The 115,343-nt window shown below is 46.4% G+C and carries 95 protein-coding genes, 1 tRNA gene, 3 rRNA genes, 4 pseudogenes and 1 riboswitch (2 of these 104 cut by a window edge); of the genes and pseudogenes, 20 read left to right on the top strand and 83 right to left on the bottom strand.

Going from position 1 to position 115,343, the window contains the following annotated elements; all coding sequences use genetic code 11:
• From spoVT to ACBP55_RS00950, 17 genes and pseudogenes are all read right to left on the bottom strand, one after another.
• A protein-coding gene (gene spoVT / locus ACBP55_RS01030; RefSeq protein WP_029197993.1) for a stage V sporulation protein T crosses the window boundary here: on the bottom strand, positions 1-224 show its start. Its footprint begins 319 nt before the window's first position; only the first 224 of its 543 coding nucleotides appear in the window; its start codon is at positions 222-224; its stop codon lies off the left edge, out of view.
• A 243-nt stretch (positions 225-467) separates the two neighbouring features.
• Positions 468-1,526 (bottom strand): peptidylprolyl isomerase, encoded by a 1,059-nt coding sequence (locus ACBP55_RS01025; RefSeq protein WP_464649114.1) that lies wholly within the window; start codon positions 1,524-1,526, stop codon positions 468-470.
• 43 nt (positions 1,527-1,569) lie between these two features.
• Entirely contained in the window at positions 1,570-5,091 is a 3,522-nt protein-coding gene (gene mfd, locus ACBP55_RS01020; RefSeq protein WP_464649112.1) for a transcription-repair coupling factor, read from the bottom strand.
• Positions 5,092-5,164: 73 nt separating this feature from the next.
• Positions 5,165-5,392, bottom strand: a complete 228-nt coding sequence (locus tag ACBP55_RS01015) for an anti-sigma-F factor Fin family protein (protein WP_029197996.1) — start codon at positions 5,390-5,392, stop codon at positions 5,165-5,167.
• 131 nt (positions 5,393-5,523) lie between these two features.
• Positions 5,524-6,084, bottom strand: coding sequence for an aminoacyl-tRNA hydrolase (gene pth, locus ACBP55_RS01010; protein WP_029197997.1), 561 nt, complete (start codon positions 6,082-6,084; stop codon positions 5,524-5,526).
• 484 nt (positions 6,085-6,568) lie between these two features.
• Positions 6,569-7,216, bottom strand: coding sequence for a 50S ribosomal protein L25 (locus ACBP55_RS01005; RefSeq protein WP_464649110.1), 648 nt, complete (start codon positions 7,214-7,216; stop codon positions 6,569-6,571).
• Positions 7,217-7,369: 153 nt separating this feature from the next.
• The gene (glmU, locus tag ACBP55_RS01000; protein ID WP_464649109.1) at positions 7,370-8,773 is read right to left on the bottom strand and encodes a bifunctional UDP-N-acetylglucosamine diphosphorylase/glucosamine-1-phosphate N-acetyltransferase GlmU; all 1,404 of its coding nucleotides are present in this window, start codon (positions 8,771-8,773) and stop codon (positions 7,370-7,372) included.
• A gap of 130 nt (positions 8,774-8,903) precedes the next feature.
• Positions 8,904-9,188, bottom strand: a complete 285-nt coding sequence (gene spoVG / locus ACBP55_RS00995; protein ID WP_028557369.1) for a septation regulator SpoVG — start codon at positions 9,186-9,188, stop codon at positions 8,904-8,906.
• A 118-nt stretch (positions 9,189-9,306) separates the two neighbouring features.
• Complete coding sequence (locus ACBP55_RS00990; protein ID WP_464649107.1) at positions 9,307-9,690, bottom strand: RidA family protein; 384 nt, start codon at positions 9,688-9,690, stop codon at positions 9,307-9,309.
• Between the two features lie 3 nt (positions 9,691-9,693).
• Entirely contained in the window at positions 9,694-10,530 is an 837-nt protein-coding gene (gene purR / locus ACBP55_RS00985) for a pur operon repressor (protein WP_029198001.1), read from the bottom strand.
• Between the two features lie 199 nt (positions 10,531-10,729).
• Positions 10,730-11,584: a 4-(cytidine 5'-diphospho)-2-C-methyl-D-erythritol kinase gene (ispE, locus tag ACBP55_RS00980; protein WP_029198002.1), complete on the bottom strand. Its 855-nt coding sequence runs from the start codon at positions 11,582-11,584 to the stop codon at positions 10,730-10,732.
• 462 nt (positions 11,585-12,046) lie between these two features.
• Positions 12,047-12,217: pseudogene (locus ACBP55_RS00975) on the bottom strand (small, acid-soluble spore protein, alpha/beta type); the annotation flags it as partial.
• 105 nt (positions 12,218-12,322) lie between these two features.
• Entirely contained in the window at positions 12,323-12,598 is a 276-nt protein-coding gene (gene veg, locus ACBP55_RS00970) for a biofilm formation stimulator Veg (protein ID WP_028557365.1), read from the bottom strand.
• A 294-nt stretch (positions 12,599-12,892) separates the two neighbouring features.
• Positions 12,893-13,765, bottom strand: coding sequence for a sporulation peptidase YabG (gene yabG, locus ACBP55_RS00965; RefSeq protein ID WP_464649103.1), 873 nt, complete (start codon positions 13,763-13,765; stop codon positions 12,893-12,895).
• 55 nt (positions 13,766-13,820) lie between these two features.
• Positions 13,821-14,729, bottom strand: a complete 909-nt coding sequence (gene rsmA / locus ACBP55_RS00960; protein WP_464649102.1) for a 16S rRNA (adenine(1518)-N(6)/adenine(1519)-N(6))-dimethyltransferase RsmA — start codon at positions 14,727-14,729, stop codon at positions 13,821-13,823.
• Positions 14,730-15,512: 783 nt separating this feature from the next.
• Positions 15,513-16,055, bottom strand: coding sequence for a ribonuclease M5 (gene rnmV, locus ACBP55_RS00955; RefSeq protein ID WP_029198502.1), 543 nt, complete (start codon positions 16,053-16,055; stop codon positions 15,513-15,515).
• 213 nt (positions 16,056-16,268) lie between these two features.
• A complete protein-coding gene (locus tag ACBP55_RS00950; protein ID WP_464649100.1) occupies positions 16,269-17,408 on the bottom strand; it encodes a ubiquitin-like domain-containing protein in 1,140 nt (379 codons plus the stop codon).
• A gap of 293 nt (positions 17,409-17,701) precedes the next feature.
• Positions 17,702-17,887, bottom strand: a riboswitch (cyclic di-AMP (ydaO/yuaA leader).
• A gap of 282 nt (positions 17,888-18,169) precedes the next feature.
• On the opposite strand from ACBP55_RS00950, the gene ACBP55_RS00945 reads away from it, so the two are divergent.
• A complete protein-coding gene (locus tag ACBP55_RS00945) occupies positions 18,170-18,910 on the top strand; it encodes an ABC transporter ATP-binding protein (RefSeq protein WP_464649098.1) in 741 nt (246 codons plus the stop codon).
• The gene (locus tag ACBP55_RS00940) at positions 18,907-20,142 is read left to right on the top strand and encodes an ABC transporter permease (protein ID WP_464649096.1); all 1,236 of its coding nucleotides are present in this window, start codon (positions 18,907-18,909) and stop codon (positions 20,140-20,142) included. Before ACBP55_RS00945 ends, ACBP55_RS00940 begins: the two co-directional genes overlap by 4 nt.
• On the opposite strand, the gene ACBP55_RS00935 is transcribed toward ACBP55_RS00940, so the two are convergent.
• On the bottom strand, positions 20,128-20,895 hold the full coding sequence (locus ACBP55_RS00935) for a TatD family hydrolase (protein ID WP_464649094.1): 768 nt from the start codon (positions 20,893-20,895) through the stop codon (positions 20,128-20,130). The two genes, ACBP55_RS00940 and ACBP55_RS00935, sit on opposite strands and share 15 nt — an antisense overlap.
• A 48-nt stretch (positions 20,896-20,943) precedes the next feature.
• A complete protein-coding gene (locus ACBP55_RS00930; RefSeq protein ID WP_464649093.1) occupies positions 20,944-22,221 on the bottom strand; it encodes an HD domain-containing protein in 1,278 nt (425 codons plus the stop codon).
• 370 nt (positions 22,222-22,591) lie between these two features.
• Between ACBP55_RS00930 and ACBP55_RS00925 the strand changes: the two genes are divergently transcribed.
• Positions 22,592-22,846, top strand: a complete 255-nt coding sequence (locus ACBP55_RS00925; RefSeq protein WP_028557356.1) for an AbrB/MazE/SpoVT family DNA-binding domain-containing protein — start codon at positions 22,592-22,594, stop codon at positions 22,844-22,846.
• Positions 22,847-23,016: 170 nt separating this feature from the next.
• Here ACBP55_RS00925 and rsmI read toward each other — a convergent pair whose 3' ends face one another.
• The 10 genes from rsmI to ACBP55_RS00875 form a co-directional block, all read right to left on the bottom strand.
• Entirely contained in the window at positions 23,017-23,904 is an 888-nt protein-coding gene (rsmI, locus tag ACBP55_RS00920) for a 16S rRNA (cytidine(1402)-2'-O)-methyltransferase (RefSeq protein WP_029198496.1), read from the bottom strand.
• Positions 23,905-23,950: 46 nt separating this feature from the next.
• Positions 23,951-24,712, bottom strand: coding sequence for a tRNA1(Val) (adenine(37)-N6)-methyltransferase (locus ACBP55_RS00915; RefSeq protein ID WP_029198495.1), 762 nt, complete (start codon positions 24,710-24,712; stop codon positions 23,951-23,953).
• A gap of 81 nt (positions 24,713-24,793) precedes the next feature.
• Positions 24,794-25,135: a DNA replication initiation control protein YabA gene (yabA, locus tag ACBP55_RS00910; RefSeq protein ID WP_029198494.1), complete on the bottom strand. Its 342-nt coding sequence runs from the start codon at positions 25,133-25,135 to the stop codon at positions 24,794-24,796.
• Between the two features lie 59 nt (positions 25,136-25,194).
• A complete protein-coding gene (locus tag ACBP55_RS00905; protein WP_029198493.1) occupies positions 25,195-25,998 on the bottom strand; it encodes a PSP1 domain-containing protein in 804 nt (267 codons plus the stop codon).
• 1 nt (position 25,999) lies between these two features.
• A complete protein-coding gene (gene holB / locus ACBP55_RS00900) occupies positions 26,000-26,977 on the bottom strand; it encodes a DNA polymerase III subunit delta' (RefSeq protein WP_464649089.1) in 978 nt (325 codons plus the stop codon).
• A gap of 63 nt (positions 26,978-27,040) precedes the next feature.
• Positions 27,041-27,487, bottom strand: a complete 447-nt coding sequence (locus ACBP55_RS00895; protein ID WP_464649087.1) for a YaaR family protein — start codon at positions 27,485-27,487, stop codon at positions 27,041-27,043.
• Between the two features lie 85 nt (positions 27,488-27,572).
• Positions 27,573-27,902 (bottom strand): cyclic-di-AMP receptor, encoded by a 330-nt coding sequence (locus ACBP55_RS00890; protein ID WP_029198490.1) that lies wholly within the window; start codon positions 27,900-27,902, stop codon positions 27,573-27,575.
• A gap of 46 nt (positions 27,903-27,948) precedes the next feature.
• Positions 27,949-28,608 carry a dTMP kinase gene (tmk, locus tag ACBP55_RS00885; protein ID WP_464649084.1) on the bottom strand — a complete coding sequence of 220 codons (660 nt, stop codon included), beginning with the start codon at positions 28,606-28,608 and terminating at the stop codon, positions 27,949-27,951.
• Between the two features lie 40 nt (positions 28,609-28,648).
• Positions 28,649-30,151: an aminotransferase class I/II-fold pyridoxal phosphate-dependent enzyme gene (locus ACBP55_RS00880; RefSeq protein ID WP_464649082.1), complete on the bottom strand. Its 1,503-nt coding sequence runs from the start codon at positions 30,149-30,151 to the stop codon at positions 28,649-28,651.
• A 103-nt stretch (positions 30,152-30,254) separates the two neighbouring features.
• Positions 30,255-30,455, bottom strand: coding sequence for a sigma factor G inhibitor Gin (locus tag ACBP55_RS00875; RefSeq protein WP_029198487.1), 201 nt, complete (start codon positions 30,453-30,455; stop codon positions 30,255-30,257).
• A gap of 135 nt (positions 30,456-30,590) precedes the next feature.
• Here ACBP55_RS00875 and ACBP55_RS00870 point away from each other — a divergent pair, with 135 nt between their 5' ends.
• Complete coding sequence (locus ACBP55_RS00870; protein ID WP_464649080.1) at positions 30,591-31,118, top strand: hypothetical protein; 528 nt, start codon at positions 30,591-30,593, stop codon at positions 31,116-31,118.
• Between the two features lie 301 nt (positions 31,119-31,419).
• Here the strand turns inward: ACBP55_RS00870 and rrf are convergent.
• From rrf to ACBP55_RS00780, 18 genes and pseudogenes are all read right to left on the bottom strand, one after another.
• Positions 31,420-31,536 (bottom strand): 5S ribosomal RNA (gene rrf / locus ACBP55_RS00865).
• Positions 31,537-31,667: 131 nt separating this feature from the next.
• Positions 31,668-34,582 (bottom strand): 23S ribosomal RNA (locus tag ACBP55_RS00860).
• Positions 34,583-34,905: 323 nt separating this feature from the next.
• Positions 34,906-34,981 (bottom strand) — tRNA-Ala (locus ACBP55_RS00855).
• 126 nt (positions 34,982-35,107) lie between these two features.
• A 16S ribosomal RNA gene (locus tag ACBP55_RS00850) occupies positions 35,108-36,649 on the bottom strand.
• The 16S, 23S and 5S rRNA genes sit together here with 1 tRNA gene alongside, the layout of an rRNA operon.
• A gap of 235 nt (positions 36,650-36,884) precedes the next feature.
• The gene (locus tag ACBP55_RS00845) at positions 36,885-37,895 is read right to left on the bottom strand and encodes a DUF1835 domain-containing protein (protein ID WP_464649078.1); all 1,011 of its coding nucleotides are present in this window, start codon (positions 37,893-37,895) and stop codon (positions 36,885-36,887) included.
• A 23-nt stretch (positions 37,896-37,918) separates the two neighbouring features.
• Positions 37,919-39,940 (bottom strand): NAD-dependent DNA ligase LigA, encoded by a 2,022-nt coding sequence (ligA, locus tag ACBP55_RS00840; protein WP_464649076.1) that lies wholly within the window; start codon positions 39,938-39,940, stop codon positions 37,919-37,921.
• A 64-nt stretch (positions 39,941-40,004) separates the two neighbouring features.
• Positions 40,005-42,365, bottom strand: coding sequence for a DNA helicase PcrA (pcrA, locus tag ACBP55_RS00835; protein ID WP_464649075.1), 2,361 nt, complete (start codon positions 42,363-42,365; stop codon positions 40,005-40,007).
• 3 nt (positions 42,366-42,368) lie between these two features.
• Positions 42,369-43,064 carry a heptaprenylglyceryl phosphate synthase gene (gene pcrB / locus ACBP55_RS00830; protein ID WP_464649073.1) on the bottom strand — a complete coding sequence of 232 codons (696 nt, stop codon included), beginning with the start codon at positions 43,062-43,064 and terminating at the stop codon, positions 42,369-42,371.
• A gap of 180 nt (positions 43,065-43,244) precedes the next feature.
• Entirely contained in the window at positions 43,245-43,718 is a 474-nt protein-coding gene (locus ACBP55_RS00825; RefSeq protein ID WP_464649071.1) for a DUF6130 family protein, read from the bottom strand.
• A gap of 193 nt (positions 43,719-43,911) precedes the next feature.
• Positions 43,912-44,733 carry a spore coat protein gene (locus ACBP55_RS00820; protein WP_464649069.1) on the bottom strand — a complete coding sequence of 274 codons (822 nt, stop codon included), beginning with the start codon at positions 44,731-44,733 and terminating at the stop codon, positions 43,912-43,914.
• Between the two features lie 29 nt (positions 44,734-44,762).
• A complete protein-coding gene (locus ACBP55_RS00815; RefSeq protein ID WP_261303529.1) occupies positions 44,763-44,987 on the bottom strand; it encodes a hypothetical protein in 225 nt (74 codons plus the stop codon).
• Positions 44,988-45,542: 555 nt separating this feature from the next.
• Positions 45,543-46,475, bottom strand: coding sequence for a DUF4340 domain-containing protein (locus ACBP55_RS00810; RefSeq protein WP_464649067.1), 933 nt, complete (start codon positions 46,473-46,475; stop codon positions 45,543-45,545).
• Positions 46,472-47,860 (bottom strand): GldG family protein, encoded by a 1,389-nt coding sequence (locus ACBP55_RS00805; protein ID WP_464649065.1) that lies wholly within the window; start codon positions 47,858-47,860, stop codon positions 46,472-46,474. Before ACBP55_RS00805 ends, ACBP55_RS00810 begins: the two co-directional genes overlap by 4 nt.
• Before the next feature lie 5 nt (positions 47,861-47,865).
• On the bottom strand, positions 47,866-48,582 hold the full coding sequence (locus ACBP55_RS00800) for an ABC transporter permease subunit (protein ID WP_171640019.1): 717 nt from the start codon (positions 48,580-48,582) through the stop codon (positions 47,866-47,868).
• Positions 48,575-49,651, bottom strand: coding sequence for an ABC transporter ATP-binding protein (locus ACBP55_RS00795; protein ID WP_464653198.1), 1,077 nt, complete (start codon positions 49,649-49,651; stop codon positions 48,575-48,577). Before ACBP55_RS00795 ends, ACBP55_RS00800 begins: the two co-directional genes overlap by 8 nt.
• 264 nt (positions 49,652-49,915) lie before the next feature.
• Positions 49,916-50,623, bottom strand: a complete 708-nt coding sequence (locus tag ACBP55_RS00790; protein ID WP_464649063.1) for a hypothetical protein — start codon at positions 50,621-50,623, stop codon at positions 49,916-49,918.
• A 73-nt stretch (positions 50,624-50,696) separates the two neighbouring features.
• Positions 50,697-52,073, bottom strand: a complete 1,377-nt coding sequence (locus ACBP55_RS00785) for a MerR family transcriptional regulator (protein WP_464649061.1) — start codon at positions 52,071-52,073, stop codon at positions 50,697-50,699.
• A gap of 281 nt (positions 52,074-52,354) precedes the next feature.
• Positions 52,355-54,899: pseudogene (locus ACBP55_RS00780) on the bottom strand (U32 family peptidase).
• A 249-nt stretch (positions 54,900-55,148) separates the two neighbouring features.
• Here ACBP55_RS00780 and ACBP55_RS00775 point away from each other — a divergent pair.
• The 7 genes and pseudogenes from ACBP55_RS00775 to ACBP55_RS00745 all read left to right on the top strand — a co-directional run bounded on the left by ACBP55_RS00775 (position 55,149) and on the right by ACBP55_RS00745 (position 63,743).
• Entirely contained in the window at positions 55,149-56,873 is a 1,725-nt protein-coding gene (locus ACBP55_RS00775) for an FG-GAP repeat domain-containing protein (protein ID WP_464649060.1), read from the top strand.
• A gap of 17 nt (positions 56,874-56,890) precedes the next feature.
• Positions 56,891-58,381 carry an FG-GAP repeat domain-containing protein gene (locus ACBP55_RS00770; protein ID WP_464649058.1) on the top strand — a complete coding sequence of 497 codons (1,491 nt, stop codon included), beginning with the start codon at positions 56,891-56,893 and terminating at the stop codon, positions 58,379-58,381.
• 55 nt (positions 58,382-58,436) lie between these two features.
• Positions 58,437-58,694: an acyl carrier protein gene (locus tag ACBP55_RS00765; protein ID WP_029194863.1), complete on the top strand. Its 258-nt coding sequence runs from the start codon at positions 58,437-58,439 to the stop codon at positions 58,692-58,694.
• A gap of 7 nt (positions 58,695-58,701) precedes the next feature.
• Positions 58,702-59,901, top strand: coding sequence for a class-II aminoacyl-tRNA synthetase family protein (locus ACBP55_RS00760; protein WP_464649055.1), 1,200 nt, complete (start codon positions 58,702-58,704; stop codon positions 59,899-59,901).
• A 624-nt stretch (positions 59,902-60,525) separates the two neighbouring features.
• The gene (locus ACBP55_RS00755) at positions 60,526-61,428 is read left to right on the top strand and encodes a hypothetical protein (RefSeq protein ID WP_464649053.1); all 903 of its coding nucleotides are present in this window, start codon (positions 60,526-60,528) and stop codon (positions 61,426-61,428) included.
• Positions 61,429-61,570: 142 nt separating this feature from the next.
• Complete coding sequence (locus ACBP55_RS00750) at positions 61,571-62,725, top strand: MBOAT family O-acyltransferase (protein ID WP_464649051.1); 1,155 nt, start codon at positions 61,571-61,573, stop codon at positions 62,723-62,725.
• A 48-nt stretch (positions 62,726-62,773) separates the two neighbouring features.
• Positions 62,774-63,743: pseudogene (locus ACBP55_RS00745) on the top strand (sugar phosphate isomerase/epimerase family protein).
• A gap of 183 nt (positions 63,744-63,926) precedes the next feature.
• Here ACBP55_RS00745 and ACBP55_RS00740 read toward each other — a convergent pair.
• From ACBP55_RS00740 to uvrB, 4 genes are all read right to left on the bottom strand, one after another.
• Entirely contained in the window at positions 63,927-64,127 is a 201-nt protein-coding gene (locus ACBP55_RS00740; protein ID WP_464649049.1) for a DUF2759 family protein, read from the bottom strand.
• A gap of 382 nt (positions 64,128-64,509) precedes the next feature.
• Entirely contained in the window at positions 64,510-64,668 is a 159-nt protein-coding gene (locus ACBP55_RS00735; protein WP_261303518.1) for a hypothetical protein, read from the bottom strand.
• Positions 64,669-65,090: 422 nt separating this feature from the next.
• On the bottom strand, positions 65,091-67,973 hold the full coding sequence (gene uvrA, locus ACBP55_RS00730; protein WP_464649047.1) for an excinuclease ABC subunit UvrA: 2,883 nt from the start codon (positions 67,971-67,973) through the stop codon (positions 65,091-65,093).
• A 38-nt stretch (positions 67,974-68,011) separates the two neighbouring features.
• Complete coding sequence (uvrB, locus tag ACBP55_RS00725; protein WP_464649045.1) at positions 68,012-70,009, bottom strand: excinuclease ABC subunit UvrB; 1,998 nt, start codon at positions 70,007-70,009, stop codon at positions 68,012-68,014.
• A gap of 298 nt (positions 70,010-70,307) precedes the next feature.
• Here uvrB and ACBP55_RS00720 point away from each other — a divergent pair, with 298 nt between their 5' ends.
• Both ACBP55_RS00720 and ACBP55_RS00715 read left to right on the top strand, forming a co-directional pair.
• Positions 70,308-71,102 carry a flagellar motor protein gene (locus ACBP55_RS00720; RefSeq protein ID WP_464649043.1) on the top strand — a complete coding sequence of 265 codons (795 nt, stop codon included), beginning with the start codon at positions 70,308-70,310 and terminating at the stop codon, positions 71,100-71,102.
• On the top strand, positions 71,086-71,901 hold the full coding sequence (locus ACBP55_RS00715; protein WP_464649041.1) for a flagellar motor protein MotB: 816 nt from the start codon (positions 71,086-71,088) through the stop codon (positions 71,899-71,901). Before ACBP55_RS00720 ends, ACBP55_RS00715 begins: the two co-directional genes overlap by 17 nt.
• Before the next feature lie 164 nt (positions 71,902-72,065).
• On the opposite strand, the gene ACBP55_RS00710 is transcribed toward ACBP55_RS00715, so the two are convergent.
• The 6 genes from ACBP55_RS00710 to ACBP55_RS00685 form a co-directional block, all read right to left on the bottom strand.
• Complete coding sequence (locus ACBP55_RS00710; RefSeq protein ID WP_464649039.1) at positions 72,066-73,460, bottom strand: PDZ domain-containing protein; 1,395 nt, start codon at positions 73,458-73,460, stop codon at positions 72,066-72,068.
• A 13-nt stretch (positions 73,461-73,473) separates the two neighbouring features.
• On the bottom strand, positions 73,474-74,937 hold the full coding sequence (locus tag ACBP55_RS00705) for a S41 family peptidase (protein ID WP_464653197.1): 1,464 nt from the start codon (positions 74,935-74,937) through the stop codon (positions 73,474-73,476).
• A gap of 91 nt (positions 74,938-75,028) precedes the next feature.
• Positions 75,029-76,219, bottom strand: a complete 1,191-nt coding sequence (locus tag ACBP55_RS00700) for a murein hydrolase activator EnvC family protein (protein ID WP_464649038.1) — start codon at positions 76,217-76,219, stop codon at positions 75,029-75,031.
• Between the two features lie 264 nt (positions 76,220-76,483).
• Complete coding sequence (gene ftsX, locus ACBP55_RS00695) at positions 76,484-77,401, bottom strand: permease-like cell division protein FtsX (protein WP_464649036.1); 918 nt, start codon at positions 77,399-77,401, stop codon at positions 76,484-76,486.
• Entirely contained in the window at positions 77,391-78,077 is a 687-nt protein-coding gene (gene ftsE, locus ACBP55_RS00690; protein ID WP_029194877.1) for a cell division ATP-binding protein FtsE, read from the bottom strand. The genes ftsX and ftsE overlap by 11 nt, the downstream gene beginning before the upstream one ends.
• 275 nt (positions 78,078-78,352) lie before the next feature.
• Entirely contained in the window at positions 78,353-79,372 is a 1,020-nt protein-coding gene (locus ACBP55_RS00685) for a LacI family DNA-binding transcriptional regulator (protein WP_464649033.1), read from the bottom strand.
• 364 nt (positions 79,373-79,736) lie between these two features.
• Between ACBP55_RS00685 and ACBP55_RS00680 the strand changes: the two are divergent.
• The 7 genes and pseudogenes from ACBP55_RS00680 (at position 79,737) to ACBP55_RS00650 (ending at position 88,350) form a co-directional block, all read left to right on the top strand.
• Positions 79,737-81,838: pseudogene (locus tag ACBP55_RS00680) on the top strand (amylo-alpha-1,6-glucosidase).
• A gap of 32 nt (positions 81,839-81,870) precedes the next feature.
• Positions 81,871-83,187: an ABC transporter substrate-binding protein gene (locus ACBP55_RS00675; RefSeq protein ID WP_464649031.1), complete on the top strand. Its 1,317-nt coding sequence runs from the start codon at positions 81,871-81,873 to the stop codon at positions 83,185-83,187.
• A 77-nt stretch (positions 83,188-83,264) separates the two neighbouring features.
• On the top strand, positions 83,265-84,164 hold the full coding sequence (locus ACBP55_RS00670; protein ID WP_029194881.1) for a carbohydrate ABC transporter permease: 900 nt from the start codon (positions 83,265-83,267) through the stop codon (positions 84,162-84,164).
• A 17-nt stretch (positions 84,165-84,181) separates the two neighbouring features.
• Positions 84,182-85,015: a carbohydrate ABC transporter permease gene (locus ACBP55_RS00665; protein ID WP_464649029.1), complete on the top strand. Its 834-nt coding sequence runs from the start codon at positions 84,182-84,184 to the stop codon at positions 85,013-85,015.
• Positions 85,016-85,191: 176 nt separating this feature from the next.
• A complete protein-coding gene (locus tag ACBP55_RS00660; RefSeq protein WP_464649028.1) occupies positions 85,192-86,634 on the top strand; it encodes a VanW family protein in 1,443 nt (480 codons plus the stop codon).
• A gap of 120 nt (positions 86,635-86,754) precedes the next feature.
• Positions 86,755-87,459 (top strand): DUF1700 domain-containing protein, encoded by a 705-nt coding sequence (locus tag ACBP55_RS00655; protein ID WP_464649026.1) that lies wholly within the window; start codon positions 86,755-86,757, stop codon positions 87,457-87,459.
• 3 nt (positions 87,460-87,462) lie between these two features.
• The gene (locus ACBP55_RS00650) at positions 87,463-88,350 is read left to right on the top strand and encodes a DUF4097 family beta strand repeat-containing protein (protein ID WP_464649024.1); all 888 of its coding nucleotides are present in this window, start codon (positions 87,463-87,465) and stop codon (positions 88,348-88,350) included.
• Between the two features lie 88 nt (positions 88,351-88,438).
• On the opposite strand, the gene argH is transcribed toward ACBP55_RS00650, so the two are convergent.
• The 26 genes from argH to ACBP55_RS00520 form a co-directional block, all read right to left on the bottom strand.
• Positions 88,439-89,854 (bottom strand): argininosuccinate lyase, encoded by a 1,416-nt coding sequence (gene argH, locus ACBP55_RS00645; RefSeq protein ID WP_464649022.1) that lies wholly within the window; start codon positions 89,852-89,854, stop codon positions 88,439-88,441.
• Positions 89,855-90,259: 405 nt separating this feature from the next.
• Positions 90,260-91,498 carry an argininosuccinate synthase gene (locus tag ACBP55_RS00640; protein WP_464649020.1) on the bottom strand — a complete coding sequence of 413 codons (1,239 nt, stop codon included), beginning with the start codon at positions 91,496-91,498 and terminating at the stop codon, positions 90,260-90,262.
• Positions 91,499-91,544: 46 nt separating this feature from the next.
• On the bottom strand, positions 91,545-92,504 hold the full coding sequence (gene argF / locus ACBP55_RS00635) for an ornithine carbamoyltransferase (RefSeq protein ID WP_464649018.1): 960 nt from the start codon (positions 92,502-92,504) through the stop codon (positions 91,545-91,547).
• Positions 92,505-92,534: 30 nt separating this feature from the next.
• Positions 92,535-93,731 carry an acetylornithine transaminase gene (locus ACBP55_RS00630; protein ID WP_464649017.1) on the bottom strand — a complete coding sequence of 399 codons (1,197 nt, stop codon included), beginning with the start codon at positions 93,729-93,731 and terminating at the stop codon, positions 92,535-92,537.
• Between the two features lie 429 nt (positions 93,732-94,160).
• A complete protein-coding gene (argB, locus tag ACBP55_RS00625) occupies positions 94,161-94,931 on the bottom strand; it encodes an acetylglutamate kinase (protein ID WP_171640122.1) in 771 nt (256 codons plus the stop codon).
• A gap of 67 nt (positions 94,932-94,998) precedes the next feature.
• The gene (gene argJ, locus ACBP55_RS00620) at positions 94,999-96,225 is read right to left on the bottom strand and encodes a bifunctional glutamate N-acetyltransferase/amino-acid acetyltransferase ArgJ (RefSeq protein WP_464649015.1); all 1,227 of its coding nucleotides are present in this window, start codon (positions 96,223-96,225) and stop codon (positions 94,999-95,001) included.
• Positions 96,226-96,255: 30 nt separating this feature from the next.
• Positions 96,256-97,305: an N-acetyl-gamma-glutamyl-phosphate reductase gene (gene argC, locus ACBP55_RS00615; protein WP_464649013.1), complete on the bottom strand. Its 1,050-nt coding sequence runs from the start codon at positions 97,303-97,305 to the stop codon at positions 96,256-96,258.
• A 454-nt stretch (positions 97,306-97,759) separates the two neighbouring features.
• Positions 97,760-98,629: a YitT family protein gene (locus tag ACBP55_RS00610; RefSeq protein WP_464649011.1), complete on the bottom strand. Its 870-nt coding sequence runs from the start codon at positions 98,627-98,629 to the stop codon at positions 97,760-97,762.
• A gap of 32 nt (positions 98,630-98,661) precedes the next feature.
• Positions 98,662-99,480: an adenosylmethionine decarboxylase gene (speD, locus tag ACBP55_RS00605; protein WP_173189828.1), complete on the bottom strand. Its 819-nt coding sequence runs from the start codon at positions 99,478-99,480 to the stop codon at positions 98,662-98,664.
• A 185-nt stretch (positions 99,481-99,665) separates the two neighbouring features.
• Positions 99,666-100,779, bottom strand: a protein-coding gene (gene prfB, locus ACBP55_RS00600; protein WP_127527829.1) for a peptide chain release factor 2 whose coding sequence is annotated in 2 segments (ribosomal slippage) — positions 99,666-100,706 and positions 100,708-100,779 — 1,113 coding nt in all. Because the reading frame shifts where the segments join, the coding sequence is not laid out codon by codon here.
• 69 nt (positions 100,780-100,848) lie between these two features.
• The gene (secA, locus tag ACBP55_RS00595; protein WP_464649008.1) at positions 100,849-103,368 is read right to left on the bottom strand and encodes a preprotein translocase subunit SecA; all 2,520 of its coding nucleotides are present in this window, start codon (positions 103,366-103,368) and stop codon (positions 100,849-100,851) included.
• A 248-nt stretch (positions 103,369-103,616) separates the two neighbouring features.
• A complete protein-coding gene (gene hpf, locus ACBP55_RS00590; protein ID WP_464649006.1) occupies positions 103,617-104,165 on the bottom strand; it encodes a ribosome hibernation-promoting factor, HPF/YfiA family in 549 nt (182 codons plus the stop codon).
• A 167-nt stretch (positions 104,166-104,332) separates the two neighbouring features.
• Entirely contained in the window at positions 104,333-104,530 is a 198-nt protein-coding gene (locus ACBP55_RS00585; RefSeq protein ID WP_047682118.1) for a cold shock domain-containing protein, read from the bottom strand.
• A gap of 395 nt (positions 104,531-104,925) precedes the next feature.
• Entirely contained in the window at positions 104,926-105,267 is a 342-nt protein-coding gene (fliT, locus tag ACBP55_RS00580; protein WP_464649004.1) for a flagellar protein FliT, read from the bottom strand.
• Complete coding sequence (gene fliS, locus ACBP55_RS00575) at positions 105,260-105,676, bottom strand: flagellar export chaperone FliS (protein WP_464649002.1); 417 nt, start codon at positions 105,674-105,676, stop codon at positions 105,260-105,262. Before fliS ends, fliT begins: the two co-directional genes overlap by 8 nt.
• A gap of 34 nt (positions 105,677-105,710) precedes the next feature.
• Positions 105,711-107,879 (bottom strand): flagellar filament capping protein FliD, encoded by a 2,169-nt coding sequence (gene fliD, locus ACBP55_RS00570; protein WP_464649000.1) that lies wholly within the window; start codon positions 107,877-107,879, stop codon positions 105,711-105,713.
• Positions 107,880-107,902: 23 nt separating this feature from the next.
• On the bottom strand, positions 107,903-108,313 hold the full coding sequence (locus ACBP55_RS00565; RefSeq protein ID WP_464648998.1) for a flagellar protein FlaG: 411 nt from the start codon (positions 108,311-108,313) through the stop codon (positions 107,903-107,905).
• Positions 108,314-108,612: 299 nt separating this feature from the next.
• Positions 108,613-110,205: a flagellin N-terminal helical domain-containing protein gene (locus tag ACBP55_RS00560; RefSeq protein ID WP_464648996.1), complete on the bottom strand. Its 1,593-nt coding sequence runs from the start codon at positions 110,203-110,205 to the stop codon at positions 108,613-108,615.
• A 173-nt stretch (positions 110,206-110,378) separates the two neighbouring features.
• Positions 110,379-110,609 (bottom strand): carbon storage regulator CsrA, encoded by a 231-nt coding sequence (gene csrA / locus ACBP55_RS00555; RefSeq protein ID WP_464648994.1) that lies wholly within the window; start codon positions 110,607-110,609, stop codon positions 110,379-110,381.
• Positions 110,610-110,614: 5 nt separating this feature from the next.
• Positions 110,615-111,070, bottom strand: coding sequence for a flagellar assembly protein FliW (gene fliW, locus ACBP55_RS00550; protein WP_464648993.1), 456 nt, complete (start codon positions 111,068-111,070; stop codon positions 110,615-110,617).
• 79 nt (positions 111,071-111,149) lie between these two features.
• Positions 111,150-111,719, bottom strand: a complete 570-nt coding sequence (locus tag ACBP55_RS00545) for a DUF6470 family protein (protein ID WP_464648992.1) — start codon at positions 111,717-111,719, stop codon at positions 111,150-111,152.
• A gap of 24 nt (positions 111,720-111,743) precedes the next feature.
• Positions 111,744-112,643, bottom strand: coding sequence for a flagellar hook-associated protein FlgL (gene flgL / locus ACBP55_RS00540; protein ID WP_464648990.1), 900 nt, complete (start codon positions 112,641-112,643; stop codon positions 111,744-111,746).
• A 35-nt stretch (positions 112,644-112,678) separates the two neighbouring features.
• Complete coding sequence (flgK, locus tag ACBP55_RS00535) at positions 112,679-114,124, bottom strand: flagellar hook-associated protein FlgK (protein ID WP_464648989.1); 1,446 nt, start codon at positions 114,122-114,124, stop codon at positions 112,679-112,681.
• A 45-nt stretch (positions 114,125-114,169) separates the two neighbouring features.
• A complete protein-coding gene (locus ACBP55_RS00530; protein WP_464648987.1) occupies positions 114,170-114,667 on the bottom strand; it encodes a flagellar protein FlgN in 498 nt (165 codons plus the stop codon).
• A gap of 39 nt (positions 114,668-114,706) precedes the next feature.
• Entirely contained in the window at positions 114,707-114,979 is a 273-nt protein-coding gene (gene flgM, locus ACBP55_RS00525) for a flagellar biosynthesis anti-sigma factor FlgM (protein ID WP_464648985.1), read from the bottom strand.
• A 113-nt stretch (positions 114,980-115,092) separates the two neighbouring features.
• Positions 115,093-115,343, bottom strand: partial view of a TIGR03826 family flagellar region protein gene (locus ACBP55_RS00520; RefSeq protein ID WP_464648983.1) — the 3' portion only. It continues 172 nt past the right edge of the window; only the last 251 of its 423 coding nucleotides appear in the window; its start codon lies beyond the right edge, outside the window — the gene reads right to left on this strand; the stop codon is at positions 115,093-115,095.

The raw sequence follows: 115,343 nt of genomic DNA, 5'->3' as shown, positions 1-115,343 counted from the left end.
AGGGCCACATGATTCGTGCTTTCAAATAACGATTCCGCATATTCCTTGGCAAAATCACCAAGTTCACCGATAGGTGAATATTTCTTAAGAATCACTTCACCATCTCGATCCACGAAAATTTCCAAAGGGTCACCTTCGCGAATGCGTAGTGTGCGTCGTATTTCCTTGGGAATCACAACTCTCCCTAAATCATCTATCCGACGGACAATTCCAGTTGCTTTCATACCTCTAGATGCCTCACTTTCCGCTCAGTAATTAGATACGACAGGAGCATGAAATCTTGTATGCTAGATCGGGATTTGGTGGGAACTCGAATTCTATCCATAGTATTCTTCACTTCCCATTCTTCTATGCAGACGCTTTTCTACGGAATTTACTTTATTTAGCTTTGCATCCTGCTGCGATTATCATGTCCAAAAATAACAAATAAAAACAGGATGCCCGTTATCGGACATCCTGGTAAGTTCTTACTTTGCAGCTGGACTAGCCGCCGGGCTTGCTGCTGGGCTTGCAGCAGGACTTGCTGCTGGAGCTGGGCTCGCTTCCGGTTTCGGCAGATTGTTGGTTTGAATCAAGTTCGGATATTCTTTCTCTGCAAATTCAGACAGGGATTTCTCCGCAAGCTGAGATTTGATTTGTGTTTTGAGCGTATCATCCAGTGGTTTCGTGCTTCTGGACTCCACTTTCATCACGTGGTAACCAAAAGAGGATTCAACAGGATCACTGATTGTGTTCAAAGGAAGCGTACTAGCTGCTTGTTTGAATTCAGGCACCCATTGATTGATGTCTGCATCTTTATACGTACCGCCAGCATCTTTGGAGCCTGGATCGTCGGAATATTCTTTCGCAAGCGCTGCGAAGTCGCCGCCTTTATCCAGTTTCCCTTTCACTTCTTTGGCTCTTGCCAAAGCTTCATCTTTGGTACGCAAATCTTTTTGTGTGGCTGCATCCTTCAAGGAAATCAGAATGTGGCTAACTGTTGCAATATCAAAAGCATGAGTAGCTGCTTGTTCTTTGTAGGAATCTTGTACAGCTTGGTCGGTTATTTTACTCTCCATGCTGCCCATCGTGTAGAAGCTCATTTTCATTAAGGACTCGATATCTTTAAGCTCGATACCATTGTCTTTTAACTGCTTGTCCATTCCGCCTTCTTGCTTACCGAAGTAATCCGTGATGGCTTTCATTTGTTCTGTCACTTGTTTGTCTGCATCAGCTTTCACTTTATCATCCGCTTTAGCGGACAGCACACGGAAAGTTACCATTTGCTTCAACATATCTTGTTGAAAAGCCGGGTCTGTCATGAATTGCGCCAGCTGCGGTGAGAACATTTTGTTCACACTGATGAAAGAGTTAAACTCGCCGCGTGTGATTTTACCGCCCTCTTTATAAGTAGCAATCACGTCACTCGGATTACCGGCAGTTGCTGCAGTAGCAGAAGGTGAAGTTGAAGGTGAAGCCGTTGCTGCACCTTCCTTTTTACTTCCACATGCGCTTAAGACTGAAAATGCAAGGAGCAATGCTACCATGCTTAAAATCCATTTTCTCGAAAAACGTCGTTGTGTACTAGTATCATTTGGCAACATCCTGTAATTCCCCTTTCGTTTTCAGAACATCCTTATATTGTACCAGAAACTTCTCCACCAATTCGATGGAAGCTTCTGGCTTCATGCCTTTACATCGAATAACGATATGAAACTGCGGGTCCGCGTTCAACTTGATTCGACCATCGAAGCCTTTGGACAATGCAATAAGCTTCTGTCCTTCCAGCCTGCCATTCTGGTCAATATGCACCTTGATTAGGTAATCATCCCCTTTTTGGCTGATCGTTTCAATCCGGTACTCCGAACCGTATGCTTTCAAACGAGCCACTGTCAGTAAGTTGAATACGGCCTGCGGCAGATCGCCGAAACGATCTACCAGTTCATCATGCAGATCCGCGGCTTCTTCCAACGTCCGAATGGCGGCCACTTTTTTGTAAATTTCGATTTTTTGCATGCTGTCGTAGATGTAGTCGGATGGTAAATACGCATCCAATTGTATATCGATGGAAGTATTCCATTCCGGCTCTGGAATGAGTGCTTCCCCATCTATTTCTAGTTTCAGCTTTGCAATTTCTTCCGCTAGCATTTGGGAGTACAAATCAAATCCGACAGATGCAATGAAACCATGCTGCTCAGCGCCAAGCAAGTTTCCAGCGCCGCGAATAGATAAATCCCTCATCGCAATTTTAAAGCCTGATCCAAGTTCTGTAAACTCTTTAATCGCTTGGAGGCGTTTCTCCGCCACTTCCGTAAGCACTTTATCCCGCTGATACGTGAAGTAAGCATAAGCTACGCGATTAGATCGTCCTACTCGTCCACGCAGCTGATACAGCTGGGACAGCCCCATTTTATCCGCATCGTGAACAATCAGTGTATTAACATTTGGAATATCGACACCCGTCTCGATAATACTCGTACTTACTAGCACATCGTATTCGCCATCGAGGAAATCAAGGATCGTCTTCTCCAGCTCCTGCTCGCCCATTTGTCCATGTGCCACAGTAACGCGGGCATCCGGAATCATCATGGAAATCTGATCAGCAATCTGAGTAATACCTTGTACACGGTTATATAAATAATACACTTGACCTTCACGGGCTAATTCCCGCTCAATCGCCTCTCGAACCAGCGTTGGCCCGTATTCGACCACATAGGTCTGAACAGGGAAACGATTTTCCGGCGGAGTCTCAATAACCGATAAATCACGAACACCTAGCATCGACATGTGTAAGGTTCTCGGAATTGGTGTTGCCGTCAGTGTGAGCACGTCCACATTCGTCTTGAGCCGTTTCAGCTTCTCTTTGTGGGACACGCCAAACCGCTGCTCCTCATCGACGATTAGCAAACCAAGATCTTTGAACTGCACGTCCTGCGACAATAGCCGGTGAGTACCAATAACGACGTCAACCGTCCCTTTCTTAACACCTTTCATAACTTCGGTCTGCTCCTTCTTGGAGCGGAAACGACTTAATACTTTGACATTAAAAGGATAGCCTGAGAACCGTTCACGGAACGTTTCATAATGCTGCTGAGCCAAAATCGTTGTCGGCACCAAAACAGCCACCTGTTTGCCGTCAATCGCTGCCTTGAAGGCCGCGCGAACCGCAACTTCCGTCTTCCCATAGCCTACATCGCCGCAAAGCAAACGGTCCATCGGACGCGCTTTCTCCATGTCTCCCTTAATTTCTTCGATTGCGCGAAGCTGATCCCGCGTTTCATCGTAAGGGAACATCGCTTCGAATTCGTTCTGGTATGAGCTGTCTTTACTAAATCCGTAGCCGGTTGCAGCTTGGCGTTCTGCATAGAGCTTGATCAGCTCATCGGCAATATCCTTAACGGATGCCCGCGCCTTGCTCTTCACTCTAGCCCAGTCAGCGCCTCCGAGCTTATAAACCTTCGGCTCCTTCTCTTCGGAACCTACATATTTCTGGATCAAATCAATCTGGTCAATCGGTACAGACAGCTTATCACCGCCAGCATACATGATGTGGAGGTAATCCTTATGAATACCGCCTACTTCCAAAGTGCCGATCCCAACATACTTCCCGATCCCATGATTCACGTGAACAACATAGTCGCCAACCTTAAGCTCTTGATAGCTTTTGATACGCTCAGCGTTCTCCAGCTTCTTCTCGACCTTACGTGCTTTACGCTGTTTCTGTGTAAAGATCTCGCCTTCCGTAATGACAACCAAATGGATCGAAGGCATTTCAAACCCTGTCTGCAAATTCCCATCTACAATTTCGGGGATGTCAATTTGATAGTCCTGCAGCACCCGCCGAACACGCTCAGCACGGTCCTCCCCGTTTGCCAGCAAAATCACATTGCTTCCATTTTTCTTCCAGCGTTCCATCTCCGCTTTGAGGAGATTCATCTGTCCATGGAAGTTTTGCATGACACGGCAAACGAAGTTTACGATGTTTTGCGGTTGAATCCCTGCCACTTGACGCAAAAATAGCGATACATATAAGGTCGGGAAAGGCCTGCGATGCAGCAAAGTTTCATACGATTTGGACAGCACAAAAGCCGGCAAGCTCTTCCCCTCTGTCAGCGCATGCATCATCCACTCTGCCTCGTCGCGTTCCAGCTGTTTGGCTGTCTCCAGCAATCGGGCCGGTTCGTCGATGATCAGCACAGTATCCTTAGGCATGTAGTCCATGAGGGTCTGTCTTTCCGTATATAAAAGCGAAATATATTTATAAATACCAGGAAACGTCTGCCCTTCACGAAGCAGTTCAATATCATGTCCAATGCCTTCGAGCAGCTTGTCTTTGGCTGATCGGTCCGTCATTTTCTCCAGCTGCGCTTGAAGCAGCTCATAGGCATGCTGCGCCGCCGATTGTAACCGCTTTCTATCCGCTTGAATCTCGCGGCAAGGGGGAATCGTTATCGAGTTTAATTTATCAATTGAACGTTGGTCACTTACATCAAAAGTACGAATAGAATCAACATCGACATCGAACAGTTCAATCCGAATGGCATTCTCCGACGTTAGTGGAAATAAATCCAGAATTCCGCCGCGTACGCTCATTTCACCTTTGGTCTCAACCCGCTCCACACGTTCGTAACCTAGACTGGATAAAGTACCTAGGAGCTCATCCAATTGAACGGCATCCCCTACGTTGACCGTAACGCGGGATTCCTCGAATACTTGCTTGAGCGGAAGCAGTCGGCGCACACCGGCAAAAGGCGCAATTACAACCCCGCGGAAACCGCCAGCTAGCTTAGTGAGAACGTCAATACGCTGCGCTAGCATCTCCGGGCTGGAAGCCGCTTCTTCTGTTGTCAGAAGCTCTTGAGATGGGTAGAGCAGCACTTTATCAGGTGATAGACATTCTAGTAAATCCTCCGCTATTTTCTGAGCGGCGAACATATTATGAGTAACAATGAACAGCGGGCGCTCTAACTCGCGCGCGAGAGTGGCAATCATTATCTGCCTGGAGGAACCGGTAAGTCCGGCAACGAGCTGCTCTTTCATTTCGGACCTGAGGCCTGTCACGATCGTTTGAAAGTCGCTATCCGTAGAAAAAGCTTGAATTAAAGCTTGCAAACAAGTACACTCCCCTCACAAAAAGAAGCCTCGGCACACTTGCCTCGGCTATTGACTCTTTATCTTCATCAATTTACTGCAACGGACTTGCCAGCAGGGACAGTTCTGGGTTTGCATCTAATGCCTCGCGACAGTAGTCGCAAACGACCCTTACCGTAACATCTCCATTCGTGTTATACGATATTATATCTCTACGCTCATCGGGGGTCAAGAAATGGAAGCCTAACTGCTGCTCCGTGATCGAATTTTGATTAATTTCCCCAACAAAGGTATGACAATGTCTGCAAATATACTTAATCATATATGTATGCCTCCTTCGACTATTCGATTACATCCTAGTATGGCCATTCTTCGGAGAAATTAGCCGAATGTGCCATTGTCATTTTCGAATAGTCGACTTGCATACAATGAATCTGAAGCGGAGAGCTTTACTTATTTATTGAACTTCGCCATCGTCTTTTCGAATGACTCACTTAGACTGAACAGCATGGCTTCGCAGGTGAGGTCCAGTACCTCATCTATCGACTTCATCTCGTCTTTGGAAAAGTTTGATAAGACATAATCGGCAATATTATAGCCGGGTGCAGGCCTGTTCACACCTACTCGAATGCGATTGAAGCTTTGTGTCCCAGCGTGTTGAATAATGGATTTAATCCCGTTGTGACCGCCAGGGCTTCCCTGATAACGGAGTCTAATTTGACCGAAGGATGTATCCATATCATCATAAACAATCGTAACGTCTTCCAGTTTCGCTTTATAAAAGTCCAAGAACGCTCGCATGGATTCGCCCGAAAGATTCATGTAAGTCATCGGTTTAAGTAAATATACCTTCGTACCATTTACCATACCTTCGCCTAGAAGCCCCTTACTTTTATTTTGAAAAGAAGTAATACCCCATTTGGCAGCAAAACGGTCAATGGCCATGAAACCAACATTATGTCGATTCATCTCATATTGTTTTCCCGGATTACCCAGTCCAATAAAACATTTCATCTTCTTCTAAATCCTCCTAAAGTTAAACTAAAAAATCCTTTGCGGATCCATCATCTAGAGGTTATTGTTTACCTATACAAGCATTAACGACTCCGTCGTCCTTATGGGACGAGCGCGTTTGTCAAGGTAGATGCGGAGCAAAAGTATAAAACTTATACTTTCTTATCTACTGAAAAATGAACCATCAAATTTAAAGCTGTGGGTGAATCAGTCCTATGTATCTAAATGGTCAACAGCTTTCAACCGATCTTCATTTTCAAGATCATGCTGAATCCTGTATTCCCGTCCAAGTATACTATCAAAATGTACATAAGGATATAGGCTTCATTGAAATCTACACTCTGTATTTTATCAAAGTAAATAATACATTCTACAACCGGAATACGCATGTATTTCTTTCACGACCCGGATATTAAGCGCTTACAAATCAGCAAAAAAGGATACCCTTCACATATCGGTGAGGGTTCCTTGTCGTTTATTCGGACTATACCGGCTGTCCTTCAGTCGCAGCCTCGTTCGAGACTTCCGCTTGTCCAACCTTCTCTTCATTATTGGCTGGCTCTTCTACAGGAGCCTCTTTCTGAGGTGCAAGTACCGTGAGAACCAAATCATTAGAGTCAGATTTCACTTCAATCCCCGCAGGGACGGAGAGTTGGTTTACTAGTATGTTGTCTCCGAGTCCGACATTCGAAATGTCTACCTTGATCGAGCTTGGTATCTGATTGGGCAAACACCGTATCTCCAGCTCATGCATCTGAATCTGCACAATACCGCCTTCTTTAGCCCCTTCAGCCTCACCAATAAATTCCAAGGTAACGACCGTTTTAACAGGCTCATCCATATTAATTTGATGAAAATCGATATGAAGCAGCCGCTCTCGCTTTAGTTGGTCCCGCTGGATTTCGTTGATCATCACCGGCTGCTTGCCGCTTCCGTCTGGCATGTCCAAATCAATAATCGCATGCGGATTTTGGCGGAGCAGTGACATCAGTTCCTTCTGGTCAACTGTAATGACCGTAGAGGCAACCTTCTGGCCATACACAACTGCCGGAACTCTGCCCTTAGCACGTAGTTGTTTAATGTCTGATTTCGTTGTTTCTTTGCGGGATTCCGCTTTTAATGAAAATGCCATAAGAAAAAGAACCTCCTAAGGGTTTTGCTCAGCACCTTGCTTGGATAAGCAGTGCCAAGTGGGTAACAGCTAGTTCATAGCCTACCCAACCTCAAGAAGTTCCATCCAATTTCATCCTCACAAAGTGAGATTTACCGTTCCTAGATCGTGAATTTACACTTTGTTCTGTTTATTTTCCTTCTTCGCTTTTGCTCGTGCTCTAATTTTATCAGCATAGCCGGGCTTGTTGGATTGTCTCTCACGGGCAATCGCTAGATCGCCATCATCTACAGAATGTGTAATTGTAGAGCCTGCAACAACATAAGCGCCCTTGCCAATTTTCACAGGGGCAATCAAATTCACATTACTGCCCACAAAGGCATCATCATCAATTTCCGTTAAACTCTTATTGAATCCGTCATAGTTCACGGTAATGGCGCCGCAGCCGATGTTTACATTCGTACCAACAACTGCATCCCCTACATAGCTCAAGTGAGAAACTTTCGATCCCTCACCTAGTGTCGCGTTCTTAATCTCAACAAAGTCACCAATTTTCACTTGCTTCCCAATATTAGCACCAGGCCTCAAATAAGCAAACGGCCCAACACTAGCCTCATTATCCACATAGGCTTCCTGAAGGACGGATTGTTTAATCGTAACCTCATCCCTAATCGTCGAGTCGATAATTTCCGTTTGCGGTCCAATTGTACATTGTTCCCCAATAACCGTACGCCCCCGCAAAATAGTACCCGGCAGCAGCACCGTATCCATGCCGATGGTAACATCTTTTTCAATATACGTATTAGATGGATCTACAATCGTAACCCCGTTCAACATGTGCTCACGGTTAATACGCGCTTTGAACAACCGCTCGGCTTCAGCAAGTGCCACACGATCGTTCACACCGATCGACTCTTCGCTGTCCTCCATGCAGTAGCCTTGAACTATTTCTCCTCCGCCTGTCATAATCCCAATGACATCAGTCAAATAGTATTCGTTTTGCGTATTATTGTTCGTAACCGACGCTAAAGCCTTGAATAGTTTCCGATTATCGAAAATATAAGTACCTGTGTTGATCTCCTGAACAGCTGCTTCCTCACTACTGCAGTCCTTCTGCTCAACAATCCTTGCTACTCGGCCATTTTCTCCGCGAATAATACGTCCATAACCATGCGGCTCATCGAGTTTTGCTGTCAGAATTGTCGCAGACGCTCCAGACAGCTCATGCAGCTCAATGGTGCTCATCAAGGTGGCTTCCGATATCAACGGTGTATCGCCGCAAATAACAACCGTCATCCCTTCCTCTTCGCCAAGAGCTTCCTTCGCTTGAAGAACAGCATGACCCGTTCCCAACTGTTGCTCCTGTAAAGCGTACTCCACTCGATCTCCCAGATGTCCCTTCACGGCTTCCGCCCCGAATCCAACAATGACTAGTGTTTTTGTTACTTCTATATGCTGAAGCGTGTCCACAACGTGTTCCACCATTGGCTTACCTACAACCGGATGAAGCACCTTGTACAGCTTCGATTTCATGCGTTTCCCTTGTCCTGCGGCCAGTACAATCCCCATGAGTTTCAACTATCATCCAACCCCTTTGATATAAATAGTCACACATTACTATATGTATAATCGATGAGTTCTCCACCAAATATAGCATCAATACCACCTAAAAGAAAAGAGAGCCCGAAGGCTCTCTTAATAATCTGAATTATGCGCCTTCTTCTATTACCTCTTCTTCTACAGCCGCGCGATCGTATTCAGCCAATACGGCCGCTTGAATTTTCTCGCGAGTTGTGGAAGAAATCGGATGAGCGATATCACGGAATTCACCATCCGGTGTTCGTTTACTTGGCATAGCCACGAACATCCCATTATTACCGTCGATGACACGTATGTCGTGAACGACGAACTCGTTATCAATGGTAATGGAAGCAATCGCCTTCATCCTCCCCTCGGAGTTGACCCGGCGGAGTCTTACATCTGTAATTTGCACTTGTGTTCACCACCTTTTTCCATCTCTGAGACTTGGGTGTAATATTCCACATCGTCGTGCAAATTCCTTCTTCTTTTTTTGAAATTTTCGATAATTTTATACAATCTTAATGTTACTGTTAAATTTCGACAGAAATCACAGCAATTAACTCAATTTCGACAAAAACATCACGGGGTAATCTGGCCACTTCGACAGTGGATCTAGCCGGTTTATGGTCTCCGAAGTAGGTTCCATAAATATCATTCAGCTCTGCAAACTGATTCATATCCTTCAAAAAGACAGTCGCTTTCACAACTTGATCAAATGATGAACCTGCTGCTTCAAGCACACCCTTCAAATTGGCAAACACTTGATGGGCTTGTTCCTTGATTCCACCCTGTACAATCTGACCATCCAAGCCAAGTGGAATTTGTCCGGAAGTAAAGAGAAGGTTACCTAGCTTTACCGCTTGCGAGTAAGGTCCGATAGCAGCAGGTGCTGCTGTTGTTGAAATAAGTTCCATCGTTTACGAATCTCCTTTTTTACTGTCAAAATAGTTGCCTGGTTCTACCGTGATTTGTTTGGTCTTGGAATCTACACCGTATAAACGAGCAAGCGATACGTAATGATCGACCAAATGCTCTTCAACCTCACAAGACTCCATGAATACACCAACACCCTGAACCGAGGCTTTGAATTCCGCTAACAAATCCATCATACCGTGAATGGTACCGCCAACATGCATGAAATCATCAATGATAAGCACCTTTGACTCTTCTTTCAGAGCACGCCTTGCGAGTGACATCGTCTGGATCCGCTTGTTGGAACCTGAAACATAGTTGATGCTAACCGCTGATCCTTCCGTCACTCGACTGTCCCTGCGGACAATCACAACGGGAAGATTCATATAAGTTGCCGTCGCATACGCGAGCGGAATACCTTTCGTCTCTACCGTCATAATCACATCAATATCACGACCAGCGAAAGCGGATGCAAATGTCTTGCCAATTTCATTCAAATATTGGGGCTGCCCCATAATATCTGACATATACAAATAACCGCCTGGAAGAATCCGTTCTGGCTGCTGCAGTTGTAAACAAAGGTTCTGAATAAATTTCAGAGATACTTCCTTAGGCACCTTTGGTGAAAACTTCACACCTCCGGCAGCACCCGCAAGCGTATTCAGCTCGCCTAGTCCTTCTTCTTCAAATACTTCCTTGATGATCGCTAAATCTTCACTTATGGAAGATTTAGCAGAGTTGTAACGCTCGGCAAAAGTCGTTAAAGGGATTAACGAATGGGGGCGGAATAACAAATATTGCGTCATTTCCACCAGCCTAGCGCTCCTTTTCAACTTTTTCATCGCACTACCCCCAAAAATCCGAATATTATATTGAAAATATACCATTTTTATACGTATTTATTCAAGCTTCTCATGAAAATTATATTAACATAAACTTAACATCAATATAACACATCAAATGGATATGGGTGGAGTCAAAGTCCAACCCTCTATGCAATGAAAAAGAGCCCTTCGCGGGCCCTGCTACGTCCTACTTCATCTACGTCAACATCCTCACAGCGTAAACATCCTTACAAAATCCACGCAACCCGTTATAAATCCGGGGCACCTTCGCTTCCTTGGACACGAGACCGAATACCGTCGGCCCGCTGCCCGACATCAACACACCATCCGCACCAAGCCTCTGCATGCATTCTTTGAGATGTCTCACCTCGGGATAAAGGTCCAGCGTCACTTCCTCAAGCACATTACCAAGGCTTCCGCAAAGCAGATCGAATCGCTTCTCCCGAATCGCGCCCAGCACACCCTCCGTCGAAGGGTGATTCTTAATCTCCCGAGCATTCAGTTTTCCGTAAATCTCCGATGTGGACACATTAATAGGCGGCTTCGCGAGTACGACCCAACACTGAGGCGGCGAGACGATCGGTTCCAGCTTCTCTCCGCGTCCTCTAGCGACCGCCGTCCCTCCCGTCACACAGAAAGGTACATCCGAGCCAAGCTCCGCTCCAAGTACTTGCAGCTCTTCCATAGGGATGTTTAAGTTCCAAAGCCGATTCAAACCTCTAAGCGTCGCTGCCGCATCACTGCTGCCTCCTGCTAGACCCGCTGCCACGGGGATCTGCTTGTCCAAATGGATGTAGACGCCCTGTTTGACGTCGTATCGATCCTTAATAAGGCGTGCCGCCTGAAAGGCTAAGTTCTTCTCATCCAGCGGAATATACCCCGCCTGACTGGAAATGATGATGGTGTCCCGCGAAAGCTCCTGCATTTCGATCCGATCTGCTAGATCAACCATCGTCATGACCATCTCAACTTCATGGTAACCGTCCGATCTTTTATGTAAAACATCAAGGGATAAATTGATTTTAGCCGGTGCTTTTTCAAAAATCTTCATCAGATCACCTTCTTTTGCTCGTTTGCCGTTAAAATATTATAACAAAAGCGCAAAAAAAAAGCTAAAGCATTCGCTTTAGCTGTAGTAGGGACGCTGTTCCGCTTGCGTTGCCTGCTGCGATCCCGCAATTAAATGATTTGAAACTGCCGTATTAGGTTACATTGGATTAGAAGTTCTATAAGTATTTACATTGGTTGAGTTCTGCAGGTAGGCAGCTGGTGTATAGGTAGATTGCGTTTGCTGCGTTCCACTGTATTGGTTCTGATTAAAGCTCGATTGAGGCTGCGAATACGGTTGTGGGGAAGGAACAGATGGATAGGTGGACTGATGATAATTCAATGGAGTGTAGCCAGACGGATTGGAAGCAGGTTGACTATAGTTGGCTTGGTTGTAATTCGGCTGACTATATGTTGATTGCGTGGTTGAATGCATCTGATTAACGGAAGAAGCTGCAGGGTTATACTGTTTCACCAGCTGTTCCTGAGCGATTTGGATCGCCCGCTTCACCATGTTCCCTGCATCCTTTGTTCGGATGCCCTCCCAGCCCTCACGCTGCACCACATCATAAAACCCTAGATCTTTGGCTAATTCATATTTAAAGCTTTCAGACATGATCCCTCTTCTGCGACTCATACTTGGAACCTCCTTAGAGTTTTGCTATAGTATGCCCAACCAGGTAAGGTCCATACAAATGCAAAAACAGACCCTCTGGGTCTGCTCATATAGGAATGCATTAAGCTAATGTTGGATGTAGGTGATACGAACCTGTCCATCGTCATTACACACGGTAACTTCAACGGATTCGGTAAGGATATCGGCGTAGCTGTACGACACTCGTTTGAAAGCGTGGGATTCTTGATCTAATTTCACAATAAACACAGAAGGGTAGGTTTCTTCTAAAACACCAGAACGCTCGACAGTCTTTCGACGGCCACCATTCGCTCTTAACATGATCTTCTGCCCAACGTGGGGCTCCAAACTGCGTTTGATCTCCAACAGCGCATTTTTTGCCATTGTCAACTACCACCTCTTTCCTAGTTTATTATAACCGATTCAGACAGGCATGTCAAACGAGGTCAAATATTATATCAGCACCACATTCCTGTTGTCAACGGCATTTTCGCTTAATTTTCGAAATCCCCCTCTTACAGGTTGTCTCCAAAGTTCGCAAATTATTCACACTTTTCCACTAAAAAAAGAACACTTACCCCATCCTCCTCCTCCAAGGAGTCGAATGACAGGTAAGTGCTCTACTGCATACCGTATGTTTTGTCGGTTCATGTCGCATTAGATGTCCAAAAAGAACATTTAAACATGATCTTCCGTATGCTGAATCCCCGGAACCCCCATGCGATAGCTCCCTCTCGTCTCTACCCCGCCTAAACCATCCAATCCTGTCACCGTCAATTCAACGATATCCAGCATAGATATGGTATCCTTCACGGAAGTATACGACAGCTTAGCGGCGATACAAAGCGGATCTAAGGCGTGAATGAGGATACGCGCAGGAGAACTCGCAAAATTAGCTCCAGCCCTCAGCAAGGCCTCAAAATGGGACTGACAAGCACCAGCTATAATAATCATGGAGTCCCGGTTGCGCTCATACTGCCTAGCGATCTGCACGGCATTCACAAAGTTTTGTGAATTCTTATAGCTGGAAAGGCTGCTTGGACCTCCACTTTTACGATGCTTAAGTATTCCGTCATGACCGGTAACAACTACAATGTCTGGCCTAATTTGAGGAAGCAGCCTGTGAAGAGCTTCCGCCATTTGTGCTTCTGGAACATAAAATCCCTCGGCTGGCACTCGCAATTCCCCATAGATCTGCATACTTTTACGCAAGTAAGTTGGATCACCGTCTAGGTGAAGCACTTTGCCAGGCACTTCGAAGTAGCTTTTATCGATATTTTGCTTATGGTTTATTGAGAGTTGGTTCTTCTCCTGCAGCTGCATCTGGGATACCGCCAGACGCCGGAGCGACTCCCGAAACTCGGGTGAACTCGATCGCGGATGATCCATGACATCTGCCGGATTTGAAATGGTCAAATCAACTAGAGGCGCATCCGCGAGCAGCCTATAATCCACACCACGCAGGATAGCTCTCAGCTGCTCTATGCGCTCAATCTTAAACATGACGTCGCCGCCATAGGATTTACGGGTAACATAGTCTCCTTGCCTCATCGCACAAATCCCCTCCTAGGGGTATCCTATGGCGAGACTGGGCATTTGGTGCGGGTTATTTGCAGCCGTGCGCGCGAAGAGCCGACGACAAGCGCGCGAATTCTTCCATACTGAGCGTTTCGCCGCGACGCGAAGGCTCTATGTTAATGCCGAGCAGCAGCGCTTCCAGCTCAGGCTTGTTTTCTTTCGTGAAGAACCTAGCAGCTAGGTTATTGTAAAGGGTTTTGCGCCGCTGGACGAAGGACGCCTGGACGACGGCGAAGAAGAAGTCCACATCCGCCACCTCGACCGGCGGGGTTTGGCGCACACGCAGCCGAATCACGGCGGAGTCGACGTTCGGCTGCGGCACGAAGACGGTGCGCGGCACGATCGTGACAAGCTCCGGCTCGCAGTGGAACTGCACGGCAATGCTGAGGCTGCCGTAATCTTTGGTGCCCGGGCGAGCCGCCATGCGGTCGGCCACCTCTTTTTGGATCATCACGACGATATTCTCCAAGGGAAGCTTCTCTTCAAGAAGCTTCATGATGATCGGCGTCGTGATGTAGTAGGGCAGGTTGGCGACGACACTGACGCCGTCCATGCCCTCGAAGTGCTGCCGGAACAATTCCGGCAGGTCGGTCTTCAAGATGTCCCCATGGACAACGGTAGCATGGGGATAGGGCTCCAGCGTCTCGTCCAGGATGGGCAGCAGACGCTGATCGATCTCGACGGCCAAGACGCGTCCAGCGAGCTTGGCCAGCTGCTGTGTGAGCGCCCCAATGCCGGGGCCGATCTCAAGCGCAGCCTTGTTCGGCCCGAGCTCTGCGGCCATGACAATCTTGCTTAGGATATTTTGGTCAATTAGGAAGTTTTGACCTAAGCTCTTCTTAAGCACCAGACCATTTCTCTTGATAATTTGTTTCGTTTTACTTGGCGTAGCCACGTCATCGGCTGTTACAATCACTTCATTGTTGGGTACATTCATGATATAGACCTCATTATCTATAGGTTCTGGATTTCACATTCTTCATTGTCACTCAAAATCATTCAAAGTCATTCAAAATCAATTAAAATCAATTAAAATCATTCAAAAGAGTTTTGAAACTCTGCGCCAAATCTCATGCAATTATTTTCTAAGTGGCATCTTACTGAAATTCGGTATGCATAGTCTTGTAAGCTCATGAGAGTGCTGTATGAAATTCAGTTGAAGATGTTGGAGAAAGTGCAACAATTGCTGTTTAAATCCCGTCAATATTCTAGAATGTTGCATTTGGTACAACAATTGATACCTCATCCAGAGCTTTTTTCCACAAATAGGCAAGAAGTGTTGTACAAACGAGACCGTCGATTTATTCATCCAATTTTGTTCTACTTAATGGTGTCATACATCGGGATCAAGTCATATATGCCCGCTTAAGGTTGCTGGATGAATGAATCCCTCAACGCGGTAGAATGATGTTGTAAATAATACAACAATTGCTGCCTAAATCTCGCCTATTTCCCTTCGATGTTGCAGAATGTACAACAATTTTGCCCAATATAGAGCATTTAGCAACAAATGAGCTCAAAATGTTGTACGAAATACAACTTCAAGATGCAAAATAGCCTTTTGGCGTGTGAATTGTTGCAGAAAATGCAACATTTAACCACTATAGCCCATCTGCCATCACGAAAGCTGAATGACTCTAAAATCGCGCACTTTGGAGTTATGACTACCAGTTGTAAATCAATCGACAGTCTCCAAACTACAACATCAGCAACATCCATTCTACTTATCAGCTTCCAAATGCTCCAAAGCCGCCTCAAATTCCTCACGCGAGATCTGAAACATTGCACAGCGCTTATAAAACTGCTTGCCATTGCAATAGCCAATTCCTAACGCTTTACCCACAATCAGCCGGCGAGACGCCGCCTCTGCATGAACAATCAACCCTGCGGTCACGAGATCCGCCATGGTCAGCTGTGAAACCGCACCATCATATTCCGTACGAAGGCTCTGAAGAGCCTGACGGATCGTCTCAGGCGTCGCATTCTCGACGCCAATATCACCCTTGTACTCAGCCTGCTCCTGCGTAATGAAGGCATGCTTGCAGCCAGGCACCTTGGCTGCCACAATCTTCCGAATCCGTTCACCAGCGTGATCCGGATCCGTGAATATAATAACGCCTCTGCGCTGCTGTGCAAGTGCAATACGCTTTAGCACGGCTTGCCCAATCGCAGAACCGCCAGTTTCAATTGTATCCGCCTCTACCGCTCGGCGAATAGCAGCTGTATCGTCTTTGCCTTCGACGACAATCACTTCTTTAATCATAAGCGGTTCCCTTCCCAGTACCAAGGATAAACGACTCCGTCGTCCTTCTGGTACGAGCGCGCGTTTGTCAAGGTTGATGCGGAGCTAAAGTATAGAACTTATACTTCCATATTCAACGCAGAAAAGAAGAGGGGTCCCCTCTTCTTTTGCCCAAGTTGTTACTTGGCAACGTATATATATGACATTCTTCCCGCCGAAACAGACGTTTACACGTTAATTTTCAGACGGCTTTTTCGGTCCTACCACATACACGGTGTACCCTTGCTTCGTTCCGAATTTATTGGCATAACCATGATCTTCAAAGAAGACATCAATCATTTGACCTTTCACACCGCTGCCAATATCTTCAGCACGGCGGAAGCCAATGCCCTCAATGTAAACCCACCATCCCAATGGGATCACTTTCGGATCAACCGCAATCGTGCGGCCTTCTGTCACGGTAGTCCCCGTATAGGTTTTACCGAAACCAGGAGATCCTTCGGACTTACCTGTAGATTCAGCGTCTGCCGAATAAGCAGTCAACTTCACATTCTTCAGGATTTGTTTGTACCCAAATGTTACACCATTCTTCGAAACCTCATCCACACTAGGTGAGGATGACGAAAGAACAACAACTGGGTTTTTCGTGCCAACGGACACGACTTTATTAATACTTTCTGTTTTTACTTCTTCACCCACAACTGCTTCCGCGACTAGAACACCATCTTCGAAAGTCTTTTCTTTCTTCTTCAAGAGTACGCCCTCTTTACCTTCTTGGACGACTTGCTCTTTGCCTTTGAGCAGCGATGCGTCGCTCTTCTTTTCCGTATCGAACGCAATCGGTTCAGTTACTTCCTCCGTCTCTTTCTTCACACGGACGATTTTGATTTCATCGCCTGAGTTCAGAGCGGTTGTCGGTTCGGGAGTTAAACGATCGTGCTCCCCAAGTGCAATATGTAAACGTTGCAATGCACTTTCAACCGTTCTTGCAGTTGTGTAAACAGTGGTGGTCTTTCCATCAGCAGTCAATTGAATCGGTGAGGCATGTTCGATGACAATTTTGTCTCCACCCTTGATTGTTGTCGTTGGCGCAGCAGAAATTTCATCGTGTTCACCAATCTTTATGGCTTGTTCATCCAGTAGGCGTTGCAGGACCCATTGTTTCGTTTGCACAACGGTTTCTTGTCCATTCACAACCACGGATACGCTCTTGGTAGCCGTACCGTACAACAACACCAAAAACATGAAAGTCATTGCGATTGAAATTATGGCTAAGCTTAAAATCAAACGCAAGTTTTCATGCTTCCATCGCAATGCGAAGGACATGCTGGATGATCGTTTTACATGGGTCTCGCTAATAGAGATACTGCCCACTTCTTCGGTCCTCCTTCAAAGCCTCGCCGCCAGGTTACAGCATGATTAGATTTGACGCGACTAAGGTTTTTTAGTTTAACTTAACGTGTTCGCCATCAGCAGTACGGTGCTATACCGCTGCCTTCTGGTCGTCCCACACCAGTTTGCCTATTCAACATTCATATGAATTCCGGGCAATTTTTAGTCGTCCGAAATGTGTATAGCCCTTTATGAAGACAAAAAGCCAGCAAGAAGAGGACTCTTCTCGCTGGCTTAGTTTGTATAGTAAAATACACAAATAGCACGCACGACAATCGTTACCTCTCTTACGCTTACGAGGTTAGCTGACGGATTCGGACGTGAGAGTCGCCCTACTATAAGCATACAAAGTACGCTCAAAGATTCACCCCTGTTACTCACTCTGTTCACTCAAGAAGCATGCTTCTTCAGCTTACAGTGGTTCCCCCGTTCCCATAAATGGAACTCAGCGAATGGAAAAATGGCAAATTGGATATTAAGTTATTATGAAAAGTATATTACGCTGTTAATCTTAACCTGTAAAGGGATTAACACCTACTAAAAAGGGCTAAACCGACTAAAATTCAATCAAATAGGCAATAAAACAGCCCTATTTCTACTTATATCTCACTATCACGTACGTATACTAACTCTTTTCAACTTTTCACCCCTAAACTAGGCTTAAATTACAAATTTGTTTATAATGATCGTATAGGAAAGCGATTCATAAATACCAATAATTTGCTAATCAGGGAGGCAATGAGATGGGCTCCATTCTACAAGTTGACTCTTTATACGGGGGATATTTACCAAATAAACCCGTTCTTCATGACCTAACCTTTTCTATTCGTCAAGGTGAAATGATGGGTCTGATCGGACTTAATGGCGCCGGTAAAAGTACCACAATCAAGAACATTCTCGGCCTGCTTCAACCGCAAAAAGGATCCATTCGAATCAACGGACTAACTTTAGCTGAAAATCCTGTATCCTATCGCGCCACCTACGCTTATGTACCCGAAAGTCCCGAGCTTTACGAAGAGCTTACGATCCGCGAACACCTTGAGCTAACCGCTATGGCCTATGGCTTGTCGAAGGAAGACTATTTGGCTCGATCCAGTTCTCTTTTGGAGCAGTTTCAAATGAAGGACAAGCTGAACAGCTTCGCCAGTCATTTATCCAAAGGAATGAAACAGAAAGTCATGATTATGAACGCATTTCTGATTGAACCCTCGTTATATATTATCGATGAACCCTTTCTCGGCCTCGACCCTTTAGCGATTCGTTCCTTGCTAGAATTAATGGTCAAAATGAAACATAAAGGAGCATCATTCCTCATCTCTTCGCATATTTTGTCTACGATTGAAAAATATTGCGATAACTACGTTGTCCTTCATAAAGGTCGCATGGTTGCTCAGGGTGATTTAGTCGAATTACGCGAGCAAACCGAACTCCCGGGAGCGTCACTAGACGACATTTTCTACAAACTCGTACAAGGGGATTCATGATGAGAAATATGGACATCAACACCCGTTCCTTATGGCAGCAAAGATTCGAATATTATATGAAGGAATCCATGGGCTATTGGCAATATGCAGCGCGCAGCAATTTCATCGGTCTCGTGTTGTTTCTTGTCATCATTTCTTCCTATTATTATGCAAAAATATTACAGCGTCTTCCGACAGATTATCCCTATCTGTGGATCGTGCTTTTGCTGCTCGTTCCGCTTCTATCTTCAAGCTCCATTCGTACATTGGTAAGAAAAGCAGACCGCATGTTTTTATTACGGATCGAACATCAAATGGGTGCTTATTTCCGAAGTGGATTCATGTACAGTTTGGCACTGCAAGCTTTTTGGACATTTATCGCCTGGGTTATTTTATGGCCGCTTTATCACCATTGCCTCGGCGCTTCAGAACAGCATTTCTTACTGATGCTTGCCCTACTTCTTCTATTAAAGATTGCTAATTTATTAGCGAGCTGGCAGGAAAGCCGCTTTGCTCATGAGCGTACACGTTTAGCTTCGGTTAGCTTTCGCTGGATTGCAACAACCGCTCTCATTTCGCTGCAATTTCTAACCAGCATTTTATGGGCAAGCGGGGCTGCACTGCTTCTCATTTTCGTATGGTTAGGAGCTGTTCATTTCGTATCTAAATACGTCATCGGCTGGGACTACTTGATCATCAAAGAAAATCAGCAGCAAGCACGGCTTTATGCCTTTTTCAGCTGGTTCGTCGATGTGCCTCAGATGGGAATGCGAATAGCCCGCCGAAGTTGGATCAGCGGGATAACACGGTTCATACCTTTTAGACAAGATGCTGCCTATTTGTATCTATATATGAAGACATTGCTGCGTACGGAGCTGTTCGCGATCATACTGCGTCTCACCCTGTTAGGGGTACTAGCTATTGCCGTTTCAAGCAGCGGTACTGCAAGGACATTGATCTTCCTGATCGCCCTTGTGATTTCCCTTGTTCAGTTATCGTCACTCGAGCGTGCTCATCGGTATACGTTCTGGCTGGAGATGTACCCGCTCAATCCAAATTCGAAAGCCGGTTCGCTGGCCTTCATCATTTGGTCGGTCTTGCTGCTGGAACTATGTATCTTGACAATTCCACTTATGATTCGCTCTTCACCAATCTATCTGCTCGTTCCACTCGTCAGTCTCATCTTCATCTCTTTCAGCTGCGGTATTGTGCTTCGCCGCAAGTTCGAAAAAAACGCTTTACTTGAGACCTAGCAATCGAATGGCATTGTTAGTTGTTATTTCCGCAATTTCTTCCAAAGTCAACCCCCGAATTTCCGCGGCTGTCTCAGCGACCAAGCGAACATAGCCGGTTTCATTGCGCTTGCCGCGGAAAGGATGCGGGGTCAGATAGGGAGCATCGGTCTCAATTAACAAACGATCTAATGGAACTTGCGCCAGCACTTCCTTCGGTTGCCTAGCGTTTTTAAACGTAACTGGACCCCCAAAAGAAATATGAAAATTCATATCCAGACACTGTTTAGCCGTCTCCCAGCTTCCTGAGAAGCAATGCATGATTCCCCCGACTTCCTCGGCCTTCTCTTCTTTTAAAATGTGCAAAATATCTTGATGGGCATCTCGATTATGTATGACAATGGGCATCCCCAATTTACGCGCTAGACGAATTTGCTCCCGAAATACCCTCTGCTGTACATCCTTCGGCGACTTGTCCCAATAGTAATCCAGTCCAATTTCCCCGATGGCAACAACTTTCTCATGCTTACACAACTCTTCAATCCATTCTAAGTCGCCAGGCATCATATCAATTGCATCCACAGGATGCCACCCTACCGTTGAGTAGATGAAATCATACCTCTCAGCAAGGGCAATGGAGCTGGGTATGGTCTCCCGGTTGAAGCCTACATTCACTATTCTTGTCACTCCGGCGTCCAGTGCTCGCTGAATCACTTCATCTTGATCTTCATTAAATTGTTCGGCATTTAAATGTGTGTGTGAATCCGTTAGCATAATCGTTCTCCCTTAAGTTAAAATATTCTGCTGCACTTGTTTTTCTAGCTAATCTTGCTCACCAAGCAGTGCCCATAAATCAGGATAATTGGTTGCGTTCAATCGTTCCAACAGCTCCTCCGGATAATAAACATGATGCTTACCCATTTGGAAGCCACTGATGGACTGAACAATCTCAGATCGATGCGTAATTTCCGTTAAAGTCTCCTTATGATCCAGCAGAAAAATAGGCAAATTGTCATCTGTTTCCCCCGGTCTATACACGTCATAAGATTGATTCGATGGAAAATCAATTTCCATATAATAAGTAGGGTCGAATCCGACCTCAGCCATCACTTTTTCCATCAGCTTAATTTGACGTTGATTAGACTCATCAAAGGTACTGTATTTGTACAACTTACGATCCAAAAACCGTTTACACATATCGGCCAGAATAGGATCTTTCTCATTACTCCAGAAAGTTAACATCGTCTGCATAACAGACTCATCCAATAACAAATAATCTTCGAGCGAAATTTTATTCTGAATCAGATGCAAAATGGGTTCCACCATAAATCCAAACGTATAGTCTTCTTCGTATAAATGTTTGGCACGCGCAAAAACTTTGTGCAGCAAAATTTCCGCACTACGTGTCACGGGATGGAAATACACCTGCCAGTACATTTGATAACGGGACATTAAATAGTCTTCAACAGCATGCATGCCGCTTTCCTTGACAACAATATGCCCTTTATAGGGCCTAATAACACGAAGAATCCGCTCCAGATCGAATGTGCCGTAATTTACACCGGTGAAATAGGCGTCGCGCAGTAAATAGTCCATGCGATCAGCATCCAACTGACTGGATACAAGGCTAACCACAATTTCTTCACTATACGATTTACAAATAACGCCCGCCACTTTTTTTGGAAAATCAGGTGACACTCGGCTTAGCACTTTATTCACATCGGTATCTCCAAGAACAATTCTGCACGACCAGTCTTCATGTTTCGTTCCGAAAGCTTTTTCAATGGAGTGCGAGAAAGGCCCGTGACCCAAATCATGCAGCAATGCCGCACAAAGGCAGAGCAAACGTTCCTCCTGAGGCCAATCCTCATAGTGATTTCGTTCGAATTGTGAAATAATTTTCCGAGTGATTTCGTACACACCAAGTGAATGAGAGAAGCGACTATGCTCAGCACCATGGAAAGTTAAATAAGAAGTGCCTAATTGCCTTATGCGGCGCAGTCTCTGGAACTCGCGCGTATTAATTAAATCCCAAATCGTATTGTCCTGCACGTAAATATATTTATGAACCGGATCTTTAAAAACCTTCTCTTCCTTCATCCATTCACAACCTCTCTTTAGCAAATTTAAATAATTTCGACAATTCCTTTTCATTACTTCGACATTTCTGTCGCATTTTGTCGAAATGCATATTCCAATTTCTCTGTTATACTAGACTAGTCTTTAACTTCGTAATTTAGTACTTTTCAAGGAGAAAGAACGTAATATATGATTTACATTCCCTTATTCTACCTGGTTTTTCTCATATTTAAAACAGAAACCCTATTAAAAATTTTTTTGAATAACAAGCTAAAATAGACGAAAATATGGTTGACTATTTTGGGAATCGTTGGTATCATTAGGCAAGAAGATATGTCGAAACATGACGATATTGATAAATTTTTGATAAAATCGAAAGGGGTTTATATATATGATGAAATCTACGGGAATTGTAAGAAAAGTTGACGAATTGGGTCGCGTTGTTATTCCAATCGAGTTGCGCCGCACGTTGGGTATTGGTGAGAAAGACGCTTTGGAGATTTATGTAGACGGCGAGCGCATCATGTTGAAAAAATATGAGCCTGCTTGTATCTTCTGTGGCAATGCAGAAAACGTATCTTACTTCAAAGGAAAAATTGTTTGTCATATTTGTTTAGCAGAAATGCCAACACCTGTGACAAAATAAGAAAAGTAGTATATAATAGAAGTAGCACTTATCCTATTGGTAATTCTAACCTTTTTCATATCTCCTCTAATCTCTAATTTGTTGGCTTCGGCCGCGGATTAGAGATCTTTTTTTGTCCGGAGAACTATTTAGCGCCGAGTGCGGCGGGAACGCTGCACTTCCCGCGCGCCTTAGCGCTCGAGTAGTGCATTGTATACATCACGTTTGGAGAGCCCGCGATCGCTCGCGACCAACTTTAGTGCATCCTTGCGATCGCTCCCGCTTTGCTCGTAGTGCTCAACATGCTCGCCCAGCGTCATCGCTTCCCACCAGCCATCCGCTGCTTCGCGGGCTGCCTTCTCCGATGCGCCTTCGGCGATCACGCAGTACTCGCCTTGAGGCGGGTACTGCTCTAAGTGCGCGAGGCACTCTGCGATGGTGCCCCGCAGGAACTCCTCGTACCGCTTCGTCAGCTCGCGGGCGAGACACACCCGGCGCTCCGCCCCCCACACTTCCGCCATGCGGGTAAGTGTTTTCTCCACGCGGTGCGGGGACTCATAGAACAGCAGCGTATCCTGCGTATGCTGCAGCCCTTCAAGCACCTTCGTCTGATCCTTTTTCTCCCGGGGGAGAAACCCGACGAAGGCAAAACGCTCTGTCGGCAAGCCTGATGCAATCAGCGCCGACAGGGCCGCATTCGCGCCGGGGATAGGCACCACCGGCACGCCCTGCTCTACGGCCATCCTCACCAGGTCATAACCTGGATCGGAGATGGCCGGCAGTCCAGCATCGCTGACGAGCGCGATGCTTTGCCCTTCAAGCAGCAAGCGGACGAGTTCGGGGCCGCTTGCTTGCTTGTTGTGTTCGTGATAGCTGACGAGTCGCGTAGCGACCTCGAAGTGCGTCAGCAGTTTACGTGTTTGCCGCGTGTCTTCAGCGGCAATCATGCTCACTTCCTTCAGGGTGCGAATCGCACGGAAGGTCATATCTTCTAGGTTGCCTATCGGTGTGGCAACCAGGTACAGCGTGCCTACGCCGCTTCCATCCTCGCGATAACTCTTTTGCACATTCAAGCTCAATGTTATTTCCCTCTTCACTTTTATGATTGCTTACGAAGTAAGTTTTCTACGAAAACTCTAAGGAGCTTCTGCCCCCGTAATAAATTTCTTTCAGCTCTTTACAATACTCTTGATTGTCATCATAAACAATAAGCGGCGGTAACGTACGGATCTCAGGCTTTCCATCCTTCATTCCCTCGATCAGCACCATCATCGCTTCTTCCCCAGCACGTGCGTGCACATAGCGAATGCGCTTCGGTTCAAGACGATACTGCCTCATTAAGCAGCAGATATCGATTAATCGTGTAGCACGGTGGACCATCGCTACTTTACCGCCAGCCTTCACGAGCTTTGCACTTGCTGCAATGACATCTTCCAAGTTGCAATATATTTCATGACGAGCCGCAGCGAAATGCTCATTGACGTTCTGCTCACCATTTGGCACAGGTAGATAAGGAGGATTCACCGTTACGGCATCAAATTGGCCATGACCCAAGGTTTCATGAATGGTTTTCAAATCCCCTTGAAGCATATGCAGCCGCTCTTCCAATCCATTAATCTCTGCATTGCGAACCGCCATATCCGCGAGCCGTTCTTGAATTTCAACGCCCCAAATCTCAGCTCGTGTTCGCGTTGTTAAGAGCAGAGGGACGACCCCGTTGCCCGTACATAAATCAATCATGCGCCCCTTGGGAGCCACACTGCAGAATCGGCCTAGCAGGACGGCATCTAGTGAAAAGCTGAACACTTCATCACTCTGAATAATTTTCAAATCATACGTCAATAAATCATCAATTCGTTCGGTAGGTCGTAACTGTACTTGCTTCATACGTATTCTCCGTCATTTCCTTTCTAGTCTGCTCATTATGGAAAAAAACCGTAAGGCATACACCCCTACGGTCAAAATCACTTATTTATTTAAAAAGGATAAGCAAAATAAACAATCTCCCTCGGTCCGAAGGTGTCCATAATACACATTGCAAATATGAAAACCTTCATTATACAAGCGAGTCAAATTATCATAACCTGCTCCAGGTAACGGAAGTGGTTCTTCCGCCTCTCCTACTGGCTGCTCGACAATCGTTTCCTCTTGTCTGATCAGTTTGCGGAGCTGCTGATTTTCGATGCTTAATCTCTTATTTTCTTCGATGAGGTTAATGATTTGTTTCTTTAAGGCACCCAACTCGGCATAAGTGGCACCCATTCGTTCTTCGATCCCATCTATTTGTCCAAAAATATCTTGTTTATCCACGCTTTCACCTCTAGTGCCATGCATGCTTACTGGCCAGCGCCTCCTTGGATACTTTGCCTCTACTCTTGTTCTACTACATCATCGAATGGTAAATCAAGTGCTTTACCAAGATCAAACAATTGAACCTTTGCGGTACGCTCTTTGATATTCAACCCAAGCACCTTACCATTACCGAAAGAAGTGATTACTTGTCTACCTACGGTTGGCAGTGAATCCTTCGCGCTCTCGTAGTTATCATGTTCATATTTCAAGCAGCACATTAACCGTCCGCATAATCCGGAAATCTTCGTTGGGTTAAGCGACAAGTTCTGGTCTTTCGCCATCTTAATGGATACGGGTTCGAAATCACCTAAGAACGAGGAACAGCATAGAATTCGCCCACACGGACCTATACCTCCAAGCATCTTCGCTTCATCCCGTACGCCAATTTGACGCAGTTCGATTCTGGTCCGGAAAATACTCGCCAAATCCTTCACGAGCTCGCGGAAATCAACGCGCCCTTCAGCCGTAAAATAAAAAATAATTTTATTGCGATCAAAGGTATACTCTACGTCTACGAGCTTCATCTTAAGACTATGGTCTTTAATTTTCTCGTGACACGTTTGAAACGCATCTTTGGCTGCTTTCTTATTTTCTTCAACCAAATCAGCATCCGAGTCATCCGCAATGCGAATCACCTTTTTGAGAGGAAGAACGACGTCATTTTCTTTGACAGTCTTCTTTCCAACAACAACTTTGCCGTATTCAACTCCGCGAGCGGTTTCAACAATAACGGCACTTTCTTTCTCAATCGGCAAATCAATCGGATCAAAATAATATATTTTACCCGCTTTCTTAAAGCGGACGCCAACTACCGAATACATCTTACACCCCCTGCATCTCCACGAGCATTTTCTCTATAACCAGCTGAGAATTGGCGTTGAAACGCAGTCGTTTTTGTAAATCTACGGCTTGCTCCATCATACGCACCCATACTGAGACATCCCGGCTGAACGCGAGGGAGCTCATCCAGTCCAGCTGATCATTATAAACAAGCTTATCTCTGCGCTCCAGGCGCAGCTGCACCATATCTTTAAACCAGAGAATCAACAAGTCGAAAAGACTCGACATATGATCCGCTAGCTCCGTTTTCACAATCCGTTGCTGCACCGTAATCATGGAAGTAGGGAAACGTGTGAGCGTCTCCTTAGCTAATTGTAACACTACGGTTCTCATTTCTGCAAACCAATTCGCAGCAATTAAATCCCTAGCCGCTTGCAATCCTGCCGTTAAATGTGCGGCGGGCTGAACAAGCGATGCAGGATGACCCTCTTCCAAAAGCGTCAAGACCATTTGCTCACGCGGCATTGGCGTGAAATTAATCCACTGCGCCCTCGATTGAATCGTTGGCAGCAGGGCGTTGCCATTCTCTGTAATGAGTATCGCGACCACACGTGAGGTCGGTTCTTCTAAAAACTTCAACAGGCTATTAGCAGCCTGTACCGTCATTTTATCCGCATGATACAGGATATATATTTTGGTTCCGGAGGCTGTAGCGCGGTAAGCAAACTCCTTCTGCAGCTCACGAATTTGCTCGATCTTAATCGAAGCTCCATCAGGCGTAACCATGTGTAAATCCGGATGATTACGATGCTCGACCTTACGGCATTCCAAACATTCACCACATGCCTCATCAGTCCCGTGTTGGCAGTAGATCGCTTTGGCCAAGGCTATGGCCATTTCCGAGCGTCCAGTTCCTACTGGCCCGCTAAATATATAGGCGTGAGACAGCTTGTCTTGCCGCAGCCCGTTCTGCAGAAACTGCTTAGCCGCTGCTTGCCCCGGTATGGCTTGAAAGGACATTAGAAATACGCTCCATCCGAGGATAAACGGCTATATAGCTCGAATCCTATATTTTCTTATATTTTAAAATAGCAAGTTAATCAGCATCCCTCGGATTTCTCCGATTTTGTGCAAAATTTCAATTCGCCCCTGCTCGTTTTCTAGCAATTCATCTGCTAACGCAAGCAGTTCTAGATCGATTTCCTCCAAAAGCTTATATCGTTTCGAACGGCCGCGACGATCCCAACCCTTCGTATCTCTTAAATTGACACCACGGCGAGCTGTTTCCTCTAGAAACTGCTTAATCAACAGCTTGTATTGCAAAAGCTCTCTTACCGTCATTGCCCGCGACAGACGATCACCCTGCAGCGTAATTTGCTGCACCATTTTGGATAATTGCTCCTGCGTAAATTTCTCATCCTGCTGCTGCATAATGTCAGAGAAATTCCGGGGGGCCATCTGTGGCGGCGGGACGTTCTCATTCACTTTGACGTTCTTACCGATGGGCTGCCACCCCGGATTAATTTTCAAGACGCATCCATCCTTGTGTATGTCTGATTAAACCTAGTATAAAAAGATCGCCGCCCTTATCTAACAAGGAACAGCGCTTATCAATTTAATAATGCTCGAAGCGCTCTACCGGTAATACGAAAACCGCGGCTCCACCCACTTGAACTTCCACAGGGAATGGAATATAGGAATCCGTCGTTCCTCCCATCGGAGAAACCGGTGTAACAAGCTGTTCCCGAATTTTGCAATTGGTGCGAATGACCTGCATGACCTCTTGCACCCTCTCATCTTCCGTACCAATCATAAAAGTCGTGTTTCCCGCACGTAAAAATCCACCGGTACTTGCCAGTTTCGTGGCGCGAAACCCTTCTTTTATCAAAGCATTAGAGAGACGGTTACTGTCCTTATCTTGTACAACGGCTACGACTAGTTTCATGGGTGATTCCTCCCTTTTATTATAAACTAAGAATGGATTTTCTGCTTTAACCGGAAATATGTTCCTCAAGCAAACGATTACAATCCTTCCATATATCTCTTGCAATCTCCTCTTCGTTGCGGTTTGCATTAACAACTCGCACCCGTTCAGGATGATCAGCTGCAATCTGATGGAATCCTTCCCGTACCCGACTGTGATAATCTACATTTTTCTGTTCAATGCGATCCAACTGCTGGGCATTCACGCCTGTGCCCGTTGCTCTATGGTGAAGTCTCGCCAAGCTTACTTCCACTGGCACATCTAAGATGTATGTTCGGGTTGCTTGTAATCCCGAACTGGCATAACGTGAGATGGCCTTAACCATATCTACATCTACGCCTAATCCGTAAGCCTGATAAGCAACACTCGCATCAATGAAACGATCACATAGCACAATTCGGCCAGCAGCGAGTGCCGGAAGAATTAACTGATGTACATGCTGTGCTCTAGATGCTGCGTATAACAAAACTTCCGCTTGATCCACCATCTCCTTATTCACAGGGTCAAGAATAATACTGCGGATTTGATCACTGATTGCCGTTCCGCCTGGTTCTCTTGTAACGAGGACATCATGCCCTTGCTGCTTAAGCTCCTCAGCTAATTTCTTAAGCTGTGTTGTTTTTCCAGCGCCGTCCGGCCCTTCAAACGTTATAAATATTCCGTTCACGCTTCCTCCTGCATGCTGCTTTACCAGATCTTAGAATGGTTTATGTGTATATCTTTAGCTTTTGTGTCTGTCCAAATTCGGTTCCTTGAAACTTGATTCCGTTTGCGGCCAATTGCAATAAGGCTTCGGCCACAGAAGCCGAGATGATTTCGCCAGGGTATAAATAGGGAATTCCCGGTGGATAAGGGATTACCATATCCGCAGAACGCTTCCCGACCGCCCCCTGAACACTAACCTGACTAAACACGCTGTCTCGTGATGCTTTGGAGATATCTCTCATATCAAATGCAACTGGTGAAGAGATTGGAGTGTAGTAGGGTAATTTAAGTATATTCGAGATTGGCGCTTGAAGTTCCTTCTTTTGTATCGGAACGTCCAAACAAATGTTAGTTAATGCTTCGACAATTCTTAACATATCCTCTCTCGTGGAAGCAGGGGTGAAAACAAGAAGCACTTGACGTCCGTCCGTCATTTCGACAAAGCAGTCTTGAGCTTCTAGCCTTTCTTTGAGTTCAGTGCCAGATAACGTATTCGTCGCATCATAGATGGCTATTTTAAATGGATCTGCTGTTTGAATCTCTTGACTCTGATTTACCAGAAGCTCTCGTGGGTGGTATCCGAATACGGTAAGCCCATCAAGCAGCGACCTGAACTCTTTTACAACAGCTAGTCCTTGATCCAGCCAGTTTTTGCCTTCTATATGCATCCTCTTCCTAGCCAAATCTAGTGATGCCATTATAGGATAAGATGGACTTGAGCTCTGCAGCATAGCAAGCAACTGTTGGATTGCCCTTCGATCTATCCGCGGTCCTTGGACATGCAGCATAGCCCCCATGGTCATTGCCGTTAGCATCTTGTGCGTGGATTGTACCACAGCATCAGCACCTTGCGATAACGCGGAAGCCGGCACCTCATGATGAAATCCATAGTGCGCCCCGTGCGCTTCATCTACCAACAGCAGCTTCCCATATTCATGCATCAATTCCGCGAAAGGCTTGAGATTGACACCATTACCGTAGTAATTAGGATTAGTTATAAATAGACCCTTAGCCTCTGGATACAGCACTAGCGCTTGTTTAACATCTTCGATATATAGACTTGTGGCCACACCTGTTTCCGGATGAATGCCAGGAGCTATGAACACTGCCTTGGCACCGGCTAGCATAAGCCCATGAATGACTGACTTATGTACATTCCTCTGCACAAGAATGATATCATCTTTCCCACATACGGCAGAAATCATGGCTAAATTGCCAACCGTACTCCCGCCTATCAGAAAATACGTCTCCTCGGCTCCAAAACACTCCGCCGCTAGCTGCTCGGCTTCACGAATGACACCTTCAGCATGATGTAAATCGTCCAAGCCCGTAATTTCCGTATAATCGATAGACATCACCGTCTTAAGGAAGCTTGTCCCTTCATCCAACAAGCCCTGTCCGGATTTATGACCAGGCACATGAAAGCTTGCAGGGTTCTTATCGTGATGGGCGACCATGGCTTCAAAAAGCGGCGCGCGTGACTGTTTAGCATGTTGGCTGCTCATGTTTGACACGACTCCTTGTGCTCCGTGAGCTTTCTATTTTATACCCTTATAGTAGTGGATTGACGCAAAAAAAACAAAAAAGCTTCCATAAGAAGCTTCCCCATTAGTTCATATATTGTTTCGAGCTGCCGATATAAAATGCTTTCTTCATCTGCCTCACAAAAAATGGATATTTCTGATCATTTACATTCGTTTTGACCATCTCACTACTGCACTCATCACAGATAAAGGCCATAATAATATGAATTCCCCCAATCCGCTGCTGCTCGCAGATCATACATACCCCTATTCGGTTCTCCTCCATATGATCACCCCACGATCTTTTACTAATAGTATATCCGTATTCCAATTCTCCTAAACTAGCTAAACACTCATATTTTGGAAGGCATGTGCCGATATAGACTTATATCAGGTTAACCGCCTTGCGGAGGTCATCAGCATGTCAACCAAACAGGAGCCAAATCTCTCCAAACAATCTACCATTTATAGCTATACTTTAATGAAGCGAATATATCATTCCTTGTATAAAATAATTGTTTATTTTATGCTGCTGATCCTAGCGGTCTTTTACAAATTTGACCCTACGAACTGGCTGCCGCTCTTAGTCAGCTATCCGCTTCTTCTTATCTTTCATTCTTTACTCATCCGGATCTATTTTCAGTTTACGATTGGAATGGCTATGAGGGGCTGGTCTTACCGCTGGGGAGTCTTTTGGTGTGGATTCTTGCCAGAGGGAAATGCCTCCATTCGACTGGTATCCAAAATACAGCTTACTTTATTTTGGATTGGCCTTGCTATGATTACACTTCTTTATCCATGGATACCTGACAAATGGTTAATCCATCTCACGATCTTTCATGTCTGGATGCTTATGCCGCGGCTGTGGATGCTCTACCGGTTTCGCCCATACCGCAAAGCTGGCTTGATTAAAATCACAGATAAGGACACATCTTGCTACATGCAATAGCTGTTCTTGAAATGAAATAAGAGCCCATAAGGGCTCTTTTTTGTTATAAAGATTGAATCGATAGCGGAATAGCAGTCTTTAGGAGCTTCTATTCTGTTGATAATCGTTGAATCTTGCCATTTCTTGAGAAATAGAAGCCTCTAGCGTATGCTATTTGCTTGATTTCGCTAAAAACCAAGGAAATAGAAGCCTTTAGGGACTCCTATTCTGTGAGATTTTAGTTATACCTGCCTCTTCGTCAATTTCAACAAATAGAAAAAGAACCTTACTAGGATTTCTCCTTGTAAGGTTCTTTTTGTTTGCTTGGCAACGTTCTACTCTCCCAGAACCCTGCGGTTCAAGTACCATCGACGCTGGAGGGCTTAACGGTCGTGTTCGAGATGGGAACGCGTGGGTCCCCTCCGCCATCATCACCAAACAGTCAAAGCGTAGTTTGCGCCTTGAAAACTAGATACGAAACTTGCGTAAAGGTTTGAATTGCTTAGGTTTTCTGGGCCCCAATCAAGTATTCGGAATTCGCTACTAAGCTTATCTTCACTTGGTTGGGAATTGGTTAAGCCCTCGACCGATTAGTATTCGTCAGCTGCATGCATTGCTGCACTTCCACCTCGAACCTATCAACCTCGTCGTCTACAAGGGGTCTTACATACTGGGAAATCTCATCTTGAGGGGGGCTTCGCGCTTAGATGCTTTCAGCGCTTATCCCCTCCGTACATAGCTACCCAGCGATGCCTCTGGCGAGACAACTGGTACACCAGCGGTACGTCCATCCCGGTCCTCTCGTACTAAGGACAGCTCCTCTCAAATTTCCTACGCCCGCGACAGATAGGGACCGAACTGTCTCACGACGTTCTGAACCCAGCTCGCGTACCGCTTTAATGGGCGAACAGCCCAACCCTTGGGACCTACTTCAGCCCCAGGATGCGATGAGCCGACATCGAGGTGCCAAACCTCCCCGTCGATGTGGACTCTTGGGGGAGATAAGCCTGTTATCCCCAGGGTAGCTTTTATCCGTTGAGCGATGGCCCTTCCATTCGGTACCACCGGATCACTAAGTCCGACTTTCGTCCCTGCTCGACTTGTAGGTCTCGCAGTCAAGCTCCCTTATGCCTTTGCACTCTGCGAATGATTTCCAACCATTCTGAGGGAACCTTTAAACGCCTCCGTTACATTTTAGGAGGCGACCGCCCCAGTCAAACTGCCCACCTGACACTGTCCCCATACCGGTTCACGGTACCAGGTTAGAACTCCGATACGATCAGGGTGGTATCCCAACGGCGCCTCCACCCAAACTGGCGCTCAGGCTTCAAAGGCTCCCACCTATCCTGTACAGATCGTACCAAAGTCCAATATCAAGCTGCAGTAAAGCTCCATGGGGTCTTTCCGTCTTGTCGCGGGTAACCTGCATCTTCACAGGTATTAAAATTTCACCGGATCTCTCGTTGAGACAGCGCCCAAGTCGTTACGCCATTCGTGCGGGTCAGAATTTACCTGACAAGGAATTTCGCTACCTTAGGACCGTTATAGTTACGGCCGCCGTTTACTGGGGCTTCAATTCATAGCTTCGGGTTGCCCCTAACCACTCCTCTTAACCTTCCAGCACCGGGCAGGCGTCAGCCCGTATACTTCGCCTTGCGGCTTCGCACAGACCTGTGTTTTTGCTAAACAGTCGCTTGGGCCTTTTCACTGCGGCCCCCTCGGGCTATTCACCCTACCGAGGCACCCCTTCTCCCGAAGTTACGGGGTCATTTTGCCGAGTTCCTTAACGAGAGTTCTTCCGCGCGCCTTAGAATTCTCTTCTCACCCACCTGTGTCGGTTTGCGGTACGGGCACCTTCGCCTGGCTAGAAGCTTTTCTTGGCAGTGTGAACTCATGACCTTCGGTACTTAAAGTTTCCCTCCCCATCACAGCCCAGCCTTACGATGTGCGGATTTGCCTACACATCAGCCTCACTGCTTGGACGAGCATCCATCAGCTCGCGTCACTATCCTTCTGCGTCACTCCATCGCTCATAACGGCTACGGTGGTACAGGAATTTCCACCTGTTGTCCATCGACTACGCCTTTCGGCCTCGCCTTAGGTCCCGACTTACCCTGAGCGGACGAGCCTTCCTCAGGAACCCTTAGGTTTTCGGCGGATCAGATTCTCACTGATCTTTTCGTTACTTATACCGGCATTCTCACTTGTATGCGCTCCACCTGTCCTTACGGTCAGAATTCAACGTACATACAACGCTCCCCTACCCATGCACATAGTGCAAGCCATAGCTTCGGTGGCGTGTTTAGCCCCGTTACATTTTCGGCGCAGAGTCACTCGACCAGTGAGCTATTACGCACTCTTTCAATGGTGGCTGCTTCTAAGCCAACATCCTGGTTGTCTGTGCAACTCCACATCCTTTCCCACTTAACACACACTTGGGGACCTTAGCTGATGGTCTGGGCTGTTTCCCTTTTGACAATGGATCTTAGCACTCACTGTCTGACTCCCGGATTTAAGTTTGTGGCATTCAGAGTTTGACTGGACTTGGTAACCCTTGGCGGGCCCCGCACCCAATCAGTGCTTTACCTCCACAACTCAACATCCGAGGCTAGCCCTAAAGCTATTTCGGGGAGAACCAGCTATCTCCGAGTTCGATTGGAATTTCTCCGCTACCCCCACCTCATCCCCGCATTTTTCAACATGCGTGGGTTCGGGCCTCCAGTGAGTGTTACCTCACCTTCACCCTGGACAGGGGTAGATCACACGGTTTCGGGTCTACGTCCACGTACTAAAGCGCCCTATTCAGACTCGCTTTCGCTGCGGCTCCGCCTTTTCAGCTTAACCTCGCACGGGAACGTAACTCGCCGGTTCATTCTACAAAAGGCACGCCATCACACATATAGAGTGCTCTGACTTTTTGTAAGCACACGGTTTCAGGTTCTTTTTCACTCCGCTTCCGCGGTGCTTTTCACCTTTCCCTCACGGTACTGCTTCACTATCGGTCACTAGGGAGTATTTAGCCTTGGCAGATGGTCCTGCCGGATTCCGACGGGGTTTCACGTGACCCGCCGTACTCAGGATACCTCTAAGGGTTTCGTTCGATTTAAGCTACAGGGCTTTTACCTTCTATGCCGAACCTTTCCAGATCTCTTCGCCTACCGAACTAACCCCATATCGAGGTCCTACAACCCCAAGGAGCAAGCTCCTTGGTTTGGGCTATTCCGCTTTCGCTCGCCGCTACTGACGGAATCACTTTTGTTTTCTTTTCCTCCAGGTACTTAGATGTTTCAGTTCCCTGGGTATGCCTCCAATGCAGCTATGTATTCACTGCATGGTAACTGCGCATTACCACAGCTGGGTTCCCCCATTCGGACATCCCCGGATCAAAGCCTGCTTACGGCTCCCCGAGGCATTTCGTCGTTCGCCACGTCCTTCTTCGGCTCCTAGTGCCTAGGCATCCTCCGTGTGCTCTTTCTAGCTTAACCAGAAAAAACATTTGAAAATTTCGCAAGATCCAAAGATCATGCTACCTAAGTTCTTACTTTACGTTTTTTGTTGACAATTGACCTATGCTTCGCAAAGGTAAATTGCAACTGTTTCGTTATCTAGTTTTCAAGGAACAAATGTGTTGTTTCCCCTGCACCTCTCGGCGACAGGAACTATATCTTATCATGCCATCTCAATATCGGCAACAATCAAAAATTACCAAATGATGAGGTGAATCATAAGCTATACAGATGGTTTACTTTTCATCGCCCTAGTGTCAACAACACCGCCTTATCGGCGGCGGAAGTATGCATTAGGTTAATGGTGGAGCCAAGCGGGATCGAACCGCTGACCTCCTGCTTGCAAGGCAGGCGCTCTCCCAGCTGAGCTATGGCCCCACATTGATGAGATACACTTCAAAGAAGTGTACAAGCTCCATCAAAACTGAACAAATGAAATGAGTAATCAGCGGTTTGTGTATCCGAAGATACTTGACTGGATCTATCAGATCCGAGTCTCCATAGAAAGGAGGTGATCCAGCCGCACCTTCCGATACGGCTACCTTGTTACGACTTCACCCCAATCATCTACCCCACCTTCGGCGGCTGGCTCCCTTGCGGGTTACCCCACCGACTTCGGGTGTTGTAAACTCTCGTGGTGTGACGGGCGGTGTGTACAAGACCCGGGAACGTATTCACCGCGGCATGCTGATCCGCGATTACTAGCAATTCCGACTTCATGCAGGCGAGTTGCAGCCTGCAATCCGAACTGAGATCGGCTTATAAGGATTGGCTCCACCTCGCGGCTTCGCTTCCCGTTGTACCGACCATTGTAGTACGTGTGTAGCCCAGGTCATAAGGGGCATGATGATTTGACGTCATCCCCACCTTCCTCCGGTTTGTCACCGGCAGTCATCTTAGAGTGCCCACCCAAAGTGCTGGCAACTAAGATCAAGGGTTGCGCTCGTTGCGGGACTTAACCCAACATCTCACGACACGAGCTGACGACAACCATGCACCACCTGTCTTGGGTGCTCCGAAGAGGGGCACTATCTCTAGTGCTTACACCCAGATGTCAAGACCTGGTAAGGTTCTTCGCGTTGCTTCGAATTAAACCACATACTCCACTGCTTGTGCGGGTCCCCGTCAATTCCTTTGAGTTTCACTCTTGCGAGCGTACTCCCCAGGCGGCATACTTACTGTGTTAACTTCGGCACCGAGGAATCGAATCCCCAACACCTAGTATGCATCGTTTACGGCGTGGACTACCAGGGTATCTAATCCTGTTTGCTCCCCACGCTTTCGCGCCTCAGCGTCAGTTATAGGCCAGAAAGTCGCCTTCGCCACTGGTGTTCCTCCACATCTCTACGCATTTCACCGCTACACGTGGAATTCCACTTTCCTCTCCTACACTCAAGTCAACCAGTTTTGGATGCGAACCGGGGTTGAGCCCCGGGCTTAAACACCCAACTTAATTGACCGCCTGCGCGCGCTTTACGCCCAATAATTCCGGACAACGCTTGCCCCCTACGTATTACCGCGGCTGCTGGCACGTAGTTAGCCGGGGCTTTCTTCTCCTATACCGTCACACAAAGAGCAGTTACTCTCCTTGCTGTTCGTCTAGGGCAACAGAGCTTTACGATCCGAAAACCTTCATCACTCACGCGGCGTTGCTCCGTCAGACTTGCGTCCATTGCGGAAGATTCCCTACTGCTGCCTCCCGTAGGAGTCTGGGCCGTGTCTCAGTCCCAGTGTGGCCGTTCACCCTCTCAGGTCGGCTACGCATCGTCGCCTTGGTAGGCCGTTACCCTACCAACTAGCTAATGCGCCGCAGGCCCATCTATAAGCCACAGATTGCTCCGTGTTTCATAGTTCTCTCATGCGAGAAAACCAATTATCCGGTCTTAGCTATCGTTTCCGATAGTTATCCCGATCTTATAGGCAGGTTACCTACGTGTTACTCACCCGTCCGCCGCTAGCTTACCCCGAAGGGTAAACCCGCTCGACTTGCATGTATTAGGCACGCCGCCAGCGTTCGTCCTGAGCCAGGATCAAACTCTCCATAATAGTAAAACTATTTGAAAGCTTAATTGCTCATTTGCGTTGCTAGCGAGATTTTGCAATCTCAATTGTAGTCACTTGCGTGACTGAATTTGCTGATTTGCTTCATTCATTTGTTCAGTTTTCAAGGAGCTTTAATGCGTTACCGTTTAAAGCGTTAATGCATCGCTTGTTGCGGTGACAAGAACATATATTATCAGGTTTCAAAACGAATTGCAAGCAACTTTGTTCATCCATTATCTTACATCTTCAAAAACCCCGTGGTTGCAGCGTTTCGGCGCCATATCCCCTTTTTCCCGAACAAATGAACGCCGCCAATCCAATCATCCATGCCGTTCAGGTATAGATGATCTTGGTCACCTGCATAAACTAGTTTTCCCATTTCAGTCTTTTGCAACTGCCAATTATCAAATTGAGCCGGCAGCGGTTCGCCGTAACTCGGCAGCTTGTCCCCGCCAGTAAGACGGACCAGCGGAACCTCACATTTGCGAATACTATCCACAATAGCCCATAACTGCAAATCACCAAGGCCGTAATGACTGACTGCATTGCTTACTTTTTGAAATAACGACAGAACGGGAACCTCTCCATCCCCTATCAGCTCAAGAATGAGCTGTTGAATGGTATTCAAGCCATTTTGCATAGATGGATAGCGTTCTGAATTGGCCTCTAGGGCTTTTTTAAGAAAAGGCAGTGCAGATAGATCCTCTTCTAATAAAGTCGCCATAAGATGGGGCTCAGAGGCTGAGTAGGCTGTCCAAACCTTATAGGCCAGGAGAAACTGGTCTTCATTAACAGGCAACCACTTGTCGTGGAGCTGCTTAATTTGAATGACGTCTAATTGACCTAAGCCATGAAATAATTCAACGCCAGGAAATTGATTGATACTTAACAAAGATACTTTATAGGATCGATCAGGGAGAGCGAATAATCTCGATAGCAAATAACAAAGCATTAATTGGTCATATAGATCATGCTCAAACCACAGGACAATTTCGTCTACATCCTCCGCAAGCTTGTCCAGCGCTTTTTCCTGCTCCAAGGTAGTGGAGTTGAACATTTCCTGAGGGATGCCATGCTGGCGATTCATATAGACCGCCCTAATAGATAAAAGGACACTATCCGACATTTGCATGCCGATAGGTCCTTCATATAGTGACTCGCGCCACACCAATATGTCTCCATCGATACCCGAAGCATGCAGCTTATCTCCAAAAGCGTCTCCATTCACGATATGAAGTTTATTCGGCATGGCACTGTCCCCTTATTTGTCATTTAGCCTTCACCTAAAAGCTGCAAAAGCTCCTGTTCATCCTCAATGATCCGAATACCAAGCTCTTGCGCTTTCGTCAGCTTGCTGCCGGCGCTTTCCCCTGCGATCACGATGTCCGTTTTCTTAGAAACACTTCCTGTAATCTTAGCCCCTAATGCTTCCAGCTTTTTGGCACATTCGTCACGTCCCATAGTGGATAGCGTACCTGTGAGGACAATGGTTTTTCCGAAAAACGGATTGTCAGGGCTAGCCAAAACAACCGCCGGCTCTTCGGCTATCGGGTTCACACCTGCAGCGAGCATACGCTCAATGCTGGATACCATCACAGGGTCACGGAAGAATGAATAAATACTCTCAGCTACGATTCCACCTACATCCGGGAGCCCGATTAGCTCCTCAGGCGTAGCCGCCATAATCTTCGGTAAGCTGCGATAGTAGTCTGCCAGGACCTTGGTCGTGGTTTTACCCGAGTTGGGAATGCCTAGGGCATAGAGAAACGAAGCTAGATCGCGCGATTTGCTTTTTTCTAGCGCATCAAGCAGGTTGCGGGCCTTCTTCTCGCCAAAGCGATCGAGCTTGACGAGGTCCTCGAATTGTAAGGTGTACAGATCCGCAGGATCGCGGACATCCAGCTCTTGATGCAGCTGTGAAGCGGTCATTTCGCTGAAAAATTCAATATCCATCGCATCGCGCGAAGCAAAATGCGCCATACGCCCAACCAGCTGCGGACTGCAGCCGAGACGGTTCAAACAAAACAGATGCGCACCACGCATCTCGAGCTCACTGCCGCAGGAAGGACAATGCGTCGGAGCTACAATCTCCTCACCGTCATTCTCCTCGGTTACTTTACCGAGAATTTCAGGAATGACGTCATTGGAGCGACGGATGTAGACGAGGCTGCCTAAGGCGTGCTTGAGGTTTTTGCGCTCGATGTCACCGACATTGTTGAGCGTGCAGTTCTGTACGGTTACGCCAGCGAGATCCACGGCTTCAACGCGGGCTAACGGTGTGATTTTGCCGGTGCGGCCAACTTCCCAAGATACACTTTGCAGGATTGTTGTCGCTTCTTCGGCTTCGAACTTATAGGCGATCGCCCAGCGAGGGAATTTCTCGGTGTAGCCGAGCACTTCTCTTGTGCGCATGTCTGTAATTTTGATGACACTTCCGTCAATCAGAAAATCAAAGCTAAGGCGCTCTTCAGCAATCTGCTCCAGCTCTGCGCTTACTTCTTCAATCGTGCTGAAATACCGTGTGCGGTTGCTCACTTTAAAGTGGTTGTCACGAAGAAACTGAACCATATCGAAATGATTATCGAACTGGATGCCGTCGGAGTAACCCACATTATAGAAGAAAGCGTTCAGCTTACGCTCTGCCGTCACTTTGGGATTGAGGTTGCGAAGCGCTCCGGCTGCTGCGTTGCGAGCATTTTTGAGCGGATCCGTCGCAGTTTGGTTGTACGCCTCGAGCACAGAAAGAAACATCATACCCTCACCTTGCACTTCAATGGTCCCCTCATTGTAAGGGATTTCCAGCGGGATGGATTTGATCGTCTTGATTTGGGCTAAAATGCCCTCACCAACCGTACCGTTTCCTCGCGTAGAGGCTTGGACAAGCTCTCCTTGCTTATAGGTAAGGTTCAGCGTGAGCCCGTCGAACTTTAATTCCACCACATACGTCGGGTCTGGCAACGGGTTCTCTGGGTTCTTGCTGTTGTAATCTGCAATTAGCTTAAGCACACGCGTGTGCCAAGTCTGCAGGTCCTCGGCATTTTGCGCTTTGTCCAAGCTCCAAAGCCTAGCCAGATGCTTGTGTGGATCAAAACCTTTGAGAATGTCGCCGCCCACGCGCTGGGTTGGAGAAGAAGGCAGGGTAATCCCTGTCTCCTTCTCTAGCGCGGTCAATTTATTGTATAAAGCATCCCACTCGGCATCAGAAATCGCCGGTTGATCGAGCGTGTAGTAGTTATGATTGTGTTTGTTGATTTCTTGGATGAGGGTTTTCATTGCCGCGATGGCATCTGTCATTACGGGCTCTTCCTCTCTAATGGGTAATAGGGTGGGTCAGGTAAATAAAGGCGAAAAGCGGCTCCTATTGTTTCGTAATAGGAGCGAACTTGGCGAGCAGGCGCTTCAAGCCAACAGGCGCCGGGAAAGCAATTTGCAGCTCGGTGTCGTCACCCGAGCCTTTGACTGACACGACGGTGCCGATGCCCCACTTGCCATGCGACACTTTGTCGCTGGCTTTGTAGTCCGGCACCGCGCCGCCTGCGGCAGGCTGCGGAGCCCGGAACACAGCCGGCTTCGCCCCGGCTGCAGGGCTTGGCGCAGCCGCGCCCGTACTAGGCCGTCCGAACGAGGACGGCGTGCCCCAAGCGGACGAGCCGGCGGAACCGCGGCCCGCTTGTGAGGCAGTGGCGCTGCTGCCACTGCTGCTGCCCCACGAGCTGGAGCTGGTGCGGCCAGCTCGCGAGAAGCCACCGCCGATGGAGCCGCCCATCGAGACGTTCTCCAGGAGTTCCTTCGGAATCTCCTGGAGGAATCTCGATGGCGCGTTCGCGGCGGTGCGGCCGAAGAGCGTACGCATGCGGGCGCACGTGAGGAAAAGCTCTTGCTCGGCGCGCGTGATGCCGACATAGGCCAAACGGCGCTCCTCTTCGAGCTCTTCGTTATCGGCAAAGGCACGGCTGTGCGGGAAGACGCCTTCTTCCATCCCGATGATGAATACAACCGGGAACTCTAGGCCTTTGGCGCTGTGCATCGTCATGAGCACAACAGCGTCCTGTTCTTCCTCGCTTTTTTCTTTATCCAGCGTATCGATATCGGCGATAAGCGCCAAATCGGTCAGGAACGAGATGAGTGACTTGTCCTCATTACGTTTCTCGAAGTCCATCGTCACAGACAGGAACTCCTCGATATTTTCGAGACGAGCCTTGGATTCAATCGTATTCTCACGCTGCATCTCCAGACGGTACTGCGACATCTCCAGTATTTTCTCCGTCAGTTCAGTTACAGATAAGTATTCAACCATTCGGTTCAGGTTATCAATCATTTCACGGAAATCAGCCAAAGCATGCTTAGCCTTCGATGTGATCTCGAGTGAATCGACTTCCTCCAGCATGGCATATAAGGAAATACCTCTTCGTCCCGCCATTTCGGCCACTCGATCCATCGAGGTGTCGCCAATGCCCCGCTTCGGCACGTTCACAATTCGGCTCAAGCTAATATCATCGTCCGGATTGGAGATGAGGCGCAAATACGCCAAAATATCCTTAATCTCTTTCCGATCGTAGAACTTTACGCCGCCAACAATGGTGTATTGGATATCGGATTTAATGAGAATTTCCTCAATCACCCGAGATTGTGCGTTCGTCCGGTACAGAATGGCGTGATGACCGAACTTTTTCCCATTGGACTTATTTTTATTAATTTCACTTGTAACGAAATAGCCTTCTTCGTGCTCGGAATCGGCTTGATACAGCTTAATCTTTACGCCGCCCTCTTTATCCGTCCATAAATTTTTGGGCTTACGTCCCGTATTATTGGCAATGACCTTATTGGCAGCCTGCAAAATATTAGAAGTGGAGCGATAATTTTGCTCCAATAAAATAGCGGTAGCATTCGGATAATCTTTTTCAAAATTAAGGATATTCGAAATATCAGCTCCACGCCAACGGTAAATGGACTGATCACTATCTCCTACAACGCAAATGCGCTGATGTTTGGCCGCAATCATTTGACACAGCATATACTGCGCTCGGTTCGTATCCTGATACTCATCGACATGAATATATTGAAATTTATTTTGATAAAACTCCAGAACCTCTGGAACTTCATTAAACAAATGAATGGTTGCCATAATTAAGTCATCGAAATCCAGGGAGTTATTGCTTCTAAGCTTCTTCTGATAAAGTGTATAAATTTTGGAGGTCAATCCGTCGAAGTAGTCACCGATTTTATCTTCAAATTGTTTAGGAGAGATGAGTTCATTTTTGGCTGTAGAAATGGCCGCTTGAAAGGTCTTAGGTTCGTACTTCTTGGTATCAATGTTCAGTTCTTTGCAGCACGTTTTGATGACTGATAACTGATCACCGGAATCTAGAATGGTAAAATTCGAGGTGAAACCGATGCGTGAAATGTCTCTGCGCAGCATGCGTACACACATCGAGTGAAACGTGGATACCCAAATATCGTTCCCGCTGCCGCCAACCAGCTTGCCGACACGATCCTGCATCTCACGAGCCGCTTTATTCGTAAACGTAAGGGCCAAAATGCTCCATGGCGCCGCTTTGCGCGTGCCGATCAAGTAAGCAATACGATGCGTTAGCACACGTGTCTTCCCGCTTCCCGCTCCAGCCATAATCAGAAGTGGGCCGTCGACAGCTTCGACTGCTTTGCGCTGCTCGGGATTCAACCTTTTTATCGCATCTAAAATATTGACTGTCTCGTTCATAAGTTACCTTCCTGTTCTATCAAAGTTCACGGTCTGAAGCGCCTGCTCCAGATCACTATAAATAATGTTGCCAACGACGATGGTATCTGCGACCTCCGCTGCTTGCTGCGCTTTATCCAGGCTGTCAATACCGCCGCCATACAATAAACGGGCATTCTCCAGCACTTGTCGCGTCCGCCGTACCAGCTCCATATCTCCAAACATACCGCTATATTCCAAGTAAACAATAGACATGTGAAAAAGCTTGTCCGCCATGCGTGCGTATGCCGCAACATCCTTAGTATCCAAGGTCGTACGAGCCGATGTTAATTGCGCAGCCGTAGCTTCGCTATTAAGAATAATATAGCCTTCGGCAATAATTTCGTCCCAATTGAGCAGAGAACCATATTCCTTCAACGCCTCATGATGCTGCCCAACGATCCATTTTGGATCATCCGCATTCAGCACAATCGGAATTAGGAATAAATCAAAACCTGGGACGATCGCCTCTTGATTAGATATCTCAAGCACACAAGGTACCTCATACTGACGAATCCGAGATAGAAGATCTACGGTGTTATCAAAAGTTACTCCCGTTGAGCCACCGACCATGATCGCATCTGTCCCCGACTGGCAAAGCCGATCGAGCGCTTCATCTGAAATGTAACGATCGGGGTCAAGCTTAAATACATGCTTCCACTTACGTATATCGACGATCAATTGTTTCCCTCCGATTAGGCGGCAATACTGCCATACTATCAACAGTCTATGCTACGTATACAGGTGTGTCAAATGCCAAAAGACGGGCTAATCGCCCGCCTTTTCAAGGAATATGAACGTAATGTTATCTGATCTGCGCCAACGCTTGATTTCCGACTAAATACGCACAAATGTTCCCAATTATTTTACTTCAATATTAAGAATTTTCTCTACATTGAGATCCTTATGATCATTTTGCTGAAGCTCGAGTTTGATCTCATGTTTGCCTGATGCTAAATTGGTCAGAGTTAACGGACCCGTTTTGCCAATCATCGCCTTCTGCTTACCATCCACGTACAAATGCAAATGTCCTTCACCTTGTACGGCTTTCTGATCCATATGATCCGCTATCTGGAAATTACTTGTCTGATAGGTGATCGTAACGTTTCTGCCATCAACTTTATAATCAGCATCGATGGCTGGCTTACCGTTTGAGGTCACCGTTTTCACACTGCTTTCCGTCTTCCCTTGGGCCACGGTAGTCGCTGCCTTGGGGTCCTTCAAGCCTGCTGTACCGCTAGTAGCAACCTCCTGTTTGGAACCACACGCTGTTGTTAATGCTCCTAGTACCATTAAAGTAGCTGCGCCGTAAATCCACGTTTTTCTCATCAGCATTAGCACCCTTCTCCCATAAGTTTGGACATCCTATGTTCCTTATATATGTGTGACAAGCTGGTTCCATACCATGATTATGAGAAAGTGGGACAAAATAAATAAACATATTAGAGCGATGGGATGTTTGATAAAAAAAGACGCCCTATAGCTAGAAGCTAGGACGTCTTGGTGCCGAGGGAACAGGCTAACCGAATTAGAAGCTGTATTTACTGCCCTCATGCTGTTTATTGAGATAAGAGCTTTCTCCTGCCGTCGAGGACTGAGAACTTGTTTGACTGCGGGAAGCGTTGGTGGAGCTTGCTGGTTTGCTAGTCATGCCCGCATTTTCAGATGCGCTGTATCCGGTTGATGCGGCATAGCCCTGACCCTGAGAATGTCCGTAGCCCGTTTGTCCATAATTCTGATCTTGATAATTTTGTCCTTGCAGGTTGCTAATATAGGCTTGCTGTTGACTTGTCTGATTGGGTGAAGACTGTGTATGGGTTGAATAGCCTTGCCCTTGATTATTGTACACCGCATTAGGATATTGAGAGGCACTAATCATCGGTTGAATTGGTGTCTGTGTTTGGTATAAAGCTGCAATTTGGTTCTGTTGTTGACTCTGCTGCTGATGTTGCTGTTGCTGCTGGGCGATAGTCGTCTGGTCTTGCTGCTGATAGCTCGCCGTGCTGGTTTGGCTTAAATTTTGTTGTACAAAGGACTGCAGCTGAGCTGCGATCTGGCTTTGTTTCTGCAGCTCTTGCCCAATTTGCTGCTGAGGAGCAGCTTGAATCTCATATTGGCCAAGCTTCTGGATTTCCTGAAATACGGCAGCTTGATCCTGCAGTGTCTTTTGCAATAACGACTGAAAGGTCTGCCTAATCTGTGGATTAGCGGCCTCCAAAGCTGCAGTTGTATATTCACGAGCACTGCGCTTCAACTCAGAAAGGACAAAGTTCGCGAAGTCCTCGTCTTTTAATTGTGCTTGTAACTGATGAGACTGTTGCTGCTGTTGATACGGATTTTGCTGATACATGGCTTCTTGCACCTCCTATTTTGTACGAATTAATGGGTAATACCTGATTGCTGCTGTAGGGTGTTGATGAGGACGTTAATGTTTTGCAGACGCTCCTGAGAAAGATGAGACAAGGTTTGTTTCAAAGACTGACTCTGGCTGTTCACCGCACCTTGTACACAAAGCTTTGCTAACAGCTCTTCATTTTTCAGCGTATCAGCTACATACAAAAGCTCTTTGCCCGAAATTTGTTGATTCCCTTGATTGCTATACATGTGAATCTTACCTCCTTTCCATTCCTTTTTTGTAGGTTTCCCAAATTATTCCGTTTTATGTATTGTTGGAAAAAAAAGTTAATCAAAAATTTGGAAAACTAGGGTTTCAACCTGCTGCAGTTGTAGCAAAGTTGTATATCATACAACAATTTTGAAGCAAATTCGTGTATTCTCACCGATTGTTATACAAAATACAACATTTACAGCCTGAAATGAGCGTTTTGAATGAAATAGAGCTAAATTCTTGCACGAAATACAACATATTAAGATAAATGGGACGAAACTAAAGAAATTGTTGCACTCGGTACAACTTTCAGAGCTTTCGATTCCTACTGAGAAGGAAATATGCAAAAGGAAGGTGCGGAAGGGGAAATAGTAGAACAAAAACAAAAGAAGAAAAGTAGAAGGTGGTAAGTGCGAAAGGAGAAAAGAAGAAGGTAAAAAGGATGAAAGAAGAAGGTATGAAAAAGGTAAAAAAGAAAAAAGAAGATAGAAGCAGTAGAAAATAAAAAAACTGCCCCCACAGCACAATAGCTGTAGAGAGCAGTTTTCCTGTTAAGAGGCGGGCTGAGCCGGTTTACCGGCATAAGCATCCGCCAATTTCTGTATATCTGCGGCTGTAAGCAGGTACGCCCACTGTCCGCCTTGCTTCGTTAACCAGACTTGATCTTGGCTTAGCTTACCTTCATAGATCTCGGTGACTTCTTTGCCATCCACAGACATTCCAAGCTCTATTTTGAGCTCACCGCCAGCAGTTGGCTTCTGAGCCGCCGGCTGTGGAAGTTCCGCGCTGTGCAGGAAGTTCAGCTCATTCAACAGCGGAGTCGCCTCCGCGCCTTTCAGCTCTTTATCACCAAGCTTCCAGTTCGCTTCAGCAGCTACCTTGTCTTTGTCTGTTTTGGCAAGCGTATAGGTCTGACCTTTCCATGTCAGCTTTACGCTTTGCACCTTGTCGCTTTCGAATTGGACTGGGCTAGCATCAGCAAAATCTACCGGTTCTTTGCTGAGGGCAGAGAGCGACTGATCACTCACCTGATACACAGCAGGAGATCCCTCCACTTGAACATAGGAAAAGCCTTCAATTGGAAGAGCTGTACCCACCAGCAGTCCTTTCTTCGAGCCGTCTTTTAACGTAACTTCATAAGTTCCGAGCGGCTTATCTAACCCATAGTTGGACAGATTACTTACCTGATCTTCAACCAGTTTCGTTGATGTCACCAAACCGAGGGCATCCAACCACGAACCCACTTGGTTCGTATTAATCGGCGCTGCTGCCGGGGTTTTCATATCCCATCCGCTGCCGTTCCGAGCTAGCTCGATCTGCGATTCCTCTTTTTTTACATGAATGGACTGCACGTCTTCTTGCTTGAGTGTGATGAGCGATTTCGGTTCATCTTTTTTCTCTTGAAAGAAGTTTTTGCTCGAAGCGTACCAAAAGCCGCCGATACAAATAACAACTAACAGAATCGTAGGAATAAACCGTTTCATCCTCGTCTCCTCCTCCACCAGATCAAGCCGCCAATGACTAGGAACAAGAGCGGTAAGAACACGATCGTTACGAGGAAAATAGTATTCGCTTGGCTAGGCGTAATCATCGCTTGCTGGAACGCATCCCCTTGACGCGGACGGATCGTGATCTGATCCTTCTGTTCCTGCAGCCAACCGATACTGTTCAGAGCAAAATCCTTGTTGCCTTGATTCTGAATATCTTGATCTAGTACAAACGTAGATCCCCCAAGAATGACAGCTTTCGGCTTGTTATCCTTACCCGAAATCGCGTAGCCAAGGTTGAGCGGTCCTTTGACATCTGTCGCATCCTGCTTGGTTTTGGATTGTGCTAGAAGGTTGATATCGGTTTCCCCATAAGCTTTATCTGTCGTTTTCAAAAGCAGGGACTGGGTGTAGTCTGGTGCACTGCCATCCGCATTCAAGCTTACAGCCAGCGACAGCATCGTAATCAAATTATTGCTGGACAGCTTGTTGGTAATGTCATGCGGGCCATACTCCGGAATAATCGTCAGTGGATCATAGAGCGACGTTTGTTTCGGTTCAATCGCAATCGCGTGTTGATCCTGAATACCGTATGTTTTCATGATCGCATCGATATTTTTCCACTTGGTCGCCATATCTTTATTGAAGCCTAACGCCATATAAATCTTGCCTTTATCCTTCAAATAAGCATCAATCAGCGCCGCTTCTTTATCATTCAGGTCATTTTGCGGACCAAGCAGCATAAGCATCTGCGCATCGTCCGGTATTTTACCCTCAACGAACAGATTAAGGTCCTTCACGACATAATTAGCCGCTTCCAGACTGCTTTTCAAAATCGTCATGGCATTCGATGGATATTCCTGATGACCGGAAAGCAGATAAACCGTGTGCTTCTCTGTGGACGTGAGGCTCTTAAGGGCCTGGGTAAACTTCTCTTCCCCTGAGAACGTGTAAGAACCATCTTGTTGACCGACAAACAATTCGTAGAAATTGATATTCTGCTTTTTAGAGCCCATTTCAAAAATAATCGTTCCGCCTTGATCGACACCATACTGCTTGGCCATCGAAGGCTGTTTCAGCATATCGTATTCATCATACGTAATCTTACTGCTTTGCTTCTTATATTCGGTCACCATATCGGTGACTTGCCGCGTCACAAAACCGTTGTTGTCCCCGCTATTCGTAAAGGCAACGATGTGAATATCTTGATTTAAGTTTTTGAGTGTGGCAACTGTTTGCTCGGAGAGCGTAAAGCTCTTATTTTTCGTCAAATCGACCTGAAAGCCTTTCAGCGAGTGAAGGAAGATGGTCAAAATGATGAAAATTCCGATAACGGCGATTGATAAAACAGTCGCATTAGTTCCCCGTATCCACTTATTCATCCCGCTCACCTCCAACGCTTTCTTTCAAGGACTTGTATGCAAAGAACCAGGAACACAGCTGTTAATGTGATATAAAAGAGGATGTCTCCGCCGTGCAGGACGCCCTTTTGCAAGTTCGTCAGATGGCTCGTCAATGAGAATTGAGCGACGTAATCCTTCAGCTTGCCTGTCATGCTGCCGCTTACCCAATCAAGCAGCCATAACAAGAGCAATATAACAAAGCCTGAAATACCGGCAACCATCTGATTGTTGGACAAACTGGACGCGAACAAGCCAATGGCCATCATCGCGCAGCCTAATAGGAACATGCTTAGATAGGACAGCCACATAACAGGCTTATCCAGCGTTCCGAAAGCAGACATAATGAGCGGATAGATCAAGCTGATCCCCACTAGCCCCACTTGTACAATAAAAGCAGATAAGTATTTACCCAGCACGATTTCACCAATACCTGCAGGTGAAGTCAGAAGCAGCTCATCGGTTCCTTGACGGAACTCATCTGCGATGAGACGCATCGTTAACAGCGGGATGATAAAGAGATACACGAATGTGGTATTTCCAACAACGGAACGCGCATCCACAATCGGCGGCTGGCCGTTTACGAAGTTGATGTAGAAGAAGAAGCTCGATAGCAGCACATAAAATGCGAATGCCACGTAAGCAACAGGCGAAAAGAAATACATTTGCAGCTCTTTTGAGCAAATGGCCCAGATTCTACGCATCGGTATCTACCTCCTGCTTCAGCGTGCTGTCGACTTCGGCAGGTTCATCCGTCGTCAATTTGAGGAAGATATCCTCTAAGCTAAGGCTTTCCCGCTTCATCTCTAGAATCGGATAGCCTGCGCCAGCCAAGCGGAAGAACAGCGCTTCGCGGATATCGGAGCGATCCGCGGAGGTCACGAGCAGCTTCACCGTTTCGGCTGAAGCTGGCAGTTCTGCGAGCACTGCTTCTGTTGATGCATCATCGGTGATGAACACATCCTGCGCAGCAGGCGCAGCGATCGTTGCAGCGTCGCTTGGCGCGTCGACTTCTTTCACCGCTGCGACCGCCTCTAGGCTGCGCAGCTCGGTCAAGATCCGCTCGCGAGGTCCCTTGACCTCGAGCGACACTTCGAACGTCTCGCCCATCGTGCGGCCGAGATGCTCAGGGCGCTCGTCGAGCACGACGCGGCCTTGGTTAATAATGAGAACGCGGTTGCAGATCGCGTTAATTTCCGGGAGAATGTGCGTGCTCAGCAGCACCGTATGGTTCTCCCCCAGCTCATGAATCAGCTGGCGAATCTCAATGATCTGCTTCGGATCGAGGCCGGACGTAGGCTCGTCCAGGATAAGCAGATCCGGTTGGTGCAGAATCGCTTGCGCAAGGCCCAAGCGCTGCTTGTAGCCCTTAGACAAGGAGCGGATGATTTGCTTCTCGCGGCCTTGCAGACCTAGCTTGTCTATCGCTTCGCCGACACGCAGCTTTTGCTCCCGTGCAGGCACATCGCGAAGATTTGCGATAAATCGTAAATAAGCTTGCACCGTCATCTCTGGATAAAGAGGCGGTGTTTCGGGTAAGTAGCCGATTTTGCGGCGTGCTTTCTTCGGGTTATCAGCCATGGAGTGACCATCCACCCATATTTGACCATGCGTAGGGTTCAAATAACCCGTAATCATGCGCATTGTCGTTGTTTTGCCAGCACCGTTCGGCCCTAAGAAGCCGACGATCTCACCGCGCTGCATCGAGAAATCGATGTTGTGTACGCCGCGATCATTTTCGTACAGCTTGCTGACTTGTTTGACCTCAAGCATCCAAGATCCCCCATTTCTACTCATTCATATAACCATCATCACTATACCCGTGGAACAATAAACCAACCTTAAGCAAATCTGAAAAATAGATTAAAAAAATGTGTCTAAATTGTGAACAAATGGCATGTGAGGAGATGAGGGTGGGAGGCAACATCGTTGATTGCTAGAAAGCAAGCTGAAATCATATGTATATAAATAATAGAATTCCCTAGTTGCTAGAGAGTTCTATTATTTATGGCATTATGATGCTGATTAATTGATGGCCTAAAAACCTAACATTTTAGAGATCTTTTCAAGTATTCGTTGCTGTGATGTCAATTGTTGAGATATGTCATCATATCGCTGGTTCAGTAACTCCGTTGTGGCAGTAATTATTTCACCTTTGAGATCTCGATCTGAAGGTTCAGTTACCGTTTGTTGAACGGTTTCGATCAGGTTTCGCAGTTCCGTTACCTCTTCAGATACGGTGTTATAGCGTTGGTTCAGTAACTCCGTTGTGGCAGTAATTATTTCACCTTTGAGATCTCGATCTGAAGTTTCAGTTACCGTTTGTTGAACGGTTTCGATCAGGTTTCGCAGTTCCGTTATCTCTTCAGATACGGTGTTATAGCGTTGGTTCAGTAACTCCGTTGTGGCAGTAAGTATTTCACCTTTTGGATCTCGATCCGAAGCTTCTGTTACCTTTTGTTGAACAGATTCGATTACGTTTCGCAGTTCCGTTACTTCTTCAGAAACGATGTTATAGCGTTGGTTCAGTAACTCCGCTGTTGCAGTAAGTATTTCACCTTTGAAATCTCGATTCGAAGTTTCAGCTACCGTTTGTTGAACACTTTGGATCGCATTCTGCAGCCCTGTTACCTCTGTAGAAATACCCTCAAATTGTTTGTTTAGTAACTCAATTGTGGAAAAAACCTCACTTCTGATATCTTGTTCAAACACCTCGGCTACCTTTTGGGTGAGAATCAGGATCATGTTTCGCAGTTCCGTTACTTCTTTAAATACGGTGTTATAGCGTTTGTCTAGCGATTCTGTAGTAGCCTTTATTTCACTCCGGATTTTCTTGTTCCACCACTTCGCTTACCTTTTGCATGTGAAGATCAATCAGATTGCGAAGGTCCATCACATCCTCTGAAACGCCTTCAAAGCGTTGGTTCAGTAACTCGGTTGTAGCAGTAAGCACTTCGCCTTTGAGATCTCGTTCTGAAGCTTCCGTTACCTTATGCTGAACGATTTGGATCGCGTGCTGCACCCCTGTTACTTCTGAAGAAACACCCTCAACTTGTTTTTTCAGCACTTCAATTGCGGAAACAACCTCACTTCGGATGTCTTGTTTAAACACCTCAGTTACCTTTTGGGTGAGAATCTGGATCACATTGCGCAGCTCCGTTACTTCTTCCGATACGGTGTCATAGCGATTGTCTAGCCATTCTGTAGTAGCCTTTATTTCATTTCGGATTTCTTGTTCCACCATTTCGCTAATCTTGAGCGTATAGAGATGAATCTCATTATGCTGGTTTTTTACATCCTCCGAAATGCTTTTATAGCGTTGATTCAGTAACTCCGTTGTGGCAGTAAGTATTTCACCTTTGAGATCTCGATCCGATGCTTCAGTTACTTTTTGTTGAACAATGTGGACCGCATGCTGCAGCCCTGTTACTTCGGTTGAAACACCCTCAATTTGTCTATTCAGTAATTGGAGTGCGGCAGCAGTTTCACTTCTAATGTCCTGTTCGAACAAATCAGCTACATGGTGGGTGAGAATCTGGATCACGTTTCGTAGTTCCGCTACTTCTTCCGAAAAGCCCGAAACTTCCGCAACCTTTTGCTTGAGTGTGTCCATGATGTTATTAAGTTCCGCGACTTCACTTGTTAATTGAACGAACTGAGCGTTTGAGTGATTCATCATAGGTAACAAAAGGCTGCCGCCTTCTATAGACGATATACCAACCTTTTGATTCTGGCCGTTTACAGGGTCCATTAAACTCCTTGGAGATTTATTCGCTTCTAACTTTCGCGTGAGCAGCTGTACCTTGTTACTTAATTCCATAGTCTCTTTACTTAATTGCAAGTCGGAGTCGTTCACAACTGGAGGTAAGCTGGAGTTGTCTTCGGAAGGAGGTAAATTGGTGTCAGGAACAAGAGTAGGTGTAGAAGGAGGTAAAGGCTTTTCTTCATTAAGTGCGATAGTTGCTTTCTGACGTATCTCCTGTAAATGCTCTTTTATAAATTTAGGCGGTTTATTGGCATCGCTCATCTTGGCAATGATCTCAAAATTCTCGATGGCTTCTTCTGTGTACCTTTGGAATCCACCAACGGCTTTAGTCGGAAGAAATTCGCGAAAATAATTTGACCATTCCATCACAGCAGCTCGCGTTTTTCCGATTTTACCAGCGATCTCGGTGAGCTTATATGTCCTTTTCATTGTTATCCATCGTCATCCTTTCTTCTTATGTCCGTTAGGCTTAGGCATTAGCTGTAACATATTATTCAGGACATCGAACAAATGACAATAAATGAAGGAAACATTTAAGACTCCGCCTTCTTTTTCTTCCAGACAAGGATAAACGACTCCGTCGTCCCACTGGGACGAGCGCGTTTGTCAAGGTAGATGCGAAGCAAAAGTATAAAACTTATACTTTCTTATCTACAAACAACAAACCCAGCACCTATACGGCACTGGGTCTCTTCCACACTATAGATCTTCTACTTCACTAGCTGACCGCGAGTTACACCAAGTTGGTTCGTCGCTTTCAACGAACGCCATACTTGCGTTCCGCTAATTTCACCGTCAATCGCACGGCGGTACAAATCGAGAATTTCACGTACTTTGTCCGGCGTCTCTTCAAGGAACTCAACACGGAAGGAACGAATTCCCAAATCCATGAAATGGCTCAAGTACTCAGCACCAGACTGATCCACGGCATTATATACCGTATTACGGCAGCCTTCATCAACACGAACCGGATGGGACATACCGACACGGTCTTGCAAAGAAACGCTGTGATCCTCACAAGGACGGCCGCAGTTTGTAAAGTCAGTGCCTTCGCTCAGGAACGTACAGTACACGCAGTGCTCCGTATGGAACATCGGCATATGCTGATGGATAACAACTTCAAGCTTCGAAGTCTCAGCACGGCGAAGCAAATCGACCATTTGCTGAATGTTCAAATCGTACGAAGGCGTAATCTTCGAAAGTCCCGCTTCTAGGAACAAGGCAGCTTGTCTTGTGATTGGCCACATTAAGTGAGAAATCTCCGATTAACTGCGGTTTCGGCGCGTCCGGATTTTCCAACCGATGCTTCAAGAAGAAGTAGGCTGCGCCCGTATTGCGGATCAATACCGCATCGGGATTAAGCTTTAATATATGGTTAAAATAGCCCGTTTCCCCTGGCATATGAATACGCGGTGTCACCAAGGCGATCCGGCGCCTGGCTGCACGAACGGCATCCACGGCCGCAGGGAACTGCTTAATAAATTCGAAATCCGCATAAATAAATTCGATATCCGTTGTCTCAAGCACGGCCTTCACCTGATCCAAGTTACGGCAAAGTGCCGTAAGCTCCACTGCCTTGCGTTCCGCTAGGGAAAGGGCAGGAGCCGCCGCGGTGACAGCAGACTCATCGATCGGCTGAAGCACGTCGTCATACACGCCGATGTCACGCTTCATGTAAACCGGCGGTTTCTGCCGCTCGTCCTCCATCAGTTCCACAGCCATGCGGCGCATGCTGTTAAGTTCACGCATCGGCACGATCAGCTCACCGGTCAGCTGCACATCCAGCTGACTGAGCTCATAAATCGTACCGCCAAGGCGTCCGAACTGCTCTGTGAAGAGCTGTTCGTCCATCGGTCTTTTCTCCGCGCGAACCAGCGGAAGCTCGGACTGTACGAAGACGGTATGACCGCCTTGCATATCCGTCCACCAGCTTTTGAGCGGCTCGCCTTCTACGCCGCTAACTTTCACGCTTACCGGGAATGTCCGGTAAGGCTTATCGGTCTCGAACGTCTGGCGCAGGCGTTTGTCCAGCTGTGGATCATTCGTCTTCCAGATGCGGTCCCCGACATGTAGACGGCCCAGCTCTACATCATTGCGTCCCATAATGATCTCGATGAGTCCGCCCTCGGCTTCGCCTTCGAGCTTCTCTCCCTTGCGGCGCAAATCGTAGATACGCCCGCCTTCTTCCTTCTTCGTCGGATCCCCCGCGTCGAAAACAAGCCCGTCACCGCGCTTGAGCGGCGCCTCCAGCTCACAGATTACGCCATCGCGCAAAATCTGCTTGATGCGGCCCACGAAAACCCCGCGGCTCTTCGGAAACGTACCGTCGACAAGCTGCTTATTGTTGGTTCCATTCAAGAAACCAACGGTAAATCCACGTGAGAAGCTTTGCTGAAGCTCACGAACCTCTTCTTTGGTCGGACGAGCGTCCTCCCCAGCGAAATAACGATCAATCGCACGGCGATACTTGCTCACGACATTGGCCACATATTCAGGGGTCTTCAGACGCCCTTCAATTTTGAAAGAGCGTACGCCGGCTTCAATAAGCTCCGGCACGATCTCGATCGCTGCCAAATCCTTAGGCGACAGCAAATAGGTTACGTCGCCCATCGGCTTTTGCACGCCATCGACCATCAGATCATACGGCAAGCGGCAAGCTTGTGCGCATTCTCCCCGGTTAGCGGAACGCCCGCCCCACATTTCAGAAGTCAGACATTGACCGGAATAAGATACGCAAAGCGCACCATGCACGAATACTTCCATCGGAAGCTTCGCTTGATCGCCGATTTGTTTAATCTGCTTCAAGTTATTTTCGCGCCCTAACACAACGCGTTCAATATCGAACGGCTTCGTAAATTCAACCGCCTCAGGCGATGTAATCGTCATCTGTGTCGATCCGTGAATCGGGAAATCCGGGGAGATTTGGCGAATCATTTTAACCAGACCAAGATCCTGTACAATAACTGCATCCACACCGGCGTCCACGCATGCATCTATCAATTGCTTCGCATCATTCAATTCTTCCTCGAACACGAGGATGTTGAAGGTCAGGAAGCCTTTCACCCCGTATAGATGAAGGAACGACATAATATCCGGCAGTTCAGCCATCGTAAAGTTATGCGCGCGTGCTCTAGCATTAAATTTCTCCACACCAAAAAACACGGCATCCGCCCCATTGGCAACAGCCGCTCTCAAACAATCCCAATCCCCCGCAGGGGCCAACAATTCTATATCTTCTCTGCGTATCGTACGCATGGCAGCAAATCCTTTCAATAGTAGATCCTCGGGTCATCCTCAAAGTCTTCTCTTTAGTGTAACAGAAAGGGTAGGTAGTAATCTAGGGTGGGGGGGTAATTACAAGCTTAGCCAATATCCGACAGTTACGCCTCATTGTCAAACGTTTCCTCCTCAAGCTGAAACCCTTTAGAAGTTAACAAAGTTTCCTATGAATGCTATAATGGCAAGGATAGTGACCTTTTTAGTAATTGAGGGATACCTTTGGTTTTGTCGAAAATTCGCGTTCTTAAACTACTGATCGGACTAGGCCTTGTCAGCCTATTTACCATCGTCCTTCTTTTATTTTTGCCAAAAGTAGATGAAACCAAGCTCCTCTACGCGACGAGCGGGAATCAATACGATGCGGCAGCCTATGGAAATTTTCAGCAAACCTTGCAAGCAGGCGTTCACATTGACAAACAAAACCTGCCTTCTTTATCAACGAGCCAGCTTCATAAGTACGATGCTATTTATCTGGATCCTGCCCTTGCGCAAGATGCCGGGTGGGCGGAGCAAGTTCCGAAACTTGTAGCATTTGTGAAGCAGGGCGGACATTTATTAGTGGAAAATGAGTTCTCGAGCCGTTTCACACCGGAATTTTTAGGTGCTGAAGCCATTGTGGACTTAAAAAAAGTGACGCTCACGAACCTGGGTGGCCCCCAATTAGCAGCTTCAACGCAGAGTCTGAGCTACCCGCAGGTGCCTGTTAATCTGCAAGGCATACAGCAAACTTTTCAATTGTTTAGTCAGAGCTACTTCAAACATAATTCATTGGAAGACTTACCGGGCTTTAACTTGGGCTACGGCTTCATTCCTTCTACGGGTCAAACGATAGTTGCCATGAATATGGCCGGGAAACCTGTTTCCCTTGTTATGCAGAACCGCGTTGGGAAAGGCACTGTGCTAATCAGCAGTAACTTTCTGCCCAACCGATACTTTATAACAGGCTACGACATGATGAGCGGCATGGATGACCCAAAAGCGGGCTTCTATCAGCTGGCTGCAAAGTACCAAGCAGAAATAAAACGGGTTCCGGGAACGACTTACTTCAATAGAAAAACATTGCCTATCGAGCCTTACTTCAACTTCGCTTTTGCAGCTGCGAATATGCAATATCGTAGTGAGCTGCTCGCTTATGTTTCAAAAGAAACACTTGGCTACAGTGTTAAAAAAGTCCTTGGCCCTTATGGAAGGCCTGCGATGGCCTTTCAGAACCATTTTGAGGCGCTGCCTGCCATTGGGCAAAAGGACGGCATTGCTTGGGCGGAGAAGCTGAAGGAATATAACGAGATTCCCTCGTTTACACTCGTGCGCAATGCCTTCAACTGGGGGCAATGGCGCGAGAGCGTGACGGTGCAGCTCAACACAGGAACGAACGCGCAGCCGAAGTTCGTCGGAGAACTGCCCGGCTCGGGTTACGCGAGCGGGCTGCACGTGATGGCTGCCGGTAAGCCTCTGCGGCAAGCTTTGTTCCCGCAGTATCGCGATCTATCGAGCGCGATTGAACTGCCTTACCGCGCGTACCCGACGGCCGCGGATATGAACGGCGACGGCCGCACGGACCTCGTGGTCGGAAGCTCGGATGGATTCGTGTATGTCTACACGAATCAAGGCGTTGACGCGGCGGCCTACACGAGTGAGCCGCCGCCGGAGGGCTTGGCGCTGCCGGACACGTTCGGCGCGCCGGTGAAGCTGCTGCTGGAGTCCGGCGAGCCGCTCCAGCTTGGCCCTTACAGTACCGTTCACGCCGCAGACGTGAACGGGGATGGCCGCACGGACCTCGTCGTCTCCGACGAGTCCGGGCGGTCTGGCTCCTGCCGCAGCTCGCTAGCGGCAGGTTTGCGAAGCCCACGGCGCTGCTCGCGGGCGGGAAGCCGCTGCAGCTGCCCGGAGGGCCTGCAGCACCGTTCGTCGCCGACGTCGATGGCGACGGCAAGCTCGACCTTGTCCTAGGCGGAGCCGATGGACAAGTGTGGCTCTTCAAGGGCCGCAGCGCAGCGGGCCTTACGCTCGATAAGGGCAGCGTTCTCTTCCCGCTGCCTCAGCATGCCACGCACGCCGCACCATCCGTGCGTGACATCAACGGCGACGGCCGACCTGATATCGTGGTCGGCAGCAGCGATGGGGACCTACAGGTATATCTTCAAGGCGCCGATGGCGCTTGGGCGGATGCGGGTCCCTTACAGGGCACAACCCTAAACCAAGTCGGCGATCACGCCTTGGTTGCCGGCCACTACTCTGTCCCGCTTTGGATAGATCTTAATCACGACGGCAAAGACGACCTGGTCGTCGGCGGTATCGAATTCGGGTCCCCCGTTTCGATCGACGACCCGCAATTTCCTTATCAAGCGGAGCTCCAGGAGTTCATCCAATACGCGCGTGACAATCATTTACAAATCGATCCGCACGTGTTTGTGCATAATTTTAAAAGTACAGAAGAGGAACGCACCGAGCTTTCCCTTCATAAGAAAGCTTTCGATAAGCTCGGCATCCCATGGCAGCACCTTGGAACGAACCAACACACATGGCGCATCAACAACATAGACCACCAGCAAACACTGGCGAATGAGCAGCAGCAAGGATTATGGTACAATTTCGGATTCTTATCGCCGGATTCACCTGTTATTCCACGTCCGGAAGAGATCTGGTCGCTTCCCTTTCTATTACAAAATAAACAAGGGAATATGGATAATACGATGCTGATTCATACACCGACACCGGTGCTGCGGACAGGAGACTATGCAACGACAGATGTTTTCGAATCGATGGTTAAATTGGATATGCCGATTGATTATTTCGAGCACATCGAGTACCATTTTCCCGTACCATCTTTGGTTGCCGACTTAACCAATTTTGCTGACTACTTTAATAAACTTCGTATGAAGCATGATTATAATTTTATGACCGAAACACAGATGGCGAAGTCATTCTTAACCGCTATGAAAAGCGAGGTTCGTATCAGTCAGTCATGGGCCTCCTATTTATGGGACAAGCTGAAAGATCGATTAGCTGGCGGCAGTCCACACTTTCATGCCACTTTGACACCGGATGCCGACAAGGTGCCAAGCTTGGCTGGTGAGTATGCTACGACACTCGGTGTCGTCATCGAAAAGGGCGAAAAACTTGCCCAATACTCTCTACAAAGTGATTCGGATATTTACACGACAATTGATAACCGATTCTATCTAGGTTTGACTAAGCCTTCCTCCATCGGTATTGGAGCGACCAAGGAAAAGTTGCACATCGTGCGTTCTAATGTCCCATTTGAGCTGACACAGCAAGGACACACACAGCAATTAGTTCTGAAATCGGCAGGTCTGCAGCAAGTGAAGGTTTTCAGCCCTACGGAGCTGCGTCTAGACGGATCATCCGAGGTCAAGATCGAGCATGACGCCCAAACGCATATGTACACCATTACCCGATACGGTGATTTGACGACACTTTCTTTTACCGCAAAGTGAACCAACGTTCCTTCATCATATGACCACTTTTAATTTAACCAGGAGGCTTTCCAACATGTCTAATGAAGAATTATTAGCGCAGCTTGAACAGCATATTCGCGAGCGTTATGAAATTGCTGAGGATGACGATGATTTTGACGTTGATGTTCATCTGTTTGATTATGGGTTCATTGACTCCATCGGCGCAACTGCGCTGATTGCCCACATTGAGAAAACGTACAGTATCCAAGTAACGAATCAAGATTTAATGCTGTACTCCATGAACACGGTAAGCGAAATTGCCGATTTTATTTCCAAGAAGACTGCGAGGTAACCCACACATGTTGACATGTAAAATTTCTTTAGAAGGCCTGGCTGAAAGCCAGCATGGACAAGTTAAATACGCGTCCGCCTTTGCCGATGAGCATATTCAGGATATTGCCCTTGTGGAGGGTCACATTATCATTACGCATAACTCTCCGAATGGAAACGAGGGTATTACCGAACGGGTTAAGCGTCTCATTGAACGTTTCTCTCACGGCGATTTCGGCTTCAAGGAAAACATTCTATTCGAGCATAAAGTCAATACTCCTTACGAAGGCGATATTATCGCTGAGCTTGTAGAGCGTAAAGCAATTAAAGTGTTGGAGCCCGGTCTCTTTATTTTCCGTGAGCCTTTCTCCAGCTTAATGCGTTTCTTTGATTACTCGTTCGTAACGAAAATCGCCAAGCGTTTCGAAGGCATGCAGGAAGAGTCTTATCCAGCTGTCATTCATAGTCATACTTTGAATAAAACGAACCATTTCACTTCATTCCCTGAACATATTCACTTCGTGACTCATTTGCGTGAGGATTTGGATGTTATCGAATCCTTCTCCCAATCGATCCGCGAAGCTGGCGGTTGGAACCAAGAGCAGCCGCTCGCGCTTGATAACAACATGGTGAAGCCGAACTTCATGATGAACCCTTCTACTTGTTATCACTGCTATGAAGGCCTGGAGAATGAAACGCTTGAGGGTGACGGCATCGTCGTGACAGCCATTGCGAAATGTCACCGTTTTGAGTCCAAAAACCACACCGACTTCGGTCGTCTGCTCGACTTCTCGATGCGCGAAATTATTTTCGTCGGCAAACCCGACTTCGTCAAAGAAAATCGTCTAAAATCGATCGAATATCTCAAAGAACTTGCCGTTGAATGGAACGTGGACAGCATGATGGAGATCGCCAACGACCCGTTCTTCACGAACGATTTCCAAGTGAAAGCGTCCTTCCAACGCAATCAAGAGATGAAATATGAGCTGCGCTTGAGCATTCCTCATGTGAAGAAATCAATTGCCTGCTCCTCGGTAAACTTCCATAGCAACACGTTTGGAAATGCTTTTAATATTAAAATGGGCAAGCGCAACGCTGTTACAGGTTGTGTAGGCTTCGGAATCGAACGCTGGGCGTTCGCGTTCTTGGCGCAATACGGTCTCGATGAGCAGCAGTGGCCTGCTACATTCCGTGAGCAATACCATGCTTGGCAGGAGAAGGCGCTGTAAGTGCCTTTTCTGTTCTATCCTTAACTACTTTGCTTGTCCGACTTAAGCAGATAGGTGAGTAATCATCGATGAGTGATTCACTTCTTAATGCACGCGAAGCTTTGGTACACGTTGTAGCATCGCCGCATGGATGTGGTCAACCCTGACCGCCTAAGTTGCATTTTGTGCAACAATTTCTCGATAAATAGATCTTTACCCGCAGCAAAGTTGCATTTCGTACAACAATTCTGGTCCAAAACGCCTGATTTGATGAAAATCTCTTTGAATTGTTGCATTTTTTACAACATATTGCCAATATACTCAAGGAATTCAAAGTATTGTTGCACAAAATGCAACTTCAGCCCAAGTTAGGTTCGTTGAGCTCGTTGGGTTTGTTGGGTTTGTTGGGTTTGTTGGGTTTGTTGGGTTTGTTGAGTTCGTTGGGTTCTTGAGCTCGCCGGATTCATCAGGTGCACACTTGCACTATTTACATCAAAGTAACATCACAATAGCCCACACGCCGACATTGGCTGTACGATATACAGTTACTTGTTAGCTGTGGGCTAACTAATGCTTCATATGTTCACTATGGTGAGCCAGACGTTATGAATCGTCCATCCTATACTAAGATAATGAGTGATACCGTTGAAAGTAGCTGCATTTCTCAAAAAAAATAGCTTCGTACTCGGCCTGCTGCTCGCAATCATCGTCTCCGACCTGCTCATTTCCTGGTGGAACCCGATGGTTAGCTCGCGCCGTTTTTACAAAAACGACTTTACCAAAACACTCTACCACCACGGCTGGTCCCAATCGGGTCCGGTTTTCTTCGGTAATTCGTCCGTTACGGGTGCGTATATCGAAGAGAAATCCGAAGCCCACTTGGTTGAGATGGGACTTTCCTATGGTAAGTTAACCGACCTGAAAGCCATCCTATCGAAAAACCTTTACCAGGTAAAGGATGAGCTTGTGATTGGCATCGATGTTCACACCATGCTGGACGCGCTTGAAACGGATCCAACCTACCAATGGTTCAAACCATGGTATCAGCCTTATGTTTACACGTACCGTGACTATTTCCGAGACTCAGGCGAAGAGTTTGCTCGTAATTTGCGCAAAGGCAGCCTAGCCTACGAGCCCCGCTGGATTGATAAAGAGCTGTACCCCGGTCGCAAAGACGATGCATTCCTAAAGACGAAGTGGAGCGATTACGACAAGCGCTTCGGTGCCATGACTCTGAAAGATTTTCAGGCAAATTTGGATGCTCTGCAGTGGATTATCCAGTATGCGAATCAGCATCAACTTGCTCTGCGAGTGATTTGGATGCCATGGAATAAAGGCTATGCGGATCCGCCCTATGTCTCCTCCCTAATGCAAGAGGCAAATCGCCAGCTGCAAGCTGCGAATGTCCCTACGCTGGATTTGCTGCACAAATACGATCCACGCTATTTCCATGATCTTGTCCACTTGAACCGCGAAGAGGGCGCGCCGCTATTTACGAAGGAGGTTGACACATGGTTAAAATCCTTAGGAAAACCATCGAAGTCCTAATCTATCTCGTGATGCTGTATTTAGTTTTCATCTATTTTACTGGCAAGGGCTTGTTTATCTACGAGAAATTCTAGTATTTCTAAATCAGCCAGATGTCGAAGTTGAGACCGATTAAGCTTTCGAAGCGAGGAGTTCTATAGCTATGTTTTATATGCACATGAACGCAATTATCGCTATGATTGGCATGGTTGCCGTTCTGATGCTCACCCGCAAGTGGGCTAATAATAAACGCATTCTAATGATTATTTTCAGCCTCTGCTTTCTGCTGCTCTTCAGCCAGAAGCTGCTAGTTTTCTATGCTGCATTTACGGTAATTAACTATGCTGGCTTTGTTTATTTATGCCGAACGACGTTATGGCGTAAAGCGACCTTTATTTTCGCGATTGCCGCTAATGTTGTCGGTGTATTTCTCGGTGTCCGGCTTTTCGTTATGGACATTTTTCACAATCCGTTGTTCGACGCTATCATCTATTTAGGCCTCATTTATAACGTTCTTAAAGTGATCGATGCTTATTATTTTGCTTATTTCTTTGGTAAAGAAGGCCAAGTACCAGCCATAGATTACGCGAATTATCTGCTCTTCATTCCAACTTTTACATCAGGACCGATTTTAAAATTCCGTGATTTCATGGCCGATAGCAAAAAACCTTACAACGTAGACGCAGCGCTCTTCGAAGACAGTGTGAAACGAATCATTTTAGGCTTATTTAAGAAAATCGTTGTGGTCACCTGGATGACCAGCATTTTCGATCAAGTGCTAAAGCAGGATCTGCACACTCATCAGTCGTTATTTCTTTTGATCTGGTTCTATGCACTCATTTACTTCGATTTCTCTGGTTATTCCGATATGGCGATCGGCTTTGGTCGATTGATGGGCTATACGATGCCTGAGAACTTCAAGCGTCCGCTCTTCTCGCCTTCCATGACGCAGTTTTGGCGAAATTGGCACGCGACATTAGGTGATTTTTTCCGTGATCATATCTTCATGTTCTTCTCTCGTTCCGCTCCATCCCGCTGGGTAGCTTCAAGTTTGTCCGTTCTGATTATGGTCCTGATTGGCTTGTGGCATGGTTTTACATGGCTTTATTTCTTCTACGGGCTCTATCATGGGATTATTCTAGCCATTGAAAATATTTTTAAAATCACTACCGTTAATAAAAAGAAAGTATCCAAAACCTATTTCTACTTCCGTTGTTTCGTGACACAAGCATTGGTTACGTTCTCGGTTATTATCTACAGCTCCAATTATGAGACGGTCCTTCGGATCTATAAAGGCTTGCTTCATTTTACTGGATGATAGTGGTATAATTTGTGTGGTTGTTTACCATTTATGGAGGTGTACCTAATGAAGTTAGGCGTTTTTATGGTTCTGTTCGGTGGAAAACCTTTCGAGGAAGCGTTGGATTACATTGCTGCAAAAGGCTTAGATGCTGTTGAAATTGGTACAGGGGGCTATCCCGGTACAGCTCATTGCAACCCAAGCGAACTTCTCGCAGACGCAGGGAAACTAAAGGCATTTAAACATGCGGTGGAATCCCGCGGTTTGACAATCAGCGCTCTTAGCGCTCACGGTAACCCGCTGCACCCGCAAGAACACATTGCCAAAGAGTTTCACGATGCTATCATACAAACGATTGATCTTGCTGAACGCCTTGAGGTACCTGTAGTGAACACGTTCTCTGGCTGTCCTGGCGACCATGAGGATGCGAAGTATCCGAACTGGCCGGTTGCGCCTTGGCCGAACGATTTCCAAGAGATTCTGGACTGGCAGTGGGGAAATAAAATTATTCCTTACTGGACGGAGACAGGCAAGTACGCTTCCGACCGTAATATTAAAATTGGACTGGAGCTGCACGGTGGTTTCTCCGTACATACGCCAGCCACCCTCCTTCGTCTGCGCGAAGCAGCAGGTGAAGCAATCGGGGCAAATCTTGACCCGAGACCACATGTGGTGGCAAGGTATCGATCCTGTTCAAGCGGTTCAAATTCTTGGCCGTGCCGGAGCGATCCACCATTTCCACGCTAAAGATACATCGCTGGATGTAAACAATGTGAACCGCTATGGTGTAACAGACATGCAATCCTATGCTAACATGCTTGACCGCGCTTGGCAGTTCCGTTCCGTTGGTTACGGTCACGATATGAAAGTTTGGGCTGACATCATCAGTGCTCTGCGTCTTGTTGGTTATGACTATGTCGTGAGCATCGAGCATGAAGACGGTTTGATGTCCGTTGAAGAAGGATTCTCCAAAGCCGTACAAAATCTACAACAAGTACTCATCAAGGAACCTCTTGGTGAAATGTGGTGGGTATAAGTATTCGCTTTAAATAACCAAGGATAAACGGCCCCGTCGTCCTTCTGGGACGAGCGCGTTTGTCAAGGTAGATGCGAAGCAAAAGTATAAAACTTATACTTTCTTATCTACACAAAAAAGCCCACAGGCGCCGTTGATCTTTCGATCTTGGTCCTGTGGGCTTTTTATCTTGTTAACTCGAAATTACCAACCGCTGATCATAACGTAATCCATAAAGCCGAATACGGCCAAGGAAACTACTGCAAACCCCAGGGCAAACAAATTTCTTCGCGGGTTAATCAACTGTCTAATGACCGCAATTGCGATAACCACTGTAAAGATCAAAACATAGATATCAAAGCTTGTATACGTACTTGTTGTTGCTGCTGCTTCCGCTAATAACATGGTGAAACCTCCTTATAGTAACTCGGTGCAAGGCACACGTCCTGCTATTTTAATTCTATGTTAGCTTGATTGAGCACTAGATGCAAGTGATTACACTGATGTGTAACAAGTTTGTCACCTTTTGCAGGGCTTGACCACATCACAAGGCCACGAATGACTAGGTTCACCTTGAGATCATACATCACTATCAATGATTTCTTGTTGATGAGTTTAGAGTTCTCAAACCTGCCTCGTAAGTATAAAATGTCCATCTCTTCGCATATTTATAACTCTGGTCATGCAGTGATTCAAACCTTACCTTAGTGATCAAAATAAAAAAATAAACCCGAAATCCCTATCAAGGGACGTTTCGGGTTCTATGTTTCATAGAGTTGCACTTCTTTTAAACGACTAGTCCGTACACGGGGTCGAATTCTTTATGCTCCTCTAGGTATGCGTTTTGTAGTTTTTCAGCTAATTCTTTCTCCTGCCAAGCTAAGAAACGAAAAGGGTCAATACCTAAAGCAGAAACAATCTCTTGTAACTCTAACGTCGGTTTCATAACAAGCCCTCCATAAAGTAGATAGATTAGAACTGCTTATATCCTCGATCATGGATAGTTAGTATGAGGGATATTTCTGAATGCAACTTATAACCTAATTATAGGTCTATTCTCCCCCATTGTGATAGAGGGTTAAATTGTCGAAGCTTGTATCATTCAATTAAGTCTTAACAAAATTCAAGGTTTTTTAGTCGAAATTGTGACAAAAGTGAGAAAACCTCTATCGAGGCCATTCAAAGATGAGCGACCGCGTTTAACGAGGAGAGATTTTGCTCTACGACCAAAGATCCCTATATTAGGTTTTATCGCCAATAAGAAAGCGGTTTTCGTTACACCGAAAACTTATACTTTCTTATGTGGTAAAAAATAAGCTTGGCGTCACGATCACTTGCATCGTGAGCCAAGCTTATTCGGGTAACGGACTAGCCGACTGATTCTTCTAGCACTTCAAGTCGCTTTGCGTAGTTCTCAGAGCGCTCCCGATCCCGTTCAAGGATCGGTTTCAAGTATTGGCCGGTGTAGGACCCGGCCACCTTCACGACATCCTCCGGCGTACCGGCAGCCACGATCAGTCCTCCGCGGGTACCACCCTCGGGGCCTAGATCGATGACGTGGTCCGCCGTCTTAATGACATCGAGGTTATGCTCGATGACAAGGACCGTTTCACCGTTCTCAACGAGACGGTGAAGCACCTTCAGCAGACGATCGATATCGTGGATGTGGAGCCCCGTAGTGGGCTCATCCAAGATGTAGATCGTCTTGCCTGTGCTGCGGCGGTACAGCTCCGCCGCGAGCTTCACACGCTGGGCTTCGCCGCCTGACAGCGTGGTCGCTGGCTGGCCGAGAGTCATGTAGCCCAGCCCCACATCCAGAAGTGTCGTCAGCTTACGATGAATACGCGGCAAGTTCTTAAAGAACTCGCAGCCGTCCTCAATCGTCATCTCTAACACTTCGGAAATGCTCTTGCCTTTGTACTTCACTTCCATCGTCTCACGGTTGTACCGCTTGCCTTTGCAGACTTCACAAGGCACGTATACATCCGGCAAGAAGTGCATCTCGATCTTGATGATGCCGTCTCCACGACAAGCCTCACAACGGCCGCCTTTCACGTTAAAGCTGAAGCGGCCCTTCTTGTAACCACGAACCTTAGCTTCGTTCGTATTCGCATAAACATCACGAATATCATCAAACACACCGGTATACGTAGCAGGATTCGAGCGTGGCGTACGACCAATCGGTGATTGGTCTATATCGATAACTTTATCAATGTGTTCAAGACCCACAATTTCCTTGTGCTCACCTGGACGCACCTTCGCTCCGTTTAAATCACGCGACAAGGTTTTGAACAAAATCTCGTTAATCAACGTACTTTTGCCTGAACCGGATACCCCTGTAACACAGGTAAATACACCGAGCGGCACTTTAGCCGATACGTTACGCAAGTTATTTTCTTTGGCGCCTTTGACCTCGATCCATTTCCCATTCGGTTTGCGTCGCGCTGCTGGAATAGGGATGAACCGTTTGCCGCTGAGGTATTGTCCTGTAAGAGAGTTATCGTCTTTCATTAACTCTTTTGGCGTACCTTGCGCAATGACTTGTCCACCGTGAATGCCGGCACCAGGACCGATGTCGATAATGTAATCCGCAGCCATCATCGTGTCTTCATCATGTTCCACAACGATTAATGTGTTGCCGAGATCGCGCATATGTTCGAGCGTCTGAATGAGACGCGTATTATCTCTCTGATGCAGTCCGATGCTAGGCTCATCCAAAATATAAAGGACACCCATCAAACTAGAACCGATCTGAGTAGCCAAGCGTATCCGCTGTGCTTCTCCACCCGATAACGTACCTGCTGCTCGATGCATCGTTAAGTAATCAAGACCTACATTGACTAGGAACCCTAGGCGAGATCTGATTTCTTTGAGAATCAAATTGGAAATTGTCAGCTCTCGTTCATTCAAGATCAGCCCCTTAAACCATTCCTCAGCCTCACCAATCGAAAGGGACGTGGCATGAGCAATGTTCTTGCCATTGATCGTCACAGCTAATGTTTCGGGCTTCAAACGCTGTCCTTTACACTTCGGACAAGGCTTCGTGCTCATATACGTCTGAATGTGCTCCCTGATCCCCTCAGAGAACGTATCTTTGAATCTGCGTTCTAAGTTGCGAATGATACCCTCGAAAGGCACTAACGCTTCTTTGCTCGCTCCCATATCATTCTCATATCGGAAGCGAATCTTCTCCCCGCCTGTTCCATAGAGGATAACCTTCATCTGATCACTGCTTATCTCAGAAACAGGTACATTGCGAGGAATGGAATAATGTTCACAAACCGCGGCAAGAAACTGCGGATAATAGTTGGAAGTACTGCCGGCCCATGCTTCGAACGCTCCCTCTTCAATCGTTAGCTTTGTATCAGGAACAAGTAGATCAGGATCAACGATCATCTGACTGCCTAGTCCATCACAATCAGGACAAGCACCGAAGGGACTGTTAAACGAAAACATTCTCGGCGCTAATTCTTCAACGCTGAAGCCGCACTCCGGACAGGCTAAGTTTTGGCTAAAGAGCAGCTCTTCTTGGTCAATGATATCGACGATTACCCGTCCATTTGCCAACTTGAGCGCTGTCTCAAGAGAGTCCGCAAGACGAGTTTGAACGTCCTCTTTGATCACAATACGGTCAACAACGACTTCGATCGTGTGCTTTTTATTTTTGTCGAGTTCGATCTTCTCAGCGAGATCGACCGTTTCACCGTTGACACGCACCCTGACGAATCCCTGCTTTTGAATATCGGCAAGCAGCTTCGTATGTTCGCCTTTGCGTCCTGAAATTAGGGGAGCTAGAATCTGGAGCTTCGTTCGTTCTGGATACTCCATAATACGATCCACCATTTGTTCCACGGTTTGCGATGTAATCTCAATGCCGTGGGTCGGACAATGCGGTCGTCCAATTCGAGCAAATAGCAAGCGCAAATAGTCGTAAATCTCCGTTACAGTTCCAACTGTGGAACGCGGATTACGGCTTGTTGTTTTCTGATCAATGGAAATAGCCGGTGAAAGACCTTCAATTGAATCTACATCCGGCTTATCCATTTGCCCTAGAAATTGTCTGGCATATGCAGATAGAGACTCTACGTATCTGCGCTGCCCCTCCGCATAAATCGTATCAAAGGCAAGCGACGATTTCCCTGATCCACTTAAGCCCGTAAGAACAACGAACTTATCACGTGGAATCGTGACATCGATATTTTTCAGATTATGAGCTCTAGCTCCTTTAATAACGATTTGATCTCTAGACACGGGTACCCTTCCTCTCCTATGTGGAGCTGATGCCTCTTCTAGGCATCAGCTTTCATTTCCATAATAGCATCACGCAGCTGTGCGGCTCGTTCGAACTGCAGGTTTTTCGCTGCCTCTTTCATCTCGCCTTCCAAACGCTCGATCAGCGATGCGCGATCCTTCTTCGACATCTTCGCACCCTTCACATCGGCCAGATAATCCGCTTTCTGTTCAGCCACCTTCGTAGCTTCAATGACATCGCGTATTTTCTTGGCAATGGTTTGCGGCGTAATCCCCAGCTTCTCATTATGCGCTTCTTGCAGACCACGACGGCGACTCGTTTCATAGATCGCCTTCTGCATAGAATCTGTTATTTTATCTCCATACATAATAACACGACCGTCTGAATTCCTCGCCGCACGGCCGATGGTTTGAATCAACGATCGTTCCGAACGCAAGAACCCTTCTTTGTCCGCATCTAGAATAGCGACCAGCGAAACCTCAGGTAAATCAAGCCCTTCCCTAAGGAGGTTAATTCCCACAAGAACATGGAAAGTCCCCAACCGCAAATCACGTAAAATCTGCATACGTTCAAATGTCTTGATATCCGAGTGCAAGTACCGAACCTTAATGCCTATTTCCTTAAAGTAATCGGTTAAATCCTCCGACATCTTTTTCGTTAAGGTCGTAACGAGCACCCGCTCATCTTTACGAATTCGATCATGAATTTCGGCTATTAAATCATCGATCTGACCCTTAGTTGGTCTTACTTCAATGATTGGATCCAATAACCCAGTAGGACGAATAATTTGCTGCGTCATTTCTGGACAATGTTCCAACTCATAGGGTCCAGGTGTTGCTGATATATATAAAATTTGGCTGACTTTCTCCTCAAACTCCTCAAAGCGTAGAGGACGGTTATCCAGTGCAGAAGGCAAACGGAAACCGTGATCAACCAATACTTCTTTTCTTGCCCTATCCCCATTATACATCGCACGAATCTGTGGCAAAGTCACATGAGATTCATCGACCATAAAGAGCATATCGTCTGGGAAATAATCCAAAAGCGTATAAGGCGTAGCCCCCCGCTCACGGAAAGTCAGCGGACCTGAGTAATTCTCAATCCCATTGCAGAAGCCCATCTCTTGCATCATTTCCATATCGTAGCGCGTCCGCTGCTCCAGCCTCTGCGCTTCGAGCAGCTTCCCTTGCTCTTTCAGCTCGGCAAGACGCTCCTCGAGCTCACGCTCAATATTCACGAGTGCGCGCTTCATCGTATCTTCGTGCGTCACAAAGTGAGACGCCGGGAAGATCGCGATATGATCGCGCTCGCCGATTATTTCGCCGGTGAGCACATTGATTTCCGTAATCTTTTCAATCTCATCACCAAACAATTCAACTCTCACCGCTTGTTCGCCATGAGAAGCTGGGAAAATCTCTACGACATCTCCGCGCACGCGAAATGTACCACGGACAAAATTTAAATCATTCCTCTGATATTGAATATCCACGAGCTTGTGTAAAATCTCATTACGCGATTTCTCCATACCTACACGTAAAGAAAGCAGCATATTCCCGTATTCAATTGGCGAACCCAAGCCGTAAATACAAGACACACTCGCAACGATAATAACGTCACGGCGCTCAAATAATGAGCTTGTCGCCGAGTGTCGGAGCTTATCTATCTCTTCATTGATGCTGGAATCTTTCTCGATGTAAGTGTCAGAGGAGGCAATGTAGGCTTCTGGTTGGTAGTAATCATAGTAACTAACGAAGTAGGAGACGGCATTATGAGGGAAAAATTCTTTAAATTCACTGCACAACTGTGCGGCTAACGTTTTGTTATGCGCAATAATCAGGGTAGGACGGTTCAACTTGGCAATGACTTGCGCCGCTGTGAACGTTTTTCCCGTTCCCGTCGCACCTAAGAGTGTCTGATGCTTATTACCCGCTTGTATACTTTGAACAATTTCCTCAATCGCCTTGGGCTGATCGCCTTGCGGAGAAAAATCGGACACAAGCTCAAACTTCTTAGAGCTAATTTGTAGTTCACTCATCAATAATCACCCACATTTTATCGAAATAAATCGAACTTTTATCCTATTAACTTTCCTTATGCTATTTCCGATATAGAAGTTTATGGAACTAATTCTGCACAAATATGAAGGAATCTCTAATTTCATCCATCATAAGAATGTTTGTTCTGGTTTTTTCATTATACTCTTTTTGAATCATGGATGCAAACGGCAATATCTGTTACGGCCTGTATAAGCTTTGTGAAGAGAGGCTTCAACGAACTTATCAGGTTGCTTTATGGTTCCTATTCTTTTTATGCTAATTAGGAGTGGTACAGTCATGGATTTGACAACAGTTTTAGGATTAGTATTGGGTCTTGCAGGTTTAATCGGCGGGTACATGTGGGATGGCGGTCATATTAGTTCATTGATCATCCCGAGTGCCATGCTGATCGTTTTCGGCGGAACCTTTGGTGCAGTAGCCATCAGCTTTCCGCTCTCTATTTTAGCCAAAATCCCTAAAGCTCTAGGCATTGCCTTCAAAGAAGTAAAAAGAGATCCGGGAGCAACGATTGATGAACTTGTAGATATGGCTTCGATCGCTCGTCGAGAAGGTGTACTAGCCCTAGAGCAGCGCGCACAGGAGCATACAAATCCATTCCTTAAAGATGGCTTGCTTATGGTGGTGGATGGAACTGATCCCGAGCTGACCAGACAAATTCTGGAGCTTGAAATGGACGCTATTGAGCACCAGGTTAATAATATGTCAAAGGTGTTTGAAGCCGGAGGCGGATATGCACCAACCATGGGAATTATTGGTACTGTTATGGGGCTTATTCACGTTCTTGGTAATCTCGACGATCCCTCCAGTCTCGGTCCTGCGATTGCTGTTGCTTTTACAGCTACCTTATACGGTGTTATGAGCGCCAACTTGGTCTATCTTCCGATTGCTAATAAAATAAAAGTTCGCGGCAAAGAAATGGTTTCCGAAATGGAACTGATGTTAGAAGGAATTCTTGCCCTTCAAGCCGGTGAGAATCCACAGTTAATTAAGAAAAAACTGAATTCCTTCCTCCACGATAAATCAGCGAAGAAAGTCGCAGAGGAGGATGCCGATAATGGCGCGGAGAGGTAAGAAGCACGAGGAACATGTCAATCATGAGAGATGGCTCATTACTTACGCTGATTTGATCACCCTTCTGCTCGTTTTCTTCATTATTATGTATGCTATGAGTAAAGTCGATGTTCAAAAGTATTCCGTTCTGGCCCAAGCCTTAAACATGCAATTCCAGAAAGCCGACTCGGTTTTGGATAAAGGCTTTGGCGTAAGTGGTCAAATGACCCCTAAGCAAGGCGATGCCCAGACACCGCAGAACCAGAATCAGAGCCAAGATGACAATAAAGAAGAGAAAGATAAAACAAAGCCTGAAGAAAATGAAAAAGAGAAGCGCGAGAAGGAGCTCCAAGATCTTTTAAAACAAGTTCAAGCTTATATTAAGGATCAGAATCTGGAGGCACAAGTATCCGCTAGCGATACAGAACGCGGTGTGGCTATCACCCTTAATGACTTATTCCTATTCGACCTAGGAAAAGCGGATCTGAAAGCGGCCTCCTTTCCTATTCTACAGAAGCTCGCTTCACTCATCCCTACGCTGAACAGCAAGGTGAGCATTGAAGGTCATACCGACAACTTGCCGCTAGCTACAGGCAATCCTTTCAAAGATAACTGGGGATTATCATTCGCTCGTTCCCTTTCGGTGCTTCGCTATTTTAGTGATACGGCCAAATTGGATAATAATAAATTTATTGCTACCGCTTATGCCGATACAATGCCAAAAGTAGCCAACACCAGCGATGAGAACCGCAGCAAAAATCGCCGCGTCGAAATCATTGTACTGCGTGATGGGCTATCTCCTACAACAACGGTTAAATGAGAAAACCTCTATCGATGCATTTCGAAGATGAGCGACCGCGTTTAAATGTAGGTTTTATCGCCAATAAGAAAGTCAAGTTTCTCTGTTAGAAATAAACTTATACTTTCTTATGTGGAAAACAAAGACCCTTCCTCTTTCAAACGAGAGGATAGGGTCTTTTTTAATCACATGGATTTCGTTGAATCATTAGATAACAAGCCTGTCAGTTTACTTCGCAAATAGGAAAATAGATGCAGAGGTCTTTGCTCTAGGAAGTACAGTGCATCCTGATCCGGAGCTAAAATAATACCTAATTGATGATGATCGCCAGAGTAAATCGCTCGCTGCAAGAAACGTACCTCACCTTGCTCATTCAGCACTTCCAGCCTGCAGAAAGCAGAATTCAACCGCATGGCAACGTGCAGATCGGTTTTCGTCTTGATTTTATGACCGTTCACCTTGTGAATGAGTTCGCCCGTTTGAATACCAAGCTCGTGGGCAGGACTGTTTGGCACTACCGACAACACCATAAGACCTCGCTGTGAGTGAACATAGAACGGCACCAGCTTATCTTCCACCCATTGGTTATACCGAATCAATCCTTCATGTAAAGCTATGCTGAGTACGGCTCCTACAAGCAGAATCGGTGACCAGAAATGAGCTCCAATCGCTGTAACTAATAGGATGATGCCATATAAGTAGAGTAAGCTTGCGCTGAAACGGGCTTGTTTGCGGGGAAGCTTCGAAATCGTTAGCTCCGTAAAACCAATCATTGCCGGAAAGGCAAGAAGTGTCCATCCGGATGCGAGGTTTGAACCAAACAGCGTATCCCATGGAAGTCCTTGTATACTCCCCCCCGTCATAGGAACGAGCAAAAATAATGGAACAGGCCAGAAACCTTGCAGCTGTTGCCCGCCGATAATTTGCCCTCTTCTTCCCTCCAGGAACAGCGGTGTCGCCATACGTGCCCCTTGAAAACCGACGAGTGTTCCTTCTAGAAGATGAAGTATGGCGACAATGACCAGCAAGGAGGGGATATCCGCGCCAACTACAATGTCCAGAACCGGAATTGCCTCCTGGAGGCTGGCCGCGTTCGGTATCCACGAAAGAATCACTTGCGCGATTCCCAAAATACCTACCGCATAAGCTAAACAGAAGAATCTAACGCGCATTATCACTAGGATAATCGATAAGACCCACAATAGAATTATTGTGCTCGCTTGAATATTAACACCTACGAAGAGCATAAGTACGGAGGCACTTATACCGCCTAGCCAACCCCAAAGTACGGTTCGCCACGTCTCATTTAATAAAGAATGCAAGCGCGTGTGAAACAGCTTACGCTCCATCTGAATCTGTTTCCGATAATGCAGCACGATAAATAGAATACCTATATAGTAAAAAGGATTCGCAAACAACTGCCCTACAGCCTGCAGCAGTCTGTCCAAGAGTTGAATCAATACATCCATACGAATCTGGGTCTCCTTGATGAAAAAGAAATAGGAAGGCAGCCGCAGCAACCTTCCTACACTAATTCGACTATTAGAGCCTAACTCCTGCCCATCTTGACGAATTTCCAATATCTGATCCTTATTATTTCCCGATTTGCTTTTGAATTTGCCCAATGGCTGCTTTTAATTGCGAATCGTTTTTCGGCTCACGAATTTGCACCAAAATTGATTTTTCAATTTTAGTCGCTGTTTCCGTGTCTACTTCGCCTGTCATAGGCAAACCATTAGTCCGTTGGAATGCTTTTACAGCTGTAACGGTCTTATCATTAAAATAACCATCTGTACGCTCTGGGTTAAAACCAAGACCTGTCAGCATCAGCTGTAGATTCTTCACATCATCGCTTGTCATATCTTGTTTAAGCACACTCTTCTTAGATAGCGGAGCTGCTTTGAAATAACCTGGCTGTTCAACTGGAATATCCGGTTGGATTCCCGTTTTGTGAATCCAGTTACCATTTGGTGTTAACCATTTGTACACGGTCATTTTAATATTGCTGCCGTCGCCCATTTCCTTCTCGAAAGTAACCTGAACGGTTCCTTTCCCGTAGGAGGTTTCACCAATAATCTTGCTGCCAACCGCTTCTTGGAAGGCTCCAGCTAATATCTCGGAAGCACTCGCACTGCCCTTGTTGATAAGCACAGTAACCGGATAGTTCTTGCCTGAACCCGTTGAAGGTGTCGGCTCCCGCTTGCCATCCCGATTCTCGACCTGGACGATCGGCTTGCCGCTCTTAACGAATGGATTCACGATATCTACGACTACGTTCAACAGACCGCCCGGGTCATTACGCACGTCGATAACAAGCCCTTTCATCCCTTTGGCTTCAAGGCTTTTCAGCTCTTCAGCGAAACGGACGGCCGTATTCGAGGAGAACTGGCGAATCTCAATCTTTCCGATTTGGTCCTGCAGCATTTCGCCATAGACCGTTTCAACGTCAATATTATCCCTGACCACGATGACTTGCACCGGATCACCGGCACCTTGACGAAGTAAATCCAGCTTCGCCTGCGTCCCTTTAGGCCCGCGGATTTTCATGACCGCTTGGTTGAGTGTAAGCCCGTCCAATTTCTCACCGTTGACAGAGACAATCACGTCTTTGGATTGAATACCCGCTTTCTCAGCAGGAGATCCCTTGATGGGAGACACGATAACGAACTTACCTTCCTCAATCGAAACCTCTGCCCCTATGCCTTGAAAAGAGGATGTAATACTCTCATCGAACTGCTTCGCTTCCTTCTGATCCATATAAACTGTAAATGGATCTTCCAGAGATTCCAGCATGCCATTGATTGCACCGTTGACCAACTTATCATGATCCGGCTGCTTCAAATATTTGCTCTCGATCAATTGAAACGTTGTAGAGATTTTACTCAAATCCTTACTCGATAGCCCGGATGAGGTGGCCGTGGATGCGGCTGTGCTGCCCGCAGGCTGCTCTTTCCGCCCCCAAGAAAAGGATGAATCCACAATCGTCAGTGTCACGATACTGCTTGCAAACATGGCTAATAATACAAATACTATGACCGTGCGTCCTTTGAATTGCAAAGCGCGTTTCACCACCTTTTTCCTAAAACCCATTTGGGTTCGCCTGTTTGTAGTATATGACAAGCTATTCCCGTTTTATAACCAAGTTCCCTTATCGTAAATACGGTTTAGGATCGGTTGGAACTTCATTCTTCCTAACTTCAAAATGCAAATGGTTCCCTGTCGATTGACCTGTCGAGCCAACACCGGCAATCTTCTGTCCGCGTTTCACCACATCGCCAACTTTGACATAGATCCCATCATTCATAATATGTCCATATACCGTCCATAACCCATTCCCATGATCCACGATGACGCAATTCCCATAGCCGTTCATCCATGATGCATAGATGACTGAGCCGTTCTCAGCCGCGAGGATATCCGTTCCTTTGGGTGCTCCCAAATCAATCCCTTTATGGCTCTCTGATCGGCCTGTAACTGGATTGATTCTAATCGTGAAATCGGAAGTAAGCGGTGCTTGAACGGCCAATGGGTAACCCAGTTTCCCACCGGAATAAGTGAAAGGCGACTTCGCATTACTAGCAGCCCGCTTCTTCGCCTGTAGGTCAGCTTCTTGCTTCGCTAATTGTGTAATCTGTTTATCGCTTTCTTCCGAAATATCCTCTAGCACCTTCTCTTGCTTCGTAAGGGAAGCAATCTTAACTTCCTTGGCCTTTTCCTTCGCTTGCAGGTCATCCCTAAGGGCGTCGGCGTCAGCGTAAAGGGTCTTAACCTTCTCAAGCTGCTGCTCCGTATCTGCTTTCTTCTGGGCAACCGTCTCTTTATCTTTCTTATTCGCTACTAGTATCTCTTTATCTTGGTTGACAATAGATTTCAAAGCTTCAATTCGGTTCAAGAAATCAGAAAAACTAGTCGCGCTAAGCACCACATCCATGTAGGAAACAAATCCGTTCATGTACATCAGGCGTACACGGGATTTCAGCATATTATCACGAGTCTCAACTCGCGCAACTGCCTCATCCAATTGCTTAGCATTATCCGCTAAAGCAGTCGACACTTGGTCAATTTCCTCATTCAGCTTCGTGAGCTTCATACTAGCCTCATTCACCTGATTAACAAGCGTTTTCATATCCTTGGTCGCCTGGTCCTTCTCCGTCTGGACCTTCGTTATTTGATTCTGCGCGTCATTCGCCTTCTGCTGCGCCTGCGCTTTCATTTTCTTGAGCTGAGTCAACTGCTGATCGATCTTTTCCGTTGTTGAAGCGGCATATCCCGCATAAGGAACCGCCAATGAAGCCGCAATCCCAAGTGTCAACACCACAGGCAGAATCTTCTTCTTCAAGCACGTAGCCTCCCCATCATCAAAACCTGGTACTCAATAAATCTCTAATCTTTAAATCTATGAATCTTTGAAAATATTTTAATATAAATAGAAGCTAAAAAAGCCCGCTTTCAGAACCGAGAAGGTTGGATGAAAATGAGGGCAGGAGGAACGGAGTGTAGCAAGCTACATGAGTACCGCACTGCCCCATTTTCATTCAAGATTCGACGCCGATTAAGCTTCAAGATCAACTTCGTTATCAAAGTGGGCTTATTTAGCCACCTTTTAGACCCGGAGGAATTTGCGGACGGAGATTAGGGACCCCCAGATGCCTATAACCATGCCAATACCTAACAACAAAGCCGTCATCGTAGGAGCAATCTTCCCGAAAGGTGTTAATTCAACCATAAGCAAATTCAAGTTCAATGAACTTGTGTTAAGCAGTTTCCAGTACCCACCTAGAATAATAGCTGTCGGGATCACTGAACCAATGAATCCAAGTAGAGCACCTTCTATAAAGAACGGCCAACGAATAAAGGAATTCGTCGCACCCACCAGTTTCATAATTGATATTTCTTTGCGTCTGGCCAAAATCGTAATTTTAATCGTATTCGCGATTAGGAACACGGCGGTAAATGAAAGTAAAATAACGATACCAATCCCGATCCAACGAACAATTTGTGTCACCTTAAATAGGGCTTCCACCGTGCCTTTGCCATAGTTCACCTTATAGATAGGCTTTGGATCTTTGCCGATGTTAAGCGCGCTGATTTGATCAGCAACGACGGCCACATTTCGCGGGTCATCAACTTCGATGGTGAATGCATCGTTTAACGGGTTATTATCCCCTTCAAATCCATCTAACAAAGCTTTACCGCTCTCACCAAGCTTTTGCCTTAAATAAACAAGGCCCTCTTCTTTCGAAACAAACTTGATCGATTTTACCTCATGAATAGCTTGGATTTGAGATTCGAGCGTCTTCATCTGATCCTGCGAAGTATTAACCTCCAGGTACACATTAATCTCAACCTGTTTCTCAATCTGACCTGCAATATCATTCACATTAAGGGTAATAAGGACGAAAACACCTAAAATAAATAATGAAATGGCAATCGAACTGATCGACGCGAACGTCATCCAGCCATTCCGAACGACATTCTTCGTACCTTCTCGCAAATGACGAGAAACCGTACTAATCTTCATAACCGTACTCCCCCCGTGCCTGGTCACGAGCAATGAGTCCATGCTCAATCGCAATGACTCGTTTACGCATCGTATTGACGATTTCCTTGTTATGCGTAGCCATGACTATGGTGGTTCCCCGGAAGTTAATTTCCTCCATCAATTTCATGATTCCCCAAGAGGTCTCAGGGTCGAGATTTCCTGTCGGTTCATCGGCGATAATGACGGCTGGATTGTTAATTATTGCCCGGGCAATCGCTACCCGCTGCTGCTCGCCTCCAGAAAGCTGAGAGGGCAGCGAATTTGCTTTATCCTTCAACTTAACAAGCTCGAGCACTTCCATGGTGCGTTTCTTAATCTGCTTCTTAGGTGCCTCGATAACTTCCATAGCGAAAGCCACATTTTCAAAAATATTAAGCTTAGGAAGCAGTCGATAATCCTGGAAAATAACGCCGATATTACGGCGCACAAAAGGAATTTTACGCTGTTTCAGCTTTTCCAAATTAAATCCGTTCACGAAGATTTGCCCCTTGGTCGGCCTCTCTTCTCTATACATCAACTTCATAAATGTAGATTTACCTGCGCCGGAAGGTCCAACAACATAGACGAACTCATTGCTGTCCACTTTTACATTAATCCCTCGCAATGCATGAGTGCCGTTGGAGTATGTTTTCCATACGTCCTGCATTTCGATCACAATATCACATCCTAATATATGGATCTTTGCGTAGCAAAGTCTCTCTACTGTGGGATCTTTGAGCGTAGCTCAAAGTCTCTCTGCTATAAACATAGCTTTTAACCATTCGACACAAAAGCTGAAATTCCTTTTAAAATAGCTTTGAAATTCCTGTTGAATACTGTCATTATATCATTTTATTAGAGAATATGAGAAATCCAACGCTAGTACTGTCGAACTAGAAAACTATACCATACGCAAAAACCGCCCTGCTTAGGACGGTCCTGTCATTAGTTTTATTTATTTTTAGGTGGGGCTACACTAGATCGGACGAGAAGTTCTGCTGGAAGCACCAATTGTTTGGTTACCTGACGGCCCTCCAGCATGTCAATAATCATCTGGGCAGATTGATAACCGATTTCATATGGATTTTGGCTAACGGTTGTTAAAGCTGGAGAACAATAGGCGGAGATACTGATGTTGTCGAATCCAGCGACTGAGACATCGCCAGGGATTTGAAGTCCAAGTCCCCGAAGCGCCTGCATCGTCCCAAGAGCCATTAGATCACTTGCGCAAAAAATAGCGGTCACATCAGGACGCTGAGACATAAGCCTGTACGTAGCGTCACGAGCTCCTTCATCCGAGAACCCCCCGTCGAGAACCAAATCCTCCTCAAACGGAATGCCTGCTTGCTCCAAAGCTTGCTTATAACCATCCAAACGCTTAATGCTGACATCAGCTTGCGCGTGGCCATTCACTAGCGCTACCTTCTTATGGCCCTGTTCAATCAAGAACTGCGTCATCCGAGACGCGCCTTGAATATTATCCGAAGTCACATAACCAACATTGCTGTTTTTAAAAGGAATATCAATCAGTACGCAAGGTAAACTCGAGGTGACGATCTCTTTTAAATAGGGATCATCCAGCCGAATGCCCATAATAATAACACCATCCACCCCGCGTTCCTGACAAAGCGCTTTGTAGGATTTCGCAGCTTGCTTCTGGGGTGTAGTACTGAATAAGATCAGATCGTAATTCAGCTCCCCCGCCCGGTCATTCATACCGCAAAGAATTTCAAACGCGATACTATCCTTAGTACTATTACGCGTAATTCCGGATAGCAGCAGTCCGAGTGTCTGTGTTTTTTTGGATATTAGGCTGCGCGCGGCCATATTAGGACTATAACCAAGCTCATTCGCAATGAGCTGAATCTTTTTGCGGGTATCATCATTCACATCATTGTATCCGTTAAGCGCTCGCGATACGGTAGTGACGGACACGCCGGCTTCTCTGGCAATATCTTTTATTGTAATCATATAGTTAGCGTGTTCGCCCCTGTCCAAAACGTTTTGGAATAAATCGGTCGGAATTTTTATATAATTCCTATATTAATCTATTCCGCTTCTAGTTTCAATCTTAATTATTGCCTGATGTAAACGCTTAAAAATTTGTTAAAGGGGATTGAAAATGGTTACATCCTTCTGTATAATCAAAATATCAAGTTACCAAAACGTTTCGGAAACGTTAAATTAGTGATTGGGTAAAAATTGGAAAGAAAATTTAATGGGTTTCGACCCCTTTGATTTTGGTTTCCTTTTCTTTTTATTTGTCTCCGAAACGTTTCGGTAAGAATAATGTAGTAGAAATCATCAAGAATAACAGAGAAAAGGGGTGGCCCGAATGGATTACCGAGTCATTAAGGAGAATGATCTCTTCCTCATGACCGATAAAACCGGCGATATTCCAGCAGGCAATGAAGCAGGACACGGTCTATATACGAAAGATACCCGCTTTCTAAGTGGGCTTGAAATTCGTATTAACGGCAAAAAACCGATTCTGCTTAGTTCTTCCGCAGGAACGAACTATATCGCCACCATTCGTATGACTAATCCTCATATGGAATCGGATGGGCAGTTGATTCTTTGGAGAGAATCTGTCGAACTGGAAAGACAACGATTTATTTACGAAGGCGCTCTATATGAAACCATTGCCTTCACTAACTTTTATCCGAAGCCGGTTGCTTTCGACTTTACAGCTCGATTCGAAAGCGATTTCGCTGACATGTTCGTCGTTCGGGGCTTTCAGAATGGAACTTTCGGTGAAGCGCTCCCTGATGTGATGGAACACCAGAAGCTGGTCAAACGCTACAAAGGCACAGACGGAATTGAACGTCAGACGCATATTTGTTGGGATCGCAAGGAAACGGTTGTACAGGAAGACAGCACGATAGCCTTCAACTTTGAGCTAGCGCCCAAAGAGCGCCAATCCGTTACCTTCTTCATTGCCCCTTTTATCGATGGCAAGGGACCAGAGCAAGTATCTGCCCAACAAGCGATTGAGATGCTGAAAGCTTCCTATCAAGAATGGGACCAAAATACCACGTCCGTAGAAAGCAATCTTCCCCTGTTCAATCACTTGTACGACCGAGGACTCCAGGATTTGCGCGTGCTCCTTACGGACCTCGGGCATGGACGTTTCCCGTTGCCGGGCTGCCTTGGTATGCAGTCCCATTTGGACGGGACAGCTTAATCGCTGCACTACAAATGTTGCCCGCAGAACCCAATGTGGCCAAAGGTACATTGCTTACAATGGCCTCCTATCAAGGGACAAAAGAAGATGTGTGGCGTGATGAAGAACCCGGTAAAATTATGCACGAAATTCGCTATGGCGAGCTTGCATTAACGAACCAGATTCCTTTCACACCTTACTACGGAACCATTGATGCAACGCCTCTTTTCCTACTCCTTGCTGCGGAGTATGTGCAATGGACCGGTGATACGGCGCTCATTGAGCAGTTGATGCCGAACATCGAGCGAGCCTTGCACTGGATCGACAATTATGGAGATGCAGACGGCGACCGATTTGTGGAATATTACCAGAAATCATCCAAAGGCATCGCCAACCAAGGTTGGAAAGATTCTGGCGATTCTGTCGTACATCGCAACGGCGATTATGCCAAAGCACCCATTGCGCTCGCAGAAGTGCAAGGTTATGTCTACCATGCCAAGGTTAAACTAGCTCCGATTCTTCGTCGGCTAGGTAAAGAATCGATGGCCGAAGAGCTGGAAAGCTCCGCAGAAGATCTTCGCCAACGCTTCGAATCGAGCTTCTGGATGGAAGAAGAAGGCTTTTACGCAATTGCACTAGATGCTGACAAGAAGCAAGTCCAATCGGTGACAACCAATCCTGGTCATGTCCTCATGTCAGGCATGCTGCAGCCAGACCGTGCTGAATCCGTGGTGCGAAGACTAGTAGCACCCGACATGTTTAGCGGCTACGGCATTCGCACTATGAGCACGGAATCGTCCGGCTACAATCCTATGAGCTATCACGACGGCAGCATTTGGCCGCATGACAACTCCCTTGTATTGCTGGGAATGAGCCGCAGCGGCTTCAAAGCGGAAACCATGCAAGTCATTGAGGGCTTAATGAAGGCATCTGAAAGTTTTGAGTACCATAGACTCCCTGAATTATATTGCGGGTACGACGATTCCATAGGTGAGCCTGTACCTTATCCTGTCGCTTGTTCTCCTCAAGCCTGGGCAGCCGGTACTCCGCTAGTATTTTTGCAGACCATGCTCGGGATCGAGCCCGATACGCTGGGAGGTACTATCCGATTGAATCCCGTACTGCCATCTGGCATGACGGAACTTACCGTCCGTAATATGACCGTGGCGCAAGGCAAGCTGAGCCTCCACATTCAGATTAACCCACAGACGCAGACTGCGGTTGTGAACGTGCTGCACAATACAACAGGGCTTCAAGTGATTCAACATTCATAAATAGCTACTTATAAAAAGGGAGGCATTTACTCATGAAAAAATGGCTTACTGGCATTTCACTTGCCGCTGTATCATCGATGATCGTAATCTCCGGCTGTGGCAACCAAGCGAACAACGCATCACCATCCCCATCGGCTCCTGCGGCTTCAGCTGCAGCGACTGCGGCACCTAAATCGGCAGAGCCAGTCACGATTACATTGAACGGTTGGGGCTCCAGTCCTGAAGAAACAGCCTTATTTCAACAAGTATTGAAAGATTTCCAAACCAAACATCCGAACATTACCGTTAAGTTTGACGTAATCGCGGATCAATATATGGATGTCATTAAAACTCGCTTAGTAGGTGGCGAAGGCGCGGATGTATTCTTCCTAGACGCATTCGAAGCTCCTGGCCTGATTGCCAAAAACGTGCTCGAACCGCTTGATGGTTATGTAAAACCTGAGTTTGACGTTGCTGACTTCGAAGCGCCGCTTCTGAACGCTTTTAAAGGTAAAGACGGCAAAAGCTATGGCTTCCCGAAAGATACGTCTACACTAGCGCTTTTCTACAATAAGAAAGATTTCGCAGAAGCTGGTATCACTAAGGTTCCTACAACTTGGGAAGAGCTTCAAGATGCAGCCAAAAAGCTGACAAAAGCAGATGGCGGTAAAGTATCCCGCTTCGGATTTGGCGCTGCGCCTGAGCTCGCCCGTCAAATGTTCATGATTCAAGCTGCTGGCGGCAAGGTTTCCGACGACAATGGCAATGCGGCTTACTCATCTCCTGAAGCGTTGAAAGGTCTACAACCGGTAGTTGATATGCACCTGAAAGATAAATCCGCTGGCGAACCGAAAGATCTGGGCGCAGGCTGGGGCGGAGAAATGTTCGGACAGCACAAAGCTTCGATGGTGATCGAAGGAAACTGGGCGATTCCGTACCTGCAAAGCACATTCAAAGATCTTGATTTTGGAACAGCTGAACTCCCAACCACTTTCGGCAAAAAAGCAACAATGGCTTACACAGTAGCCTATGTAATGAATAAAAGCTCAAAGCACAAACAAGAAGCATATGAACTTATTTCTTACCTGACTGGTAAAGAAGGCATGAAAACTTGGACCAGCAAAGGCTTAGCGCTGCCTGCTCGTAAATCCGTAGCCAAAGAACTTGGCTTTGACAAAGATCCGCTGCGCGCTGCTTTAGTAGCCGGCAACTCCTATTCCATTCCATGGCAAGCAAAAGAAACGTTGCCGACCATCATGAACAACTTCAACAATCAGTTTATTTCCGCTTATCAAGGTAAAGTAACCCTGGAAGAAGCGCTCAAAAAAGCGCAAGACACCGCTAATAAAGAAATTGCCGCAAGTAAATAACCAAATAACGCATAGCAGCCGTAAAAGAGGAGAAACTTCCTCTTTTACGGCATTTTACAGGAAAGGGGGAGCTTTGAATGAAACGACGCTGGAACCGCCGCAAATGGCGGGACGTGATTTCTGGATATTTGTTCGTTTCTCCGTCTCTGATTGTGCTTGGCGCCTTCTTTTTACTGCCTATTCTTTACGCAGTTTTCCTCTCTCTGCATAAGGTTGAGCTGCTTGGCGGCATAAGCTACAAATTCATCGGACTTCGCAACTTCGCCCGTATCGCCGATGACGACCGCGCCTGGATCGGGCTCCGTAATACCGTTGAATACGCGTTATATGTCGTTCCGATACAAACGATTGTCGCCATGCTGATGGCGTCCGTATTGAATTCTAAAATTAAGTTCCGTAATTTTTTCAGAGTTGTCTACTTTATGCCGACAATCACCTCATCCGCGGTGTTAACCCTCATTTTCATGTGGCTTTACAAATCTGATGGATTACTAAATGATATGCTCAATTTCCTGGGCATGGATAGTTTCAATTGGCTGGGAGACCCGAGCGTCGCCCTTAAAGGCATTATGATCATGAATATATTTTCCACAGCGCCTCAGTTTATGGTTATTTACTTAGCAGCGCTGCAGGATATTCCCGATACGTTATATGAAGCAGCCGAGCTTGATGGCGCAGGAACTTGGCGCAGATTCATCTCGATTACAGTACCTATGCTCAAACCCGTCACTTTCTTCGTGGTGACCATGGGATTGATCGGAACGTTCCAGCTTTTTGATCAGGCCTATATCTTGTCAAATGGTTCTGGGGGCCCTGATAATTCTACGCTCACCCTTGTTCTATTGATTTATCAATATGCGTTCAAAAACTTGGATATGGGCTACGCATCCGCTTTAGCCTTTATGTTAACCTGCGCAATCATGATTGTGACGCTGATTCAACGCAAGCTTTTCGGCGGCGAAGAGAAATTGAACTAAGAGAGGAGAGACCCTAAATGGAAGCATCCAAAACCCGCTCCATAGCGCGCGTATTAACCTATCTCATGCTGATGCTATATGCCGTAATTACCGTTATTCCGTTCTTGTGGGCGCTCTCCGCCTCGTTCAAGACGCTAGCGGAAATCTCTACAACCGGTTTATCGTTTATTCCAGAACATTTTACACTGGATAATTACAAATATATTTTCACAAGTGAACAAATGTTTCCTCGCTGGTTTATTAACAGCGTCTTGGTCGGCGTCTCCGTTACCCTGCTGAATCTGCTGCTGAACTCATTAGCCGGGTACTCATTAGCCCGCTTCGATTTTCCCGGCAACAAGCTTATTTTCTTCTTCATCCTAACCATTCTGATGGTACCGGATAAGGTTACGCTTATTCCACAATATCTGATCATTAAGGACTTGGGCTGGCTGAATAGCTTCCGTTCTTTGATTATTCCGGCGGCGGTGCAAGCCACTTATATTTTCATGATGCGTCAGTTTTTCATTAGTTTTCCCAAGGAATTGGAAGAAGCTTCGGAAATGGATGGCATGACACGAATCGGGATGTTCTTCCGGGTTGCACTCCCGCTAGCTGGACCGCCGCTTGCGGCTATGGCCATATTCACCTTCATGGGATCATGGAATGAATTCTTGAAACCACTGCTCTTTATGTCAGAGCGCTCCATGTTCACACTTCCGCTAGGATTGAATACATTCAAAGGCCAGTACATCTCGTACTGGAACTACATCATGGCAGCTTCGATGATCTTCACCCTGCCAGCCCTGCTTGTCTATGTATTCGGAAATAAATTTTTCATCAAAGGAATTACATTTACAGGGACGAAATAATGCTATATTTGAAAAACCGTTGGATCATGTCTATCATGTCCGACGGTTTTTTGTTCTCCTAGGCTGCTGGATAATCCCCTGGCAAGTACTAAAACTCCTTAGCTAGCGATACATATAATAGTACAGGCATCCTATGCCTGAACCGCTTGTATCTGAGCGTAAAGGAGCCGCTGTACATGCCAAGCCAAATTAGAAAAGTGATCTTCTATGCGTCTATCTTCCTAGGCTTACTAAGTGCGTTTAGCATTGCTCTATATATCTATGGATCTCAACCTACATTTCCTGCAGGGTTCACCGTTGCCGGCTGGCGGGTTGAAGGAATGCCCTATGATAAATTTCAACAAGAATATGAAAAGCGCCTACAGCTGCTTTCCTCCTATCCCGTTCAATTGCAATCCTCCCGTGCGAATATTCCTAATAAACAACTGTCACTTGGACAACTAGGTGTTGAGTATCAAAAGGAAACCCTAGCTCGTTCACTTGGGCAGCTATTTGGAGGCTCGCCGATAGAACGTATAAAAGCTCGCTGGACGCTGCGTCATGCAGATATACCACTAGAGGTCACTGTCAATCAAGCGCAGCTAAACACCGTAGTCAAAGAAGCTTGGAAAGACCTCTACAACCTTCAGCCAGTTGCCGCCAAACGAATTGTAACCAATGAAGATTTACTAGCTTTCGAACCCGAACGTAAAGTGCTGAGAATTGATACGGCCCATTTGCTTGAACACTTGAAAGAAGTTGCCCCATCCATTGCCTATATTCACAACGCCGCTCCTATCATACTCTCCTTGCCTTTATACGAGCAGGGCCCTGCGACAACGGTCGAAACATTGAAGCATCAGGGCATCGATCGCAAAATCTCGGAATTTACGACCTCATTCCCCCCGTCGGGCGAAGGGAGAATTTACAATATACGCTCCACAGCCGCCTCTATTCAGGATTATCTAATGGCTCCAGGAGAGACCTTCGACTACAGCAAGGTTATTGAAAAAACGGAAGCCCAATTCGGCTATAAGGAAGCACCAGTCATTCTAAATGGCAAGCTTGTACCAGGCATTGGAGGCGGCATTTGCCAAGTATCGACCACACTTTACAATGCTGTCCTGCGGAGCGGTCTCGACATTGTTGAACGACGCAATCATTCACTCCCTGTTAGCTATGTTGCGCTCGGCCAAGATGCCACTTTCGCCAGCGGTTATATTAACTTCAAATTCCGCAACAACACAGATGCCTATCTATTGATACGAACCATAACAACAGATCAAGCCGTCACCGTGAAGCTTTTCGGTCATATGTCGCCATCCATTACCTATGACATCAATTCCAACATTGTAGAAACCATTCAACCACCGGTTAAATACTTGCAAAATGCCAGCCTGAAACCTGGCGTTACACGCCCTATTAGCACCGGCAAGGTCGGCTATAAGGTAGAGACGTATCGCATCAAAAGAGAAAATGGTACAATTGTCAGTAAAGAGTTAATCTCGAAGGATCAGTATTCTCCAGTGCCTACCATCATCGCTGCCAACCGGAGCGACATCAAGTCAGATGAAATCAATCCCTCAACGCCAGAGCAGCCCATCCTTGAAGATGGCGTGAAAGGACCGGTTAACCGGTAATAGATAGAGGCTTCTGCCTCTTTTGCGAATAGGAAAGGTCATGTGACTGTAGTTACTAGGTCATTATGACTTTTTTCTATTATGATAGGAATATGAAATAGCACACAAGGAGGCTAGGCGATGAGCAAAATCGATTATTTCAAAGAATTAAACTATCGACTGCGTGGACTTCCCGAGAAGGAGCGCCAAAATATATTGTCTGTTTATGAAGAGTTGTTTCAGAAAGCCATTGAAAATGGCAAGCAAGAGGATGATGTTGCACAGTCTCTCGGCTATCCGCGAGTTCCTAACTGGGACGCTCAAAAGGAGACGCCTAGTACAGAGCAGGAGCCTTCCAAAAGCACGTCCAGCGAACGGGTAGAGAAATCTTATCCCAGACCTGAACCGGCTGTGGCGCCTAAGCATGCTCCCGAAACTAGGGGCTATCCGCCTTATACGCATCCACAGGGCACGAATCCTTATATGAATCCCAATCCATACCCTTATCCGGTTAAACAGGAGTCGAGTATTAAGGCGATCATCGTAAGTATTATGCTTGGATTTTTTAATCTAATATTCGTTGTTGGTCCATGGTTCGGTGTTCTCGCCGCATTAATTGCGTTATTCGTTGCGGGCTTTGCGCTCATCATCGCACCGATAGTCGGCATTCTTAGCAGCATCGCCGGATCACCGAGCAGCGACCTGATGTTCATTGGATTTGCACTGCTAGCTTGCTTTGGTTTAGGCATCATTCTGACAACGCTTAGTTCTTGGTTATTCAAACAATTCTTCAAACTAAGCTGGTTGTACATCCGATTCAATGCCAAACTAATTAAGGGGGCTTAAGCCATGAAACGTGGAGTCAAATTTTTCTTACTGCTAGGCTTTGCCTGCCTTGGGGTCGGCCTTATTGGAGCAGCTGTTTCTTCTAAAGTTGTCGATTGGAATGCAGGTGTCACGAATATTGATATCGAAAAGAAGATTCCGGCAGCCAATATTGATACAATAATCATTCAAAATGACATCTCCGGGGTAACCTTTATCCCAAGTAATTCCGATGAAATTAAAGTGCATCTGGTAGGAACGGTTGGAGAGCTTACTGCTAAAAGCTGCACCATTGAGGCGGCGACAGAAGGAAGTAATGTATGGCGAGTAGACGTATGTACGCAAAAGAAACCGCAAATTAATTTCGGTTTTAATTTGACAGAATTGAAAGCCCTGATCAATAACAAAGGTATCCGATTACGAACAGAAGTCACACTTCCAGAGAAAATGTACAAAGCTATCACGGTTTCCACGGATACAGGTGGCATCAACTTCAAAGAAGTAAAGGCTGACAAACTTACAGCAACCACCGACACAGGCGGCATTTCCATTGAGCATTACGAAGGGAAGCAGCTAAATCTTCAAACAGATACGGGGCGTATCAACGTAGAGGACGGGCAAGGTGATGTCAAGATAAAAACAGATACAGGCAGCATTACAGCTAAGCTGCATGATATCGGAGATTCCGTATCGCTTCAATCCGATACTGGCTCGATTCGTCTTCAGCTCGATCCTACTCCAAAAGGTGCAAGTTTCGATCTGAGAACAGACACAGGCAGCGTCAATCTGGAAATACCTGGTGTTAATGTACAAAAGACCGATCACAATGCCGCAAAGGGTACCATTGGTGATGGCAGCAAAAAAGTAACGGTACGGGCAGATACAGGATACATCTCTGTTACCGGTAAATAAGAAAAAGCCTTCAAGACCATCAGATTTGGTGGTTTGAAGGCTTTTTTTTCGATCAAAAAGGAGCTAGCGAGGATTCTCGTTTATTCGTTTACTTGCTTTTTTCTAAATAAACTTGCAACCACTCGTTCGACTGCGCCAGCACTTGCTCAGCACGAGCGATCGCTTCTGACACTTGGTTGCTGGCTGTTCCGCCGTAAACATTACGCGCGTTAACCACTTGCTCAGGCTGTAACACCTGATAAATATCGGACTCAAATAGGCTGGAGAACGTTTTGAACTCCTCGATGCTCATATCGAGCAGGTATTTTTTGTTTTGGATGCAGTACAGCACGGTTTTGCCAATCACTTCGTGCGCCTGACGGAAAGGCAACCCTTTGTTCACAAGGTAATCGGCGATATCCGTTGCGTTTGAGAAATCTTGGTTCACTGCTTGTCTCATGCGATCCGAGTTTACTTTCATCGTAGCGACCATAGGAGCGAATAATTGAAGCGCGCCCTGCAGGGTTCGAACGGTATCGAACATGCCTTCTTTGTCTTCCTGCATGTCCTTGTTGTAAGCCAGCGGCAGCGACTTGAGCACGGTCATTAGACCGAACAAGTTGCCGTAGACGCGGCCGGTTTTGCCGCGGACGAGCTCTGCCACGTCCGGGTTCTTCTTCTGCGGCATGATCGAGCTGCCGGTGCAGAAAGCATCATCGAGTTCGATGAACGCGAACTCGGTCGAAGACCAGAGCACCATTTCCTCGCTGAAGCGAGAAAGGTGCATCATGATCATAGACGCGTTAGAGAGGAACTCCAGAATGAAATCGCGGTCGCTTACCGCATCCAGGGAGTTCTCGTACACGCGTCCGAACCCGAGCTGCTCCGCCACGAAATGGCGGTCGATCGGGAAGGTCGTGCCAGCGAGCGCGCCAGCGCCGAGCGGCAGCATGTCTACGCGCTTGTAGCTGTCCTGCAAGCGCTCAAGGTCACGCTGGAACATGCTGACGTAAGCCATCATGTGATGCGCGAACAGGATCGGCTGCGCACGCTGCAGATGCGTATACCCCGGGATAATCGTATCCAGATTATCCTTCGCCTTCTCAAGCAAAGCCTCCTGCAGCTTGATCAAAAGGCCAACGAACTCGACCACCCGCTTGCGCAGGTAGAGATGCATGTCCGTCGCCACTTGATCGTTGCGGCTGCGGCCGGTATGAAGCTTGCCGCCGACAGGGCCGATCAAGTCGATCAAGGTTTTCTCGATATTCATATGAATATCTTCATTTTGGATCGTGTATTCCAGCTCACCACGGCGGATCATGCCTTGCACAGCCAGCAAGCCGTCCTTGATCTTTTCGACATCATCCGCAGGCAGTATGCCGCACTTGCCAAGCATGGTCACATGAGCCAAGCTGCCTTCGATATCTTCCTCGGCGAGCTCTTTGTCAAACGTAATCGATGCGGTATATTCTTCGACCAATTGGTCGGTTTTCTTCGTAAATCGTCCACCCCAAAGCTTAGACACCGTGCATGGCTCCTCTCGTATTAACACGTAATATAGGGATCTTTGAGCGGAGCTCAAAGTCTCTCTGCTGGACAAACTGTGGCCTGTAGAAACTCCTATTTAGCATAACTGAACTCGTTTTGGACTCATTCAGCAGCCAATAGAAGTCCCTGAAGGCTCTTATTCCACCAAAATAACCGCTGTTTGACGAATTAGCAGTCCCTAGAGACTCCTATTTCACTCAAATCTAGCTATTTCCGCACATGTAACCGTCACTAACAGTCCCTAGAGACTCTTATTTGACTAAAACAACCGCTTTCCATTGAAATAGCAGCCCCTAGAGGCTGCTATTTCAATTCACCATTCTGGTCTTTCGGCAGATGTTTACCTACAGCGAGTAAACCAATCTGCGTTCTCAAACAGCAATTACTTCTTAGCGTTTTGTTCCACGCCGGAAGATACTTTCAGACGAAGCGCGTTCAAGCGGATGAATCCTGTTGCGTCGCCTTGATCATAGGCTTTCGTCGGATCTGCTTCCATTGTAGCAATATCCGGATTGTACAAGGATACTGGGCTTTTAACACCAGCGCCCATTACGTTACCTTTGTACAATTTCAAGCGTACAGTACCTGTTACGTTCTTTTGGCTTTCTCCCACAAGTGCTTGAATCGCCAAACGCTCAGGTGCAAACCAGAAGCCGTTGTAGACTAATGTCGCATATTTCGTAATGAGGGAATCACGAAGGTGCATGACATCGCGGTCCATCGTGAGGGATTCCATTTTGCGGTGAGCGGTGAAAAGGATCGTACCGCCCGGAGTCTCGTACACGCCGCGGCTCTTCATGCCGACGAAACGGTTCTCGACCATGTCCACACGGCCAATACCGTGCTTGCCGCCGATTTCATTCAAGGTTTCCATCACTTGAAGTGGGGACAGCTTATTGCCATTGATGGCTACGCAGTCACCTTTGTCGAACTCAAGCTCGATGTATTCCGCTTGATCCGGCGCATCTTCTGGAGCTACGCTCAAGACGTACATCTCTTTATTCGAATCTGCTGCCGCATCGAACCAAGGATCCTCCAACATGCCGCTCTCGAAAGAGATGTGCAGCAGGTTACGATCCGTCGAATACGGCTTCGCCGCGGATGCAGTAACCGGAATGCCGTGTTTCTCGGCATAAGCGATCATCTCTGCGCGACCCGGGAACTCCTCGCGGAACTGCTCTAGACGCCAAGGCGCGATAACGGACAGCTCAGGCGCCAACGCCGCTGCTGTCAGCTCGAAGCGCACTTGGTCATTCCCTTTGCCGGTTGCGCCGTGAGCAATCGCTGTTGCGCCTTCAGCGCGAGCGATCTCGACCATGCGCTTCGCGATCAACGGACGAGCAATCGACGTGCCGAGCAGGTATTGCCCTTCATACAGAGCACCCGCTTGGAACATCGGGTTGATGAAATCCTTCGCGAACTCTTCGCGCAGGTCGTCGATGTAGATCTTGGATGCGCCGGTTTGGAGCGCTTTTTCCTCCAGACCGTCCAGCTCATCCTTTTGCCCGATATCCGCTGTGAAAGCAATAATTTCCGCATCGTAAGTCTCTTTTAACCATTTGAGGATAACTGATGTATCCAATCCGCCGGAATAGGCGAGAACGATTTTTTCCTTAGCCATGTCTACTAATCTCTCCGTTTCTATGTCTGCTGCGAATTATTAATAATTATATCATTGTCGCGGCCATAATGGCCTTTTGCGCATGAAGACGATTCTCTGCTTGGTCAAAAATAACGGAATTCGGGCCATCGATGACGCCCTCGCTTACTTCTTCCCCGCGATGGGCTGGCAAGCAGTGCATGAACAAGTAATCTTGCTTAGCGTGCTTCACTAGCGCCTCGTTGATTTGGAAGTTCTTGAAAGCAATCTCCCGCTCCTGCTGCTCCGCCTCAAAGCCCATGCTTGCCCAAACGTCCGTGTAGACGATGTCCGCATTTTCGATCGCTTCGCGTGGGTCGCGTGTAAGAAGGATACTGCCTCCGGTTTGCGCTGCGTTCTCCTTAGAAATCTGAATGACTTCTTTATCAGGATCGTAGCCTTCCGGCGAGGCAATCGCGAAATTCATTCCCAATTTGCTTGCACCCATCATGAGGGAGTGCACCATATTGTTGCCATCTCCGATGTAGGCGACTTTGAGACCTTTCAAACGGCCTTTTTTCTCCAAAACGGTCTGATAATCAGCCATAACCTGACAAGGGTGGGCATAATCCGTCAAACCATTAATGACCGGTACCGTTGATCCACGTGCAAGGTCAATCACTTTGCGGTGTTCGTACGTGCGAATCATGATGCCATCCAGGTAACGGGACAGTGTTTGCGCCGTATCCCAAACGGTTTCACCACGACCAAGCTGCAGATCATTTTTGCTCAGGAAAAGAGCCTGACCCCCTAGCTGGTACATCCCCACTTCAAAGGAAACTCGCGTACGCGTCGAGGATTTCTCAAAAATCATTCCCAGCGTCTTACCAGCGAGCACAGCATGCGGCTCTCTAGCTTTCTGTTTACGTTTAAGCTCAATCGCATAGTGAATCAAATATTCAATTTCTTCTGATGTATAATCAACTAAAGCAAGAAAATCCTTGCCTTTCAACTGAGCAGCCAGTTCTTCCTGTACAGCCATATTCATGTTATCCAACCTCTCTAAACGGAACTTTTACTAGACGCTGCTGATGGTTGATGCCTTCTGGGAGAGGACACTGCACACCACATCTAGGGCTTGATCTAAATCTTCTTGCGGTATAGTCAAAGCGGGCACCAGACGAATAACGTTCGGCCCTGCCGGAATTACCAATACACCTTGCTTATGAATTTCACTAATAATTTCACCCGCTGGCTGAGTGCATTCGATCCCGATGAGAAGACCAATGCCGCGAATATTGCTGATAAGCGGATTGCCTGCAAGCTTGCTTTCCAGCTTCTTCACCGTGTATGCGCCTAATTCCGCAGCACGCTCTGGCAGTTTATTCGAGATAATCGTGTCCACAGCCGCATATCCTGCAGCCGTAGCTATCGGCGTTCCACCAAAGGTTGAACCGTGGCTTCCAGCGCTGAAGGCTTCAGCCAAGAACGCTTTGCCTAACATAGCACCGATCGGAAACCCTCCACCAAGGCCTTTGGCCAATGTGAAAATATCCGGCTCCACCCCATAATGCTCATAGGCAAAAAGCTTACCTGTACGTCCCACGCCCGTCTGGATTTCATCCACGATCAGAAGCAGGTTCTCTTGCTTGCAAAGCTCTGCAATTTGTTTCACGAACTCCGGATCAGCCGGAAGCACGCCGCCTTCCCCTTGCACCATCTCCAACATAATGGCACATGTATGCTCATTTACAAGACTACGGACAGCCTCGATATCGTTATAAGGCGCATAGACGAAGCCGCCAGGAAGCGGATGGAAGCCTTCCTTCACTTTATCTTGACCAGTAGCGGTCAATGTCGCCAGCGTACGTCCGTGGAACGACATGTTGAACGTGATAATCTCGTACCGACCATTGTTCAAAACCTTCTGGTTATAGCGACGTGCCAGCTTAATTGCAGCCTCATTCGCTTCCGCACCAGTGGAACAGAAGAATACCGCGTCTGCACAGCTATGATCAGTAAGTAGAGTAGCCAGCTTCTCCTGATTCGGAATATGGAAAAGATTGCTCACATGCCATACTTGATCGAGCTGTTCAATCAACTTCTCCTTCACCGCTTGAGGCGCGTGCCCGAGGTTCGTCACCGCGATCCCGCTCATCAAGTCGATGTATTCCTTGCCTGTATCATCCCACAGTCGACTGCCCTCACCCTTTACTAGTGTGATTGGATATCTTGCATAGGTTGGAAATAACGAGCTTTTTCCCGTTTCAGTCATGTACATTCCCTCCTTAAAGTTTGTGAACTGTATTAATTTGCTTTTATGCAGCGTTGAAGGCAAGGGATTCGTCGTATTTACTTCTTCAAACGGAACCTGAGTGCCTTATTTACCTAAAAATGCTCGGTTTCCACATGTCTGCGGAACGACGATCACTTATTTCACTGTTTTAGCTTCTTAGGTGAGGCATTTTGTTAAAATAGCGCTTTGACGTTCCGTTCACCCAGCATTTTGGGCCATTTCTGTGCAAATGGAGGATCGTCGTTCCGCTTCATACGAAATATACACATTTCTTTGCTTAATCGGTCGACCTGTCGCACACTCCGTGTGTGATCCCCAGCTACAACAAATCCATTACTCCATCGGGTGATCTATCGCACAAATCCGTGTGGTTCCCAACACCAACAAACTATACTCCATCGATCTAGCCTATCGCACAATCCTCGTGCCAATCCCCGTGCCCTTCAGCACTTTACTCAGCACATTCGGCTCAGAACCGTTCACGATGACAACTTCTTGGACCCTGCCTTGGATACAAGCAATCGCTGCTCGAACCTTCGGAATCATGCCTCCGTAAATATCGCCACTCGCAATCATTTCTTCAATCTCTGCCACACTGACAACGGGAAGCACCCGCTTCTCGCCATCCACTGTTTTCATAATGCCGGGAACGTCCGTCACCACAACCATCTGCTCCACACCAAGGTGAGAAGCGACAGCTCCTGCCGCCGTATCTGCATTAATGTTGTAACGCTGTCCGCCGTCGGCGCCAAGTCCAACTGGTGCGATAACCGGAATGTAGCCCATGTTTACGATACCTTGAATCAGCTCAGCGTTCACTTTCGTAACATCACCAACAAGGCCAACCTCGTGGCTATTCGCCACCGGCTTCGCTTCAATCAAATGTCCATCCACACCGGACAATCCAAGTGCCATTGCGCCTGTTAACTGAATTCGGCGTACGATCTCTTTGTTGATCTGGCCGGAAAGCACCATCTCCACAACGTCAAGCACCGCTTCATTCGTCACCCGCAGGCCGTTCACGAAACCAGACTCTATTCCCAGCTTCCCGAGCGTTTCAGAAATGGCAGGACCGCCGCCGTGAACGATGACCGTTACAATACCCTCATCCTGAAGCTGACGCATATCTTCAAAGAAACTAATCGGTAACGCCGCCAGCGTGCTGCCGCCGCATTTCATCACAAAGCAATTGTTCTTCACAAGCTTCTGATCCCCTTTGCTTCCTTATGTGCTAGCTGTAACAAACCTAAGTCCGATAAGCCGCATTGATCCGCACATAATCATATGTTAAGTCGCAGCCCCAGCCCGTAGCCTTGCCAGCGCCCATATGTAAATTCACATGAATTTGAATCGTGTCTGTTTTCAAATAGGCAAGCGCCGCTTCCTCGTCGAACTTCACCGGACGCGACTGCTCTAACACTGCGATATCGCCCAGGCGAATATCGACGGTGTTCACGTTCACCGGCTGTCCCGAGTAACCGACAGCCGCAATGATCCGCCCCCAGTTCGCATCCGCGCCATAAACAGCGGATTTGACCAAGCTAGAGCCAATGATCGACTTCACGATCTTGCGTGCCGCATCGTCGCTCTCCGCGCCGACCACCGTCGTCTCGATCAGCTTCGTCGCGCCCTCGCCGTCGCGAGCAATCGCCTTGGCGAGGTACTCTCCAACGTACTGGAACCCTGCCGCGAACGCTTCCCAATCCGGATGCTCCGGATTCAACGCTTCGCCGCCGGCCAGCCCGCTTGCCATCACCACGACCATGTCGTTGGTGCTCGTATCCCCGTCAACAGTGATCATGTTGAACGTAGAATCTGTAATCCTGCTCAGCAGCTGCTGCAGGTATTTGCTCTCAATCGGCGCATCGGTTGTCATGAAACCGAGCATCGTCGCCATGTTCGGGTGAATCATCCCCGAACCCTTCGCTGCCCCGGCAATGTGTACTTCCTTGCCGCCAACAACAACACGGACGCACGTCATCTTCTGCGTGAGATCCGTGGTCAGGATCGCTTGGCAGAAGTCGTTTCCGCCGTCTGCCTTAACTCTAACCGGCAGCTGCTCGATGCCGCTCAGCACTTTCCCCATCGGCAGAAGCTCGCCGATGACGCCCGTGCTCGTCACGCCGACGTGGTGCTCCGCCACGCCTAGCGCCTTCGCGCTTGCAGCGCGCATCGCATACGCGTCGTCCTCGCCCTGCTGGCCCGTACACGCATTGGCGTTGCCGCTGTTGACGATCATCGCCTGCAGCTTGCCGCCTTGGGCGATGCTCTCCTGCGTCACGCGAAGCGGTGCCGCTTGGAACGCGTTCAGCGTGTACACGCCCGCCGCTGCCGCCGGTACATCACAGACGATTGCGCCCAGATCGTAGCGCTCCGTCTTCTTCAATCCACAGTGCAGGCCACCTGCACGAAAGCCTTTCGGCGTTGTTACGGTGCCCTCTGGCACGACAGTAAAGCTTACTTGATCAAGCATGTTCGTCCTTCACCTGTCCTCATCTTCTCGTTATGGATACACCGGTGCGAACAACAGCCCTGTCGTTTCGTCCCAGCCTTGCATAATATTTAAATTCTGAATGGCCTGACCTGCAGCGCCTTTAACCACATTGTCGATGACGGAAACGATGGTCACACGCCCCGTGCGATCATCCACCGCAAAGCCGATGTCGCAGTAGTTCGAGCCGAACACTTCCTTCGTTGAAGGGAGCTTACCATTTTGACGAATCCGCACAAATCTCCGGCCTTCGTAATACTGACGGTACAATTCGATGAATTCCTCAGCGGTGTGTTCACCTTGTATCGTTGCGTACATCGTAGACATAATTCCACGAGTCATAGGCACAAGATGTGTCGTGAACGTCGTAACAACAGGCTTACCCGCAACACGGCTGAGCGCTTGCTCGATTTCCGGAATATGCTGATGCTTATTCACTTTATAGGCTGTTAAATTCTCATTCACTTCCGCGTAGTGCACGCCTAGATTTACGCCGCGACCTGCTCCGGACACGCCAGATTTAGCATCAATAATAATTGTTGAGGGATCGATCCAACCCGCTTTAACTGCAGGAATGAGACCAAGCAGCGTCGCCGTCGGATAGCAGCCTGGGTTAGCGATTAAACCACTGCCCTTCACTTCATCCCCGAACACCTCAGACAAGCCATAAATCGATTGCGCCAATGTTTCCTCGGAAGCTGCAGTCTTTTTATACCATTTCTCATAGTCGGCACTAGATTTCAATCTTAAATCCCCAGAAATATCAATGACCTTCAGGCCAGCCGCCAGAAGCTTCGGTGAAAGTTCTGCACTCACACCAGCTGGTGTCGCCAAGAACACAACATCCGCTTTGCCCGCAATCAAGTCAACATCAAGCACATCTAGAATATCCACAACCACTTCCTGCAAGTGTGGAAAATGCTCCGCAAGCGGCGCTCCTGCATTAGAGGTCGAAATGACCGAAGTAATCTTCACCAACGGATGCGCCTGCAACAGACGAATCAACTCCGCACCACCATAACCCGTGGCTCCAATAATAGCCGCCCTAACTCCTTGACCCATTTGAATTTCCCTCCCGATGTTCCGAAAATATATGTATTATTATACAGTCGTATACATAATAATTCAATGAATTTTTTTGTGCTAATTTTGACAATATTATTGTGCCTAAGCAAGGAATTTCAAGGATTTTTACATTAAAAACGACGAGTCTTTCTCTCTTTGGATTCCTGTCTTTCGACAAGAAGTATACACAATATGCATCAATTAAACGTAACATGTGCATAAAAACAATTCTTTCTCTTCGATACCTTTTGTATGACAAATCAATTATCCCAAATTATAAGCCATACAGGAAAATCTTGTATGTGATTATTGTGAACTATTTAAGAAGTGTGGGTAAATGGTGCTGTTATCCACAGATTATACACACTTTATCCACAGCCTGTTTGTTTCTTTACAAAGTTATACACAAAAAAGACGCACCTAAGTGCGCCATTCTATCACAAAGCTCTCGCTATGCATGTCGTTTGAAACCTTCCCCTAGTACCTCATTCGTTTCGCTCAAAATGACAAAAGCCTGCCGATCCACCGACTGGACTAGCGTTTTCAAACGACTTACTTCATTTTGTTTCACAACGACCATCAAGACCGTTCGCGATTCACCTGTAAATCCTCCTGGACCATTAAGCTCCGTAAGTCCACGGTCCAAATCATATAAAATTGCTTTGCGTATGGCTTCTGTATGATCGGAAATAATGAAGGCCACTTTGGCATAATTGAAGCCGAGTTGAACGATATCGATCGTTTTCGTGGTGACAAATAACCCAATTAAACCGTAAAGGGCATTCTCTGGTGTAAAAACAAGCGCGGAGCTTAGAATGACCAATCCATCAAAAACCGCTACTGAAAATCCTAAACTTAAACCTGTGTATTTATGCAGTATTTGCGCGGCCAGTCCAAGTCCGCCTGTGGATCCTCGCCCTCGGAAAACGATGCCGAGTCCAAGTCCAACACCAATGCCTCCATAGACAGATGCAAGCAATGGATTGTGCGTTGGCACCCCCAAATGGCTTGTTACGAGTACACACAGTGGAAATATGACCGACCCGACTGCCGCTTTAACCCCGAATTGCCCGCCTAGCAGCCATAGGGCTAACAAGAAAATCGGGATGTTCAGGGCCCACTGCGTAATCGCCGGGTTCAGACCTGTCAAATGTTGAACAATCGTTGAAATACCTGAAACCCCGCCTGTCGCAATTTGATTCGGGTTCAAAAAACAGTTAAAACTAGCCGCCATAATCAGCGAGCCGATCAGCATCAATGCATATTCAAATACGGTGTGTGCTGGACTTCCTATCCGTATTCGCGGTTCTTTTCTGGACACGAACGGCCCTCCTCCCGGTATCAAGCCAACTCCTACAACAGGGGCGCACTCATATTTTTACCGTAAAATATTTCGTCCATTTCCCACTTCACACTTTCTGTAATATCCTTCTGCTCTGCTTCACTCAGCTTGTCTTTTGTGTAACCGAACAAATAATTGTTTAAATCAAATTTCTTCAGCTTACATTTCGTATGAAAAATATTTTCCTGATACACGTTCACATCGATCATGTCGTACATGCTTTTGATTTCCTCAGGAATATAGTTCTGAATCGAACTAATATCATGATCAATAAACAGCTTATGCCCGTTTATGTCCCGTGTGAAGCCTCGAACCCGATAGTCCATTGTCATAATATCCGTATCGAAGGAATGGATTAAGTAATTCAGTGCTTTTAGCGGCGAAATTTCCCCGCATGTGGATACATCAATGTCTGCCCTAAACGTGCTAATCCCTTCGTCTGGGTGATATTCCGGATAGGTATGAACCGTGATATGGCTGGTGTTCAGGTGCATAAGCACCGTCTCTGGCAAGGGTCCAGGGGATTCCCTAAACGAAGCTTCAGGAGCGCCCTCCACAGGGCCTTCAGAAACCAACATCGTTACGCTTGCCCCTTGCGGATCATAATCCTGCTTAGCCACGTTGAGCACATGAGCACCGATGATATCTGCTACCGCTTTGAGAATTTTGGTTAGCCTGGCAGCATTGTACTGTTCGTCAATATATTCTATGTAGGCTTCGCGCTCTTCTTTGGTTCTGGTGTAGCAGATATCATACATATTGAAGCTCAAAGATTTCGTAAGGTTGTTAAAGCCGTGCAGTGTGATGCGCTGCTCCGTAGTAAGTGTCATGTTTCTTTCTCCTCCTTGTTGTTCCATCCCTACTCTTTCCTTACCCAAACCCTGAATGACATTAAACTTGAAAAAATCCTACACCTTTCAGATGTAGGATAAACGTCTATAGCTCCATGTATGCGTTTTGCGTTGAGTGTTCCGTGCACCAAGCTCTTCCAGTACAAAGCTCTTGTGCATACGTTCTACTCCGGCTTCCGGATCTGATGACGCAGATAAGCATCGATGAACATATTGAGATCTCCATCCATGACTGCGCCAATATTCCCAGTTTCCGCTGAAGTTCTGTGATCTTTGACCATGCTATAAGGATGAAACACATAAGAACGAATCTGGCTGCCCCAGGCAATGTCAGATTGCTCGCCGCGAATCTCTGCGAGATGCTTCAGCTGCTCTTCGATCTTCCGCTCGTAGAGTTTAGACCTAAGCATCTTCATCGCTTTCTCGCGGTTCTTAATCTGCGAGCGCTCTTGCTGACAGCTCACCACGACACCCGTCGGTATGTGCGTAATCCGCACAGCCGAATCCGTGGTGTTGATGTGTTGACCGCCGGCGCCGCTTGCGCGGTACGTGTCGATTTTGAGATCCTCGGAGCGGATCTCACCTACGTCCGTGTCGTCCTCGATCTCCGGCATGACGTCACACGACGCAAACGAGGTGTGACGACGACCGGAGGCGTCGAACGGCGAGATCCGGACGAGCCGATGCACGCCCTTCTCCGCCTTCAAATAGCCGTAGGCGTTGAAGCCTGTGATCTGCAGCGTGACACTCTTCACGCCGGCTTCGTCGCCGGGCAAATAGTCGAGGACCTCGACTTTGTAGCCCCGCTTCTCCGCCCAGCGGCGGTACATGCGCAGCAGCATCTCCGCCCAGTCCTGCGACTCGGTGCCGCCCGCACCGGGATGCAGCTCCAGGATCGCATTCAGCCGGTCATATGGCTGATTGAGAAGCAAGCCAAGCTCGAAGGATTCGAGCTTCTTCTTCAAAGCATCGATGCCTGCTTCAATGTCTTTCGCTAGGCCGGCATCGCTCTCCTCTTCCTCGAGCTCGACCATGACCTGCAGGTCGTCGAACTCGTTCGAGAAGCCTTGGAACTGATCGACGACACTTTTGATGGCGTTGAGATCTGCGATGGTCTTCTGGGCACGATCATTATCGTCCCAGAAGTCCGGCGCCCCCATTTTTTCCTCAAAATCCCCGATCGCTTCAAGCTTATGATCTAAGTCAAAGAGACCCCCGTAATTCGGTTAGTCGCTTTGCTGTCTCTCTTAAATCCTGTTTTACTTCTGGTTCCAGCATGTCTTGCACCTCATTTATTCTCTCGTGCCTAGGTTATACAGATCATGGTAGCTAGCTAGCAGCTTAGCTTTAGCTACCTTGTCCGTGGCACTGCTTGAATTTCTTCCCGCTGCCGCATGGGCATGGGTCGTTGCGTCCAATACGCTGCTCATCGCCGCGCACGAGCGGTTTCTTCCCGCCAGCTTCGTTCTTCGTGTCCACCGCTTGACCTTCGGCTACCGCTTGACGCTCCAGGTTGCTCTGTACATGAGCCTTCATGATGTACATCGCGACTTCTTCGCGGATATTATCGATCATTTCTTGGAACATCTCAAAGCCTTCGAATTGATACTCACGCAGCGGATCCGTTCCGCCGTAAGCACGAAGATGAATACCTTGGCGCAGCTGATCCATCGCATCGATGTGATCCATCCATTTGCTGTCTACTGCACGAAGAGCAACGACCTTTTCGAATTCACGCATGAATTCTTCACCGATCTCAGCTTCACGCTCATCATAACGTTTGCTAACAAGATCTTTGATGTAGTCAATAATCTCTTCTTGTTCTTTGCCCCAAAGATTTTGATCCGTAATCTGGCCTTCTTCAGTTAAGAAGTTGTTGTTCACGAAGTTAGCCACTTCTTGAAGCTCCCACTCCTCCGGAATTTGCTCCTCCGGACAGTGTGCTTTCACGATGCGTTCGATAACCGCGTTGATCATACCTTCGATGACTTCACGAATATTTTCGGACTCCAGCAGCTCACGGCGCTGTTTATAAATAATTTCCCGTTGTTGATTCATGACATCGTCATACTGAAGAACGACTTTACGAACGTCGAAGTTGTTACCCTCAACGCGCTTTTGGGCCGATTCGACTGCACGAGAAATTAATTTACTTTCGATCGGTTGATCTTCTTCCATACCCAAGCGGTCCATCATCGCCATAATATTATCAGCGCCGAAACGTTTCATCAATTCGTCCTCAAGGGAGAGGTAGAACTGGGAAGAACCAGGGTCACCTTGACGGCCTGCGCGTCCACGCAGCTGATTATCGATCCGTCTGCTTTCATGACGTTCTGTACCTATGATATGCAGCCCGCCTGCATCATGTACGCCTTCACCGAGCACAATGTCCGTACCGCGGCCTGCCATGTTCGTTGCAATCGTTACAGAGCCTGGTTGACCTGCGCGTGCTACGATTTCAGCTTCTTCTGCATGATACTTCGCATTGAGTACTTTGTGCTGAACGCCTTTCTTTTTGAGCATCTCCGATAATTTCTCAGAGTTCTCAATAGACACCGTACCTACAAGTACCGGTTGATTCAGCTTATGACGCTCTACGATTTGCTCAACAACAGCTCTGAATTTACCCATCTCTGACTTATAAACAACATCCGGCATATCCTTACGGATCATCGGACGGTTCGTCGGAACAATGATAACTTCAAGACCGTAAATTTTCTTGAGCTCTTCCTCTTCCGTTTTCGCTGTTCCTGTCATACCCGCCAGTTTGCGGTACATCCGGAAATAGTTCTGGAATGTAATTGTCGCCAGCGTCATACTCTCATTCTGAACTTGCAGCTGCTCTTTGGCCTCAATGGCTTGGTGCAGCCCATCACTATAACGACGGCCTGTCATAATACGGCCCGTGAATTCATCAACAATCATGACTTCGTCTTCTTGTACCACATAATCCACATCACGTTTCATAATGAAACGAGCCTTAAGCGCTTGAGTCACGTGATGGTTGATATTCACATTCTGATGATCGAATAAGTTCTCAATGCCGAATGCCCGCTCCGCTTTAGCTACCCCTTCTTCAGTAAGAGCCACGGAACGCACTTTGATATCAATCGTGTAATCCTCTTCTTCTTTCAACTTAGCCACAAAACGGTCAGCCGCGTAGTACAAGTCTGTCGACTTAGCTGCTTGTCCCGAAATAATCAACGGCGTTCTCGCCTCATCGACCAGAATGGAGTCAACTTCATCGATTACCGCAAAATAAAGCGGACGCTGAACCATCTGCTCTTTGTAAAGCACCATGTTATCACGCAAGTAGTCAAAACCATATTCGTTATTCGTACCATACGTAATATCACAAGCGTAAGCCGCTTGCTTTTCCTCATGGGATAAATCATGTAGATTAACCCCAACCGTCAAACCAAGGAATTCATAGATCTGACCCATTTCGGCGCTGTCACGTTGAGCCAAATAATCATTGACCGTAACCACGTGTACGCCTCTGCCAAGCAAAGCATTCAAATAGACAGGGAGTGTTCCAACGAGCGTTTTTCCTTCCCCTGTTCTCATCTCGGCAATACGGCCTTCGTGAAGCACCATACCCCCAATGAGCTGAACATCGTAATGACGTTTACCTAATACACGTAAACCCGCTTCTCTAACAACAGCAAACGCTTCAGGTAGCAAATCATCCAGTTCCTCACCTTTTTCCAGGCGGTTTCTGAACTCAGTAGTCTTGCCTTTCAATTCCTCATCGGACAGCGGCTTAATACTAGCTTCAAGGTCATTGATGTAATCAACAGCCTTGAGCATCCGTTTAATTTCCCGTTCATTGGAATCACCAAAAATTTTCTTCACTAGTCCTAGCATCGGTGAACCCCTTTCCCTTGCATTCGTATCCTTAAATTGTACCACTTTTGACGGTCTTGCCGCAACAAATGACCATTTCTACATCGATACACAACGTCCAAGGCGGATGAAAAGATCACGTTTTTCCTTTTTTCTATAGTATTGAATCGATGTCCTGATTGCATGCATGAGAAAAAGCTTAATTCGACAAAATCGAATCAAGCTCATTTTTTTGATATAGGGATGTCTCGAATTGCTCCGCTTTCTTATTAAACAGCCGGCTCAATCAGACCATACTTGCCGTCATCACGTTTGTAAACTACATTGACTTGATCCGTGTCCATGTTCGAAAAAACGAAGAAATTATGACCAACCAAGTTCATTTGTAAAATGGCTTCTTCCACATCCATCGGCTTCAAATCGAAGCGTTTGTTGCGGACCAATTCAAAATCATCTTCCTCTTCCAAATAAGTGACCGGCGATGTTTCAACCTTAAATAAATCACGCTTGCCGCCTTCTTGGCGAATTTTTCGATTCGTCCTCGTCTTATGCTTACGTATCTGGCGTTCCAACTTGTCCACGACCAAATCGATCGACGCGTACATATCATTGTTGCGTTCTTCAGCTCGCAGCAGCACGCCTGTTAAGGGGATACCTACCTCAATCGCTTGTAAACCTTTAACTACACTCAGCTTTACTTGTACATCAGATGTAAGGGGAGCTTCAAAATACCTCTCTAGTCTGTTCAATTTCTTGTCGACATAGTCCCTGAGGGCTTCAGTTACTTCAAGGTGTTCTCCGCGAATGCTAATTTCCATGTTCAACATCTCCCTTCCTGCTTACATTATACTACATTCCACCCCCATCTTCATAATTCCTTTAAATTCCGATCTTACGATTTACGCAAAAAAACACCCCAGAAGCATGCCCCAGGGTGCTAGTTAGTTCATAGATGTATTCAATCGGCACAAAACGTACCGGAAGCTTAGATTCTGCTTACATTAGCGGCTTGCGGCCCACGTGCGCCTTCTACGATGTCGAACTCTACAGCCTGACCTTCATCTAACGTTTTGAAGCCTTCTGATTGAATCGCTGAGAAATGCACGAATACATCTCCGCCATCTTCACGCTCAATGAAACCATAACCTTTTTCTGCATTAAACCATTTCACTTTACCTTGCATAACGTACACATTCCTTTCGTTTTAAAAAATAATAAAATGTAAGCCCTTACTTTTCGACTATATCACCAGCCCGCTTGACCTGTCAATTTCTAACTTACCATTTGATGAAATATTTTGAAAATTCGGGTATATACAAGCCGTGGATAACTGCGAAATTTGTAAAAACTTGTCGTATCGGGCTTCTTTACATTTTATCAACAAAGTTATGCACATAATTGTACACATTATCCACAGGTTGTGAGGAACGAATTTGGGATAACCGGGGTTCATTATGGTTGGTTTATGCACAAATGGGTTTTGCCGGGATTGCTTGTCCACAGGTTTAACTGGAAATTAGAAAAAACAGATGAATAAAGAAAAACCTCTTGCCGCGGCAAAAGGTTCTGTGAATATCTTTATTTTTTTCGATCAAAAAAGTAGCTTTCATCATCATAATGACTATCATAAGCATTCCGTTGAGTCTTACCTGTATCCAGCTTAGCAAGCTGTGCGCTAGCTTCATCACGAAATTGTTCCAGCTTCCTTAGAAAGATAGAATCTAAACTAACAATAGCTTGAATCCGCTCCTTGTAAGCAGCCTTATCACGTGTTGTCTTCTCCTTCGTTGCCTTCAGCAGAGCCTCCATAATCGAGCTTCGTTGCTCCATAAAAGTCGATAGATGTTCTGCATCCATCGTAACGAGCTCAGCCAGTCCCTGCTGCGTTAGCTGCTCGAGTTCACTAACTAGCTTATCCATGCATCGCTCCGGCTGGTGTTGAACTTGCTGCTGCACTTCCACTATTAGCCTGCTTAGCCGCTTGCATCCATGTTTCTTTCAACTGAATAAGATAACCCAGCACTTCTTCAGCAGGTTCAACCGATTTCTTCATATTTGCTTCAATTAGTCGGTGTGTAAAGTACTCATACAACCTCAACAAGTCGCCGGAAATCGGAGCGTTACGATCAATCGTAATGGAGAATTCGCTAATAATGTCCTGTACCTTGACTAGGTTGGTGTTAGCGTCTTGGTAGTTGGATGTTTTCAAAGCCTCTATACCCGCACGGCAAAAACGAATAGCTCCATCACAAAGCATCAGCAGCAACTGCGCTGGGCTTGCTGTTTGAACCGTGTTTTCCAAGTATTTATTACGTTGGGCCTGAATCATGTTTATTTCCCCCTAGTGTAAAGTAGGACTCTTTTTAGCCGCCCATTTGTTGTGTTAGCTGTGCGCTTTGTGCTTGAAGTTGATTAATGTATTTTTCCATAGCTGTAAATTGGTTATAATAACGCGTTTGAAGAGCATCTAATTTCGTCGTCCAATCATCGACTCTTTTATTAATATCTCTTGTCGTTTTTCCAATAGTGTAACCTGTATCAACACTGGAAGTTACACCAGCCTTAGTTGTAATTTTACTAACAATAGAAGTAGCTAAATTATTAAGCCGTGTAGCAATACCATCACCACTAGTTACATCTTTAAGTTTATCATCCGTAACAAAAAGAGCCATAACCTGATCCGGTTTTTCCGCAATAGCTTTCTTTAATTTCGCGTCATCGATATAGAGTTTCCCTTTGTCTAAGTAGCTCCCAGAAACAACTCCACCAATCGTCACACTTGTAGATATTCCAATATCAGCTAGACTTTTGGCATCTCCCGATGGTAGTCCAGTAACTGGGTTCGAAAAAGAACTTCTAAGACTTGATAGCGCTTGGTTTAAAATATCGTCATTGCGAAGCATACCGCTTTTAGCTTTGGCTTCCCACGCCGTAATTTGATCATCCTTCATATCTTTGCGCTGGTCATCCGTTAATGGCGAATAATCCCGATATCTCTTCTCAGTAACTTTTGTATTAATGGTATCTATAAGGTCATTATATTTATCTATAAAGTTTTTAATACTTGAATACACGGCATCTGTATCGCCGCTAACATTAACGTCGATCGCTGAACTAGTTACTTTCTTTGCCGTGAAATTCAATCCATTAATAGTGAATGAATTCGTATCGTATTTAGCGGTAGCACCATTAAACAGAACCTCAGCCTGATCACCTGTTTTTCCTACCTTCGTATAACTTTGTCCTGCTATCGGAGCACCAAGTGCAAGTTGAGGGATAACATTGGCTGCATTATCCTTTTCATCTGTGAGTACAACTTTGTTGGCTACACTATCATCAGGGTTGTAAAACACAAGATGATGACTGCTATCTAAATAAGCAGACACGCCTAATTTTCCTATTGCAGAACTATTAATAGCATCTACCAGTTTCCCAATTGTTGTTGTTTTATCGATACTAATATCAGCCGTTGTAGAACCGACCTTAACCCTTAATGTATTGGTTGTTGTTAGATTCTGATCTATCAAGGTCGTTAATGGAACTGCCAAACTAGGATTTGGCGTAACTAGTTGACTAGGTACTTTGGTGGCATCATCATTTTGGTCTGATAGTGTGACAGAAGCATCTGAAAACTTTAAGTTATTATTACTGTCTAAGGATGTCGTAACCCCAGCAGTACCAATAGCAGACTTATTTATGTCAGATATTAATTTGTCAAATGTTGTAGTCTTATCAATTGTAAAATCTGCGGTCGTACCACCAAAGTGGACTCTTACTGTCTTATTTGTTGATAAAGAACTATCTATCAACAGAGATCCAGCAAAATTATTCGTGCCTGTAGCAGTTGAAGCTGTTGTAGTACCAGGAGCACTTCCCCCGATTTTAAGAACAGAAGCCAAAGGATCGGCAATAGGTGAAGCTCCCCCAATACTTTTCATACTTAGATTAACTTGGCTGGCTAACCCTGTTGAGGATGATGTAAAAAAGAGCTTATCAATAGAAGCGTCATAGCTTAAGTTTACACCTGTTATACTTGAACTATTATTAATCGATGATATTAAACTACCTAAAGTATCGGTAGGTTTTACTTCAATGGTCTTTGTTCCCTTAGATCCGCCAACTGTTAGTGTTGTAGTCCCCGTTAACCCTAAACTAGATAAAGGAGTATCAGTCCCCTTGGCTGCAGCATTCAGTAATCCTGATGTCACAGCTCCAGCTGTCGCCAATTTATCGACCTTTAAGGAAAAGTTTCCCTGTGTAGCGGAAGTTGTTCCAGTAACGCTAACACTACTATCATCAGCTGATGTAGCCTTTTTCGTTTGATAAGATGACTGAAGCTTCATATTAAATGCTAAATCGCGAAAACTCATAATTTTAGTATTGATTGAGCGGTAATCATCACGCTGCCATTCCAATGTTTGTTTTTGCTGCTTGAGCTTATCCTGTGGTATTCTGGCTGCTTTCATAAGCTTGGTTACTGTATCATCAATATTAATCCCTGTATTTGAAAAGCCATTTAAACGAGTTACCATAGATCCTAATCACCGCCTTCGTTTTATCTTTTCTCGTCAACCAGAATTCCAGCCATTTGCCACAGCTTTGCAACAAAATCTAAACTCTTTTCCGGCGGAATCTCACGTATGGTTTCTCCAGTATTTTTATCCAACACTTTAACAGAAATGAGTTTTGTTTTTTGATGAATGGAAAACTCAAGGGAAGTCGATCTGCCTTGAATTGCTTTGATTGCATGTTCTATAGCTTTTACTACTTGAACATCACTGATTGTTACATTCTCCCCTTGTAGTTCAGCTTGTCTGAGTTCATTGATATTGGTGACAGAGGTTGGAATAAACGCCGTTGTGTCAGATCCAGTACCCTCTACCTTATGAGTTTTTGCCACTGGCTCAGAGGCAGTCTTATCTGATCCAGTACTCCCGAATCCACCGACAGGATAATTAATACTCATAGAATAACCTCCATCCGAAGATATACATATATCTTATATATCGGATGAATCAAGATTAATCTTTAGATTATATTAAAATTATTTACTCCTCTTATGAAGAGTTCCTAATATTCATAAAAACAAAGAAGGTCCTTCTCTCCGTGAGGTTTTGTTACCCTCACTCATCGGTAGTATGATCCCCTAACACCGGCTTGTTGTACCTAGCTTGGCTAGTCGAACACCCTAGAGATGACGCCCATGCTGGGCGTACAAAAAAAGAAACCCTAGAAATTCTAAGGTTTCTTTCTTATTGACTAGAATTAACGAAGCAATTGCAGTACGCCTTGAGGCTGTTGGTTTGCTTGAGCCAACATAGCTTGAGCAGCTTGAGAAAGGATGTTATTCTTTGTGAAGTTCATCATTTCTTTCGCCATGTCTACGTCGCGGATACGGGACTCAGCACCTGTCAGATTCTCGGAAGCTGTTTGCAGGTTGTTGATTGTATGTTCCAGACGGTTTTGTACAGCACCCATTTTGGAACGTTGGGAAGATACATTACTAATAGCACTATCCAAAGATGTTAATGCATTGGAAGCTGAAGATGCTGTAGATACATCTACACCAGAGATACCAAGTGCAGCTGAACGCATGTCCCCGATACCGAATGTAAGGCTTTGGCCTTTGTTCGCACCGATTTGGAAGGTCATTCCGCCGTTACCTGCAGCTTCTGTCTGAGCAGAGGACAAGCCAAGGTCAGAGATCATCGTTTGACCTACTCTGTCTTTCAGTTCAACTGGGCCGCTCTGGCTAGCTATGCTGAATCTGCCGTCATCTGTTGCTTTTAATGTTACTTTTTCTAGGAAACCATCTTGACCTGTAGTCTTGCCCGTAGCCGTATTATAGGCAGTAATGGCAGCATTAACTGCAGTTTCAAGAGCAGTTGCGGTCGCTTTCATTGTATCCCCGTTATTTACTGCAGGGATTGTCACTTTCAGCAGTGTACCATTGACGTAGAGGTCAGAAGCGCCACCCGCGATGTTTTTACCGTTATAGTTGTTAGTTCCAGCAGTAGACACACCAGCAGCACCAGCAGTCATTGCGAATAACACACCAGCGGCACCCGCTTTAACATTTGAATCGGTACCAGTGCTTCCACTTTGAATGACTAGGTTTGTGCCATCGCTGTAGCCACTAATGTGGGCTACGTTTTTGCCGGAGGCATCAATAGCCTGATTGATCTTATCAACTACTAATGCAGCAGCTTTATTCATTGAGTTTGCATCAGTGGCTGCATTCTTCAAAGTAGCCTGTTCATCCGTATTAAGATCTTGCCAATTAACATTGATATCATTACCATCAATGTTAATTGTTTCTTGTTTAAAATCTCCAGCGACTGCGTTAGTCAGCGCACCGCTGATTTGACCACCCGTAAGTTTACCAACTGTCGAACCGGTAGTTGTGTTTTGACCAATGCTCGCCCCACCAGCAGACTTCAAAGCGCCATTCAACAATTTTTGTGTATTGAACTCAGTTGTGTTACCAATACGGTCAACCTCTGACTTTAACTGCGTAACCTCATCTTGAAGGTTTTTACGGTCTTCAGCTGTGTTCGTTCCGTTAGCGGATTGGTCAGCCAGTTCGCGCATACGTTGGAGAATCGAGTGAGTCTCGTTCAACGCACCCTCTGCAGTTTGAATCAGGGAGATACCATCTTGAGCGTTCTTAGCGGACATATCCAAACCGCGGATTTGTGCTCTCATTTTCTCGGAGATCGCAAGGCCTGCAGCATCGTCGCCTGCGCGGTTGATGCGAAGACCGGAAGACAATTTCTCAAGGGACTTGCTGGACTCAGCTGAATTCGCTGTCAATTGGCGGTGCGTGTTCGCTGCTGCGAGGTTATGATTAATTCTCATTTGTTTTCTTCCTCCTGAAGGTTCGTTTCATCCACGTCCATGTGGATGTTAGTTAGGCTATCTAGTAGGTCGGCCGCCCTACTTTTTCGCCATTGATATATATATCGTCGAAGCTATTCCAAAAGTTTATAGCAAAAACAAAAAAAATGTCGACCTGTGGCCGACACCCTAGTTTACTTGGTTTTGTTGATTAGTTTGCTAAGATTCATTGGGCTAATTTTATGAGTTGTTGCCTCTTTATTGGATTCCTGGATGTGTTGGTAGATTTCTTTGCGATAAACTTCGACATGCTTGGGAGCTTTAATACCGACACGAACAGTGTCTCCCTCGGTACCGAGAATGACGATCTCGATTTGATCGCCGATCATAATCGATTCTCCTTTTTTCCTTGCCAATACCAGCATGCGCGTCACCCCTTCCCTTGGGTTGCTTCATTAAGTTCACTCATGACGACTTCATGCTTTACTTTGTACTCAGAGTCATGCAGGATAATTTGCTTAGCTAATTGGGCTTTCACATTCCAAATAATTGGCGCTAACAGATTCAAGGTAATCTTAGTAAAATCCTCATCCACAGTAACAACACACCAGACCTGTACATCATCTAGTTGTTCGATTTTCAATTCCTCCTGCAAGGCTTCAGGCAGAATGAAATCATATTCTTTAAAAAAGATAAATGGGTCAGTCACTAAAAAGGAAAGATCCCCCTCTTGTATTGACTGAAAATATGAAAAAGGAGCACTTTCTTTAGGCTGTACTAAAATAAATTTAGTAAGTTCTTCAAACCCTGGGATACCTTGTGCAAATATAATGATTTCAGCTTCTTCTACTTTTAGTTCACCGAAAAACAAAGTATTTATTTTCATGAAACGTTTCTCTCCTTCAACATTGATCTCTTCAAGCTAAAAAAGCGATATAATCATTTTATAGCTTGATTATAACGCTTTATGTTTTGAAATCAATTTGCGGTGGGGTAATCTCAACTTTAGGATATTGCCTCATATAAATATCAAGCTTTCCCCGATTGTATTCAATCTCGGGCGGATTTACACGCGCATTAACATTCACTTTACCGTCCGTTACGCTAATTTCAGCTTTATGAGGTGTATAGGTAATATCAACATTATCAATAGAGGCTTCCCCGTAATAATTAAATTCCGGATGACTAATACTTAAATCCTTAGCAATTTCAGCAATAGGATTACCACCTAAATGTATAGCTGCCATGCGGTTACCATTTTCGACAATACGAGCTATTCCTTGCATGGCAATATCATGCGATTGCGAATAAATACGACTCATCGCTTGAAGAATGGGGCCTTGACCTAGTGCATCCCAAGCTCGGCTCTGGTCAATCTCGAGTTCACCGCGAGGCTGGCGAATTTCCAACTTCGGCTGCTCCACTTGCATTTCGTAAGTAGGGCGCGGCTGCCTGATATTCTGTGTGCCCAGGTCAGCATCTATCCCAATTAGAGCCGGTTGCTGGCTTATTTGTATTTGGGGGATACTTGGCATTACAACCGCCTCCTAAGTATTATATTACTTTAAAAAATCAACTAGTGTAGGAACGATAACTTTAGAGCCGGCTGATAGCGACGCTTGATATACGTTCTCTTCCATTTTAAGATTTGTAATGACCAAAGACATATCCGCATCTTCTGTTTTGGATTGCAAGCTTTGCAAGTTGATCCCAATGTCCTTCAATCGGTCCTCAGCAAGTTGAATCCGATTCGTCTTAGCGCCGACGTCTGCTCTTGCTCCAAGAACACCACTCATGCGTTGATCCATAAGTTCAATAGAATTTTGGATACCTGTCTTATTTCCAGACGCAAGTGAAGCGGACAAATCTTTCAATATCTGAAAAGCATTATTCTGATCGCCAGATTTACCGAAAACCTGTTCAGCTGTCTTGTTCATCGCGATTTGTACACCAGCACCAATTTCGAACTTGATTTCCCCGTTGTCCGTCACAGCGTTAGCCGCTTTGTCGGGGTCAGGAAATGGAGCTTTATCTGTTATTTGGCCGTTAAAGACAAATTTACCATTAAATTGACTATTTCCAATGTTCGTCATCTGTCCATATAACTGATCAATCTCTGTTTTCATAGCATCCAACGATTCGGTCGAGTTCGTTCCATTCGCTGCTTGAACAGCAAGCTCACGCGCTCTCTGCATAACACTACCGGTTTGATCCAGCATCGTATCCGTGTAATCAAGGAAAGAAACCGTAGCATCCACGTTGCGTTGGTACTGATCATTCGTTTCAAGTTCACTGCGATAACGCATGGAGAAACTGATTCCTACCGGATCATCCGAAGGCTTATTAATTCGACGTCCTGTCGAAAGTTGATCTTGCAATTTATCCATACGAGACAAATTACCATTCAAATTGCGAAGCAATTGTGTGTTAAGCATGCCTTGCGTTACGCGTAGTGCCATTGCAATTTCACCCCGTATCTAAAATGTCTAGTAAACTATCTGCCTACTGTTCCCATTGAATTAATTACTTTATCGAGCATTTCATCGAATGTGGTCAAAGCACGTGCAGCAGCATTGTACGCATGCTGAAATTTAATCATGTCAGCCATCTCTTCATCGAGGGAGACACCGCTGACGGATTGACGTCTAGAATCAACCTGGTCCACGAGAATTTTCTGATTCGAAACTTGCCGCTGTGCTTCTTGCGTTTGAACCCCGATCTCCGAGACAACAGCACGAAGGAACTCGTCAAACGTACCGCCGTTGAGAATAATCTTCGTAACCCCAGAACCATCGAAATTGTACTTCGTATTTTTGATGCCTGCAAGCGCAAGCGCATTTTCGTTGTTCCCTTTAACAACTCTTTCTACGCCATTAGCATCTGTATATGTTCTAGAGGAAGCAGCAATGTGCTCCACACTATCCGTAATATTTGTACTTACTTTCATCGTTTCTGCAGCTGTGCTGAAGTCTGCAACCGGAGCGAAGAAATCGCCACCCTTGGTCGGTGGATCCTGCAAGGTATAACCTTTTTTGTGCATATCGTTTACGTTTGTTACAATCGTTGAAACCATAGAGTTCAATTGGTTTCTGTACTCATCCACATAACGAGCATTAGAGTACATAAGACCATATAATTCACCACTATTCAAATCAGCGGGATAAGCTGATGCTGCTGTAGCATCGGTGAAATCTGTTGGAGTATCACCAACAACCAAATCTTGATTCCCCATTTTCACATGGTAGCCGCTAGATTCTTCTTGTACAGACACGTTGACGATCTTGGACAGCTCGTCAACAAGCAAGTCACGTTGATCACGAAGGTCATTCGCATTATTACCCAATCCTTCAACACGGAAAATCTCATTGTTCAGTCCTGCGATTTGTTTCAGTGTCGTATTCACTTGCGTTACTTTAACAGTGATATTGTCGTTCAAATCGGATGAAAGATCCTTAAGTTGCTTAGCCGCATGATTAAAGGCATCCGTTACAGCTAAAGCACTTTCCTTCACAACCGCCCGAGTCTCAAGATTGTCCGGCTGCTTACTAAGCTCTTGCCAAGAATTCCAGAAGTTGTCCAATACTTGACGAAGTCCTGTATTCGAAGGCTCATTAATGATGGCCTCCAACTTTTCCAAGGTATCTTGTTTAACGGTCCATTCCCCTAAGCTCTTATTCTCGTTCGCATACTGCTTGTCGAGAAACGCTTCACGGATTCGTTTTACTTCTGTGAACTCGACACCTTGTCCCATTTGACCAGGAATGGTTGAACGGTTTAAACTTAATGCCTCAATAGGTTCAGCGGCAACCATTTTGACAACCTGACGTGAAAAGCCCGGCGTATTGGCATTCGCGACGTTATGTCCAGCCGTTGTTAGTGCAGCTTGCTGTGTAAGGATCCCCCGCTTGGATATTTCAATACCGCCAAAAGTCGATCTCATGGTTTACCTCTCCTATGCCCTACTTGGGTATTCTGAATTTAGCAGTTATCCTCTTCTATCAAACATCCCTAATCGATTGCCACTTTTGGCCTGATTGGGATTCCTATAGACCATATCATCCTCTGGCGCGCCTATGACCAAATCCAGTGAATAATTGACAAAAGCCAAGGACTGTTCAATTAACTGCTGATTAATGACATTGCTTTCTTTTAGTTCCTCTATGGTTACAAGCAGCTTTTGTTGAGCTTCCATTAGCGCTTGCTTCTCTTCTGCCTTAAAAATAACCTTAATCAAATCACTAACCGTTATCTTAGGATTGGGATTATAACCTCTAGATATCAAGTAAGAGCCGATGATTTGAATCCGTTGTTGATTCGCTTCTGCAATCGCCCTAACCCATTTATTCTCCCGATTAACAATCATATTGAGTTGATCGATATCATTGCTAACAAGAACCTCCGTCTTCCCTTTTGCAAGTTCAAGTAGAGCTTCATGCGCTTCCTGAAGTTTATCCATCGTTTCCAACAAGGGCTGTATCGACATGATCGTCACCTGCTTCTATCTGTTGTATACGCTATTTGCTTATTTCAAATAAGGGAGAATTTTCTCAGCTAATTTACCCGCATCCACACGATAAGTCCCAGCAGCGACGGACGACTTTAATTCCTCAATACGAAGCGTTTGTTCTTCCGTGCGAGTACTTCCCGAAGCCCCTAGAAGTTCCTTTGCCTCAGCAGAAATTTCGACTTGATCCTTAGGCTTACCTTTCTTGCCGGCAGCATGAGCGAAAGTGGCATCTCCCGTTTTCTTATACGGATTAATAGCGCCGATTCGTTGATTATCATTAATTTTCATACCGTAACACTCCTATGTTCTTTGACCTAAAAAAATAAAATGCCGATAATCTTTAGAACTATTATCGGCATCTCCTATATGAAACTTTATATCTCTGCAGTCCTATTTCTAAATTAATGCCGATCCCGCAAGCGTTCTTGAATTTTGAAGCTTACTTTACTATCTTTCTCAGCTTGTTCTTGCTTCCGTCTATCATCCTCGGCATTGTTCCTCACATCTTTAACAAGTTTCATTCGACATGCTTCACAAATCGTATTCTCACGAATTAAAGTTCCGCACACTTCACAAGGATAGGACATATTCGGCGCATGCACAATGGAAATTCGGCCATCACGGATAAATTTAGTGATCTGTTTAACCGCTA

The organism is Paenibacillus sp. WG02 (assembly GCF_055396115.1).
The sequence above is the reverse complement of the archived record's forward strand: the minus strand, read 5'-3'. Positions and strand labels throughout refer to the sequence as shown.

Bases quoted from the DNA above. Each gene is read 5' to 3' on its own strand.
- argC (WP_464649013.1), bottom strand. From the start codon at position 97,305: ATGGGTCAAGGAGTTAGGGCGGCTATTATTGGAGCCACGGGTTATGGT.
- ACBP55_RS00720 (WP_464649043.1), top strand. From the start codon at position 70,308: ATGGATTTGACAACAGTTTTAGGATTAGTATTGGGTCTTGCAGGTTTA.
- ACBP55_RS00875 (WP_029198487.1), bottom strand. From the start codon at position 30,455: ATGGAGGAGAACCGAATAGGGGTATGTATGATCTGCGAGCAGCAGCGG.
- ACBP55_RS00845 (WP_464649078.1), bottom strand. From the start codon at position 37,895: ATGCCGAATAAACTTCATATCGTGAATGGAGACGCTTTTGGAGATAAG.
- ACBP55_RS00795 (WP_464653198.1), bottom strand. From the start codon at position 49,651: ATGCTTGAGGTCAAACAAGTCAGCAAGCTGTACGAAAATGATCGCGGC.
- ACBP55_RS00585 (WP_047682118.1), bottom strand. From the start codon at position 104,530: ATGCAAGGTAAAGTGAAATGGTTTAATGCAGAAAAAGGTTATGGTTTC.
- ACBP55_RS00675 (WP_464649031.1), top strand. From the start codon at position 81,871: ATGAAAAAATGGCTTACTGGCATTTCACTTGCCGCTGTATCATCGATG.
- ACBP55_RS00750 (WP_464649051.1), top strand. From the start codon at position 61,571: ATGTTTTATATGCACATGAACGCAATTATCGCTATGATTGGCATGGTT.
- veg (WP_028557365.1), bottom strand. From the start codon at position 12,598: ATGGCAAAAAATGCGCTGTTGGAGATCAAACGCAGTTTGGAGCCCCAC.
- ispE (WP_029198002.1), bottom strand. From the start codon at position 11,584: ATGAAGATTTTTGAAAAAGCACCGGCTAAAATCAATTTATCCCTTGAT.
- argF (WP_464649018.1), bottom strand. From the start codon at position 92,504: ATGAATATGGCTGTACAGGAAGAACTGGCTGCTCAGTTGAAAGGCAAG.
- ACBP55_RS00810 (WP_464649067.1), bottom strand. From the start codon at position 46,475: ATGAAACGGTTTATTCCTACGATTCTGTTAGTTGTTATTTGTATCGGC.
- ACBP55_RS00800 (WP_171640019.1), bottom strand. From the start codon at position 48,582: ATGCGTAGAATCTGGGCCATTTGCTCAAAAGAGCTGCAAATGTATTTC.
- secA (WP_464649008.1), bottom strand. From the start codon at position 103,368: ATGCTAGGACTAGTGAAGAAAATTTTTGGTGATTCCAATGAACGGGAA.
- ACBP55_RS00785 (WP_464649061.1), bottom strand. From the start codon at position 52,073: ATGAAAAGGACATATAAGCTCACCGAGATCGCTGGTAAAATCGGAAAA.
- ACBP55_RS00735 (WP_261303518.1), bottom strand. From the start codon at position 64,668: ATGAAACCGACGTTAGAGTTACAAGAGATTGTTTCTGCTTTAGGTATT.
- ACBP55_RS00685 (WP_464649033.1), bottom strand. From the start codon at position 79,372: ATGATTACAATAAAAGATATTGCCAGAGAAGCCGGCGTGTCCGTCACT.
- pcrA (WP_464649075.1), bottom strand. From the start codon at position 42,365: ATGAACGAGACAGTCAATATTTTAGATGCGATAAAAAGGTTGAATCCC.
- rnmV (WP_029198502.1), bottom strand. From the start codon at position 16,055: ATGATTAAAGAAGTGATTGTCGTCGAAGGCAAAGACGATACAGCTGCT.
- ACBP55_RS00670 (WP_029194881.1), top strand. From the start codon at position 83,265: ATGAAACGACGCTGGAACCGCCGCAAATGGCGGGACGTGATTTCTGGA.
- ACBP55_RS00660 (WP_464649028.1), top strand. From the start codon at position 85,192: ATGCCAAGCCAAATTAGAAAAGTGATCTTCTATGCGTCTATCTTCCTA.
- ACBP55_RS01025 (WP_464649114.1), bottom strand. From the start codon at position 1,526: ATGGTAGCATTGCTCCTTGCATTTTCAGTCTTAAGCGCATGTGGAAGT.
- ACBP55_RS00760 (WP_464649055.1), top strand. From the start codon at position 58,702: ATGTTGACATGTAAAATTTCTTTAGAAGGCCTGGCTGAAAGCCAGCAT.
- ACBP55_RS01015 (WP_029197996.1), bottom strand. From the start codon at position 5,392: ATGATTAAGTATATTTGCAGACATTGTCATACCTTTGTTGGGGAAATT.
- argJ (WP_464649015.1), bottom strand. From the start codon at position 96,225: ATGCTTGATCAAGTAAGCTTTACTGTCGTGCCAGAGGGCACCGTAACA.
- yabG (WP_464649103.1), bottom strand. From the start codon at position 13,765: ATGAGGCAAGGAGACTATGTTACCCGTAAATCCTATGGCGGCGACGTC.
- pth (WP_029197997.1), bottom strand. From the start codon at position 6,084: ATGAAATGTTTTATTGGACTGGGTAATCCGGGAAAACAATATGAGATG.
- fliD (WP_464649000.1), bottom strand. From the start codon at position 107,879: ATGGTAACTCGTTTAAATGGCTTTTCAAATACAGGGATTAATATTGAT.
- ACBP55_RS00765 (WP_029194863.1), top strand. From the start codon at position 58,437: ATGTCTAATGAAGAATTATTAGCGCAGCTTGAACAGCATATTCGCGAG.
- purR (WP_029198001.1), bottom strand. From the start codon at position 10,530: ATGAAAAAGTTGAAAAGGAGCGCTAGGCTGGTGGAAATGACGCAATAT.
- ACBP55_RS00545 (WP_464648992.1), bottom strand. From the start codon at position 111,719: ATGCCAAGTATCCCCCAAATACAAATAAGCCAGCAACCGGCTCTAATT.
- argB (WP_171640122.1), bottom strand. From the start codon at position 94,931: ATGAAATGCGGCGGCAGCACGCTGGCGGCGTTACCGATTAGTTTCTTT.
- ACBP55_RS01005 (WP_464649110.1), bottom strand. From the start codon at position 7,216: ATGGCATTTTCATTAAAAGCGGAATCCCGCAAAGAAACAACGAAATCA.
- ACBP55_RS00650 (WP_464649024.1), top strand. From the start codon at position 87,463: ATGAAACGTGGAGTCAAATTTTTCTTACTGCTAGGCTTTGCCTGCCTT.
- ACBP55_RS00935 (WP_464649094.1), bottom strand. From the start codon at position 20,895: ATGCTAACGGATTCACACACACATTTAAATGCCGAACAATTTAATGAA.
- ACBP55_RS00530 (WP_464648987.1), bottom strand. From the start codon at position 114,667: ATGTCGATACAGCCCTTGTTGGAAACGATGGATAAACTTCAGGAAGCG.
- flgM (WP_464648985.1), bottom strand. From the start codon at position 114,979: ATGAAAATTAATGATAATCAACGAATCGGCGCTATTAATCCGTATAAG.
- ACBP55_RS00790 (WP_464649063.1), bottom strand. From the start codon at position 50,623: ATGATCCTGATTCTCACCCAAAAGGTAGCCGAGGTGTTTGAACAAGAT.
- flgL (WP_464648990.1), bottom strand. From the start codon at position 112,643: ATGGCACTACGCGTAACGCAAGGCATGCTTAACACACAATTGCTTCGC.
- fliS (WP_464649002.1), bottom strand. From the start codon at position 105,676: ATGATTCAGGCCCAACGTAATAAATACTTGGAAAACACGGTTCAAACA.
- ACBP55_RS00940 (WP_464649096.1), top strand. From the start codon at position 18,907: ATGATGAGAAATATGGACATCAACACCCGTTCCTTATGGCAGCAAAGA.
- ACBP55_RS00565 (WP_464648998.1), bottom strand. From the start codon at position 108,313: ATGAGTATTAATTATCCTGTCGGTGGATTCGGGAGTACTGGATCAGAT.
- ACBP55_RS00630 (WP_464649017.1), bottom strand. From the start codon at position 93,731: ATGACTGAAACGGGAAAAAGCTCGTTATTTCCAACCTATGCAAGATAT.
- ACBP55_RS00945 (WP_464649098.1), top strand. From the start codon at position 18,170: ATGGGCTCCATTCTACAAGTTGACTCTTTATACGGGGGATATTTACCA.
- ACBP55_RS00655 (WP_464649026.1), top strand. From the start codon at position 86,755: ATGAGCAAAATCGATTATTTCAAAGAATTAAACTATCGACTGCGTGGA.
- ACBP55_RS00890 (WP_029198490.1), bottom strand. From the start codon at position 27,902: ATGAAACTAGTCGTAGCCGTTGTACAAGATAAGGACAGTAACCGTCTC.
- ACBP55_RS00715 (WP_464649041.1), top strand. From the start codon at position 71,086: ATGGCGCGGAGAGGTAAGAAGCACGAGGAACATGTCAATCATGAGAGA.
- ACBP55_RS00820 (WP_464649069.1), bottom strand. From the start codon at position 44,733: ATGTATCAGCAAAATCCGTATCAACAGCAGCAACAGTCTCATCAGTTA.
- ACBP55_RS00925 (WP_028557356.1), top strand. From the start codon at position 22,592: ATGATGAAATCTACGGGAATTGTAAGAAAAGTTGACGAATTGGGTCGC.
- ACBP55_RS00740 (WP_464649049.1), bottom strand. From the start codon at position 64,127: ATGTTATTAGCGGAAGCAGCAGCAACAACAAGTACGTATACAAGCTTT.
- ACBP55_RS00815 (WP_261303529.1), bottom strand. From the start codon at position 44,987: ATGTATAGCAATCAAGGGAATCAACAAATTTCGGGCAAAGAGCTTTTG.
- csrA (WP_464648994.1), bottom strand. From the start codon at position 110,609: ATGCTGGTATTGGCAAGGAAAAAAGGAGAATCGATTATGATCGGCGAT.
- ftsX (WP_464649036.1), bottom strand. From the start codon at position 77,401: ATGAAGATTAGTACGGTTTCTCGTCATTTGCGAGAAGGTACGAAGAAT.
- ACBP55_RS00930 (WP_464649093.1), bottom strand. From the start codon at position 22,221: ATGAAGGAAGAGAAGGTTTTTAAAGATCCGGTTCATAAATATATTTAC.
- ACBP55_RS00905 (WP_029198493.1), bottom strand. From the start codon at position 25,998: ATGTATTCGGTAGTTGGCGTCCGCTTTAAGAAAGCGGGTAAAATATAT.
- rsmA (WP_464649102.1), bottom strand. From the start codon at position 14,729: ATGAATGTACCCAACAATGAAGTGATTGTAACAGCCGATGACGTGGCT.
- ACBP55_RS00640 (WP_464649020.1), bottom strand. From the start codon at position 91,498: ATGGCTAAGGAAAAAATCGTTCTCGCCTATTCCGGCGGATTGGATACA.
- ACBP55_RS00880 (WP_464649082.1), bottom strand. From the start codon at position 30,151: ATGAGCAGCCAACATGCTAAACAGTCACGCGCGCCGCTTTTTGAAGCC.
- holB (WP_464649089.1), bottom strand. From the start codon at position 26,977: ATGTCCTTTCAAGCCATACCGGGGCAAGCAGCGGCTAAGCAGTTTCTG.
- hpf (WP_464649006.1), bottom strand. From the start codon at position 104,165: ATGGAAATTAGCATTCGCGGAGAACACCTTGAAGTAACTGAAGCCCTC.
- fliW (WP_464648993.1), bottom strand. From the start codon at position 111,070: ATGAAAATAAATACTTTGTTTTTCGGTGAACTAAAAGTAGAAGAAGCT.
- ACBP55_RS00665 (WP_464649029.1), top strand. From the start codon at position 84,182: ATGGAAGCATCCAAAACCCGCTCCATAGCGCGCGTATTAACCTATCTC.
- ACBP55_RS00915 (WP_029198495.1), bottom strand. From the start codon at position 24,712: ATGAAGCAAGTACAGTTACGACCTACCGAACGAATTGATGATTTATTG.
- ACBP55_RS00825 (WP_464649071.1), bottom strand. From the start codon at position 43,718: ATGCTGATGAGAAAAACGTGGATTTACGGCGCAGCTACTTTAATGGTA.
- ACBP55_RS00560 (WP_464648996.1), bottom strand. From the start codon at position 110,205: ATGAGAATTAATCATAACCTCGCAGCAGCGAACACGCACCGCCAATTG.
- speD (WP_173189828.1), bottom strand. From the start codon at position 99,480: ATGACACTTACTACGGAGCAGCGCATCACACTGCACGGCTTTAACAAC.
- ACBP55_RS00990 (WP_464649107.1), bottom strand. From the start codon at position 9,690: ATGGAACTTATTTCAACAACAGCAGCACCTGCTGCTATCGGACCTTAC.
- ligA (WP_464649076.1), bottom strand. From the start codon at position 39,940: ATGACAGATGCCATCGCGGCAATGAAAACCCTCATCCAAGAAATCAAC.
- flgK (WP_464648989.1), bottom strand. From the start codon at position 114,124: ATGAGATCGACTTTTGGCGGTATTGAAATATCCAAGCGGGGGATCCTT.
- uvrB (WP_464649045.1), bottom strand. From the start codon at position 70,009: ATGAGTGAACTACAAATTAGCTCTAAGAAGTTTGAGCTTGTGTCCGAT.
- fliT (WP_464649004.1), bottom strand. From the start codon at position 105,267: ATGGATAAGCTAGTTAGTGAACTCGAGCAGCTAACGCAGCAGGGACTG.
- ACBP55_RS00805 (WP_464649065.1), bottom strand. From the start codon at position 47,860: ATGAATAAGTGGATACGGGGAACTAATGCGACTGTTTTATCAATCGCC.
- ACBP55_RS00870 (WP_464649080.1), top strand. From the start codon at position 30,591: ATGTCAACCAAACAGGAGCCAAATCTCTCCAAACAATCTACCATTTAT.